Genomic DNA, 113474 nt, shown 5'->3' on the forward strand with positions numbered 1-113474 from the left:
TGGAACGCGAGCATCCACAGTTCATCAGCGGAAGTGGGCTACAGAAAAATGTGCTCGTCATCGCGGTAGGTTTTGAGCCCAATAGTATGGCCGTGCACTGCGGCACAGAGGTGTGCCAGGACATCAAGATTTATGACGAGGGCCGCGTGGACGGCATCTTGGACCAGATGCGGTCGGCGTTGGCGGACGATGACTATACCATCGGCATGATCTTGGCCACTCGCGCCGCCGCGGATACCACCGTGCGCCGGCAATATACGCAGGATATGCCCACGTGGTCCGTATTCATCGCGGCCACTATGGTGCTCGTGGTTCTGGGCGCGGTTGGCCTCATTACCTACTTGTTCATCCGCCGCGCCCGAGTGCGCAAGCGCTTCGATTATATTAAGGGCGCTCGCGACGGGGCTGAGGAACTCATCAAGCGCACGGAAGCACGGATTGACGCCCTGCATTCCCCCTTAGCGGGCGACTACCTGAAGGTACAGTGGCGCTCTCTGGTCAATCAGTACACCGATGCGCGGCCGACGCTCAAGGCCTTAGAACATGTCCAGGACTTTTCCTCGCATGCCGCCTCCATCAAGGAGTCCTATAAGGCGCTCAAGCAGATCCATACGGCCGCAGCGCAGATAGATTCCCTGGAAAAATTCTGCGACGGCGATACTGTGGTACGCGCCGGCGAGACGCAATGGCTGCTTAACGACGCCCAAACGGCCCTCTCCCGTCAACCCGACAACGCCAGCCTCCGCCAGATGACCCAGCGCATTAGTAACCTATCTCAGGACCTTTCGCGGGATGACTTTGACTTCGCCTTCGCTCGCCTCTTAGAGGACTACCACCCACTGGTGGGTGCGCTGCCAGAAAGGCTATATCCACAGCGCGACCGCCAGACTCCCCCGCTGTTGGGCACGCCGGAATGGCGCCCCGGCATGGGCACACACTATATGCCCTATAGGTTCGCGGGCTTCTGGGTGGCCAACAATAATGTCTCCTCCCAGCTGCCCAACCCGTATCGCTTCTAGGCGTTAACCGGCTCAGTGACCGGATCAATGCCCAGCTTATTGAGCATGTAGAGCACGCGGGCTTCGAGGTCATCGGCCAATTCGCGCGCCTGCTCTACGGTATCCGCAGCAGGAATATCCCAGATTTTGATGTCTTTGCCTGCCTCATCGCGTTCGACCTCACGGCCTAGGAACACGATATAATCCGGCATCGCTACCGTCCGCACCTCATCAAGGTACTTATTTGGAGCCTCACCCATACCGCGCTCGTTCATGACATGGGCGAGGTGGCCTTCTGCCTCGTTTTCTGGGTGGGCAACGGCGGTATCCACAAAGAGGGCCTCGCCGGCGTGCTTGCGGGTCAGTTCCGCCGCAGCCTGGGCCAGCGCATTATTAGTACCGGCGGCAAAGCGGATATGAAGGCGGTGAGCGCCGAAGTATTCACGCACCTCACGCTCCACCAATAGCGGCACGAATTCTTCGAGCTCAGCCTTCTTGGTGTGCTTGGCAATAACCTCATCGAGCTTGGCATCGATTTCTGCGGCGGTGTACTCGTGGCCGTAGTTTTCGTGCAGATCCTGACGCAGGGTTTCAAACTGGTTCATTGTTATCCCCTTTCTCGGATTATTGTCCCGTTTGCTAAGTGTTAACCTGACGTTAACTTTACAGGTTAACGGTGGGTTAAGTCAAACGGTTGGGTTAAACCCAATAGTTTTCTGCACCGAAAATGCGGGAAGGCCCGCCGGGAGTTCCGGCAGGCCTTCTTGGACTGTTCCTTCTTTTTATCGGGAATGCGCGATGCACGGCTACGCAATTTTAGATGCTCTTGCAGCCGCTCCGGCGACATTTTCCACATGCGGCGATCAGCCATACCGTCACCTCCTTCCTGTAGAGGTGATCAAGTTTAGTGGCCACGCTCCTGTTCGATGGCCTTGCCCTCGTTCCAGAATGGCGCGAGCTTATTATCAAACATGGACAGCGCGGAACCGATAGCCATATGCATATCCAGGTACTGGTAGGTACCCAGGCGGCCACCGAAGAGAACCTTATTATCCTTCGACTCCTGGGCGGCGAGCTTACGGTAGGCCTCCAGCTTGGTGCGATCCTCTGGGGTATTGATTGGGTAGTACGGCTCATCGCCCTTATCGGCAAAGCGCGAATACTCCTTCATAATGACCGTCTTGTCCTTCGGGTACTTATCCTTGCGCTCTGGGTGGAAGTGGCGGAACTCATGGATGCGGGTGTAGTCCACGTCCGCATCGTTGTAGTTCATCACGGGCGTGCCCTGGAAGTCGCCGGTGTCGAGCACCTCCAAGTCAAAGTCGAGGGTGCGCCAGCCCAGCTCGCCCTCGGCAAAATCAAAGTAGCGATCCAGTGGGCCGGTGTAGACCACAGGCGCATCTGGGGACTCAGCACGCAACTCTTCGCGTATCTCGAACCAATCGGTATCCAGGCGGACCTCAATATTGTCGTGGTCGGCCATATTCTCTAGCCAGGCGGCGTAGCCGTCGACAGGCAGGCCCTCATACGTATCGTTGAAGTAGCGGTTATTGAAGGTATAGCGCACCGGCAGGCGGGTGATATTCGCGGCCGGCAGCTCCTTCGGATCGGTCTGCCACTGCTTTGCGGTGTAATCGCGGATGAAGGCCTCATACAGCGGGCGACCGATGAGCGAGATGGCCTTCTCCTCCAGGTTTTGCGCCTCTTCCGGGGAGAATTCGCCGGCCTGATCCTTAATGAGCTGGCGAGCCTCATCCGGGGAGTAGTAACGGCCGAAGAACTGGTTGATAAGACCCAGGCCCATCGGGAATTGGTAGGCGGTGCCATCGTGCATGGCAAAGACGCGGTGCTGGTAGTCGGTGAAATCGGTGAACTTATTGCAGTAATCCCACACGCGCTTATTAGAGGTGTGGAAGAGGTGCGCGCCGTACTTGTGCACCTCGATTCCGGTGGTGGGTTCGGCCTCGGAGTAGGCATTGCCGCCGAGGTGATTGCGGCGCTCCACAATGAGCACCTTCTTATCCAGCTGGCTAGCGGCGCGCTCGGCAACCGTTAGACCAAAAAATCCAGAGCCAACAACGATGAGGTCATAAGAAGTCATGGCCTCCACTTTATTGCACTACGGCAGCTGACACGGCGCATCGGCGTGTCGCAACAGATTTCACAGAAGTCACAAACATACCATCACTATCAACTCTTAACTTTTGGCAACCGTTTTTACAGCTGCACAACCCTAGGGAGATAACAGTGCAACAACGACGTCGACTAGTACCCACCAGGTCAAAATGGTCCACCCCCGTCATCGCGGCGGTCACCTCCATCGCGCTCGCCGTGACGGCCGCATTCGGCGGACAGCAAGTTCTCAAGACCCAAGACTCCAGCAACGGCGGTCCCATTGAGGTCAAAAAATCCTCCTCTAGCTTCAGTGACGGCGAATCCATCGTCGTCGATGACCCAGCCGTAGCCGCTCAGGGCGACGGCGAAAGCCGCCGCGCGGTCAAGCAGTTCCACCGCGACGAAACCTTCAACATGTTCGCCGTCACCTGGGAGGGCAAGCGAGATATCAACTCCTTCGTCCGCTCCAAGCAGCAGGACGGTTCCTGGAGCGAGTGGCTGCCCATGGATGCAATGAATTACACCGAGGGCAAGAACGGCACCGAACTCATCTTCGTGGGCGATACCAACGATGTGCAGGTTTCCATGGCCAACGTTGACCTCGTGACCGGTTCCAACCTCGACAAGAAGGAAGACTCCCTCCTAGACAAGGCCGCCAAGGGCGCTGATGCCAACCGCCCCGCGCCACTTGCGTACAACGTCGGCGATATCTCCCCCGTGGCCGATGAGCGCACCCAGGTTGCGGATCTCGACGCCGTGTTTATCGACGGCAACGCTCAAGAAGGCGAAGCCATCGAGCCCACCGCGGAGACCGCGGGCATGCCTAAGGTAGTCACCCGCGCCGGCTGGGGAGCAGACGAATCTAAGCGCTGCCAGGAGCCAACCTACGACGATGGCCTCAAGGCCATGACCCTGCACCACACCGCGGGTACCAATAACTACACCCGCGCACAGGCAGCGGCACAGGTACGCGATGCCTACGACTACCATGCGCAGACCCTGGGTTGGTGCGATATCGGCTATAACGTGCTGGTGGATAAATTCGGCACCATCTACGAAGGCCGCTACGGCGGCTTGGACAAGGCCGTACAGGGTGCCCACGTGGGTGGCTTCAACTCTAATAACTGGGGCATTTCCATGATTGGCAACTACGAGGAAACCGAGCCTTCCCGCGAGATGCTCAACTCCGTGGCGGAGATTGCCGGCTGGAAGGCCGCTATTTCTGGCATCGATCCAATGGGCAAGGCCAGCTTGTACTCCGGCGGATTCAACGGCTCCAAGTTCCCTGCAGGAACCACGGCCACCGTGCCGGCCTTCGCGGGCCACAACGATTTCCACTACACGGCTTGCCCGGGCCAGTACACCACGCGCCACTGGGACGAGATTCGAAAGAATACCAAGCGCAAGGCGGATGCCATCAAGTCCGGCAAGAACAGCACGGACCTGAACTGGCAAGAGTCTCCACAGCCAAATACCCCCAAGACCCCGCAACCAAATACCCCCAAGACCCCGCAACAGGTGGGCGGAGAAATCATGTCCTCGCTTGGCGAGGTCGAGGTACCGGTCTCCACTATCTCCGCCCTTGCCGGCATCGCTGCCGCCGTCTTCGGCGTGCTCATCGCCAATGAGCGCCTGCAGAAGCCTGATACCGATCAGAAGGTGGCGGGCAACCTGACCACCGGCGATATCCCGGAGATTGTCAATAAGGTTGTCCAGGTCTCCAGCAACGAAGGCCTGAAGGAATCGTGGACCTCCGTCCTCAACGCTTTCGGCCCAGTCCTAGGCTTGGCAGTCGGCGGCCCGGATACTACCGACGGCGGCAAGATCCTCTACCAGCTCTTCCAAAATGGCGTGGTGCTCTCCTCCAAGGAGTCCGGCACCAAGGCGCTGACGGGCGAGATTGCCAAGAAGTGGTCCGAGGGCGATAATGCCTCCAAGCTCGGCCTGCCGACCTCCAACGAGGAAAAGAATGGCAAGGAAATCCGCGTGAAGTTCCAGGGTGGCGAGATTGTCTACAACACCGAAACGGAAAAGGTAGACATCTTCACCGACTAGAACCAGCGCTCTAGCACCTTAGCGACGCCCGCCTGGTGGTTAGCCACGGTGACCGCATCCGCGGCCGCCTTTACCTCCGGGTGGGCGTTTTCCATGGCCACGCCACAGCCGGCCCACGTCAGCATTTCGATATCGTTGGGCATATCCCCAAAGGCAATAGTCTCTTGCTGGGCGACCCCGGTGTGCTCCGCCAGCCATTCCACCCCGCGGCGCTTAGTCACATTGGGCGCGGCAACCTCCAAGATTCCTTCCTGCATGGAATAGGTCAGGTGCGCGAGCTCCGGATCGATGTGCGGCGCAATGAGCTCATAGAGCTCTGGGGCGGAGTAGTCCGTGTTGCGGATGAGGAACTTTACCGCCGGCTGCCCCACTAGCTCGCCCATGCTGACCACGCCGAAGCCCTCAAACAGGGCGTTTTCGGAATAGTGGCGCTCGACTACGAAGAGGTCCTCGACGGCGTCGGCAAGCGAGCCCCCTGCCCGCTCCGCGCCAAAGCCTACGGTGCCCAGTACGGTCTGGGCCACGTCCACCACTTCCGCCAACGCGGCGGGCGAAAGCTCATGGGCAGACATCACCCGATCCTCCGCGGAGTCATACAACACAGCACCGTTCGAGGTTACGCATACCGGCCGCACGGGCAGCTGCTCCAGCACCGGGGCAATCCAGCGGAACGGACGACCGGTAGAAAGCGCAAAATAGGCACCCTGTTGGACTGCCCGCGCCACGGCGTCACGATTGCGACGCGGGACGCGATGGTTGCGGTCCAGCAGGGTGCCGTCAATATCGCTCGCGATGAGGCGAGGCGCGCGGGCTGGGAAATTCTCCATACCCGCGAGTTTACGTCAGAACTTAGATGTTCAGGTCCTCGTCCTCGTTATCCTCCCACTCCAGGGAGCGCTTAATAGCGCGCTTCCAGTCGCGGTAGAGCCCCTCTACCTCTTCCTTGTCGCGCTTCGGCTTGAATACCTTCATGTCTCCGGTCTGGCTGCCCAAGACGCTGAGGTCATCCCAGAAGCCGTGGTCCAGGCCTGCCGCGAAGGCAGCACCGGTGGCGGTGGTCTCGATATTCTTCGGGCGGTGTACTTCCACGCCGAGGATATCGGACTGGAACTGCATCAGCAGTTCATTCATGGTCATGCCACCATCCACGCGCAGCTCGGTAATCTCCACGCCGGAGTCCGCCACCATGGCGTCGGCGACATCGCGCGTCTGGTACGCGGTGGATTCGAGCACGGCGCGAGCCAAATGCTTGCGGTTGGCAAAGCGGGTCAGGCCCACAATGACGCCGCGGGCATCCGGGCGCCAGTACGGAGCGAAGAGTCCGGAGAAGGCCGGCACGATATAAACGCCGCCGTTGTCCTTAACTTCGCGTGCGAGGTTTTCGATGGACGCAGCGTTGGGGATGATCTGCAGGTTATCGCGCAGCCACTGCACCAGGGAACCGCCCATGGATACAGAGCCCTCGAGGGCGTACACGGGGCGCTCGCCCTCGCGCTGGAAGCAGACGGTGGTCAGCAGGCCGTTCTCGGAGAACTTCGGGGTGGTACCCGTATTCAGCAGGAGGAACAGGCCGGTGCCGTAGGTATTCTTTGCAGAACCTGCGCGGAAGCAGCCCTGGCCGAACATCGCGGACTGCTGGTCACCCAGGATGGCGCGGATAGGCACGCCGGACAGCGAGCCGCGCTCACGCACGGTACGGAAATCGCCCAGGGACGGGCGGATCTCCGGCAGCATGGACATCGGGATGCCCATTTCCTTACACAGTTCCTCATCCCACTCCAGCTTTTCGATGTCCATCAGCAAGGTGCGGGAGGCGTTGGTGACGTCGGTGGCGTGCAACGCTTCGCGGCCGGCATCGCCCTCGGCGCCGCCGGTGAGGTTCCACAGCAGCCAGCTATCGATGGTGCCGAAGAGCAAATCGCCTGCCTCGGCACGCTCGCGGGCGCCTTCGACGTTATCGAGGATCCACTTCACCTTCGGACCAGCCGGGTAGGAGTTAATAATCAGACCGGTGCGGCGGCGCCACTTTTCTGGCCCTTCCTCACCCGAGAGCTCCTTACAGATGGCGGTGGTGCGGGTATCTTGCCAGACAATAGCGTTGTAGACCGGCTTGCCGGTGTGCTTATCCCACACCACGGTAGTCTCACGCTGGTTGGTGATACCTACCGAGTCAATGTCTTCCACGGTGATATCGCCATTGGCAAGAGCCTCACCGACGGCGCGACGGGTATTGCTCCAGATTTCTTCCGGGTCGTGTTCTACCCAGCCCTTTTCGGGAAAGATCTGCTCGTGTTCGAGCTGACCAACGGCAACCTGCTCGCCATCGTGGTTAAAGATAATGCAGCGCGTCGACGTAGTTCCCTGATCGATTGCGGCGACGTATTTCTTGTTAGTCATGTGTCTAGTCTCCTATACGAAGATGGATTTAGAGCGCAACGGACAACAGGCCAACGGCTACAGCCGCGACCAACGGGGCCACGATAGGGACCCAAGCATAGCCCCAGTTCGCACTGCCTTTGTCCTGGATGGGCAAGATGAATGCATAGGCAATTCGCGGGCCCAGATCACGGACCGGATTGATGGCATAACCCGTGGGGGTACCAAGGGACAGACCGACTGCCACAACAACGAAGGCAACAGCGAAGTAGCTCATGGGGCCTAGCTCACCGCCGGTTGGGCCGAAGGCGATGAACATCAACAGCACGCAGGTAGCAATAAACTCCGTCACCGCATTCCACCCGTTTTTAGGGTGGGCCGGCTTGGTAAAGAAGATGCCGTTCGTGTCCTTATTGGCGCCGGTGACGTTTCCGGCGTCGTCGTAATTATTGGCGTCGAAAAGCTGCTTGAAGGCAGCCCATGCCAGGATGGCACCCAGGATTGCGCCGAGGATCTGGCCTAGGCAGTAATACGGAACCAGGGACCATTCGAGCGATCCATTGACGGCCAACATGATGGTGACGGCGGGGTTGAGGTGCCCGCCCGTGGGGTCGGCCACGCTGGCGCCGACGAAGACCGCCATGCCCCAGCCTAGGGCGATAACGATCCAATCGGAGCCGCGTGCGCCAGAGGTGCGCAGGTTTACCAGCGCACATACGCCGTTTCCTAGAAGGAGCAGCAACGCAGTGCCGATAAACTCCCACAGGAATGCATCAAATCCGGTCATAACTTATACCTCGTTTTGGGTGGGTCGGGCGGATCCTGCGCGGACCAAAATGTCATTGGCCTCGCGGTCAGTTACCGCAGCTTCTGCTTCAAGTTCGGCCTGGGTGTGGGCCTTGAATTGGGATACCTCGCGCTCCTTTTCGGCGTCGCTCCAGCCCAGCAGTGGTGCCACAAAGTCAGCAACTGCCGGGGCGGCATTTACGCCGCGGTCGCCAAACTCGATGGCGATACGCAGACGGCGGGACAGGATGTCCTCCAAGTGCAATGCGCCTTCGTGAGTGACGGCGTAGCGGACCTCGGCCCACAGGTAGGACTCGGCACCTGGAACTGGCTCCAGCAGCGAAGCATCCTCGGCTGCAGGTGCCAAAACCTCACCCAGCAGGGAGCCATAGCGGCCAAGCAGGTGCTCGATGAACTCTTCGCTCAGGTTGTAGCGACGGGCCAGAGATGGGACTTGGTTAGCTAGAGCATGGTAGCCAGCGGCGCCCAAGATCGGGGTTTGCTCAGTGATGGACTCTGGCACCTTGGTATCTAGTTCTTGGACTGCTAGGTCCACGGCGTCTTTACCAATGACGCGGTACGTGGTGTACTTACCGCCGGCAACAGAGACCATGCCTGGGGCCACGCGCGCAACGGCGTGGTTACGGGAAAGGTTGGTGGTGGAATCAGACTTGCCGGACAGCAGCGGGCGTAGACCGGAGTAGACGCCCACGATGTCATCGCGGGTGATCTTACGGCGTACGCGCTGGTTAGCCTGGTCCAAGATATAATCAATATCGGATTTGGTGGGTGCCGGATCCGGCAGGGACAGTCCCTTTTCCCAATCGGTGTCGGTGGTACCGATGATCCAGTACTCGCCCCATGGGATAACGAAGAGGACGGACTTTTCGGTTACGAAGCACAGGGCTGCGTCCGCATCGAGCGCATCCTTGGGCACAACGATGTGCACGCCCTTGGAGGCGTGAACGGTGAACTTGCCCTCCACGCCGGCCATCTCTTGAATCTTGTCATTCCACACGCCGGTAGCGTTAATGAAGACCTTGCCGCGCACGGTGGTCTCGCGGCCGGTGGCGGTATCGCGAACCTTCGCGCCTACGATGCGGCCGCCGCGGTCCTTGTCAAAGCCAATGACCTCGGTATTGGTGCGAACATCAGCGCCGTACTCGGCGGCGGTGCGCAGGACGGTCATGGTATGGCGGGCGTCATCCACCAGGGTGTCGTAGTAGCGAACGCCACCCACAATGGCATCATCCTTCAGGCCTGGGGTCACCTTCAGCACGCCCTTGCGGGTCAAGTGCTTCTGCATTGGCACGCTCTTCGATCCGCCCATGAGGTCATAGAGCGTAAATCCACCGAACATCATGACGCGCTCCCACACGTGGTGGGTCAGCGGGAAGATGAACTTCAACGGCTTCACCAGGTGAGGTGCCAGGGTGGACATGTTGAGCTCGCGCTCCTTGAGGGACTCAGCCACGAGGCGGAAGTCAAACATTGCCAGATAGCGCAGGCCACCGTGGAACATCTTGGAGGAGCGGGAAGAGGTACCTGCGGCGAAGTCGCGTGCCTCAATGACGGCGGTCTTCAGACCGCGGGTGGCGGCATCCGCTGCCGCACCGGCACCTACGGAACCGCCACCAATAATGACTACGTCGTAGTCCTCATCTGCGTACCCGTTCCATAGATTTTCAAAGTATTCGGGGTTAAAGGATTGATTGCTTTGCTGGATCATTACTGACCACATCTCCTTCCTTGGTGCTTGCATGTGCCTGGGCCATTGGTCCGTGAATGAGATGGCATAAGCACAGCTAAAAGCAGGTAATTATGGGTTCGGTGGAAAGTATCGCACCGGGGCTACAGAGACTTCATCTCCTAAAATATATGTTAGGGGTCACCGACTTGAGTTACACATGTGGTTACTCACACGTAAGTTTCAGGCCCGTAAGCAGTCAGTTTCCTTAAAATACTTAGACTTCCAAAAAGAAAACCACCCCCTCGCGGGGGTGTAAAGCGGACGGAAAGCTGTCGCTATTTCTTCGCTAAACGGGCCATCGTCTCGAGCACTTCTGACATTCCGGCCTTTTCTGCCGAGTAGGTTACCGCTTGAGCACCCTTAACCACCTCTATCGGGGCAGTTTCCAAAGCCACCACCGGCATCCATTCGAGGAAGTCCTCATCCCCCGGCTCATTTGCAAAGACTAGAGTCTCTTCCGGCTCATCCTGCAGATCCTCTAGGATGCGCTCCACGCCTTGTGCCGCACTGGCGGCAGTAACAGACATTGCTGCAGCATCGAGGCGCGGCTGTGCAACACCCTCATCAATGACAATGGTCCACACGGCTTGTGGAACATCCACATCGCCTGCGGGCGATACCACTATAAGAACTTCGGCCGCCGGGTAGATATCCGCAAAAGCCTTGCGCAACCGCGGGGTCAGAGCCCCATCCTCCCAATTCAGCGCACTACTATGCGCTACCACCACACGCGGGATGGAGGAGAATTGAGCCTTCATGCGGTGCGGCAGGCGCGAGACGATAAGCCGGGATTGGGTAGCTGCCGCCAAAAGGCCCTGCTCAGCTTTAGAACCCGCCCAAATCTCCTTGCTGCTGGCGGTGATGGAAGCCTGGGTTTGCGCCACATCAGATTTCAGTTGCGCCATAACATCCGCGACCTTATCGCGGCCTTCATCCAAACCACGTGTTGCCTCTTCCACCACGGCGTTGAGATTGGCTTTGATCCAATCCAAAGTCTCTGGGGCGGTGCGCGCCTTAGTCTTGGACGCATCCTCTGCATCCCCCTTGGCGGCGGCCATGCGGTTGCGCACTAGGTCAACCGTGGTGTCGGATACGCGATCTTTAAGCCCCACCAGATCATCACGTAGTCGCCGCACGCGGTGGCGCTCAGTTTCTACTTCAGCATCCTGCTCCTCCGCCTCTTCGAGGGTGAGAGCGCCGCCGCCCTTACGGGCGGGCACCCAATATTCGCCCGCTGGCATGGGGCCAAATTCAGCTTCGTACTGTTCCCATAGCCCTTCCAACGCCTCTTGCATTCGGCGTCTAATCTCCGCGGTATCCGCTTCCGCATCACCAGTGGGATAGTACGGCTCTAGAGCAGTAATAAAGACTGGAGTCTTCGTCCGCCCCAGATTCTTTTTATGCCCTTTAGTCCACAGGCGCTGGGAGCCGAAGATAACCTGCGGGATTACCGGCACCCCAGCCTCATAGGCAATGCGGGAGGCACCACTTTTCATGCTGCGGATTTCAAAGCTGCGGGAAATCGTGCCTTCAGAAAACACCCCGACAAGTTCGCCCTCTTTAGCGAGCCGAACCGCCTGCCGCATCGAGGCACTGCCATCGATGCGATCAACTGGCACGTGGTGCATGGCCTTGAGCAACGGACCCGCTAGCGGGGCTTTAAAGATGCCGGCCTTTGCCAAGAAGCGCACGAGGCGCTTTTTGCGGTAAGCCAGAAAGGCCCCGAAGAGGAAATCCATGTAGCCGGTGTGGTTACAGACCAACACCGCGCCGCCTTCATCGGGGATATTTTCTTCACCCGAAAGGCGCATTTTTAATCCCTGCGCCAGAGTCACCCCCCTACCAATGTGAGTGATCTGGCGGTACAGGAAATTCGTCGCAGCGTTCATAACTCTCCAGGACGACGGCGGACTTACTGCGGGGTGAGGACATCCTTGCCCACGAAGGGGCGCAGGGCCTCAGGGACAACGACAGAGCCGTCGGCCTGCTGGTGGTTTTCCAAGATAGCAACTAGCCAGCGAGTAGTCGCCAGGGTGCCGTTCAAGGTAGCTGCGGTCTGGGTCTTGCCATTCTCGTCACGGTAACGGGTAGACAGGCGACGAGCCTGGAAGGTGGTGCAGTTCGAGGTGGAAGTCAGCTCGCGGTAGGTGCCTTGGGTAGGAACCCAAGCCTCATTGTCGAACTTGCGGGCCGCCGAAGAACCGAGATCGCCACCGGCAATGTCGATGGTGCGATAAGGCAGCTCCATGGCTGCAAGCATGTCCTTTTCCATGGATAGAAGGCGCTGGTGCATTTCTTCTGCATCTTCAGGCTTGCAGTAAACGAACATCTCCAGCTTGTCGAATTGGTGGACGCGCAGGATGCCGCGAGTGTCCTTACCGTGGGAGCCGGCCTCGCGGCGGAAGCAGGAGGACCAGCCAGCGTACTGCAGCGGACCGTTGGAGAGGTCGATGATCTCATCCTTGTGGTAGCCGGCAAGGGCCACCTCAGAGGTACCGACTAGGTACATATCATCGGCTGGGAGGTAGTACACCTCATCGGAGTGCTGTCCCAAGAACCCGGTGCCGGACATAATGTCTGGGCGGACTAGAACTGGCGGAATCATTAGCTTGAAACCAGCTTCGCGCGCCTTCTGTGCTGCAAGCATAAGCATTCCCAACTGGAGGAAGGCACCGTCACCAGTGAGGTAGTAGAAGCGAGCTCCACCTACCTTAGCGCCACGCTTGACATCGATAAGGCCCAGGGACTCGCCCAGCTCAAGGTGATCTTTCGGTTCGAAGTCGAACTCAGGAATCTGGCCGACCTCTTCTACCACCACGAAGTCATCTTCGCCGCCGGCTGGGGCGCCTTCAACCACGTTATCCAGCTTGTACTGCAGCTCTTCCACCTTGGCCTCAGCGGCAGACTGTGCCTCTTCCGCTTCCTTGACCTTGGCCTTCAGCTCATTGGAGCCCTCTAGCAAAGCCGGGCGCTCTTCCGGGGAGGCCTGGCCGATCTTCTTGCCAAAAGCCTTCTGCTCGGAGCGCAGTTCGTCGGCCTTTTGGATAGCAGCACGGCGCTGCTCATCAGCTTCCAAAAGCTGGTCTACGAGGGAGGGATCCTCACCTCGATTCACCTGGGAAGCACGGACAACGTCAGGGTTTTCGCGGAGTAGCTTGAGATCAATCACGAATGTAAGTTTAGCGTATCGACCACACCTTGCGGTGGTAATAACCAGCGAATTACCATGGAGTTATGTCCGCCGTTCAGCTCCCCGCCCGCACTATTACGGACGGCCCCGTTCCAAAACACACCCAATTGCACGATATCCTCGAAGAATTGTGCCGCACGACCCTCAAGCCCGGCGATACCCTCCCCGGCGAAAGGCTCCTTGAGGAGACCTACGGCGTGTCACGTATCACAGTACGCCGCGCCATCGGTGATCTCGTCGCGGCCGGGAAATTGCGCCGCATCCGCGGTAAGGGGACCTTCGTGGCACCTAATCCCTTAGTCTCCCGGCTCCACCTGGCCTCATTTTCAGATGAGATGGGCGCCCAAGACGTCACCGCCTCTTCCAAAATCCTTACCAGCGGCCGCAGTAGCGCCCCAGAAGATGCCGCCATCTTTTTTGATACGCCCGCACACACCGAACATATTCACCTGCGCCGCCTGCGCTTGGGCGATGGCGAACCGTACTCCATCGACGATGGCTGGTATAACTCCACGTTCGCACCCAGCCTTTTGGAAAATGACATCTACAACTCGGTCTACGCCATCCTCGATTCTGTCTTTGATGTCCCCATCACCGATGCGGATCAGACGGTCTCTGCAATATCGGCCGATGCGGACACTGCCCCGCTTCTCGACGTCCCCGTGGGCACCCCGCTGCTCCACATTGTGCGCTACTCCCGCTCGGGCGATAGGCCGGTGGAGTGGTGCTCCTCGGTTTATCGCACCGACCGCTATCGCCTGACTACCCGGGTGGCTAGGGAGAACAGTCTCTAGCCAGCATCCAGGTTAAAAGGTAAGATTAGGGGCCTTATGAAGAAATCACCTGCGTGGCGTTCCGCTGTGGCCGTCCAGATTGTCTTGATTGCGGCAATCGCGGCGGCCGTTTTCATGGGCATCTACGGCGTTATCAGCTCCCAGAAATCGGGCAGCGATGGGACCACCGCTGCCCACCAGCACGATAGCGGGGATAATTCAGAAACCGCCGCCCCTAAACCGGAACCTTTCACCGCCGCGGCCGCTGGTGCCTGCTTGACGTGGGATATCGCGCAAGATGGCTCCGCCACAGGGTTCAAGGAAGTACCGTGTTCCGAACAGCACCGCTTCGAGGTCTCCAAGACCGAAGACTTAAGTGTGTACCCCACCAGCGAATTCGGTCCAGATGCTACTCGCCCGGCACTTACCCGCCAACACCAATTGCGCGATGAGCTGTGCGAATCCGCCACCGTGAACTACCTGCACGGCAAGTGGGATCCCAACGGCAAGTACGACGTAGCATCCATTCTCCCGCCGCAGTCTGCCTGGGATCGCGGAGACCGCACCCTACTCTGTGGCCTGCAAACCACCGATGACCACGGCGTACCGCAGCTTAATCTCGGCAACGTAGAAGCCTCCGAGCAGGCCAACCTCACCAAGCCGGGCGAATGCTTGGCCATCGATGACAAGCAGGTTCCACACGTCGTTGACTGCGCTAAGCCGCACCAGATGGAAACCGTATCCGTCATTGATGTGGGCAAGCAGTTCCCTGATGGCTACCCGGATGGCAAGGATATGGACAAATTCCTTTCCGATACCTGTACCGCCGCTACCGAGGACTACCTCGGCGGCGAGGAACAGCTCTATCAATCCACGCTGCAGCCGTTCTGGGGTTCTATCACCGAGGCCTCGTGGAATGGCGGCACGAAGTCCGTCAATTGCTTCCTTGTGCATGCCCGCGCAGGCGGCGGCTTCTCTGCCATCACCGGTTCTGCTACCGGTGGCCGCCAGGCGCTGACCATCGATGGCAAGCCGCCAGAGGAGCGACCTGAGCGCAATCCGCTGCGCGAGGATAAGGACAATAAGCCAGCGCCCGAATCCGCCGCCCCTGCACCAGCCCCAGCGCCCTAATGGTAGAGGTATCAGAAGAGCGCTTCGATGAAATGGTCAACGCGGCGCTGGATCAGGTCCCCGAGGAATTTGTGCGCCGCATGCGCAACCTCGTCATTTTGGTCGAAGATGAAAACCCCGATAACCCGATGCTGCTCGGGCTCTATGAAGGCGTGGCACTGCCCCGCCGCACCTTCGACCACACCGGTTTCTTGCCCGATGCGATCTTCATTTACCGGAAGACTCTGCAGCGCTGGTCCGGCAGCGAGGAAGAACTAGCGGAACAGGTTAAAGTCACCGTCTTCCACGAGCTCGGCCACTATTTTGGCCTCGAGGAAGAGGAGCTGCACCGCCTAGGCTGGGGCTAGAGCTCCGTATCTGCCCAACGGGTCAATGCCCACTGCCCAAAATCCTTGCCACGGGGCTCCAGCACCATGAAGCGACAATTGGGCAGATAGCCGGTATAGGCAAAGTCGGCATCAACCCCCGTGGCATGCTTGGTGACCACGCGGATGGCCGCGCCGTGGCTGACAAGGATGACATCGTGGTCGTCGGCAAGCTGGCCTGCAATGCCCTCCAGAACCGGCTGGTAGCGCGCCAGCACATCCTCCAGGGTCTCGCCGCCTTCCATTCCGGCGTCCTGCTCGCCATCGCACCAGCCGCGCATGGCCACCATGTGCGAACGGTGGGCATCCTCGCTGCCGTCCATTTCCCAATCGCCGGCAGAAATCTCGTGCACTCCGGCGATCACGTCAACGCGCTGAGAAAACTCTGGCACCCCGCGCTCCTGTTCAAAGGCGCGCGCCGCCAGCATCGCAGTCTGCTGAGCACGCAGGGCAATGGAACATTTAAATTCCACCTCGCGCTCGCCCACCAACTGCGCTAGCTCACGGCCGACCTCCGTGGCTTGGTCGCGCCCGCGCTCAGTAAGCTCGGCCCCAGGCGGGCGGGTATCAAGAAGACGAGAAATATTGGAATAGGTCTGGCCGTGGCGCAGCAGGATGATTCTTCCGGGCATGCTTCTAGATTATTGGCCCCTGCGTGCCCGCGCTACCCATTCATCCGCCGCGGCAAGATCGCGCGGCGGCCTGCCTGCAGGGGTTGCCGCCGGCCAAGAGCCCAGGAAGAGCACGTTCTGCGCCCGCAACCACAATGCCCGGAGCGCCTCTGCCACCGGTTGGTCTTCAATATGCCCAATGAGGTCTACATAGAAACGGTATTCACCAAAGGCCTCCCGCGTAGGACGCGACTCGATCCGGGAAAGGTCCACCCCACGGTGCGCAAAGTCCTGCAGTGCCCCCACCAGGCTGCCCGGCTCATTAGGCAGGGTGAAGATAACACTCGTGCGATCCTGTCCGGTACGCGCGGTAGGTTTTCCCGGGCGCCCCACCAAAACAAATCGCGTTGCGGCGCCCTTTATATCCGCCACCCCCTGGGCCATGGTCTCCAAACCAAAGATCTCGGCCGCCCGCGCTGGTGCCGCCGCGGCATCAGCATCCCCCCGAGCCACCGCCTCGGCCGCAGCCGCATTGGAGTTAGCCGGCACGAACTCAACCTCCGGCAGGTGTTCTTTTACCCACCCGCGGATTTGTTGGAAGGCCACCGGGTGGGTACTGAGCCGTTTAATATCCTCCGCGTCCGGCTGGGTCATGATGCTAAAGGCCACGGGGATATCCACCTCGCGGTAAATCTGCACCGGTTCTGCCTCTACGAGTGCATCAAAGGTGGTGGTTACCGCGCCCTCGACGGAATTTTCAATAGCTACGCAGGCATACTCGGCCTGTCCGGCGCGCACCGCAGCCACCGCTTCCGATGGAGAGCCCACCGGCATGGTCTCTACTTCCGGCATATGCGCGGCAAACTTGTGCACGGCCGCTTCAGTAAAAGTTCCGGCCGGTCCAAGGAAGGCGATGGTGGTAGTCATGCTCGTCACCTTAGCCCACTAGACTGGTGCCCCATGGACTTTTCCGTAGAACAGCTCCGCGCGGACCTGCGCGGCCTTGCCCCAGAGGAGCATGGTTTTACCTACGTGGATCTGGACCGCAAGCCTTCCGCCTACGGCCGGCTAAGCGGCTGGGTTCTGTCCGCTAAGGATCTCTGCGATGTCCGCGGCATGCCCACAACCTTGGGAAACATCGATCGTACCTACTACCCTGAGCGTAGCGATTCTTTCATAGAGGACTTGGAAAAGCAGGGCGTGCATATCATCGGCAAGTCCTCCGCTCCGGAGCTTGGCCTGCGCGTAGATACGGAACCGGTGGGCCTGCCCCACCCCGATAATCCCCTCTACCCCGGCTGCACCCCGGGTGGTTCTTCGGGCGGCGCGGCGGTGCAAGTCGCACGAGGATTGCTGCGAGCAGCCCACGCCAGCGATGGCGGCGGATCCATCCGCGTGCCGGCCGCGGCCTGCGGCGTCGTGGGTTTCAAACCGACGGGTGCGGAGCTAGGTGTGCAGGGTTTTATTACCCGGACCGTGGCAGATAATGCGTTTTTGCATGGCCACCGCATGATCACCCCGCGCGCCCGCATCGGTCTGCTACTGGAGCCGTTGTTCTGCGATGTCAACGTCGATGCGCACCACCTCCGCGCCGCCCGCGAGGCCGCCCAGCGCCTACAGGCTGCCGGCTTTAAGGTAGTGCCCATTTCCCCCTATCCTCAGGCTCGGTCTACCTTTGCGCATTTCCGGAATACTTTTACCTCCCGCCTAGCGGAGCTTCACCCAGCAGAAGGCTACGCCGAGTGGATTGCCCAGCAGGGGCGGCGCGTCAGCTCTGCCGAGGTGGCCGCGGCGCGGGCACACGTTCGGCAGCTGCCGGACCTCCTGTCCCAAGAGTGGGGCGTAGATGCCATCCTCACCCCGATGCTGACCACGGATCCACCGCGCACCGGATATTTCCTGTCCCTGTCCCATGAGGAGAATTTCGCAGCCCAGACCCGGTGGTCCCCGTGGGGTTCGCTGTTTAATATGGCCCAACTTCCCGCCATTTCCGTGCCGTGGACCATTCCCAATCACCCACCGGTGGGAGTACACCTGGGAGGCATTACGCTTTCCGACGCCTCCCTGCTCGGCCTCGCCCATATCCTGCACCCATGACCAAGTCTCTACGCGCCGAACTGCTCATCGTCCTCACCCTCACCTTTGGTATTTCCGGGGTGCGGGCGGTGTTGAACCTCATCAATTCCTTCGCCTCACCGCAGCGGCTCAATGAGCAATCGGTCACGCTCAACTCCAGCCAGTCCTCTTTAGCCTGGGTGGATATGGGCCTGCAGCTGTGCTCGGCCGCTGTACTCTGCTCCTATGGTGCTTTGGCGCTCTTCCTGCTGGCTAAGGACCATATTTTCCCGCGCGCCTACCGCGCCCGCGACTGGCTGGAGGGGGCAGGGCTTGCCGCACTTATTGGAATTCCGGGACTCGCCCTATATTTCACGGCGGTCCACTTCGGGTGGAGCAAAGAGATTATCCCCGGCGATTTTGCCAATGCTTGGGTGCACATTCCCGTTTCCCTTTTTAAGGCAGCGGCTAATGCCTTTGCGGAGGAAACCGTGGTGGTGATGTGGTTTATGACGCGCTTGCGCCAGGCCCGTTGGTCCCTGCCGGCAATACTTGCCGCGAGCTCCATCTTGCGCGGTTCTTACCACCTCTACCAGGGAGTTTCTGCTGGATGTGGCAATATCGTGATGGGGTTAGTGTATGGCTACTACTACCACCGCACGGGACGGGTATGGCCGTTGGTCATAGCGCATTTTCTTATCGACGCCGTCGCTTTCGTGGGTTATTCCTTCCTGTGAAAATGCCCTTAGGGGGACGTCGCGAAGCGGGCGAAACTCCCCGCACCTTGTAAGGTATAGCGCATGACTGAATCAGGACGAGATCCGCATAGGGAGGCCCGCCGAGCCGGCGACGGTTCCTCCACTGAATTCGTCCTTGGGGCCGATGGGCGTCCCCTCAAGGATCGATACGGCCGCCCCATTCGACGTCGTTCCTCCGCCCGCCCGACGCCGCGGCGCGTCGAACCGGAACAGCAATCCTTCCGCGCTCCGCAGCCACAGCGGCAGCAACAGCCACCGCGCCGCACCCCGCCCCCAACACCGAGCCGCTACCCGAGTCAATACCGAGCGCAGCAACGGCCGCCCCGTCGGACCGAACCCCGACCGGCGCCCCGCCAGCGCCCGCATAGCCGCCGCAAGAAGGTCAATCCGGCCAAGCGCGCCCTCGGTTGTGTTGGCTTGGCGCTCGTTGTACTGCTGGTATTCAACCTCGTCTTCATGTTTTGGACCGATGCTCGCCTGACCCGTATCGAGGCGCTCCCCGAAGACCAAGTGCCTAATACCGCCGGCACCAACTGGTTACTTGTTGGTTCCGATTCCCGTCAGGGACTCAGCGAGGAACAGCAGGCCGAACTGGGCACCGGCGGCGATGTGGGCGAAGGCCGCACCGATACCATCATGCTGCTGCACATCCCTCGCACCGGCAAAGCCAAGCTTGTGTCCATTCCGCGCGATAGCTACGTGGAAGTCCCCGGTTTTGGCATGGACAAGATCAATGCCGCCTTTACCTACGGTGGACCGCAGCTACTCGCCCAAACTGTTGAAGGGACAACCGGTCTGCACATCGACCACTATGCCGAGATCGGTATGGGTGGCTTGGCCAATGTGGTCGATTCTGTCGGCGGCGTGGACGTGTGCGTGAAAGAACCCATCAATGACCCGCTCGCCGGCATCGATCTCCAAGACGGCTGCCAGAAACTCAAGGGCCGTGATGCCTTGGGCTACGTGCGCACCCGCGCTACTGCCATGGGTGACCTAGACCGCGTGCAGCGCCAGCGCGAATTCTTCTCCGCTTTGTTGGATAAGGTGGCCTCCCCAGCTACCATTATCAACCCATTCCGCGCCTTCTCCTTGGTAAACCACACCGCTTCCTCGTTCATCGTGGGCAACGGTGACCACGTCTGGCATCTTGCCCGCGTGGCGCTTGCCATGGGCTCCGGTGTGGACACAGAAACCGTCCCCATCGGTGGGTTCCAAGACACCGAGGTAGGCAACGTAGTCCTCTGGGATGATGAAGCAGCCTCCGGGTTGTGGGATTCCCTCAAATAGGGATCAAAAAATGGCACCTCCGCTACAGGAGGTGCCATTTTTATGTCTTTAACGCAAAGTCACCTGGCGGGACTTGATGTTTTCTAGCTGCTTACGCTCATCGGCACTCAGCTGAGCATCATTAGAGATTTCCTCCTCCAAGGCCTTATCCACGCGGGTGAGGTGGTCCTCATAGGAAGCGTGGTCAACCTCTGGATCCAAGTCAAAGACCGGGGCAATAAGACCGTGGGTGCGGAAGACACCGGCAAACTTGGTATCTTCACCGAGGTTCAGCTCACCGCGGGCAGCAACGCGTGCCAGCGCATTCAGGAATGCGGATTCATCGTCACTCGGGCGGACCCAACGAATATGGGCCTTGCCACCGCCGGCATTTGCCCAGAAAGCAGCGCCGGTGATGTTTTCGCCCACTTCGTGGGACTCGATGACGGAATCATTAGCTGCGCGCAGGGACTGCGCAATCTGCGGGGTGACCTGTGCACCCTCCGGGATCCACCATTCGAAGTCTTGGTGCACCTGCACGTCGAGGGTAGCGGAGGCGTCGATAAGCTCTTCCAGCTTCGGCTCCGAGCCATCGGCCGCGGTGGATTCCAGAGTGGCGCCAGGCTCATTATTCTTCACCCAGTTGAGGGCGAAGGCGAGGTCGCGGCCCGGGTTATGGGTGTGGGACTGCACCTGCAGGCCCACGAAGGCATCGCCGCCAAATTCGGCATCACGAATAAGCGCAGCAGAAGCACCCGGCAACACGGTGGCTACATATACGTTCTTGTCGCAGCCCTTGACCTCAAGCTTGGCAAAAGCGGAGGGCACGAACTCCTGCATGGCGACTAGGCTGGCCTCTGCAGCAAGTCCGCCGTAGGGGCGGGGATCCTTTTCTAGGGCGGCGCGCTCTTTGGCGCGGGCGGCGAGCTTTGCCTGGCGGCGGGACATGCCCTCAGGCAGCTGTTCCTTGTTCTTTTTCTTCTTGGCCATGCTTCCAAGATACCTGGTTACTAGAGCTCAATGGCATGCAGGGCCACTTCGGGTTGGTTGGTTGCGAGCATATCCACCCCATTGGCCCACGCCCACTTCATATCCTCCGGCTTATCTACGGTCCACAGGTAAGTAGGCAATCCCTGGGCACCGATGATTGCTGGTTGTAGCTTCGCACGCAGCAAGGATACGCCCAGCGCGGTGGGCTTGGACAACATCACATCGGGCCGGTTGACGTGGCGTTCCCAATCGCGGCGGAGATAAATCCGGTCCATGTGCGGCGCCAAGTTTTGCATCCGGCGAATGGCGTGGTGGGAAAAGGAAATGACGTGGATCCGGGGATCGTCGAAAAGCCCCGCATAACGCAGGCGCAGCACCGTTTGCTCCTCCAGGATGTCGCCCTGCCCGGAGGGGTGCTTGGTCTCGATGTATAGGTGGTGCGGTTTGCCCTCGAGTAACTCCAAGAGTTCATCGAGAAGCATCATGCGTTGGCCCGAACCGATGTCCACGCCGCGCAATTCTTCCCAGTCCAGCTTGGAAATGCGGCCGGGACGCCCCGCAGTGCGGTCCAACGTGGGATCGTGTTGGACCACTACCTTTCCATCGCGCGTCAAGCGCACATCGCACTCGACGCCATGAATTGGCAAATCTAAAGCCTTCTCAAAAGCTAGAGGGGATAGCTCTGGATATTTTCCGGAGTATCCCCTGTGGGCGACAATCTTCACTAGCCGAAGAACTCTTCCTTGATGTCATTCAGGGTCTTCGCAGAAGCATCGAAACGCTCCTTTTCGTGCTCATTGAGCTGCAGCTCAATCGCGCGCACGATGCCGGAACGATTGATAATGGCGGCAGTGCCGATGTAGAGATCTTCTACGCCGTACTCGCCCTGCAGATACGCAGATACTGGCAGAGCCACGTCCTGGTTCTGGATGACGGCGGCGGTAATGCGGGCTAGGCCCATGCCGATGCCGAAAGAGGTAGAACCCTTGGCATCAATGATGGAGTAGGCGGCATCGCGGGTATCTTCGAAGATCTTCTCGATGCGCTCAGCGTACTCCGGATCCGTGTCGAACTTCTTGGACAACGGAACACCAGCGATATTGGCAGTAGAGACGGCCGGCAGCTCGGAATCGCCGTGCTCGCCCACGATGTAGGCGTGAACGGACTTCGGGGCAACGCCTTCTAGCTCACCCAGCATGTAGCGGAAGCGAGCGGAGTCCAGCACGGTGCCGGAGCCGATGACTCGCTTGTGGTCCAGGCCGGAGGCCTTCCATACGGCGTAGGTCAGGATGTCCACTGGGTTGGAGGCGACAAGGAAGATGCCGTCAAAGTCATTGGCCATGACATCGGAGACGATGCTGTTCATGATCTTGACGTTTTTGCCCACCAGGTCGAGGCGGGTTTCGCCCGGCTTCTGTGCGGCACCGGCGCAGATGACAACCATATCGGCGTCTGCGCAATCGGCGTAGGTGCCCTTGGTGACGCGAGTGCGGGTGGGGGCCCAAACAACGCCGTGATTGAGGTCCATGACGTTGCCCTCTAGCTTCTTTTCATCGATGTCGATGATTGCCAGGTGGTCAACGATGCTTTGGTTGATGAGAGCGAAGGCGTAGGCGACTCCCACGTCGCCGGCGCCGATGAGAACTACCTTGTTTCCTACATGATTTGCCATGACCCCATTGTGCAACTTTTTGGGGGGTTTTGCACGGGCTAGATCTCACCCTGAAATTCCCACCGAAATCTGGGACAATCGGGCATTATGAAACGCGCTCTCCGCCGCGCTGCACTAATCGCTCTTGGCGTAGCCGCGGATCTCACGCCCATCGTCCGTATGACCAGCCGGCAAACCTTACCGCCCAATATGTCGGCTGGAATTTTGGGTGCGGAATTAGCCACGTGGGCAGCAATTTCACCCTCTCTCCTTCCTCGCCCGTGGTGGGTGACTGCCGCCAATGTAGCCATTGGCCAGGGCATCGGACATTTGGGGGCGGCTTCGACAAGCTTCCTACTCAACAGCATTGGTAAGCGCCCCCAGGACCGCCTGGGGCCACAACATCGACAGATCCTGCACCTTGCTATCGGCGCCGGCACCGCCTTTAATGCCGTGCTTTCGTTGCGCAACCAGAAAAAGCAGGCGGAGTTAGTCAATAAACAGCTCGTGCGCGGGCCCGTTACGGCGGCGATCGGCTTGGCCGCTGGCACCGCAGGCTATGGCACACTACTGCTTATCGGGGAAGCCACACAGCTGGCCGTTACTAAATTATCGCGCCAGTTGGGACGCTGGGTTCCGACGCTTATCGCTTGGCCGGTTGTTACCGCAGGACTGAGCCTAACGGCCTTTGCCCTTTCTGATCGCGTGGTTTTTCGGCGCTGGTTGCGCTCACTTTCGCACCAAGCGCAAAGAATCAATAAGCAAATTTTCCCCGGCACCTCCATGCCTTGGGAGCCGGAGCGGTCCGGTAGCCCGTGGTCGCTCGAGCCGTGGTCAGCACTGGGGCAGCAGGGGCGCCGCTTTGTTTCTAATGGCCCCCGCGCCCGCGATATCCGCATGGCAACAGGAATCAATGCGAAAGAGCCCATCCGTATCTATGCCGGATACATTCCGGGGCGATCCTTCCGGCAATCCGCAGAGAAAGTTCGCGCCGAACTCGAGCGCACTGGTGCCCTAAGGCGCGAAACTATCGTTATCCAGATGCCTGCTGGCTCGGGATGGATAAATAATTGGGGCGCGTGCTCCTATGAGTTTTTAACCGGCGGTGATTGCGTCACCGTCACCATGCAATATTCCTATCTGCCTTCGGTCTTTGCTTACCTTGTAGATAAAAACGCCCCGAAGCAGGCAGCCCGCGAATTGATTCGGGTGATACAAGAAGAAATAGATAAGCTACCGGAGGAAAACCGCCCTCGGCTCTATTTTGCAGGTGAATCGCTTGGAGCCTACGCCATTATGGATAACTACCATAATGTGGAGGACCTACTTTCTGCCTGCAATGGCGCCGTCTTTTCCGGCCCTCCACGCATGACGCATTTTACCCAGCGTTTGCGCCGAGACATTGGCTCTTTGGAACGTCTGCCCGTTATCGATGGCGGTAAACATGTGCGCTACGCAGCGGCCCCGGACCACACGCTGCACGACGCCTTTGGCAACGACTACACCCACACTTGGCGCCGGCCCCGCATGCTCATTGCCCAACACGCTTCCGACGCCATCGTGTGGTGGGACCTGAATCTCCTTGTGCGCAGACCCACATGGATCCATGAACCGCAGCCGGAGGCCCTGCACGCGGATACCTTCCGGCAGCTGCACTGGGTGCCATTTATTACCTGGTGGCAAATTGGCTTGGACCAAATCAATTCCCTCAACGTCCCCGGCGGGCACGGACACAACTATTTTGAGGAAATGCTCTGGTATTGGGACGAGGTTTTAGGATCCCAATCGCGCCAATCGCTCACCCCGAAGTTGGCTAAGAAGATTGCCCGCTTCATCCGACGCGACGCTTAATCGCACTTCACCCCGGTGCTGTGGTGCGGGCAATATCCATTGGGCACCTTATGTAGATACTGCTGGTGCTCGTCCTCAGCTAAGTAGTACTCCCCAGAATCTGTATCGGAGAGGAGTCTGACTTCCGTGGTGGTATCTCCAAATCCGAAATCCTTGAGCTTATCTGCGTAGGAATCCACGATGCTCTGGATTTCTGCCCGCTCATCCTCCGTGCGTGGATAGAAGGCAGAGCGGTATTGCGTTCCCACATCATTGCCCTGACGGAAGCCCTGGGTGGGATCATGCGCCTCAAGGGCCTGCACCACAAGATCACGCAGGCTGATGCGTTGCGGATCATAAACGACCTCTACCACCTCGGCATGGTTGGTCAGTCCGCGGCATACCTCGTAATACGTAGGATTCGGGGTAATACCACCCGCATAGCCCACCGAGGTGGACTCTACGCCTTCTGTTTCCCAAAACATCTTCTCCGCACCCCAGAAACATCCCAGTGCAATGAGGATGGAGCGCTGCCCTTCTTTCCACGGTCCGGTAATCGGCGTTCCTAAAACAGCATGCGGGGCAGGGGCCAGAATCGGTTCGGCTCGCCCCGGCAGGGCTTGGTCTGCGGCAACGAGCTTGGGCTCTGGTTTAAACATCCACATGAGGCATAGCTCCTTCCTTATTCCTTCTTCCCAACGTTGTACTGCGAAAAGCTATTCCGCGGCCAGTTAATATTCGCGCTAATTCCACAATTCGAATTAATCATGGCGAAATCTTTCAACCGTGCCTATCATCGGGACACGTACCCGAAGAAAGGATTAAATTAATGGCTGTTTACGAACTTCCTGACCTCCCATACGCATTCGACGCACTGGAGCCACACATCTCCGCAGAGATCATGGAGCTCCACCACGATAAGCACCACGCAACCTACGTTGCTGGCGCTAACGCTGCACTCGAGGCGCTCGAGGAAGAGCGCAACGGCGAGGCTAACCCGGATCGCATCCGCGCCCTGTCCAAGAACTTGGCATTTAACCTGGGTGGCCACACCAACCACTCCATCTTCTGGAAGAACCTGTCCCCGAATGGTGGCGGCGAGCCAACCGGCGAGCTGGCAGAAGCTATCAACCGCGACTTCGGCTCCTTTGAGAAGTTCAAGGCTCACTTCTCCGCTGCCGCTACCTCCCTGCAGGGCTCTGGCTGGGCAGTTCTGGGCTACGACCACATTGCTGGCCGCCTGATCATCGAGCAGCTGACTGACCAGCAGGGTAATACCTCCATCAACTTCACCCCGCTGCTGATGCTGGATATGTGGGAGCACGCTTTCTACCTGCAGTACAAGAACGTTAAGGCTGACTACGTAAAGGCCGTATGGAACGTCTTCAACTGGGATGACGTTGCTGAGCGCTTCGCTGCAGCCACCAAGTAACTCCTTTTAGTTACACAGGCCGCCCCCTCTGGGGCGGCTTTTTCTATGCCCGGATAAACTCCCGGAATTGCTGCACCGGAGGTGCATCGTCCCCAGCGCGCCACACCAAGCCGAGTTCGCGGTACGCCGGCGGCGTAAGGGGAACTAGGCTTCCCACCTGTAGATAAGGATCATCCAGCGGCAAGAGCGCCACCCCAAGGCCTGCCGCTACCAGCCCCGCAACGGTGGTAAGCTCCATCGATTCGAAAACAAGGTGGGGACTAAAGCCGGCATCTTCCGCCAGGGAATCAAGGAGCATGCGCGTGCCATAGCCGGGAAGCATGCCGATAAACGGCTCGGCCGCACATTCCGCAAGATCTACCTCTTGCCGGTGTGCTGCCCAGTGGCCTTCCGGTACCGCAATACCTAGGCGCTGCACCTTTATCTGGTGCCAGCCCAATGCGGCATTCGGCCGCGGGCCTACCAGCGCGAGGTCGGATTCGCCATTTTCTACTCTGCTCACCAGCTCTTGCGCCGCCCCTTGGTGCAGGCGAATATCCACGTGGGGGTGCAGCGTGCGATAACTTTTGATCAGATCCGGAACCAGCCAGGTGCCGAGCGAGTGCATGAAATCAAGGCGCACGGTACCGCGTTCTGGGTCCATGAGGCGGGCTACATCGTCCCGGCCTGACTCATAGGCGCGGAGCATTTCCCGTCCTGCCGCAGCGAAGACGGTTCCGCGCGAGTTTACATGCAGGGTGTGCCCAGTGCGCTCAAAAAGACGGGCACCGAGGCTTGCTTCTACGCGCTGTACGCGGCGGGTCAGTGCAGATTGGGAAATCCCCAGCTCATCGGCCGCAGCGCCAACCCGACCGTAATCCACCACGGCGAGGAAGCCGCGGATATCTTCAACATTCATGCATACTCCGCATCGATTTTGGTAATTTTCCACATTTTACACATACTGCGCCACGAGGCAGGCTAAATGACATGACTAGAACGCGTCGTGCAACGGTCGCCATGCTCCTAGTGGGCTTGGCCATCTTCTCCAGCCTTTATTCGACCCAAGCCATTCTTCCCATGCTGGTACAAGACATGGGGCTTTCCTCCACCGAGGCGGCCATGACCGTATCGGCCGCTACGGGCGCGCTGGCCCTGTGCGTCGTCCCCGCTTCCATCCTCTCCGAGCGTTTCGGCCGCGGGCGCATCCTGCTTATTTCGGCCGTTTCCGCCACCAGCGTGGGGCTCATTGTGCCGCTCGCTGCCGAAGGGTGGCTTCTTATCTTGCTGCGCGGCCTGCAGGGCGCTCTCCTCTCCGGTGCCCCTGCCACCGCGATGGCATGGCTTTCTGAAGAACTCGATGATAAAGCCCTGCCGCGCGCCATGGGACTCTACATTGCAGGCACCTCCGTCGGTGGCCTTACCGGCCGTCTCATTCCTACCGGGCTGGTAGAGATTTCCACGTGGCGCTGGGCCCTTTTTGGCTCGGCGCTAGTTTCGCTCGCCTTTGCCATCACGTCGTGGCTCCTGCTTCCCGCGCAACGCAATTTCCGGCCGAAATCCATCCATCTCACCAGCGAAAGTCGGGCGCTTTTCGGCCACTGGGCTAACCGGGATTTGGCCTTGCTCTTTCTCACCGCGTTCCTCTCTATGGGCACATTTGTCTCCATGTACAACTTCCTGACCTTCCGGCTCATCGATAATTTTGGGTTGGCCCCTTCACTCGCCGGTTTGGCCTTCCTCTTCTATCTTTCCGGCACGTGGTCCTCCGCGCGGGCGGGCTCTCTCGTGGCACGGATCGGGCATGGGAAAACCCTCTGTGCTTCGGCCGCGCTTTTTACCCTTGGCATCGCGTTATGCGCCGGTAACCTTCCCATGACACTCCTGGGCATGATCGCGTTTACCGTGGGCTTTTTCGCCGTCCACTCCACTGCCTCCGGGTGGGTAGGCCAGATTGCCACCCATGACCGCGCGGAGGCTTCCTCGATGTATGTATTCTGCTATTATTTCGGCTCTTCTGTGGTGGGAGCGTGTGCGGGCATGCTTTTCGACGCCCTTTCTTGGCCCCTCTTCATTGCCTTCTTCACCGCCGTGGCCCTTGCCCTTAGCGCATTGACTTGGACCACGATTAAATCCGACTAATATCGGTTTTATGCCTGAGAATAAGTGGTCGGCGCGGACGTGGCACCGAAGGGCTTCTAGGCCCGTATCTCTGTGGATGATGGTCTTCATCCTCGTGGGTGCAACGCATACCTTGGTCCCGAACTACCGGTGGGTACTCATCCACCTATTCACCCTCGGACTGGTGAGCAATAGCATCATCGTGTGGTCCCAACACCTGACGGAGAAATTCACCCAACAGCGCCTCCCCGAATCCACTCGGCCTACCCAATTGGCCCGCATCTATGGCCTAAATGCCGGAATCATCCTCGCGCTAATCGGCCAAATCCTCATGGAGTTCTGGTCCCAGCACTGGATTGTCACCCAGGTGGGCGCCACACTCATTGCGCTGATGATGCTCTGGCATGCGGCATCGCTCTTCCAGCAATGGCGCGGTGCCAAAGATAAGCGCTTCCGCCCCGTAGTGGGCGCTTATGTTCTTTCCGCTCTGTGCCTGCCGGTGGGTGCCATCTTTGGCGGGCTGCTGGCCGTCTATCCCGGCCATCCCACGCTGCTGCTCGCCCATATCGCCGCCAATATCGGCGGATTCATCGGCTTGGCCGCAGCCGGTTCTCTCACCATCCTTTTCCCCTCCATCTGGCGCACCCAAGGTATCAATCGCCACATGCGTTCCTCCTTTGCCCTGCTCGCCGTCGGCGTGGCCGCCACCATCATTGGGGCCTTCCTCGGATTCCCCCAGTTGGGCCTAATCATGTATTGCTGCGGTTGGGTACTGAGTCTGCAGCAGTGGCTCGATAACGTGCTCACAGTGGCTAAGGACCCGCGCGATCGCATTACTTTCGCCTCAGTCTCCGTGCTCATGGCCTCGTTATGGCTGGTGCTGTCTTTGGTGTACTACACGGTGCAGCATTTCTTTATGCCCGAGCCGGCGCTGCCCACCCTCGCCTTGCTGGTGGGGTTTGCCGGTCAACTACTCATCGGCGTGATGAGCTACCTCTTGCCCAGCACCATGGGTGGCGGCCCCGCTGCCGTCCGAGCGGGCTTACAGCAGCTGGACAAACTCGGCCTCCTGCGCACCACCTTCGTCAACGGTGGGCTGCTTATTTGGATCGGCACCGATATTTCCCTGCTTAAGGTGGTCGCCTCCCTCTTGTGCATCCTGTCTTTGGCGGTCTACCCCGTGCTCATCGCCCGAGCGGTCAAAGCCCAGAAACAGGTCTTAATGAAAAAGGCGGAGGGCCCAGATCCCAAGCCGGGACCTGAATGGAACCAGGTATATATGGGCATAGCGATCCTCGCGGTCATGTACGCCCTATTTACAGCGCTCTAACCCCCGGTGCTCCGGCATCCATCCACTCGCGTACCGCGCGGGTGGCCTGTACATCGCCGGAGTTATAGTCCAGCAAACGCTGCCGCGCCACGAGGTCCCCGGCTAGCGCCTCGCGCCGCGCATTCACGGATTCTTCGCCGTCGAAATCCTCTTCTGGCCACGTAAACCCAGCCTCAGGCGCAACAACCTTCAGGCCCAGGCCAAAGGGGCCGGCGAAGGATCTTTTAACGTGGGCGAACATATCCACCCATTCGGGCGAGGAGATGAACTCTTCTACCTCCCGCTCATCCACCTCGTGGAAACGCCGCGCGGACATACGCATCCAGTGATTCTCGCCATGGGCAGAGTAGCAATAAGCAGCAAAGGTTTTACCCTGCGCATGCGCCTGCGCCCGCAGATCCATCAGCCAGCGCCAGAAGGCCGCAAAATTTTCCGCCTCGGCGCGCCCTCCCAACGGCTCCCAGGTCACGAAAGGGACATACTCGCCGTCGCACCACGCTCCCCATAGATACGCGCCCTGGTCCAGGTAGGCTTCCATATCCACGTCTACTTCCACGTCCGCCCGCGGAACGTTCACGTCACCGCGGCGCAACAATACTTCCCCGGCGCGCCAGGCGGCTGCAAGGCGGGAGGGTTCGCCCAGGTCGGCGTCGATAAGCGCCTGCACAGAAGTAATACCTCGCTCGCGGTAAGGCTTAGCGCGGTCGCCGGATAAAAAGAGCGAAATATCATCCGCCGCCACCAACTCTGGTTCACACAAAGACCAGAAGCGGCAGCTAGCGCACTCTTTAACCCGTACCGGCGCAGTAGGCAGCGGCTGATTCCACGCGCGTTCCAGATCAAACCTGGCCGTGTCAGTAAAAAATGCTCGCGTGCGATCCTGTCCAATGGCTCCGCCCCGGCCCGAATCAAGCCCTAGATCCTGCAAAGCACGAGCGGCAAAAGCTAAGCGGTAGCCATCCACCGCATGGTGGCGCAGCTTATACGGGGCTTCGAGCGGCTCGCTCAGCCCCAACCTGTGGGTGGGCACCGCCAGCGTCGTCTTCGTGTCATTCTTGCGGGCCACACGATGATTGGAAACGATGATCGGGGTGTACTTATCGCCCTCACGCAGCAGCACATCCACGTGCACCATCCACTCCTCGGTAGCAAAAACCGCGTTAGTGATGTGCGTATATCCAGAAGCCAAAGCTTCAAGGGTACGCATGGAGCGCTCCCACTCATCGCCTTCTAAGTCGATGCGGCGGAACCGGCCGGAACCCCTGCGGGGAACCATCTGCATGACCGCCTCCACGGCGGCGGCGTGGCGCTCCGCCCGGGCGATTGAGGCATGGGTACGCGGCATCTCGGGGTGCGCACGCCGCTGCACTAAGCGGTAACGGCATCCCACAAGGTCCGAAGCAACAACCACATCCTCCACACCGGGTGAGCTTAATGGAACGGCAAGGTAAAGTTGAATCCAGACTCGATCAAACGTGAGGGAAATTAAATGAGCATTTTGAAGAAAATTAAAAAGGCCCGCCAAGAAGCACGCGCACAGGCAAAGGCTGCCAAGACCCGCGCTAAAGCAGAGGTAAAGGCCCAGTCTAAAGACCGCCGTCGCCAGCAAAAGCTCCTGGCTAAGCAGGAAAAGCACCTCATCAAGTCTGAGGAAAAGGGCCTAAAGAAGCGCCGCAAGCACGAGCAGAAGATGGCCAAGAATGAACTGGCCAAGCTCAAGGCCGGCCGTTTTAATTCCGATAACGTCAAGCGCTACGCCGGCGCACTGCGCACCGCCGCTCCCCTGCTGCTGCCACTTCTCTACCGCGGCTACGTAGGCTTGAAAACCGAAGGTGAAAAGCGAAAGGCCGCCAAAGCCGGCGTAACTTCGGACCAGATGGCTTCCTTCTCTGGCTACGGTGCACCACTTAAGGCCCGCACCGCAGGTATCCGCAATTCCCTCGATAACACGGATATCCCGGCCGGATTCAAGCGCGATGTGCGCGACCGCCTCCAGGAAGTAGACTCCGCCATCGACAATGCTGAGTTTATGACTGAGCAGCAGCGCCGCCGCGCGCACAAGACCATTAGCTCGGAGATTGACTCCATTACTGCGGAAATCCAGCAGCGTCTGGCCCAGTAAAATCATTTATGCCACCACCGAATAGGGGGCGGTGGTGGCATATATTTATTTTCCATAAAGTTCCGGAATTTTTCGGGGAAAGTCTTTTCAGCCAGAAAAAGATGCTGATAATCTTCTAATCGCCCTATCCCTTAAACACCATTAATGCTCTCTTTGCTTGGTGTGCATTTAGAAAATTGGAGGCAAAATGTCCCGCCGTGAAGTGACCCAATTTTACGACGACTTGGACCACACCCTAATTCCCGAAGACCAGCTAGAAGTCATTCGCTTCAGCGTGAACGGTCAAAACTACCTTATCGATCTCTCCACGGATAACGCGCGTCGCTTCCATAATCTTCTCGCCCCCTACGTGGACGCCGCCCGCGTTGCCCCGGACATCAATGCACAGCGCGCCAATCCGAGTCAGATCCGCGCATGGGCACGCACCCAAGGGCTGCCAGTGGCGCACCGGGGCAAGATCCCGCAGGACGTCATCGAGGCCTATAACGCTGCCAACTAGAGCACGCCCTGCTCGCGCGCAGCCGCCACGGCGGAGGTGCGCGAACGCACACCTAGCTTGTCATAAATGTGCACAAGGTGGGACTTCACGGTGGCCTCAGACAACATAAGATCTTGTCCAATCTGGCGGTTTGAAGCACCGGCTGCCACCAGTTGCAATACTTCTAACTCGCGCGGTGTAAGGGAAGTACGCGGCGTGCGTACGCGAGTCATTAGCCTATCGGCCACGATAGGAGAAAGCGCCGAATCACCCTCCGCAGTCGAGCGTACCGCCGCGAGCAACTCCTGCGGTGGTGCATCCTTGAGGAGATAGCCCACGGCGCCGGCCTCAATCGCGCCGAGAATATCCGCATCGGTGTCATAGTTAGTGACCACCAGAACCTTGGGCGGGGTGGCCATGGCGGACCGAATCTGCGCGGTAGCCTCCGCACCACCCATAACGCGGGTCCCTTCCACGCCGGCGCCAAAGCGCAGGTCCATCAGGATGACATCGATGCCGCCCGCCTGCGCAGCCGACACCGCAGCTTCGGCCGTAGCGACCTCCCCTACGACGTCGATATCTTCTGCGCCCTCCAGCACGGAGCGCAAGCCTAGCCGGACGATTTCGTGGTCATCTGCTAATAGGACCCGAATCACGACATTCCTCCTATCGATGTCATTGTCAACCAAAAGTTTAATCTACTCGGCTGTTTAAGGGCATACTAGCTGACACAGCAGTGCCCTCCCCCGGCGCAGATTCAATAATGACCTCCCCGCCTAGCTCCTGCGCGCGGCGCCTGATTGCGGCCAGCCCAATATGTCCCAGACCTGCAGGGGTACTCTCCACCGCGGCCGGATCAAAGCCCTTGCCATTATCCACCACGTCCAGGCGCACCTCATCACCCTCATAGGTCACCGTAATCCGGGCGCGGCTCGCCCCTGCATGCTTGACGACGTTCCCCACAGCCCCCTGCGCAATCCGCAATAACGCCGCCTCCACCTTCATGGGCAACTGTTGTACTTCACCTTCGGATTCCACCTCTACGTGGATGTCTCCAGTAGCACCAAAGTTCTCCGCCATGCGGGTCAACGCCGCCTCAAGGGAAGCCTCATTGAGCGTTGGCGGCTGCAAGGCCGCAATCATCGCCCGTGCCTCGTGCAGATTATCCGCGGCCGTCCTTCGGGCCAGTTCAATTCGCTCTCGCGCCTTGTCCACGTCCTGCTTATCCAAATCGCGGTCCGCCGAATGCAAAAGCATTTGAATAGAAGACAGCCCTTGGGCAAGGGTGTCATGAATCTCGTGCGCAATGCGCTGACGCTCGGCCACCATGCCAGCATCGCGCTCCGTGGCAGCTAGCTGCGACCGAGTTTCTATCAGCTCCTTATTCATCCGTGACAGCGTACGGAAGGCGTAGGTAATCGCTATCGTCACCAGCGCCGAGACCGCCGGCCCCATTACCCCGCCAAAAGTTAGCCCCTGCGGTATCTGCACCGCCACGGTGATGATTGAGGCTCCAATAACGCAGACTATGCCCGCAGCCATATCCAGCACCGTGAGGTACAGGAAGAACATCGCGAAGACCAAATAGATTGCCGCTGGAGCCACAGAAAGGTCCGCTATCCACAGCACCGATAGGATGCATAGCCATAAGTAGCGCACCGGCCTAGCCCAGTTCTCCCCGTACACCGAGCCCGCGAAATATACCGCCGCAAAACCCACCAAGAGCAGCAGGTTAATAATCGCTTGGGAAAGCGGCATCCGCGCCGAGGTGAAAATGCCGACCACCAGCAGGCCAGCGGTGAGGATATGGATGCCGGTGCGGAGTGCATCGGTATCCCGGTCTATTGTGGAGTTCATGCGCAAAAGCCTACTTCCCCTTTTCACCCTAGCCGCTTTTGGGATCGCCGGCTGCGATTCATCCACGCCCGCCCCTGCGCCAAACACCCCGGTAACCCCAGAATCATCCCAAGCACCCGAGGTTAACGTCTCTCAGACCGCGGAGGTCAATGACTGGAGCGATTGCCCCTATATCGGCCCCGGCTGGCTAGAAGAAACCAACGGCCAGCGCCTGACCAAACAGGGCATCGACACGCGCTTTCCCACCCCAGCCTGCGTATTCTGGTCTTATCAGGACGACCCGCAAGCCACCGTCATCGTGCGGGATATGCCCACGGTCGAAGACGCTCGCGCCGCAGTGGATTGGGCCGCGCCTATCGACGCCACCGAACCCGCCTCCTTTGACGGTTGGGAAGGCGGCCGGGGCGTGGTCAATGAACACGCCGTATACGCCGTGCAGAAGGACACGCACGCGGTGCTGGTATGGAGCAACCAGCAGCAAACGGTTAAATCAGAGCAGATCGCCCACGAGGCGATTGCGAACTTGGGCCTTTAGACCGCGACATCGTTATACGGCATCATTGGCGACAGCCACGGGAATACAACCTCCATCAGCAGGAAGAAAACTCCCACCGCAATGGCGATGGCCAAGATGGCCTTTACCGGTGTCGGCCCTGGCAAAAAATTCCATAAAGCGCGATACATTATTTCTCCTCTTTTTCTACTTCCATAGCGTGCACAATCATGCGCTCCGCATTGGAAAACTGCGGGTGGCACGTGGTCAGGGTAAGGATCTCGCGATTCGGCGCGGCGTCAGACTCTGGTACTGGGTTGGTCACTGAGACATCGCCAGGCGTTGTAATATGCCGGCCAACCACGTGGGAATACTCCGGCGGTATTCCGCTAAAGCAATCCGCCTGCTCTCCATCAATGGGCAGTACGCGATAGGTGATTCGCTCCGTTTGCGTCTCCACCACGATGTCATCGCAGGTCTCCAGCTTGCCTAGATCATTAAAGGGAGCCCCCTTGCCCACGCGGTGGCCGGCGACGGCAAAGTTTCCCATCTCCCCCGGCATCTGGGAATCCACGTAGCGACCAGGACCGCGGAGCAGATCATCTTCATTGGTGCCCTCAATGATGGCGAAGTGATAGTCAGAACCAAAGGTGGGAATGTAGAGCTGGGCGAATGCCTCGCCCAATTCCGGCTCCATCTTCTGGCGTGGGTTCCTCCATTGCTCTTCAAGATCGGCACTCGCCTCTTCTTGCAACTGCCCGGATTCTACATTTGTCCAATAGGCTTCATAGAATGCAAAGAGTAAAAGAACCACGCCAATGGTTAGCATGAGTTCCCCTAGAACTTTAGTCATGCCTTAACCATACTGCCCATGAAAGGTTGAGCATGTACGAAGTCTTCATGTATCCAGTTTCTGGAATTATGAAATTCTGGCACTGGCTCATCAGCAGCTTCGTCGGTGAATCTACGGCCTGGCTAATTTCTATCATTTTGCTGGTTATCACCGTGCGTGGCGTCACTGTTCCTCTGAACTGGACTTCCGTACGTTCCGCCCGCATCGGTGCACTCATCCGCCCCGAGAATAACCGCATTAAAAAGCGGATGAACAACGCCACCACCACCGAGGAAATGGCGGAGCTCATGCAAAAGGAAAAGGACCTCATGAAGAGCTATGACTACAACCCTGCGGCGGGTTGTATTCCTCCGCTTATCATGATTCCGGCGTTCATCGGCCTCTATCAAGTGCTCCTGCGCATGTCGAATATTGAGCGCGGCTCCACCACCGTGGGCATGCTCAATGCCTCCGACGTCTCGGCCTTCCGCCAAACTACCTTCTATGGCGCGCCTTTAACGGATTTCGCCCGCGAACACGGCGATCTCATCAACCCCATCCTCATTGCTGCCATCGCCTTTACCATGGCAAACTCGGTGATTTCCCTCGTGCGAAGCTTCCGCACCACCCAGTTTGATAAGAAGGTTAACCGCCGCATCTTCATCCTTATCGCCCTTTTGCTGTTTATCACCCCCTTCTTCCTGTGGCATTTGGCCCAGTCCGGCCCCATCCCGGTAGCAATCATCCTCTACTGGGGCTGCGCGTATCTTTTCATGCTGATCCAAACCACTATTTTTGAGATCATTTTGCACCGCGACTACCCGCTTACCGAGGACGTCAACGCTATGCGCCGCGAAAGCATCCGCCGCTGGCGCAAGCGCGAAAAAGAACCCACCCTCTCCAAAGAAGAGAAAAAGCGGGTCAACCAGCTACGTATAGAGGCGCGAAAGTATCTTAAATCGAATAGTCAGCAGGGGGAGCAGAAAGCATCTGAGTAGCCAGATCGCGGGCCGTCTGCAGCGGCCCAATCTCCTTGGTCAACCGAGCACCGGCACGCCCGCCATCCAAGAAGATCAACAGCTGGCTCGCCTGCGAGGACGATGGGTACCCATTGCGCTCAGTCAACAGTGCCGTCAAGGTGGAATGCACCCAGTTGCGGTGTTCGACGCAGGCGGCCACGATGCCATGTTCCGCCTCAGTTTCCGGACGAGGATACTCTCCGGCAGCGTTCAAAAAGTGGGATCCGCGGAAATCCTGCTTGGGTTCTTCCTCAATCGCTTTATCAAAGAAGGCCAGGATTTTTTGATCCGGATCCGTCATCTCCGCAGTGCGCTGCTCCCAATCCTGGCGGAACTTCTCGTCCAAAGCTTCCACATAGGCGATAACGAGTGCATCCTTGGAACCAAATAAGGAGTACAAAGAAGCCTTAGCTACATCCGCCTCACGCAGGATGCGGTCAATTCCGATGACACGAATGCCCTCGGTAGTAAAAAGCTTGGTCGCCGATTCCAGCAGCCGACTACGCGGGCTGGGCCGATTACGGCGCGACTTCTTTTCTGCCATGGTTTCCTCTCTAAAACGACAAAGCCGGTTCATCTATACTTTATAGACAAACCGGTTTGTACGCGAATTAAATGCGGGCTACTTCTTAATGAGCCCCACGATCCACAACAGGATACAAGCACCACCAGTAGCGGCGATCAAGGAGAAGATCCATCCGCCTTCCTCAATGTTCAGGAAGTGGATAATCATTCCGCCGATAATGCCGCCCAGCACACCAACAATAAGGTTGGTCAACAAGCCGTGATCGCGCTTCATAATCTTTTCTGCCAGCCAGCCGGCAATGATACCAATAACAATCGAGCTAATAAGCCCCAAACCCAAATTCATGCAATCCTCCTAAAATAGCGGGTACACCCCAACGTACACGAGCGGACCGGCCCTAGGGGGTACGCAACAACAAAAGGGTTCCGCCCACGTGGGCGGAACCCTTATACACAATACACAGTAGTTTTAGTTGTCCTCATCCGGACGAACAACCATCATCGGGCATGGTGCAGACTGCAGCAGTGCGCGAGAGGTCGAGCCCAAGAGCATACCCTTAAAGCCGCCGCGGCCATGGGAGCCCACAACCAGAAGCTGCGCACCTTCTGCGGCTTCGGTCAAAGCGCTCACTGGACGATCCCGGGTGATAAGCTGCTTGACCTCTACGTCTGGGTACTCCTCGCGCGGCTCCTTGAGGTTTTCAGCCAGCAGCTCGCTCTGCTCCTTCTCGATATCAGCCCACTCAGACTGGGCGGCCGAAAGACCAGCCAAGGAGGCCTGTACCTGCATATCCATCCAGGTGTGAACCGCAATCAAAGCGGCGCCACGAGCCTGCGCCTCACGGAATGCATAAGCAGTGGCCTTCTGCGAGACCTCAGAGCCATCCACACCGACCACGACAGGACCGTACTTGGTGGAGTCCGTAACGTGATTATCTTCGCGAACGACAACCACTGGGCAAGAAGCGTGGGAGACAACCGAAGCGGAGACAGAGCCCATCACCATGCCAGACAAGCCGCCCATGCCGCGGGAACCCATGACGATCATAGTGACATCATGCGACATTTCCAGCAGCATATCGATCGGGGAGCCCTCAGCCACCGTGTGACCAATCTTCAGCTCTGGAGCAACCTCATGAGCGATAGTGCGAGCCTCTTCGATCTTTTCAAGCGTCTCGGCCTGCAAGTCATCGAAAAGCTCCTTCGGCGGAACCATGCCCTCTGCGTACAAGAACTGCGGCATGGTGTAGCTCGATGCAATTCGAAGAGGAATCTCGCGCTTCATAGCCGTATTTGCGGCCCAGCGGACTGCATTCTTGGATGCTTCCGAACCGTCAACGGCAACGACTACAATGTCTTCCTTGGCCATGATGTGTCCTTTCCGTGGTTATACCTTAATTGTAGTACGGATTAGGCTTGAGGGTTGATGGTTGCGGCCTCAGAATTCGACGGGAACATAACCGTGTAAACAAATTCCAAGACGGTGCGAATTACGGCGCCGATACCTTCAGAGAAAAAGGCAACAACCGGTTCAATGAGAGAGTTAAAATCCATGGACAAAACCTTAATACATCGCAGAAAAGGTTTCACGCCTTTACCGATTAAAGACGGCCTAAACCCAACCCGCGTGCGCACCCCTGAGGCAAACATAACCGCCTGGGATTTTCTTAGCGCAGTAATCTCGGCACAACGCCACCGGCATCCTCACGATGACGCCGCCGCGCTCCAAGCGCGCTTTGACTCCGGCGAGGTGGTCTTGCGCAACCAAACACAGCTCCGACCGGAATCCGTCTTGCGCCTAGATGAGGACGTCTTTTTCTACCGCATGCCGGCCCCCGAGGTACCGGTGCCTTATGACATCCCCATTCTCTACGAAGATGAACACATTCTCATCGCCGATAAGCCACCGTTCATGGCCACCATGCCACGGGCCCGACATATCGTACAGACCGCTACAGTCCAGCTACGGCGAATGACCGGAAATAACGAACTTGCACCAGCACACCGTCTAGACAGACTTACATCCGGAATCTTGCTATTTACCAAACACCGCGAGGTGCGCGGTGCCTACCAAACCCTCTTTGCTGAAAAGAAAGTCTCAAAAACCTATCAGGCGATCGCCAAATACCATCGCTTTCCGACGCCCCTCCAATGGGCCTCGCACCTCACCAAGACCCCCGGCGAAATCCAGGGCCAAATTGGCGACGGTCCCCCTAATGCGTTCACTACCCTCGCTTCAGTCGAGCGCATAGACAATGCCCCTTATGAAAAAATACACGGCGAACTGCCGCGATTGGGTAAGTACACGCTAAAACCAACAACGGGCAAGACCCATCAATTGCGTCTCCATATGTGGCAAGCAGGCGTACCCATCCTGGGCGACCCGGTCTACCCAGAGATTTTTCCCGAAGACGCAGAGGACATGCGTATCCCCATGCACCTAACAGCCACGCGCATCGAATTCACCGATCCCCTCAGTGAAAAGCCGCGCGAGTTTGAGTCCGCCCTGCCCCTATACACACACCGTCTCATCGATTTTCAGTAGCACAAGCCCGGTACGACGAGCCTCGTGCTACCGGCTTCTCGGTGGCCTATGTTGAAACCGTTGGCAGCTCCAGGATAGGCAGTGCGGTGGTAGTAAAAATAGTTCAATAGCCCGCGACTGCATAGACAGCTCGAGGCACCCTTGCCACGTTGGGGGCCGGAGACAAGATGTGAGTCCGCCCAGACTCTCCCCTCCATAGCCTTCAGCCGTACTCCTGGCTTTGCAGATGAGGCCTTCCCCCGGCTGGGTGGGAAACGCAAAGAAGAGGGCGGTGGTGTGCCGTCCTCTTCTTTGTTGTATTTTGTTGTGTTTGTGTTGTTTGGTGTCGGCGGTGACTTACTCTCCCACAACCTCCCGGTTGCAGTACCATCAGCGTGTGCAGGCTTAGCTTCCGGGTTCGGAATGGGACCGGGCGTTTCCCTGCAGCTATTGACCACCGACAAACTTTCAGAACAATACCCTCTTCATGGGTGTGTGGGTGTTGTGTCAGATACTGCATAGTGGACGCGGTCACGACAGTGACTGATTATTTTTGTTGTTGTTGTTTTTTGCCAGCACACATAGTGTGTGTTGGTGTTTGTTGTGGTCAATTAGTACCAGTAGCCTTCACACCTTACAGTGCGTCCAGGTCTGGCCTATCTACCCTATCGTCTTTAGGGGACCTTAACGAAACCTCATCTTAAAACAGGCTTCCCGCTTAGATGCTTTCAGCGGTTATCCCTTCCGTACGTAGCCAACCAGCGATACCCCTGGCGGGATAACTGGCACACTAGAGGTACGTCCGTCCCGGTCCTCTCGTACTAGGGACAGCTTTCTTCAAGTTTCAACGCGCGCGGCGGATAGAGACCGAACTGTCTCACGACGTTCTGAACCCAGCTCGCGTGCCGCTTTAATGGGCGAACAGCCCAACCCTTGGGACCTACTCCAGCCCCAGGATGCGACGAGCCGACATCGAGGTGCCAAACCATCCCGTCGATATGGACTCTTGGGGAAGATCAGCCTGTTATCCCCGGGGTACCTTTTATCCGTTGAGCGACACCACATCCACAAGTAGGTGCCGGATCACTAGTCCCGACTTTCGTCCCTGCTCGACATGTCTGTCTCACAGTCAAGCTCCCTTGTGCACTTACACTCACCACCTGATTGCCAACCAGGCTGAGGGAACCTTTGGGCGCCTCCGTTACATTTTGGGAGGCAACCGCCCCAGTTAAACTACCCACCAGGCACTGTCCCCAACCCAGATCATGGGCCAAGGTTAGATGCTCAATCCGATCAGAGTGGTATTTCAACAACGACTCCACCACCACTAGCGTGATAGCTTCTAAGTCTCCCACCTATCCTACACAAACCGAACCAAACACCAATACCAAGCTATAGTGAAGGTCCCGGGGTCTTTTCGTCCTGCCGCGCGTAACGAGCATCTTTACTCGTAGTGCAATTTCACCGGGCCTGTGGTTGAGACAGCAGAGAAGTCGTTACGCCATTCGTGCAGGTCGGAACTTACCCGACAAGGAATTTCGCTACCTTAGGATGGTTATAGTTACCACCGCCGTTTACTGGGGCTTAAATTCTCAGCTTCGCAGTCAAAGACTACTAACCGGTCCTCTTAACCTTCCAGCACCGGGCAGGCGTCAGTCCATATACATCAACTTAACGTCTTCGCATGGACCTGTGTTTTTGATAAACAGTCGCTTCCCTCTATTCTCTGCGACCCCACAACGCTTCCAGCCGCACGGACCTTCACATCGTAGGGCCCCCCTTCTCCCGAAGTTACGGGGGCATTTTGCCGAATTCCTTAACCACAGTTCACCCGAACGCCTTAGTATTTTCAACCTGACCACCTGTGTCGGTTTAGGGTACGGGCCATACACACACATCGCTAGAGGCTTTTCTCGACAGTACAGGATCACCACCATCAACCCCATCGGGTCTACGCATCACGCCTCAACCATAATGTGCAGCGGATTTACCTACCACACGGTCTGCACGCTTACACCACCAATCCAATAAGTGGCGTGGCTACCTCACTGCGTCACCCCATCACTTGAACCACACATCAGGCCCCACGACATCAACACCACCAGACTTCAAAGAAGACCAGCAATGCATCCGCGGTGGTTAGTATCAGTGCTTTATCATGGGCGCGCATGTACGGGTACCAGAATATCAACTGGTTATCCATCGACTACGCCTGTCGGCCTCGCCTTAGGTCCCGACTCACCCTGGGAAGACGAACTTGACCCAGGAACCCTTAGTCATCCGGCGGATAGGATTCTCACCTATCAATTCGTTACTCATGCCTGCATTCTCACTCGCACACAGTCCACGCCTCCTTACGGTAACGCTTCAACCCATGCACGACGCTCCCCTACCCAACAAAAAATTGTTGCCGCGGCTTCGGCGGTGTACTTGAGCCCCACTACATTGTCGGCGCAGAACCACTCGACCAGTGAGCTATTACGCACTCTTTCAAGGATGGCTGCTTCTAAGCCAACCTCCTGGCTGTCTTCGCGATCCCACATCCTTTTCCACTTAGTACACCCTTAGGGGCCTTAACCGGCGATCTGGGCTGTTTCCCTCTCGACTATGAAGCTTATCCCCCACAGTCTCACTGCCGTACAACACAATTAATGGCATTCGGAGTTTGGCTGACATTGCTAAGATTGTAGTCCCGCTCAACCAACCAGTAGCTCTACCTCCACCAAGCTATAATACGACGCTGCACCTAAATGCATTTCGGGGAGAACCAGCTATCACGGAGTTTGATTGGCCTTTCACCCCTACCCACAGCTCATCCCCGCAGTTTTCAACCTACGTGGGTTCGCGCCTCCACAACCTCTTACAGCTGCTTCACACTGGCCATGGGTAGATCACCCCGCTTCGGGTCCAGGACATGCCACTAAACACCCCATTAGGATTCGGTTTCCCTACGGCTACCCCACACGGGTTAACCTCGCGACATGCCGCTGACTCGCAGGCTCATTCTTCAAAAGGCACGCCATCACACACACAAAGGTGCTCTGACGGATTGTAAGCACATGGTTTCAGGAACTATTTCACTCCCCTCCCGGGGTACTTTTCACCATTCCCTCACGGTACTCATACACTATCGGTCACACTGAGTATTTAGGCTTACCGGGTGGTCCCGGCAGATTCACAGCAGATTCCACGAGCCCGCTGCTACTCGGGCAACCCAACAACCCACACATCATCATCTTCAGCTACAGGACTCTCACCTACTCCGGCAGGCCATTCCAAACCACTTCACCTAACAACAATGCGCAGACGCGGCAATGGTAGTCACCGCACATCAGGGCCCACAACACCGCACACACAACCCCTACCAGGTATCACATGCACACGGTTTAGCCTCATCCACGTTCGTTCGCCACTACTAGCAGAATCATTATTATTTTCTTCTCCTACGGGTACTGAGATGTTTCACTTCCCCGCGTAAACCCCCACAACAGCTATGAATTCACTGAAGGGTAACCCCACATAACCAGGGCCAGGTTTCCCCATTCGGACATCCTCGGATCAACGCTTAATTGACAACTCCCCGAGGCTTAACGCAGCCTTTCACGTCCTTCATCGGCTCAGCATGCCAAGGCATCCACCATGCGCCCTTAATAACGAACACACAAACCACCACACACAAACAAGCGCGAGTGGCCACACAAGTGAACTTGACAAAATAAACACAAAAAAGAAATCACACAAACACACACAACACACCACACAAAAGCGCAGCCTGCCACATGTGTTTAATGCTCGCGTCCACTATACAGTTCTCACACAACACCCCAACCACAAACCAGCACACACAAACCATGCACACCAGCAAAATGGTCAGGCACCAAAAAAGGGGATAATGCCCCAGACACCCAACAATGCACCAACATACAAACACTTACTTCCCATGTGCACAACACTGCGTGTCACAAAGCGCCATTCAAACACTCGGTCTTTGTCTTAAAGGTGTATCTTCCACCCGGAAATTTTCAAACAAACAACGTTGGCAGCATGACACTCGCACACTCAACCAACACCCACCACAACCGTGGCAGCACGGCACAACTGTGCCCAATAAATAAAGCTCCTTAGAAAGGAGGTGATCCACCCGCACCTTCCGGTACGGGTACCTTGTTACGACTTCGTCCCAATCGCCGATCCCACCTTCGACGGCTCCCTAACAAGTTTGGGCCACCGGCTTCGGGTGTTACCAACTTTCATGACGTGACGGGCGGTGTGTACAAGGCCCGGGAACGTATTCACCGCAGCGTTGCTGATCTGCGATTACTAGCGACTCCGACTTCATGGGGTCGAGTTGCAGACCCCAATCCGAACTAAGGCCGGCTTTCAGCGATTCGCTCCACCTCACAGTGTCGCTGCGCGTTGTACCGACCATTGTAGCATGTGTGAAGCCCTGGACATAAGGGGCATGATGATTTGACGTCATCCCCACCTTCCTCCGAGTTGACCCCGGCAGTCTCTCATGAGTCCCCAACCAAATGCTGGCAACATAAGACAAGGGTTGCGCTCGTTGCGGGACTTAACCCAACATCTCACGACACGAGCTGACGACAACCATGCACCACCTGTACACCAGCCACAAAGGGAAAGACTATCTCTAGCCCGATCCAGTGTATGTCAAGCCCAGGTAAGGTTCTTCGCGTTGCATCGAATTAATCCACATGCTCCGCCGCTTGTGCGGGCCCCCGTCAATTCCTTTGAGTTTTAGCCTTGCGGCCGTACTCCCCAGGCGGGGCGCTTAATGCGTTAGCTACGGCACGAAAGTCGTGAAAAGACCCTCACACCTAGCGCCCACCGTTTACGGCATGGACTACCAGGGTATCTAATCCTGTTCGCTACCCATGCTTTCGCTCCTCAGCGTCAGTAACTGCCCAGTAACCTGCCTTCGCCATCGGTGTTCCTCCTGATATCTGCGCATTTCACCGCTACACCAGGAATTCCAGTTACCCCTACAGTACTCAAGTTATGCCCGTATCGCCTGCACGCCCGGAGTTAAGCCCCGGAATTTCACAGACGACGCGACAAACCACCTACGAGCCCTTTACGCCCAGTAATTCCGGACAACGCTCGCACCCTACGTATTACCGCGGCTGCTGGCACGTAGTTAGCCGGTGCTTCTTATCTAGGTACCGTCACAAAAAGCTTCGTCCCTAGCGAAAGGAGTTTACAACCCGAAGGCCGTCATCCCCCACGCGGCGTCGCTGCATCAGGCTTGCGCCCATTGTGCAATATTCCCCACTGCTGCCTCCCGTAGGAGTCTGGGCCGTATCTCAGTCCCAATGTGGCCGTCCACCCTCTCAGGCCGGCTACCCGTCGCCGCCTTGGTAGGCCATTACCCCACCAACAAGCTGATAGGCCGCGAGCTCATCCTACACCGAAAAAACTTTCCAACCATCACACTAAAAATGGCTCCTATCCGGTATTAGACCCAGTTTCCCAGGCTTATCCCGAAGTGCAGGGCAGATCACCCACGTGTTACTCACCCGTTCGCCACTCGAGTACCCTGCAAGCAGGGCCTTTCCGTTCGACTTGCATGTGTTAAGCACGCCGCCAGCGTTCGTCCTGAGCCAGGATCAAACTCTCCACAAAAAAATTTCAGAACAAATCCGAAACAGGCCGTGAAAAGCCCGAAACCCAACAAAAGAACAAACCACCACAAACCACAAAGCAAAAACACTTCATAAAGCTCATGCTGGCGTCCAAAAAATTACTACAAAGAAAAAATTACAGTCCCCTCAACCCGACGGGGTCAAAAAGAGGAAACCAAAAAAGGTAAACACAATCACATGCCAACCAATCCATCTCAATGCAGCCGAAACACCAAACAGCATTCAAAAAGGTACGTGTTCCACATACCCAACCGGCACACACCAACCAACAAACCAACCAAAAGGCTTATTGGCAGACAAACCAATCAACACACAACCATGCACACAAAAAATAAAAAGTACATTGGCACACTATTGAGTTCTCAAACATCATCACCACACAACATCCACACGCTTTCGCATTTATATCGTCGTGAGCAAAAAATTTATTTTGTCAGGGCCTGTTTTCCTATCGCCGCTTCAGCCAGGAACTTTCTTGTTCCTGTGGGGCGCTGTCGGTCGCGCTGACTCGTATTAAGTTACACAGCGCCTCAAATAAACACAAATCCCCAGGCCAATTACTATTTTAAGGGCTTTAGGATACGCCCATCCAGCCACTCATTCCGCCACCGTGGACATTTGCTCGGCGAATGTAGCTGGAGAGGGTTAACGCCCATGCTGCATAGAAGGCCACCGCCAAGAAGAACGTGGCATTTACGGAGATGGGGGTTTGGACGTAAATGACGACTATTCCGGCTATGAGGACCGCATAGAGGATGAATAGGTGCCAGTTCTTCTTTCCCAGAAATTCCAGAGTGACCAAAACCGGGGCGCAGGTGGCACTAAGCAATGCGATGGCCGTAACGAGTTCACTGTCATTCGTCAGTGCGGCGCTGATACTGATGGCTGCGAGGACAGGTATCAGGCCGAGCACTGCAGTGTGTAGGGCCCAATCTCTACGACTTCCTCCCATAACCGTGTATTCGCGGAGGGATTTTCTTAAGCTGTCCAAGACCGCCCCGAGCAGCACAAAAGTCAGTACCCAGATGAAGATGCCGAGGAATTCGAGCACTGAAGCCGCGTCCTCATACTGGTAGAGAACTAAGCCAATTATCTGCGCTAAGCACGCTCCACACCATGCTTTGGCCTGCGGTCGATAGATCGTTTGCCCGGCCAAGTTGTGGGGGAGCCAACCAAATCCGCTCGAAGGTTGCACGCCAACAGTGGTGTACCCGGAGCGTTTCGGCGTGGCGCTGCGATACATGGCCCATAGCGCCGCGACTGCATAGACAGGCAATGCCCACCACAGCTGCACGGTAATCGCACCTACGGCTGCCGCTAGTGTGAATAGTGCGACGAGAATGCGACGATGTTCGTTCCAGATTTTCGAACCCAGGCCCACTAGTTGATATTTCTGAAAGTCAGGCTGCAGGGAGAGCACGAGCCCCAGGGAAGCGATAACGGGGAGCACGCTCCATGTTCCCTCTGCCATGACTGGCATGACCAATAATGCGAACAGGAAAAAGGCCCAGAGCCACCAATCGCCTAGGTACCACAGGAGTTTCATGCCCTCTCCTCCAATGCCAGTACCGCACGCTCCAAAGAGACCTCATTGACACGCAGGCCGTAGGCCTGGGCAATGCGAAAAATGGGATCGGTCGAAGCGGAGCGGGCGTCGATAAGCACGCGTTCCCCTAAGGGTGTGGTTTGCCTACTCAGTGCAGGAAGGCCAAGCTCTTCGACCGCTGCGGTGAGGGACTCGGATGGTCCGGTGAGCTCCAGAATTCCCTCGATGAAGTCATCGATGGGACCGGAAATGGGGTTATCGCCCATCAGCGAGACGGTATCGAGGAGGCCCGCCACCTCATTGAGGTGATGGGTGGAAATGACCATGGTGCGGCCGTGTTCCTCACGCAGCACCTGATAAAAGAGCTCGCGGCGCTGTGTGTCAAGGCCGAGATAGGGTTCGTCGAGAAGCATGACTTCGCAGCCAGAAGCAACGGCGAAGATGAAGCCCACCGCAGACTTTTGCCCGCGGGACAGGGAAGAATAGGCCTTGGCCGGTACGTCGAAGCGAACCAGCAGCTCATTGAACCGCTCCTCATCCCAACGCGGCCAGCGCGCCTTACCAATGACGCCCAGCTTTCCGATGCCCCAGGAATCCGGCAGTGGGTTATCAATCCCCATCAAAATGACCCGATTGAGAACCGATTGCTTGTCAAAGGGCTTCTCTCCAAAGACCGTTATACCGCCTGATTGGATTTGGCCGGCAATCTTGCGCAGGAGCGTGGTTTTGCCAATGCCATTGGGGCCAACTAAGCCGTGCGTTAGGCCATCGGCAAAAGTGAAATCTCGTGTTGTAATCATGAGTACATTCCTCGACTTTCTGCGACGCGATCAAATAGGTCATGGAGCTGGGCGCGGTTGTAGCCAAGGCGAACGGCTTCATCGACCAGAGGTGCCATGTATTCCGCCGCAAAGTCCGCTCTCCGCCGCTCGCGGATAGTCGCCAGAGCCCCTTCCGCCACAAACATGCCGATGCCACGGCGCTTATCCAGCACCCCGATATCCACCAGGAGGCTGATACCTTTGCGGGCCGTGGCCGGGTTGATGTTGTGAAAATCAGCAAGCTCATTAGTGGAAGGGGCCCTATCCCCCTCGCCCAAGGTTCCGTCCACAATGGCGTCTTCCACCAAGGAAGCAATCTGGCGGAAGAGTGGTTGGGTGGAATTATCCATTAACCCTCGGTTCGTTGGTTAGTTACTTGTGTAACCAACCATATCGGCAACAACCCACCTCTGCAATACTTCCGAAGAGAAAACTTTTTTGCCCCTACTGCGCTGGGATTTTGTCCAAGATTATCGACGTTTTGTGACTAATGGGGCACACTGGAAACCACAAAGAATTTTATTTAGAACAATTAGAACGGAACTTAGGAGCCATGCTTGAACGCACACTTGTCTTTGTCGATACCTCATACTTGCTCGCAAGCTTTTATAACTCATGGGACACCGGAGCTCGCGCGCAACTAGAAATCGATCTACCCGAGGTGGTCAGCACCATGGGTGGGATGATTGAGAACCAACTGGGGACGCCAATCCAGCGCCAGTACTGGTATGACGGCATTCCCGATACCGGCCCGCACCGCTACCAACGGGCGTTGCGCACCTGCGAAGGCGTACAACTACGCACTGGCCAGCTCATCGAATGGGGTGAGCGCCGCACCCAAAAGGCCGTGGATACCCGGTTGGTGGCGGATATGGTCATCGCCGCCATGAAGGGTCAATTCACTGACTTTGTCCTCGTCAGCGGCGATGCAGACATGATTCCCGGTGCCCAAGCGGCCGTGGACAATGGCATCCGCGTGCATCTTTATGGATTTGGCTGGGACTCCATGTCCTCCGCCCTGCGCCATGCGTGCGATTCCACCACCATTTTGGACCCGCGCGAGGACTTCGCAGACGCTATGGAACTGCAGGTCCTAGAAGGCCCGCTTCCTCCAGTGGTGCGCGAAAATGCGCAAAAAGATGGCGAGGAAATGCCGGAGCCGGACGAATGCGGCGAGCCTTCGGAGGTAGAAGCAGCCTTTGGTGCTACCGAAAAGCCCACCCCAGCCCCCACGCCGAAGCCAGCGCCGCCAAAGGCAGACACTACTGAGGACTCCGCTGCCGAGGAGGATGCTCCGGCGGAGAAACCGGCACCTAAGCCATCCATGATGGCTCCTCGCCGTAAACTGCGCTCTAAGTATGTACCGCTGCCGGAGGAAGTGTGGAGCTCGGCAGGATTCCAGTCCCCCTTTGACGTGGGCCAGCAATACGCCTCGTGGTGGTTCGATAACGCTGCTAGCACCGAACAGCGCGACCAGGCACACCTGCTTTCGGGCGGCGGGCTTCCCCCGGAGATCGACCGCCCATTACTGCAATTTGCCTGCGAAACCTTGCACGAATACACCCTGACCGAAACCCAGCGCGTGAATTTACGCGATGGTTTCCACTCGGGGATTCGTGGGGTTTTAATTAACGTTCGCCGGCAGAATTAATCGCCGGACTCGAGCTCTTTCTTCTTCTTAAGATCCGCCCGGATGGCATCAAGGCGCGCAGTCGCCTTCATGTCATTGCCGGCGGCTTTGATCTCACTAATGCGGTCGCCACCGGTAGCATGCTGCAATTCTTGCGCGCCCAGGGCATCGGCGTAGCGCTTTTCAATCTTGGCGCGCACAGAATCAAGAGTAGGCACGGAATCATCCGGGTTTAACTGATTCATGGAATCAATAGCCTGGGCGTTCTTTTCTTGCATAGCCGCCTGATCCGCCTGGGCCTCCAGCTGGCTAACCTGGGCTAGCTGCTCCTTCAAGCGCGCCTCAGACTGCTGCTGCTGACTCTTGGCCTGCGCGGCAGCTTGCTCTGCGGCAGCGTACTGCTGCTTGACGTCTTCCAGTTCCTGCTCCACTGCAACCAGCTGAGAAGCAACAACTTCCGCAGCCTGGTTATATTCGGCAGCCTTTTGCGGATCCTCCGCCGCATCTGCCAGTTCCAATGCACGCTGGGTTTGAGATTGGTAGTCCTGCTGGGACTTCACCAGGCGGTCCATCTGCATTTCCAGCTGAGACTTATGGCCGATGATTTCTGCGGCGTACTCAGAAATCTGCTGGTGCTGCTCCTTGGCCGCCTGAACAGCCTGCTGGATCTGCACCTTCGGATCAGCGTTCTCGTCAATCTTCTGATCGCAGGAACTCATCATGTACTTCCAACCTTTGCTGAAAGGGTTAGCCATTATCTTCTCCTTTGGAAATAAAAAAGACGCTTTCTAGCGAGTTTAGCGATACTCACCAGAAAGCGCCGAGGAAGCTAGTTGGTATTAGCCCTGCGCATTTTGCTCTTCTACCTGGCGGCGGACCTCTGCCATGTCGAGTTCCTTAACCTGCTTGAGTAGGTCTTCCAATGCTGCAGGGGGCAGCGCGCCAGCCTCACGGAATACCAAGATGCCATCGCGGAAAATCATCAGCGTTGGAATGGACTGAATCTCCAGTGCGGATGCGAGGCCTTGGTTAGCCTCGGTATCCAGCTTGGCAAAGGTAGCATCGGTGTGCTCTTCGGAGGCTTTTTCAAAAACCGGCGCAAAGCGCTTGCAAGGTCCGCACCAATCGGCCCAAGCGTCTACGAGCGTAATGCCTTCGCCGGTAACGGTTTCTTCAAAGTTTTCTTCGGTGACATCGATAGTAGCCATGCTTGTTCTAACTCCTTTGTGTTTCGCTTTATTCCCCAACGTACCTGAATAAACCTTGTCATATACCCCCTGGGGGTATATGATTGGCTGCGGAATCAACCCACAGGAAGGATTATTATGAGCACCAAGAACTACACCGTAGAGGGCATGACCTGCGGACATTGCGAAATGTCAGTAAAGGAAGAAGTCGGCGAAATCTCCGGCGTTAGCGAAGTCACTGCAGACCACACCACCGGCGCCGTCACGGTTACTGGCACCGATTTCACCGATGAACAGGTAGCGGCCGCTGTAACTGAGGCCGGCTACACGTTGAAGTAGGCACCGCCATGTCCCACTTGGACCTTGGCGTCACGGGCATGACGTGCACTTCCTGCTCCTCCCGTGTCGAGCGCAAGCTAAACAAGCTCGAGGGTGTAAGCGCCAGCGTCAATTTCGCTACCGAGGCGGCGGCCATCGAGTATGACTCCCAGACGGTAAGTCCACAGGAGCTCATTTCGGTGGTTGAGGGCGCAGGTTACGGCGCTTTCGACATGGCCGAGACGAAGGCAGAGGATCCCCAGCCTAAGAAGGATGATGGCGACGCGTTGCTGCGCCGCACCATTGTCGCCGGAGCTTTATCACTGCCGCTCATGGTGGTATCGATGTCGCCGGCCCTGCAATTTCCCAATTGGCAGTGGGCCTGCGCCATCATCGCTACCATCGTCTACATCTTTGGTGGCGCGCCTTTCCACACCGCCACGTGGACGAACCTCAAGCACGGTTCTTTTACCATGGACACGCTTATCACCATGGGAACCTCAGCGGCCTATTTTTGGTCGCTGTGGGCGCTGTTTTTCGGCAACGCGGGCGAACCGGGCATGAAAATGCACATGACGCTGGACGCGAACGCGGCGCAGGTGGACCACATCTATTTCGAGTCCGTGGGCATGGTCATTACCTTCCTCCTGCTCGGCCGGTGGTTCGAGGCACGGGCCAAAGGCCAGTCCTCTGAGGCCCTGCGGGAGCTACTCTCCCTAGGAGCTAAGGAAGCTTCGGTGCTGCGCGAGGGAGGCGAGCAGCGCATTCCAATTGCCCAATTGCAGGTAGGCGATGTCTTCGTAGTACGCCCAGGCGAAAAGATCGCCACCGATGGCATCGTCGTTGCCGGCAATTCGGCGGTCGACGCCTCCATGATTACCGGCGAGCCCGTGCCCGTTGAGGTCGGCTCCGGCGATGCAGTGACCGGCGCGACCATTAATGCCTCTGGCAAGCTTGAGGTTCGAGCGACCAAAGTGGGCGAGGATACAGTACTGGCCCAAATGGCCCAGCTGGTCACGGATGCACAAACGTCCAAGGCACCAGTACAGCGCCTCGTGGACCGCATTGCGCAAGTCTTCGTCCCCGCGGTCATCGCCGTAGCAGTGCTGACACTCCTCGCCCATCTCCTCTTCGGCGGGGTGGCCCCAGCCTTTATCGCCGCGGTCTCCGTCCTCATCGTGGCTTGCCCCTGCGCTATGGGCTTGGCGACGCCCACAGCAATCCTCGTCGGCACCGGCCGCGGCGCGCAACTGGGGCTTGTCATTAAAGGCCCGGAGATCCTGGAATCTACGCGGCAAATCGATACCATCGTCATGGATAAGACCGGCACAGTCACAGCCGGAGAGATGTCCGTTACCGCCGTACACGGTGACGTGCTCGAGCTGGCCGCGGCCGTCGAGCACAATTCCGAGCACCCCATCGCTCGCGCCATAGCCAAAGAGCGCGACGCTAAGCCGGCTACCGACTTCGCAGTGGTTCCGGGTGGCGTGGAAGGAACTGTGGAGGGGGCCCGGGTGGGCGTCGGCAAGCCGCAAGGCTCCTTGGGTGACTTAGAAGCACCGTTCCGCGAGGCACAAGATTCTGGTGCCACGCCGGTGGTTGTCTCCGTGGACGGCCAACCTGCCGGAATCATTGAGGTCCGCGATACTATCAAGCCGAGCTCGGCCGCCGCTGTGGCGCAGATGAAGGAGCTGGGGCTTACCCCTTACCTGCTGACCGGCGACAACGCTGGGGCCGCCCGCGCCGTTGCTGCCGAGGTGGGGATCGAACGCGTCAGCGCCGAGGTACTACCAGAAGACAAGGTAAACCACATCAAGGAGCTGCAGGCCGCGGGGCACACCGTGGCGATGGTGGGCGATGGCATTAACGACGCCGCCGCCCTTGCCCAGGCGGACCTTGGGCTCGCCATGGGCGCGGGTACCGATGTTGCCATTGAGGCCTCCGATATCACCCTGATGAACGGCGATCTACGCTGCGCCGCTGACGCCATTCAGCTCTCGCGCCGCACGCTGGCAATTATTAAAGGCAACCTCTTCTGGGCCTTCGCCTATAACGTCGTACTCATTCCCGTGGCCGCGCTGGGCTGGCTCAACCCCCTACTGGCCGGCCTTGCCATGGCACTGAGCTCGGTTTTTGTAGTTACCAACTCACTACGCCTGAAAGGTTTTTCTGTTCAGCGATAGTACTATCACATGCTCAGCCGCACCGAACGTCTCGATCGCCTTCCCGTCACCTCTAAGCACAAGCGCCTACTCCTAGGTTCTGGCCTTGGATGGGCGCTTGATGCTATGGATGTCGGGTTAATCTCCTTCATCATGGCCGCCCTTGCCGTTCACTGGGATCTAGGTGCCAGCCAGACTTCCTGGTTGGCCTCGGCAGGCTTTCTTGGCATGGCCCTCGGTGCAACCTTTGGCGGGTTGCTGGCGGATAAATTCGGCCGCCGCAATGTCTTTTCTCTCACCTTGCTTATCTACGGTTTGGCAACAGGGGCATCCGCGCTAGCTGGGGGACTAGCGGTTCTCATCTTCTTCCGATTCATCGTTGGGTTGGGCCTCGGAGCCGAGCTACCAGTTGCCTCCACGCTCATATCCGAATTCGCGCCTCGGCGGGTCCGCGGAAGGATGGTAGTCATTCTCGAGGCATTCTGGGCATTGGGATGGATCCTTGCGGCCATCATCGGCACTTTCGTGGTGAGCACATCTGAATCCGGTTGGCGCTGGGCCCTGGCCATTGGCATGCTGCCAGCCGCGTATTCAATCTATGTGCGCCGCGGTCTACCAGAATCTGTGCGTTTCCTTGAATCCAAAGGCCGCCATGACGAGGCCGAAGCTATCGTTGCCAGTTTCGAAGCCGCGGCGGAAAATCGCCCGCTAGACGATGCCCTCCCAGAGCCCACACCTTCCCCCGCAGCGTCTATCTGGAGTCCGCAGCTACGAAGGAGGACCGCAGCGTTGTGGACCATTTGGTTCTGTGTAAACCTCTCCTACTATGGCGCCTTCATCTGGATTCCCTCTCTGCTAGTAGCCGACGGTTTCTCCCTAGTGAAGTCTTTTAATTTTACCCTCATTATCACCCTTGCCCAGCTGCCTGGCTACGCGGTGGCAGCTTGGCTCATCGAGCTCTGGGGCAGGCGGATAACCCTCGCGGTTTTCCTGCTCGGCTCGGCAGCAGCAGCCGGCCTATATGGAGCAGCAGCTACGGAAGCATTGATCATCCTGGCCGGTTGTCTGCTCTCCTTCTTCAACCTCGGCGCCTGGGGAGCCCTCTATGCCATCGGTCCGGAGCTGTATTCCACTTCATTGCGAGGGCGTGGTACGGGAGCGGCAGCAGGCTTCGGTAGGCTAGCATCTATTGCGGCGCCACTAATCGTCCCGCCACTGCTTGCTGCGGGTGGGACGGCCTGGTTATTTATTGTATTCGCCGCAGCATTTGGCATTGCGGCTGCCGCCGCCTTCAGTCTGCCCGAGCAGAAAGGAATAGCGCTTGCTCAGTAGGCTCTCCCTCGCCGCGTGGACGGCCGTTATGGTCGCATTGACCACGCTCAAGCCTTTCTACCAAATCGGCTATTTGTGGAAACCGGAAAATCAGCGTGCGCGAGAACTGCGCTGGGTGCCGCTGGATGAATTCTCCGGCGGCAGCTGGTTTGCTCCGCTATTTGAGTACGCGGGAAACACAGCCTTCTTTATCCCGTTTGGAATGCTGGTGTTTAGTCTGTGCCGTTCCATTAAAACCACTGCGGCGTGGGGATTTGGCCTGAGCCTAGTGCTGGAGGTTTGCCAATATGCGTTTGCGCTTGGGCGAACGGATATTGATGACCTCATATTTAACACCGTCGGCGCACTCATCGGTGCGGCGTTCGCCCGCCTATGTGGCGAACGCTTCTTCCCCGTCTGGCGCTGGTTAGCACTTGTCGCAGCTGCGGTTTTCCTCGTATTGGTCATCCTCGGCCCACGATTGGGCGATCCCAATGCGGTGGTCGACCTGTAATTTATCCGTGGGCCATATTGACGAACTTGGAGTAGTGCAGCTGGTGTGCCACCTGCACGGTATCGATTGGACCGCCACGGTGCTTGGCTAGGATAATATCCGCCTCGCCGGCGCGCTCATTATCGCGATCCTGGGAGTCAGGACGGTACAGCAGCATGACCATATCGGCGTCCTGCTCCAAGGAGCCGGACTCACGGAGGTCAGCAAGCTGCGGCTTTTTATCAGTACGCGCCTCGGGTCCACGGTTCAGCTGCGAAATTGCGATGAGAGGAACCTCTAGCTCCTTGGCCAAAAGCTTGAGCTGGCGGGAGAATTCGGAAACCTCTTGCTGGCGGGACTCAACCTTTTTACCCGAAGACATCAGCTGCAGGTAGTCCAAGACGATCAAATCCAGCCCGTGCTGCTGCTTTAGGCGGCGAGCCTTGGAACGAATCTCCATCATCGTCAGGTTTGGAGAGTCATCAATAAACAGCGGGGCGTCTTGCACTCGGTTGAGGGTCTCATCAATTTTCGCCCAGTCCTCGGTGGAGACACGGCCGCCGCGCATATCGGCCAGCTTCACTTCTGACTCCGCCGAGAGCAGGCGCATGACAATCTCCGAGGCTGACATCTCGAGGGAGAAGATTACCGAGGACTTACCATGCTGCAAAGAGCAGGAACGCATGAAATCCATGGCTAGGGTCGATTTACCCACACCGGGACGAGCAGCGACGATGACCATCTGGCCCGCGTGGAGACCGTTAGTCAGCTTATCTAGATCGATAAAACCAGTTGGCACGCCTAGTTCCACACCGCCGGCTTGCTGCAGTGCTGCCAGCTCATCAATGGTGGGGTCAATGAGGTCACCCAAGACTCGGTAATCTTCCGCAGTTTTGCGCTGAGCGACGGCGAAGACTTCCTGCTGGGCGCGGTCCAGGACGGACTCGATCTCTGCATCCTCGGTGCCGGAAAATCCTAGCTGTACTACGCGGGTGCCGGCATCAACCAGCTTGCGCAACGCGGCCTTCTCCGCGACGATCTCTGCATAATAGCGGGCATTTGCCGCCGTTGGCACCGTGGCCAGCAGCGTGTGCAGATAGGGGGCGCCACCAACGCGTTCGAGGTTATTAAAGCGGTCCAGCTGGGAGGCCAAAATGACAGCGTCGACATCTTTACCCTCAGAATAAAGGTCCAGCATGGCGCGGTAGATCAGGGTATGAGCCGGATAGTAGAAATCTTCTGGCTCCAGCTCTTCGATGACTTCCATCACCGTATGGGGACTCAGCAGCATTGCGCCTAGGACGCCCTGCTCCGCCTCCCGGTCTGCGGGGGGCTGGCGGAATTCTCCATAGCGCTTTGGCTCTTCCTGCTGAAAGCGACGGCGTGGGGCCGGTTCCTCCTCGGGCGGCGGCTCCGGCGGCAGGTGTTCATCGTCAAAGCTGGCGTTGGTCATGTCTTCCCCCTTGTAGCTATTCGAGCGAGCGTAACGAAATTTCAGTTTAGTCTAGCGCCGGGACACTACCCCCTGGGTATAAAACCGAAAGTTATCCACAAGCTGTTGTGGAAATTGCTGGTCGCGGCATTCTTGGGCCGCAATCGCCCTGCATATGCTTGTGGATAACTCAAAACCTCCGTGACCTGCACACATCATATCCCCTGCTCACGGCAGGTTTTCGCAGATGTGAAAAGTGGCACATTAACAGTGGATAAGGGCCCTGACCTGCGGGTTAATAAAGCAACCGAGGTGTAAACGCAAAGTTAATGAGCCGGAGAGTTATCCACAGATTTCCCCAGTTATCCACAAGCCGGTGAAAACGCGCTAAAGGCCCCAAGAACCTGCCACCTCACATAGCAGGAACTTGAGGCCTAAAGCGTTGCTGTTGTCTTTGGGTCTATATGGACCGTCGTGCGCCTAGTTAGGCAGCAACGACCGAGAAGTTCACCTTGCCGATAACATCAGCGTGCAGCTTCAGCTCGACCTGGTAGTTGCCGGTCTTCTTGACCAGGCCCTTTGGAAGCACAACAATGCGCTTATCCAGCTTGGGGCCACCGGCCTTGGAGACGGCGTTGACAATGTCTTCTGCTTTAACGGAACCGAAGAGCTTACCGGATTCGGAGGTCTTAACCTCTACCTTGACATCCGTCAGCTGCTCGAGCTGGTTGCGGACTTCACGTGCGTGATCCAGGTCGCGAATCTCGCGAGCTTCCTGGGCGCGCTTGATGCCCTCAATCTGCTTCTCTGCGCCGCGGGTAGCCACGATAGCCAGGCCGCGAGGAAGCAGGTAGTTACGTCCGTAGCCGTCCTTAACCTCAACAATTTCGCCAGCGGCGCCGAGGTTCTCAACGGCAGCGGTGAGGATCAGCTTCATGATCCCTGCCTTTCAATTGAGTTAGTTGAATAGTTGCGGGTGACAGACTTAGAACGGAGGTTCAGAATCAGCGCCTCCGAAACCACCAGCTGGTGGAGCGGAGTTCCACGGATCCTCAGAAGGAGCCTGGTTCTGCTGTGGCTGCTGTTGCTGGCCGCCTCCAAAACCGCCCTGATTATTGTTATTCGAGCGCTGCTGGCCGCCGCCGCTAAAGTTATTGCCGCCCTCACGTGGATTGCGGTTTACCTGTGCGGTGGCGTAGCGCAGAGACGGGCCGACTTCATCGACGTCAATCTCGAATACGGTGCGGTTTTCACCCTCGCGGGTCTGGAAGGAACGCTGCTTCAAGCGGCCGGTAACGATGACGCGCATGCCCTTAGACAGGGTTTCGGCGACGTTTTCTGCCGCCTGACGCCATACGTTGCAGGTCAGGAACATAGCTTCGCCGTCTTCCCACTGGTTCGTCTGCGAGTTATAGCGACGAGGGGTGGAGGCGACGCGGAAGTTAGCTACTGCCGCACCCGCCGGGGTGAAGCGCAGCTCGGGGTCAGCAACGATGTTGCCTACCACCGTGATATTGGTATCTCCCTGTGCCATGTCTTTACTCCTTATCGGTTACGTGGATTGTGCTTGATCCCAGTATCCGTTACTTGCTGTCGGTGCGCAGAACCTTGGTACGCAGGATGGTGTCGTTCAGGTTCAGACGGCGGTCGAGCTCGGCAACCGAAGTGTGCTCGCACTCCAAGTTGACGACGGCATAAATGCCCTCTTCCTTCTTGTTGATGGGGTATGCAAGACGACGCTTGCCCCATACATCAAGGTTCTCAACCTTGCCGCCATCCTGGCGGACGATTTCGAGGAACTTATCCAGGGACGGGGTTACGGTGCGCTCATCCTGATTAGGATCCAGAATGATCATGACTTCGTAGTGACGCACGGACCTCATCACCTCCTATGGTCTAGTAGTTTTCGGCTGCATCACCTTTGCGGATGCAGCAGGAGGGTACGTTGCGTCAAGCAACCCCACTACAGTACCGCAAGTGACCGGCGAAAAGAAATCTAACCGGTGGTAGTTGCGGCGAAAAACACAGCGGCTGTCGCCGGAATGATGGTGAGGAAAAGGATGGCGAGGATCCCTAAAACGATAGGCCCGCGCCGATCCTCGCGGTTATGAAACAGCCAGAAGGCGCCCATCACGCAGAGAAAGCCTAAGAAGATGGAGGCCATCCCGATATAGGTAACAATCATGCGAATGCTCCTGCCAAAGGATCACTGCCACCATGCGCATCGCGCACCTTATCCGTGGTCTTACCGCACATCTGGCGAATGATAAGTACAGCCATGGCGATAATGAGGGCATCGCGGGAGATAACGGCGACGTCAAGAAGCTCGTGCGGAATGCCCTTATTGTCCGTGCCCAGCATGTGCCACATCAATAGCGGCCATACCAGGGCGTCAACAAGCGCCCAGCTAAAGACCAGACGCCAGCGCGGCAATGCTAGAGCTGCGGGGACTACCAGCCACAGCGAATACTGCGGCGACCACACCTTGTTAACCAATAAAAAGGCAGCCACGATGAGGTAGACCAGCTCTGCCATGCGCGGGGTTCGCGCGCTGCGCAGACCCAGCACCGCAATTGCTGCGCAAAGAGCCAAAAAAGCCACCAAGCTGAAGGTATTGAGAAACTCTGGGCTAAAACTCATGCCGGTATTGCGGCTGAGCACTGAGTAGATGGTGGTCCACTCCGCACCGCGCTCTTGGTTGAGGCGGAAAAATTCGCGCCACGCATCCGGGTATTTCATTGCCACCGGCGCGTTGACCGCAATCCAAGCTACGGAGGCGCCAAGTAAGGCTAGGAAAAATTGCGACCAACGGCGGTTGCGCACCGCCAAGACCAAGAATGCCCCCAAGATGAAGACCGGCCATAGCTTGAAAGAGGCGCCAAGGCCGATAAGGACACCCGCTACCACCGGCCGCTTGCGCGCGGCGGCCAGAAGCGCGCCTACGGCAAAGGCGATGGAGGGGATATCCCAGTTGCTAAAGGCGTGAATGATGATAAGGGGGCTGGCCGCTACCAGGATGGTGTCCCACGTGCGATTGCCTACCAAAAGGTAGACCATATAAAGCACGCCGACCCAGATACAGGACATGACCAAGGCGGTGAGGCCGAAGTACCAACCGGCCTCTGGGATTCCGGCCCACTCTACAAGGGAATAGGTATTGCGGGCGATCCACCCCATCATTCCTTGGAATAAGCCCGCGAGGACCGGGTATTCCATATAGCGGGTCAGGTCGCCCTCCTGCCAAGAGTAGGCATAGGGGAAGCCGCCTTCATCGAGGCCACGGCCACCATAGAGCGGGATGATGTCGTTATAGCAGAAAGAGGTGTACTGGCGGTTTGCTGCCCAATTCAAGCTAATAACCCCGTCATCACCGCGGGTACCGCCAGCACAATTGGCTTTGGAGAGGAATCCGCAAGCCAGAAATACCCAACCGACGGCGATGATGGCGCGCAGCGGGGTCCACCATTGGGTACGCCGAACACCGGCAAAACGGCCCATTGGCCCGCCGAGGAATTCAATTACCCCGCGGGCCAACGGCTCTGAGGAGGCGGGAATGCGCTGATGCGAATTCACTGTCACTGCCGCCTACCCTAAAAGGTCTGCCAGGTCGCTATTCGGACCAATGAGGTCATCTAAGGACGGGGCCTCTTGCTGGGCCGGTGCTTGGTTGTTGTTGCCATTGTTGCCACTGTTGCCACGGTTGCCACGCTGTGGACTTGGCGCTGGCTTCGGGCTCTCCGGTTTCTCTTGTGGCTGGACCGGCTTGGTCTCTTCTTCCGGCGCAGCCTGCTGCTCTGGAGCCTCGTAGTTTTGCGTATCGCCAGCGCCGCTATCCCAGCTCGGGTCATAGGCCGGGGCAGCGGTTCCGGCGCCCATATTGCCGAATCCCAGTGGATAGGCGGCCGGGAAGTTTTGGAATTCGGAGTTGGCCAGGGAGTTATCCAGCACGGCCTTCCAAATCTTGGTCGGCGCACCCGCGCCGTACATGATGCCGCCGTACTGATCGAAGATGGCGGAGGTGTTATCGGCGGTACCTACCCACACGGCAGTAGCCAGCTGCGGGGTGGCACCAACCATCCAGGCATCCTTGTTATTTCCGGTATCGCCCATCTGGGTCGTACCGGTCTTAGAGGCAGAAGCGCGGCCGCCCGCAAGGGCGCCATTGGACCACGCGGCTACCGGCTGCATGGCCTCGAGGACGTTATTGGCCACATTGGACGATACGCGGCGCTCGCCTTCATCTTCAGGGTGCTCGTACAGCACTTCACCGGCGGCGTTTTCTACGCGCTGCACAAAGTGGGGGTTATGCCACACGCCCTGGTTAGCCAGAGTGGACATGGCGGTAGCCATATCGAGCGGGCGGGACTGGTACTGACCCAGGACGATGCCCTCGAATGGCTGCTTGCCCTCTTCCGTCAGCGTCTTGTCAATACCCGGCAGGGACTTAGCCACACCCAAGGCATGCGCCATATCCGCGGTGTCCTGCGTACCGTTCTTCAGGTCCGCCTGCAGGCGCAGGAAGGAGGTATTCAGGGACTGCTTGGTAGCCTCGCGCAGGTTGCATACGCCGCAGCCACCGCCCACGTTGGTAACCATATCGGATCCCGGCAGCTGATAAGGAGCAGAAGAGTAATTAGTATCCAGGCTAATTCCCTGCTGCAGGGCAGCTGCTAGGGCCATGATCTTGAAAGTCGAACCGGTCTGCAGCGGGGAATTGGCGTAATCCCAACCATTGGAATCGTGGCCACCGAAGTACCCGCGGACCGCACCGGTCTTCGGGTCGATGGTGACGGAAGCCGCACGTGCATCTTCCTGCAGGGGAGCCATCTGCTCATCGACTGCCTGGATGGTGTTGTTCTGCACGTTCATATCAATAGTGGTGGTAATGCGCAGACCACCGGTGGACACCTCGTTTTCGGTGATGCCTACCTCTTCCAGCTCACGGATGACCTGATCTTTGATGTGACCGTTGGCGCCCGGGGCCTCGGTATAAGCCGAGTACTCGGCTGGGTCGCGGGTCTCCGGGAAAGTCATCCCATCGCGCTGTTCTTGGGTGAGGTCACCCATGCCCACGAGGCCATCTAGGACGTAGTTCCAGCGGTCCTCGGAGCCCTCTTGGTTCACGCGCGGGTCGAGTCCGGACGGGGACTGGATGAGGCCAGCGAGCATGGCGCCTTCCTCCGGGGTGAGGTCCTTGGCGTCCTTATTAAAGTAGGCGTTGGATGCGGCCTGGATGCCGTAGGCATTGCGTCCGAAGTACACGGTGTTGAGGTAGGCGTTGAGAATATCCTTCTTTTCCCACTCATTGGTCATCTTCACCGAGTAGATAAGCTCGCGAATCTTGCGCACATAGGAGTACTCATTACCCACTAGCGTGTTCTTCACATATTGCTGGGTAATGGTGGAACCGCCACCAGCATCAGCGTTGCCGGTTACCTTACCCACCACGGCGCGGCCGAGGCCGGTGAAGGAGAAGCCGGAGTTATCCCAGAAATCGCGGTCCTCCGCGGCAAGCACGGAGTCCTGCACATAGTCCGGGATCTCATCTAGGTTTACGTGGGTACGGTTGCCTTCCGGCGGCACCAAACGGGCGAGCTGGGTCTGGTTATCGCCCGCGTAAATGGTGGAGACTTGGTTATTGGCCAGGTCCTTGGGCTCCGGAACGGTGTATTGCGAATATGCATAAGCAAAAAGTCCTGCGGGCAATGCCACAAAGACCAGTAGGAACGCCAAAACGACCCACGGCCAGATGCGGCGTTTCTTCTTCGCCTGCTTTTTGCTGGGGCGAGCCACCTTAGTGGACTTGCCGGTAGATTCCTTCTCGGTCACTGATTCGTGTCCTCATTCATCCCTGATCACAAACTAAATAATTGCAGCTTACTGCCTAAGGCGGTGTGCCGGAAACTAACACGCGTTAAAAGCAGTAGCAGAACGCAACAAGTGGTTCCACCGGCACTGGCGACATACCTCCACCTCGTGCACCGTAAACTCCAAGCCCTCGGCTACAAATTCCGCTATTTCTTTATCACTACGGGCGCTCCCAGCACGCCGGCCGAGGTTCTCGCCATAGACCCAGCGGGTAAGCCGCAAAGGCTCGCCGCATACGGGGCATTCTTTATCCATGGTGCGCCCGTGGTGCTCAGCTGCGGCGCGCAGCAGAAAATCGGCATCGCATACCTCTTCCCGTGTGAGCTGCCCGGCGCGAAATTCGCGCAGATGGTGGGCGCGTTCCCACTCGTGGGAGAGCACATGCTTATAGGCAACGGAATTCACCCGAATCATCCTAATTACCTCTTCTTGATCGATCCACATGGTGTTATGCCACCGCAGGGCACAATTTTCGGCTTAGTCTTGCGCAGTCACTGACAACCACAATTCATGGATATAAAAGGAGTAAACCTTGTCCGAGAAGGTAAAGGTCGCCATCGTGGGCGTCGGCAATTGCGCCACGTCCCTCATTGAAGGCGTGGAGTTTTATCGCAACGCCGCTGCCGATGCAGATATTCCCGGTTTGATGCACACCCAGTTTGGCCCGTATCACGTCGGCGACGTGGAATTTGTTGCCGCTTTCGACGTGGATGCGGACAAAGTGGGCAAGGACCTTGCGGAGGCCACGCGCAGCTCCCGCAATTGCACCATTTCTATTACCGACGTGCCAGAGCTGGGCGTTACCGTGCAGCGCGGGCCTACCCTGGATGGCTTGGGCCGTTACTACCAAGAGTCCATTGCGGAATCAGAAGCCCCGCTTGCCGACGTCCCCGCTGTCCTCCGCGAATCCGGCGCCGACGTCGTAGTTTCCTACCTGCCGGTGGGCTCCGAAGATGCGGATAAGTTCTACGCACAAGCGGCCATCGATGCCGGTTGCGCCTTCGTCAATGCCCTGCCGGTCTTTATTGCCTCTGATCCAGAATGGGCGAAGAAGTTTGAAGACGCCGGACTGCCCATTGTGGGCGATGATATTAAATCCCAGGTAGGCGCCACCATTACGCACCGCGTCATGGCAAAGCTCTTCGAGGACCGCGGCGTGCGCTTGGAGCGCACCATGCAGCTCAATGTGGGCGGCAATATGGACTTTAAGAATATGCTCGAACGCGAGCGCCTCGAATCAAAGAAGATTTCCAAAACGCAGGCCGTCACCTCTAACCTGCACAACTCGCCTATCGCCGGCAAGCGCGAGGACCGCAATGTTCACATCGGCCCTTCGGATTATGTGGAATGGCTCGATGACCGCAAATGGGCCTATGTCCGTTTGGAAGGATCTGCCTTCGGCGAAGTCCCGCTGAACTTGGAGTACAAGCTGGAGGTCTGGGACTCCCCTAACTCTGCCGGCATCATCATCGATGCGGTGCGCGCCGCCAAGATTGCCCTCGACCGCGGGGTTGCCGGCCCAGTACTGCCTGCCTCGTCCTACCTGATGAAGTCCCCGCCGGTGCAAAAGGCCGATGACGTGGCACGCGCCGAGCTGGAAGATTTTATTGCCGGAAGCTAACTTTTTAACTTCCAAACTACCGCGCAGAGAAAACGAGCTATACAATCGTTTTCTATGACGCAGCAACATGAGGAGAAGGGCCCCGCTCAATCCCCGTCTACATACGAGGATGCCGTCGAGGTCGCGCGTTCCATCCAACCGGCGCTCAATAAGCTCATCCTTATTTTCCAGCGCACGGCAGAGGGCTCTTCTTTGACCACCTCCCAGGTATCCATCATGAACCAGCTGCGTATGCGGGGCCCATCACGCGTATCCACCATCGCGCAGGCAGAGCTTATCCGCATGCCCACCGCCTCTAATGCGCTCTATCAGCTAGAGCGCCGCGGCTACGTGGAACGCCACCGCGATGAGGAAGACCGCCGCGGTGTCCTGGTAGCGCTGACGCAACTGGGCGAATCTGAACTCGCCATCGTTTCACAGCAGCGCGCCTCGGCCTTGGCAGAGATCATGCGGTGGCTAGAGCCTGAAGATTTGGATACCGCGAACGAGGTTGCCACCGTCATCTCCAAGCTTGCAGATGTCTATCGCCCCACAATGAACGGCGAACAGCACTAGTTTTGCCCGCAGTGATTTCATTTTTCTGGGGCTTAACGTGATAATTGAGAGAAGCGAAAACCGTAATCTCTCACTAGTTCGTACAGTATGGCAACTGATATTTCCGATGGGCATCTCCCAGCCCTGAGCAAGGGCTCGGCCGAAAAGCCACTTCGCATCCTTATTTCTTGGAGCCCCTCTTCCTCCGGCACCGAGGCACTCGAGTGTGCCGCGTGGCTTTCCCGTACCGCTGATATCCAGGTACGCGTCATCTCTACCGTATTCCAGCCGTGGACTACTACTTCCCTCAGCAAACTGGGCGGAAAATATAAAAAATGGTTTAAAGGACAAAAGGAGGCCTGTGCCGCCGCTGCCCGTGCCGCCCTCGATGAGGCCGGCGTGCCGCGTAGCTGCTGGGATGAGAAACCCTCCCTATTGGTCGACGGCCCTTCGCGCCCCCATCTGCTGACAGAAATGGCCAAGAAGTTCGAGGCAGACCTCATCATTTTGGGGCCCAACCAGGCCGCACCCAAGGGGCGTTTCTTCGCCGGATCTACGGCCGATACCCTGCTGCATTATTCCCCTCAACCATTGGGCTTGGTGCCTCGCAAGGTAAAGCTGTCCAAGCACGGCGTCACCCGCTTTAACTTTGCCATCACCGAACGCAGCCCGCGAGAAGATCATGAGATGCTCGCCGCAGCCGAGCTTGCCAATCGCTGGAACCTGCCGCTGCGCCTGCTTGCCTTTTCGGCAAAGGGACTGCTCAATACGCCGTCCAAGGATAAGCACGATATGGCGCTCGAGCTGGCGGCGGAGTGGCTCGAGGATTCCCTTGCCATGCTGGATCGCGCCCGCGATTGCATCCAGGAGAAATTCCCAGAGCTGGATGTCACCTCTGAAATTGGTTCCGGTGCCGGCTGGGGCGGCGCAGTGGATTCGCTCAAGTGGAAAAAGGGCGATCTCATGCTTATGGCCTCCACCCCGCAAGGCCCCATCGCCCGCGTATTCTTGGGTTCTACTGCCACGGAGCTGCTGCCGCATATTCGGGTGCCCATCTTGGTCCACCCAGCCTGCGGTTAGGATTGGGGTATGAGCCAGCGACCAGAGCATCCCGAAAACGATCTGACATCCGATGCTGACTATGCCAATCTGCGCCGCCCTGAACCGCAGAGTTTCGATGAGCTGGCCGATGAGCCGGATCCTTTAGAGATTGCCGCTGCTAACCGCCGCTCTACCCGGCAAGCCGTCTGGTACATGCTCGCAGTCCTTGTCATCTCCGCGCTTTATGGCTTCTCGGTCGCGCTCGCCGCTAGGCTTATGGGCGGTCCTTTATGCGAAGATGGCACCGCTACGTGGCTCTGCACCGATGGGCAGCGCACCTTCTTTAGCCTGACCACCCCGATCATTCCCTTCTTCGGCATGATTGGCTGCGCCATCATCATGGTGCGCAAGCTGCACCGCTATTTGCGCTGGCGCAGTTGGATGGCCATTTTCTGGGTGATGGCCTGCAATTTCATGCTATGGACCATTACCGATATCCAGCTATTTCTCATGGACTCGGCTGCCGCATAGAAAACTTCCCCCTCCCGATGATCCTCCTGCTTGATAATTACGATTCTTATACCTTCAACTTGGCTCACCTCATTGCAGAGGTAGACGGGCGTCACCCACTCGTTATTGCTGCCGGCGAGGCGGAAGGGCTGGCCGAGCGCGTCCGTGCCGGCGAATTTTCTCATGTGGTGATTTCTCCCGGTCCGGGCACGCCTGAGCGGGAGGAGGACTTCGGTGCTGCCCGAGCCATCATCACCGCCGCAGCGGCGGCCGAGATTCCGGTGCTGGGCGTATGCCTTGGCCACCAAGGGCTGGGCCTCTTGGCTGGCGCTCAGGTTTCTCGTGCACCACAACCGCGCCACGGTTTTGTCTCCACTATTAGCCACTCGGGCGAGGGTATTTTTGCCGGAATCCCGCAAAATTTCGAGGTAGTGCGCTACCACTCCCTGCAGATTGACGAGGTCCCCGGTATCACCGTTCATGCCCGCAGCGAGGATGGCGTCATTCAAGCGCTCAAGGTCGATGGTTTGCCGCACTGGGGCGTGCAATTCCACCCGGAGTCGGTGCTTACCCAGCACGGCCGGGATATTATGCGCAACTTCCTGGGTGGGTTCCGCCTGCTCCACCGCGAGGTTCCCGGCGCGGTGGACTGCCCGCAGGTCTTTGCTACCCTGCGCGCCGAAGGAAAAGATGCCTTCTTCCTCGACTCCGCGGATCCGCGCGGGCGCTACTCCATCCTCGGAGATACCACTGGCGCGTTGAGTCGTTCTTTCCGCTATAGGCTTGGTGACGCCCCCGATATCCTTACCCTCTTGGACCGCGAGCTCGCTACCCGCATCGCCAACGCTCCAGAACTTCCTTTCACCGGCGGGGTTATCGGCTACCTAGGCTATGAGTGCGCCCAGCTCACCCTGCCCATTGAGCTAAGCCACCGCTCCCCTTACCCGGATGCTTATTTTGTGCGGCCGCAGTCTTTTATGGTCTATGACCACCAGGAAGAAACAGCGCATCTGTGCTGCCTGGCTGGCGACGGCGCCGAGCAACTGCTGGACCGATTAGAAGCCGCCTTGAGTACGGATGAACCACAGGAGACTGGGGAGGGCCGCAGGGCGTCGCTAAGCGCAGGCGCCTGGCGCAGCCCCGACTACCTGGAGCGGATTAAGCGCGCTCAGGAGTTCCTGCACGCCGGGGAGAGCTACGAAGTCTGCCTAACCGATACCTACTCGGCCGGGGCCGAGGGGGAGCTTTATTCCCAACTGCGCTCACACAATCCCGCTCCCTATGCCGCGCACCTCGTCTTCGATGGCGTGGAAGTCTGCAGCGCCTCGCCTGAGCGCTTCCTCACCGTGCGCGGCCGTGAGGTGGAGGCCAAGCCGATTAAGGGCACTATCTCCGCCGACCAGGATCCGGCGTTGCTGACCACGGACCCGAAGACGCGCGCCGAAAACCTCATGATCGTCGACCTGCTGCGCAATGACCTTTCCCGGGTATGCGAGCCCGGAACCGTGCGCGTACCGAAGTTGATGAAGGTAGAAAGCTATGCCACGGTTCATCAATTGGTGTCCACCATTACCGGAGCGCTGCGTGCCAATGCCACTGCGGTCGATACCCTCCGCGCCACCTTTCCTCCCGGATCGATGACGGGCGCGCCGAAGCTGCGCACCTGCGAGATCATTGACCAACTCGAAACGGGACCGCGCGGGGTCTACTCCGGCGTGGTGGGCTACTTGGGCTTCGATGGGCAAGCCGATCTCAGCGTGGTCATCCGCACGGCCCTACGCGCGAGCGGTGAGGTCACTATCGGGGCCGGCGGGGCCATCGTTTTGGATTCGGATCCGGCCGCCGAGCTAGAAGAGCGCAACCTTAAGGCGCAGTCCGTATTAGGTGCATGGCAATGAGTACCTATCTCTGGCACGAGGGCGGCTTTATTCCCAGCCAAACCCATCCCGGCCCCTTTGACGTTGCGGATTCTTGGCGGATGCTTGGCGACGCCCACTCAAGCGCCCTTCGCCTTCACCTTCGGCGCTTCGAGTCGGTGGCCGGACCGCTTCCCGCTGGGTTCGTGCCTGCGATGCTGCAGCGCTTCGCCCCCGGCGATCTTTTTCCCCGCATCTCGCTAGCTGCAGGACAACTGCGCCTTGATATTCGCCCCGCACCCCCTGCACGCCCAGTCACCCGGCTAACCTATGCGCAGGCACCCGACCCGCGCTCGCAGCCTTTGGTCAAGGGCCCCGATTTCCCGGCACTGGCACGCTACCGCGCCGAGTACCAGGACGACGGTGCCGATGACACCGTCATAGTGGATTCCTCCGGTGCCATGCTGGAGACCACCACCGGCGCGCTCGTCGCCTGGGACGGGGAGACTCTTGTCCTCCCCACCGGGACGGCGCTGCCCAGCATCACGCTGCACCAGGTCACCCGGCGCGCCGCGGCCCTAGGCATACGGACCGAAACACACCCGCTCACCCTGGAGCTCGCCACCGAATGCCCCCTGTGGTTCCTCAACTCGCTGCACGGAATCAGCCCGGTGACCGAACTATACACACCTACCGGCATCGTCTATCCGCCCTGCAACCCGCACACCGCCACGTGGCAACGGTGGTGGTGGGACTCCTTCCACAAGGAAACGGCGCGCGACTAGCTCTCCTGCTTGGCTAGCTGCGCTGCCAACTGCGTTTGCACTGCATGTTGACCGTAACCAGTCATGGGTACTGACTCTCTAAGTCGACTGTCCTCTACAAACACCTAACCACCCAGTCAGTAAGCACGAGAGCGGCCCCGCCTACTATGTTCGATAGGTAGACGAGGCCGCCGGGGAAAAGACTCAAGATCTTAAGCTATTTGATTTGAATTAGCTTTCAAATTTCGAGCTATCAAGGTGCAAAGGGTCGACATCACTAGTCCCGCACCAAACACCCAAACAAGGGCCGGCGAGAAGATCGCAGTTTCCCCATCGCCCTTTGAACCGATTAACAGGCCGACTGCAATCGCAATGATGCCGATAATCATTCCTATCAACTGGACCTTCGCGGACTGTTTCGAGAGAATTAACGTGGTAATTGCGGAAACCACAGACAGAATAATGACCACAGTGCCGATCCAACCGATTCTGACTGGGGCCATAAAAACGAGAGCCACCCCTAAGACAGCCGCCACCAATTCAGGCCAAAGCGGACGGAGTTTTCCACTTGCCATAGTTACTCTCCTTTACTTCTCTTATCCCGAAATCGTAGGGTTCCACTGGCTAGGATGAGCTGCAGTCACGGCAGAAAAATAGGTTCCTGCAGCCGCGGCAACGCCCCCTTCATCTTAAAACTGAGCATAAAATTAAACTCCTCAAGTCGAATGTGAAAGCCTTCGGCCCGCCTGCCACCGATACGTGCGATCCTGCAACGCAGCGGTCAAAGCCGGAACCTATAAAAATCAACATACTTGAAAGTAATTTGCAGCAAGTAAAATGGCGGTAAAACTCTATTAACTTTTTAGTTAACGCTCAGCCCACCCTGCGGCGAAGCAAAGCATCTGCCGAGCGTTGCCTCTCCCGATCTCACGCCTGTTTCGACAGCACTTGGCAGTTTCTAATCAAGACCTCGAATTTTGATCGGCGAATTTTGCTGCTACCTCGGCGCAATCTGGCCGGCCGCAGTGCTGCGTTTCTACGTGCTGGATGCAGTCATCACAGATGAGCACCTGCTGGCGGCAGGTATCTTCATTAATGCAATTGTGGAAGGTATTCGTGCCTTTGCCACAGTGCACGCAATGGCCCAGCTGGATAAAGCCTGGGTCCTGGAGTCCTTGGCCAAACTCATGGTGCATGCGTTTATCAAAGACATACATTGAGCCTTCCCACAGGCCATCATTGCCGTACTTTTCGCCATAGCGCACAATGCCGCCATCGATCTGGTAGACCTCTTTGAAACCACGATTCTTCATCAACGAAGACAGGATCTCGCAGCGAATACCGCCGGTGCAATAGGACACCACCGGCTTATCTTTCATCCAGTCGTACTTGCCGGACTCAATTTCCTCGATGAAGTCATGCGTGGTTTTCACATCGGGCACGACGGCATTTTTAAACTTGCCAATCTCTGCCTCCATGGCGTTGCGTCCATCAAAGAAGACGACTTCCTCGCCACGTTCTTCTACCAGCTTATTAACCTCTTCTGGCTTGAGGTGCACGCCACCACCGACGACACCATTTTCATCCACCTTCAGCTCGCCCGGCGCGCCAAAGGCCACGATTTCATCGCGCACCTTGACCGAAAGGCGCGGGAAGTCATCCGCTCCGCCCTCGGACCACTTGAACTGCATGCGCTTAAAGCCTGGGTATTCCTTGGTCTGGCGGACGTAGCGCTTGCAGGCTTCCATATCGCCGCCTACGGTGCCGTTGATGCCGTGCTCAGAGATGAGGATGCGGCCCTTGAGCCCCAGGGACTCGCACAGGGTGCGCTGCCACAGCATGATTGCGGTGGGATCTTCGATGGGGGTAAAGCAGTAATACAGGAGAACTTTGCCAATAGTCACGCCCCAATCTTAGGCCTGCAGCAGGATAGATCCCCAATCTTGTAGTTGTTCTTTATAAGACTGCGGCCCCTCCAGCACGGGCTGAAAGGGCCGACCTTCTACTACGCAGAACCTAGCGCTTCTGATACAGCGCTTTCTTGCGGGCAAAGACGGGATCAGAGGTCACGAGCACGCCAAGGTTGCGGAAGATTCCCTCATCCACCGAACCCAGGATGGTGGTGGTGTGGACGTCGCACCCGGCAAGCTCCTTGATCTGTTCCAGCGCCTTTCGGGCATTGTCATCCTTAGCTGCAGACACGGATAGGGCGATGAGCACCTCGTCGGTATGCAGGCGTGGATTCTTGGAACCCAGGTGCTTGGTCTTAAGCGTTTGAATCGGTTCGATGGATTCAGGCGAAAGCAGATGGATGTCGTCATCGATGCCGGCCAGGTGCTTCAGGGCATTGAGCAGCATCGCGGCCGAGCAGCCCAGCAGGGGCGCGGTGCGGCCGGTGATTATGGTGCCGTCGTGCAGCTGCATAGCGGAGGCAGGCTCGCCGGTTTCTTCCGCACGCTGGCGCGCAGGCGCCACCACGGGCCGATCTTCTACCTTGATGCCGGCCTTAGCCATGATGACGGCGGCTCGCTCAGACTGCTCGGTGCCCAAGCCGGCACGCGCCTCTTCCACCTGCGCCTTGAAGTAACGGCGGATGATTTCTTGTTGGGCGGCGGCACGGCACACGGCATCATCAGTAATGCAGAATCCGGCCATGTTCACGCCCATGTCCGTCGGAGACTGGTATGGGGTGGTACCGGTAAGCTTTTCCAAAAGCGTGCGCAGCAGCGGGAATGCTTCCACATCGCGGTTGTAATTCACGGTGGATTCGCCGTGGGCGGACAAGTGGAAGTGGTCAATAATATTGGAATCATTGAGGTCCACCGTGGCGGCCTCATAGGCCAAGTTCACGGGGTGTTCCAGGGGGAGATTCCAAATAGGGAAAGTTTCAAACTTGGCGTAGCCGGCATTATTGCCGCGCTGGTGCTCGTGATAGACCTGCGAGAGCGCGGTGGCCAGCTTGCCGGAGCCAGGGCCCGGTGCGGTGACCACGACGAGGTCGCGGGAGGTTTCCGCAAACTCATTGCGGCCAAAACCCTCTTCGGACACGATGAGGTCCGTATTGGTGGGGTATCCAGGGATAACGCGGTGGCGCGCCACCTTGAGGCCGAGGCGCTCTGCCTTGTCGATGAAGGCTTCCGCCTGGGAGTTGCCTTCCTCCAGCTGGGTCATGACGATGTTTTCTACCAAGAATCCGCGGCTGCGGAATACGTCCACCAGGCGCAGCAGGTCATCTTCATAAAGAATGCCCAGGTCCGCGCGCACCTTCTGGCGGGAGATATCTTTCGCGTTGATGCAGATGAGGATCTCTACGTCCTCTTTGATGCGCTCTAGCATCGCGATTTTATTGTCCGGGGTGAAACCCGGCAGCACGCGGGAGGCGTGCATATCGTCAAAAAGCTTGCCGCCCATCTCTAGGTAGAGTTTGCCGCCAATTTCCTCGCGGCGGGCGTGAATGTGCTTTGACTGCAGCTCAATGTATTTCTCGCGGTCAAAGCCGATTTTTTGCGTCATGATTTGAAAGCCTTCCCCTGAGTTAAATCATTCCGCATTTCGAGTTTACGCTATTGTCACCCCGTAAATAAGTGGGCTGGTTAGCGGCAGGTTTTGCCGAAAATTCTTCCCGATTAGACTGGTTTCTATGCCTGAAGGTCACGTCATCCACCGCCTAGCTAATAAATTCAACGCGGATTACCGCGGCATGCCGCTTCGCGTGACCAGTCCGCAGGGTCGCTTCGCAGCGGAGGCGGAGATTCTCGATGGCGAGCGCATCGAGCTGGCCGAGACCTACGGTAAGCACCTTTTTGTACACTTCACCGCTTCGGATCCGCGCCATATCCTCTATATTCACTTAGGGCTCATCGGCAAGCTGCGCTTCGAGCCCCGCGAGGAGACCGGCGGACAGATTCGGGTGCGCATTGATAATGGCACCGAGGCCGCCAACCTGCGCGGACCACAGTTTTGCCGCTTGCTTACAGAAGAGGAGTACCGCGCACAACTGGCTAAGGTAGGCCAGGATCCGCTGCGCGCGGACGCCGATGTGGATGCCTTATGGGCCAAGGTGCACAAATCGCGGCGCAGCATTGGCTCGCTGATGATGGACCAGCACCTCTATGCCGGCGTGGGCAATATCTACCGTGCAGAAACCCTCTTTCGCCATGGCCTCTCCCCTTTCCTGCCTGGCCGCGACGTTTCCCGTGAAACCTTTGACGCCACGTGGACCGACCTAGTGGATCTGATGGAGTACGGGGTGGAACACGGCCGCATTGATACGGTGCGGCCCGAGCATTCCCCCGAAGCCATGGGGCGCGAACCGCGTAAAGACGACCATGGCGGGGAGGTTTATGTCTACCGCCGCGCCGGTTTGCCCTGCTATGTCTGCGGCACCCCAGTGGCGGAAAGAGTCATGGAGGGGCGCAACCTATTCTGGTGTCCGACCTGCCAGCCGGCTCCTTAAAGGCCTATCCTGGCGGGCATGCGATATGCCTATAGCGTTGCTGCCGTCCGCGCGGCGGAGCAGTCCCTTCTAGCGCAACAAAACTACGACGATGAGCTCATGCGCTTGGCCGCGCGCGGCGTAGCAGCCACGGCCGCAGCCATGCTCGGCCCTAGGCGGCATGTGAGTATCCTCGCCGGCCCGGGCGGCAATGGTGGCGATGGCCTCTACGCTGGCGCTTTCCTGGCTAAGGACGGTTATTCGGTAGAGGCCATCCTCGCGGCGGATAGCGCCCACGAACCCGCGCTGCAGGCGTTTACCGCGGCCGGCGGGGCCATTGTGCACAGTCTGGAGGATGCCGATCTGCTTATCGACGCCGTCGCCGGCCTCTCCTCCACCCGCGGCCTCTCCGGTGCCCCACTTAAGACCTATACCGAGGCCAAAAAGCGTGGGGTTCCAGTCCTGGCAGTGGATATCCCCTCCGGGATTAACGCCGATACCGGTGTGGCTGCGACCGATGCAGTGGAGGCGGACGTGACCATTAGCTTTGGCTGGGCCCGCGCCGGACACGTCTTTTCCCCGGAATGCGGCGCGGTGGTGCTCTGCGATCTCCTCTTGCCAGGCGCGCCGCGCTCTTTTGCAGAAGAGCTGTCTGCCACCGCTGAACCGGTGGGCCATATCGCCAATGAACCCACCATCCCCTTGCCCTATCAGTGGCCAACCGAGCCGGTACTCACGGGAGACCAAGGCCTGGTTACCGCCCCAAAGCCGGTGGGTTGCACGGGGCCAATTCTGGATCCGACGCCGGGGGCAAAAAGCACCAAGTACACCGGCGGGGTTACCGCGGTATGTGCTGGCAGCAGTACCTTTCCCGGCGCGGGCATACTCGCCGCCACGGGCGCGGTGCGGGCCACCCCCTCCATGGTCCGCGTCGTAGGAAATGACTCTGTGGTCGCAAGCCTGCCGGAGGTAGTTCCCCATGCAAGCGCCGAAGAAAAGGTCCATGCTCAAGCCTGGGTAGTAGGCCCAGGCCGAGGCACCGGGCCGGAGGCGGCAGCGGAATTACGGGCTGTGCTGGCACGAAAGCTGCCTACAGTTATCGATGCGGATGCGCTCACGGTGCTGGCACGCAATGAGGACCTGCGCGAACTTGTGCGCGATCATCCCTGCGCCATTCTGACCCCGCATGCCGGGGAATTTGAGCGGCTCTATACGGCTACACTTGGCCGCGCACTCGATCTCTCGGAGGGCTTAGGGGTACGCCTACAGGAGCTTGCCTTAACGCTCGACTGCTTTATCCTGCACAAAGGCCGGATCACCACGGTCACGGCCCCCGGTCAGGAAATATATGGCATGAACGCCGGGCACTCCTATGCAGCTACCGCCGGCTCCGGTGACGTGCTTTCTGGCATCCTCGGCGCCACGCTAGCCCAGCTGAACATCGCTGAGGTGGATGCGAAGGGGATCATTGCGGAGATCTTGCACGCCGCAGCCATACACCAACACGCTGCCGCTATTGCCGCCCACACCCCAGACGGCTTCGGGATTTGCTCCGCCTCCCAGATTGCCGCGGCGGCGCCTCAAGCAATCGCACGGTTGTTGGTGATGCGGCGCTAGCTGAGCGCGGCAACCTTCTCCTGCTCAGAAACTCGGCCGTCTTTGACCTCGACCACGCGGTCAGCGAAGGTCAGCAGGGATCGGTCGTGGGTCACCAGCACGGTGGCGGTATTCATCTCCTGGGTGACATCGCGCAAAAGGCGGATGATCTCCTGGGAAAGGTGAGAATCGAGCGCGGAGGTAGGCTCATCCGCCAAAAGCAGGTCTGGCTGCTCCATGAGCGCACGGGCGATATTGACGCGCTGGCGCTGGCCGCCAGACATCTGGCCCATGCGGCGGTTTCCCATACCTGCCAGGCCCACAAAGTCCAATAGCTCATCGGCGCGCTGTGGGCGCAACTTGCGGCCAGCGATGTGATCCATAATCAATAGTTGGTCGCGCACATTGAGCGAGGACAGCAGGTTGGCCTGCTGAAAGATGATGGACCGGGTGCCATCTACCTGTACGGAACCGGAATCCGGGGTGATAAGCCCAGCGGCTACGGATAACAGAGTGGACTTGCCGGAGCCAGACTCGCCCACGATGGCGGTCAGGGTATTGGATTCGGCCTTGAGGGAGGCGTCGGCAAGCGCGGTAGTGGTTGTCTCGCCGTCCTGGTAGGTCACGGTGGCATTGCGAATATCAAGAATGGTGGACATGTTAAGCGTTTCCTCCAAGTGCATCGAGTGGGTTGGCTTTAGCTACGCGGCGGGTAGCGACGAGGGCGCCGGCCATGCCGAGGGCCCAAATACCAACCGTAGGAACGGCAATGGTGCGCAAAGAGACATCGAAAGGAACGGTGCCGGAGGCAAGCGCGCCGAACACCCACCCAACGGCAGCGCCCAGGATGGTGCCGGCAGCCAAGATGATGGCGGCTTGCGCCAGGGCATCGCGCAGCAGGTAGCGCACGGTGGCGCCGAGCGCGCGCAAAATGGACAGGTCTCGGGTGCGCTGAATGGTCCATACGGTCAAGAAAGCGACGGTGACTAGCGCGGAGATGCCGTACAAGAAGCCCTGCATGGTAAGCAGCGAGCCGCGTTCAGACTGATAGCCCGCCAGACCGGTGAAGGACTTGGACACCTTGACGGAGCCGGGAACCTCATGCTTATACAGTGCGGCGGTGCCCACCACGCCCTTCGGGGCGTGGCTAATCTGCTGCCAAGACTCGGTGGAAGCCCATACCACCGCAGAGTGGGAGTACATGGTCTCTGGGACGGTGCCCTCCACCGGCAGGTCGGTGCCGCCTAGGGTGACGGGTTCAGCCGCATCAATGGAATCTGGCAGGAGCACGCCCTGCTCTGGGATGGTCTTATCGGTGCCCGGAACCTGAGTGCCGGCCGGCAGGCTAAGGACGGCGACGCCTCCGTGGCCTTCCAACTTGGTCTGCGCCGCGCCGAGGGGAATACCGTCGCTGGCGATATCGCCGGCGTGCATCGCGGACTCGCTGAAGGAGGGGTCCTCGGTGGAGAAGGAAATATACGGGTACTCCTTTTCCAGGGACTCCAAAGCGGAAGTATTTTGCTTGGAAAGGCCCTCCGTCAGGCCGGAGAGCATCACGAGCAAAAGGGTGATGAGCGCAACCGTGCCGCCAATGAGCGCGAAGCGGCCGCGCGCTGTGGTGATTTCTCTGATTGCTAGGAACATACTTCTATATTCGCTTTATGCAGGTCAGAAGTAATCGGCCAGCTCGCTGAACCTCTAGTCAACCAAGTGGTTGATTCACTGTCCACCCTTGCGCGGATATCCTGGGTGGTTGTGTTTAAAGGACAAAAGTTATGGGTCTATGGTTTGCACGCCATGTTCGCGTTTCTGCTGGTCTTCGGCATAGCGCGCGCCTACGTGGACGGCCGGCTCGATGCCCGCGTTATTGGCTTAGCCATCGCCCTCGCCGTGGTGTACGCCGCACAACGCTGGTTGCCCACGTGGCTCTGGCTGGGTGGACTTTGCCTCCTGTGGCTGGGCTTGATGGTCCATGCGCAGGATTTCATGTGGCTGGAGTTCCCGCTTATTTTTGTCTTTCTGCGCGCCTTGCCCACCGTTCCTGGGTTGGTCTCCATCGCCATATTGTGGGCGGCGGCCGCTTTCATCCCCGCCTGGCTACATCCTGAGGGCTGGTCCATCGCGGCGGCGGTAGGACCGCTTATCGGTACCGCCTTTGCGGCCACGGTCTTTTTCATACAGCGGCGACTGCAGGCGGAGGCGGCGCACCATAGGGACATCGCCAAGCAGCTGCGCGAAACCCAGGCCGAGCTAGCCGCAAGCGAGCACCAAGCCGGCCGGCTGGAGGAGCGCGAGCGGCTCTCTCGCGAGATTCACGACACCGTCGCACAAGGTCTCAGTTCTATTCTGCTGCTCTCCCGTGCGGCCCGCGGCACCACTGATCCAGCAAACAAAGAAGAACAGCTGGAAATTATCGAGGAAGTCGCCAGCGAGAATCTCGCCGAGGCCCGCCGCTTTGTCCGGGAGCTCGCCGGCCCCGATGAGCGGCTGGAAACCCAGCTCAATTCCCTGCTATCCCAGATGCGCAGCCGCGTGAAAGCCTTGGGCGAAGATACCACCTTTGAACTGGTGGTCTCCGGCAGCGGCAAGGTGCCTGCCCAGATAAAAAAGGTCATTGTGCGGGCCGCGCAGGAGGGTCTCAATAACGTCATCAAACACGCCCACGCCTCGCGCGCGGTGGTCACGCTCGGACTTTTCGAAGATGCTGTCACCCTGGACGTTGTTGATAATGGATGCGGCGTAACCGCCTCCCCTAGCAGGGATAATAAGGATCATGGCTTCGGGCTTACCGGCCTGCGCGACCGCGTGGAGAGCGTGGGCGGCACTATGAACCTAGAATCGGGCGAAGGCACCGCCCTGGCCGTCCGTATCCCGCTGAAGGAGCGAAGCAATGGTTAATGTCATGCTGATTGATGATCACCCAGTGGTCCGCGCCGGCCTGCGCGCCATCCTCAATACCTTCTCCGATGTCGAGGTAGTAATGGAGGGCTCCACCGGCGCGGATGTGGATAAGCTTTTTACTGCGGATGCCCCGCAGGTAGACGCTGTGGTCTGCGATATCCAGATGCCCGACGTGGATGGCATCGCAGCCACCAAGCGCGTAGTAGACGCCGGCGGCCCGCCCGTGCTCATCTTGACCACCTATGACACGCAGGCCGATATCCTCGCCGCCGTGGAAGCCGGCGCGATGGGCTACCTGCTCAAGGACTCCCCCGAGCAGGCACTGCACGAAGCGGTGCTCAATACCGCCGCGCACCGCCGCACCCTAGCGCCGGAGGTTGTGGATCTCCTCGCCCAGCGTGTGGGCCAGCCGCAAGAATCGCTCTCCGCGCGCGAGTTGGAAATCCTCCGGGCGCTATCTAGCGGTTCCTCTAATAAGGAGCTAGCCAAGCAGCTGTTCATTTCCGAGGCCACCGTCAAGACCCACCTCATCCATATTTTCCAAAAGTTGGGCGTGGAAACCCGCACCGCCGCGGTGACCGTGGCACGAGAGAGAAAGCTCATTTGATGCTGGACTGCATAGTCATTGGTGCCGGCCAGGCTGGCCTCGCGGTGGGTTATTACCTGCGCAAGAAGGGCCTAGATTTTGTCCTTCTGGATGCAGAATCCGGTCCGGGCGCAGCCTGGCGCCATACCTGGCCCTCCCTGACGCTTTTTAGCAATGCGGCCTCTTCCAACCTGCCGGGATGGCCCATGCCCCACTACGAGGGCTTTCCACCAGCTAGCCACGTTATTGATTATTTTGCCCGTTATGAACAGCGTTACGAACTGCCCATTCGCCGCCCAGTCCGAGTAGATGAGGTGACCCATGACGGCGCGTGCTTCCACGTTTATGCGGGGGAAGAGAAACTCACCTCGCGCACGGTCGTAGCGGCAACGGGCACGTGGTCCGCTCCCTTTATCCCCTACTACCCCGGCAACTTTGGCGGAAGGCAATGGCATTCAGCCTTCTATCCGGGCCCCGCGGACTTTGCCGGATCTACCGTGGCGGTCGTGGGTGCGGCCAATTCCGGTGCTCAGATCGCGGCCGAGCTCTTACTCTCCGGCGTGGAGACAACGTGGTATACCCGCAGCTCCCCGCAGTGGATGCCCGATGATGTTGATGGTCGAGTCCTGTTTCAGCGCAATCGCGCCCGCCTCAACGCAATGCTGCGCGGCGAACCAGACCCCGGCGCGGATTCGAACCTGGGCGATATCGTGATGGTCCCACCGGTCCAGCGGGCGCGGGATTCCGGGCTCTTGCAGGCCACTCCAATGTTTTCATCCCTCGATGAGGTCAACACAGACCACCTCATCTGGTGTACCGGCTTCCGGCCTGCCCTCCGGCCTATCCGCGGGCTCCTTGCGGGCACCTCCCCTACTGTCGACGGCCTCTTCTTGGTGGGATACGGCACCTGGACCGGGCCCGGCTCCGCGACCATTACTGGGGTAAGCCCCTTTGCTAGGCAGACCGCGCAAGCCGTTGCGAATATATGTGACTAAAGCTATAGGTTGCTCCCCACCCATTCGACTAAACTGCCTCCTCGCAGGTAGTACCAAACGATTAGGGAAAGCTGGTTTATTCATGTCCGCCTGGGATCTCTACGATGACCTCATCGATGCCATTCCCCGTGACATAGTGGTCTCCCGCGCCGCCCAAAACCCGCGGTGGACCCGCGTTTACACCGAAAGTCCTAGCTGCGGCGTGGCCATGACCATGTCAGCAACCTCCCGCCCCGCCCAGATGAGCGCTGAGTACTCCGGCGTTCCCTTACGTGCCATCGCACAGCTGGCCAAGAGTTGGAATTTCTCAGAAGCATCCTTCGGCATGGCTGCGCTCAATTCCTATTACGCCACGCCTTCCGTGGCCGATGAACATGGCTTTGCGCTTGCCGACGCCCCCTGGCCCCACATCTTCGATCCCTTCCGCGAAGCCGTCGCGGGTAAGAAGGTCGCCGTCATTGGCCACTTCCCTTTTGCGCCTAAGGCGCTCAACCAGGCGGCGGATTTTTATATGCTAGAGCGTTCGCTCAATGAGGGCGACTACCCCGATTCCGCCGCCGAGTACATACTGCCCGAGTGCGATTATGTCTTCATTACCGGCTCCGCCTTTGTTAATAAGACCGCTCCCCGCCTGCTGGAACTCTCCCGCGAGTCCTTCAATGTAATCTTGGGGCCCTCAACGCCCTTGGCCCCTATTCTCCTTCAGGACTACGGAGTATCACAGGTCACCGGCATAGTTCCCACCGACGCCGCCGGTATGTTTGAGTGCCTCGAAGAGGGAGATTCCCTCGATATGTTTAATTTCGGGCACCGCGTCAGCCTGGGTACTTAGACAATTACTCCGGCCACAATCGCAGCGGCGAGGGCACCCAAGCCCAATGCGGCCATCCAGCCGACAGCGCGGACGGCGCGCAGCTGCGCCTTTGCGCTCTTGCGGCTAACTAGGAACGCGCCCAAGGACGCTCCAAGGGTATTGAAAACCACATCGTCGACATCGCTAAAGCCCAGTGAGAATAGATATTGGGTAGTTTCGATGCCCAAGCTGAGCGCCATGGCTAGAAGGATGGTTCCGCCACGACCAAAGCGGACGTGGCGCGAATGTTGCCCCATCACTACCAAGCACGCGCCAAGTGGGAAAAAGAGCGCTATATTGCCCAAGGTATTGGTCCACGGTCCCCACCACGGATGAGGGTTATTAAAGCCGTTGAACATTTGCAGATCCAGGCTGCGGCGGGCATGTGCAGAGGCATCGAGCACGCCGGGAATATCAATAAACGGCTTGCCCACTGTAGCTACGGCAATAGCCACCATAACGACCACGCAGGCAACGCCAGCACTGCGCCGCAACGTGCGCTTGACAGGCGCGCCTTGCGCCCTTACCTGGTGCGAAGTGCGGGTGGATCCAGTGGTCGTCATCATAATGCCCAAGTTAACAAGCCTGTCTGAAAAATCCCCGGGAGATTCGCTGTCGAATCCCTGCATCACATTTAACGTACGATGGTGAGCATGAGCACGCTACTAGTAACTCGCAACGAAGATAAAAGCGTCACGACCTCCTTTGAAGAGGGAGAGTTCCTCGGCGAGGGTGACATTACCGTTGATGTTTCTTATTCTTCTCTGAATTACAAGGATGCCATGGCAATCGCGGGCGACCGCGGTGTCATGCGCACCAGTCCCCTTGTCCCGGGCATCGACGTGGTCGGCACCGTTTCCGAGTCCAGCGTAGAGCGCCTACCGGTTGGCACCTTGGTCGCCTCCTTCGGTGATGGCCTTGGCGAGTTCCGCCACGGCGGCTACACCCCGAAGCAGCGCGTTAACTCCCAGGCCACCGTCGCGCTCCCCGCAGACTTCACCGCAGAACAAGCGGCCGCCGTGGGAACCGCAGGTTACACTGCCGCCCTGTGCGTTAATTCTCTGCGCGGGCTTCCCGATGGTCCAGTTTTGGTCACCGGCGCCACCGGTGGCGTAGGCTCCATCGCTGTGAACCTCCTCTCCAATGCTGGCTACGAGGTCCACGCGATGACCGGCCGCCCAGATGACTACTCCCAGTACCTCCACGAGCTAGGCGCCCACACCATTGTGGATCGCGCCGAGTTCGCCGAGTCCGGAAAGCCCCTGCAGAAGGCAACCTACGCCGGCGCCGTCGACACCTCCGGCTCCCACGTCCTGGCCAATGTATTGGCCCGTACCGTATGGGGCGGCACCGTCGCCTCCACCGGTATGGCCGCCGGCCCAGACCTGCCCACCACCGTCTTGCCGTTCATTCTGCGCAACGTGCACCTCGCCGGCGTTAACTCTGTCGACGCCCCGCTCCACTACCGCCAGAACGCATGGCAGCTGCTCGCACGCAAGCTGGACCTGTCCATCCTCAAGTCCCTGACCAATACGATTCCGTTGTCGGACGTTGTCGAGGAATCCAAGTCCCTCCTCGAGGGCACCCACCACGGACGCACCGTTCTTAAGATTTCCTAGGCCACCCCTAGAGACTCTTGCACGGCACCCGCCTTCTTGGCGGGTGCTTTTTGTATACGCGTTTGTAGGCACGGTCACCGCGCGACGCGCTAGCTTTCCGACGTCCCCTCTTTAACTACCCCGCGTAGCAATGTGCGGGAAATCCTCCCCAAGGTTTGTAGGTCTTCATCACTAAGGGTGCCCACCACGATTTCCTCGACTGCGGCGGTATGTCGCGCGATCGCTGCGTTGAAAGCGCCACTTCCCCTTTCCGTCACAGTGACTTCAACTGCACGGGTTCCTAACTCCGGCGCCTCGCGCCTGGAAACCAATTTTCGGGACTCCATGCGCACTAACTGCCGATGCAACCGCGACTTCTCCCACCGAAGCTCCGCCGCCAATTCATGCGGGCGTGTGGAAATCTGGCGCCGACGATTCAGCACGGCCAAGACCGCGTAGTCTGCCTCGCTCAATCTAGAGCCACTCTGCAGCTGCCCAGAAAGCCGCGCGTGGAGCGCTTCCTGCATGGCAACAAAGTCCCCCCACGCCGCACTCTGCTCCACGCGCATCGCATTCCTCCTTTGGGTCTTGTTCTATCAACAGTCTATACTGCAGAGTTGATTTAGCAACTCATTTACTTTCAAGGAGTTGATACACCAACTCCCACTACTGCACAGAGATGTGGGTCTACGGGAACCACAATTTCGCAAACCTATACCTTTGCTACCAAAAGCACTTTTATATTCCTTTTGAAAACCTATCTGCTGAGACGCACCATTGTTTGAGTAGATATGTTCTTGACTTAGAAAGTAAATAGTGAAGTAAATACTCGCGGCAAAGATGCGAGTGCGAACGCAATGACCCCTCCGGCAGAGAGGACCGCAGCGTTTAGAATGGCAAGCATGGATAAGCTATTTAGCACGTGCGGTTTCGACGTCGCGGATATGGAAGAACTCATTGCGGAGCTGCCTACCGACCACGACATGTGGGAGGCGCCCGGATTTGATCGAGTGCTATTCCACGCCGATGCCTCCGGAATGGCAGTCACGGCTATGGAGTACGAAGGGGAGTGGGCCGCAGTTCCTTCCTACCGGGGTGGGGAAGAGGCACCGGGCACGATATATCGCGCAACGCCCTATATCGGCATTGTGGAAACTGGTGGTCTACAGTTCGCGGCGCTGGCGGATGCGCCCTTTGCCCTGCCGGCAGGCAACCCAGTCGGAGGAGAAAAGCTCCAGGGACAGGTGCGGCCGGCGGTTGTGGCTTTGAATTACCAGGTAGGGGAGCCGGAAGAGTTTTCCTTGAACTCGCCCGCTACCGAGCGCTTCTACCGGAACTTCAAGCCCAGCATGCTTAACCCGCAGGTAGAGGTAGCGGGGACTATCGGGGGCGTCGCCAAACACAGCAATGAGCTGGGCATGGGGGAGTTTTGGGTATGCGACCTCGACGGCCTGCCGCTCATTGTGAACGAGAAACTGGAGGTCGGCCAGGGAATCCGGGCACACGGCATAGCGCTGTGCGCCACGGAGTTTTGGGAGGAGTAACTACTTGACGACGAGGTTGACCATGCGGCCCGGAACGTAGATCTTCTTCACTACGTTCTTTCCACTAGTCAGTTCGGTGATCTTGGCATCGGCCAGAGCAACCTCGAAGACCGCCTCCTGGTCGGCATCGGCAGCTACGTTGATGCGGGCCTTTACCTTGCCGTTGATCTGTACCGGCAACTCGATCTCATCATCTACCAGGTACTTTTCCTCAAAAGTGGGGAAGGGCTGATAGGTGATGGTCTCGTCGTGGCCGAAGCGCTGCCACAGTTCTTCCGCGATATGCGGGGCGATGGGGGAGACCAATTGGGCGATTGGTTCGACGGCGGCGCGCGGTGCCTCGGTGCGATAGGTCTTGGTCAGGTAGTTGACGTACTCGATGAGCTTGGCCACCACGGTATTGAGCCGCAGGTTCTCATAATCATCGCGCACTCCCGCGATGGTGCGGTGCAGCTGCTTGAGATCATCCTCGCTCAACTTGGCGTCGGTAGTGGCCAGCTCTCCGGTGTCCTCATTGACGGCAAGGCGCCACAGGCGCTGCAGGAAGCGCTGGGAGCCGACGACGTCCTTGGTAGCCCACGGGCGGGAGGTGTCCAACGGACCCATGGACATTTCATACACACGCAGGGTATCGGCGCCAAAGTCGCGGCAGATATCGTCCGGAGCTACAGCATTCTTCAGGGACTTGCCCATCTTGCCGTATTCCTGATTGACCTCTTCTCCGTTGTAGTAGAACTTGCCGTCCTTTTCTTCTACCTCAGCAGCTGGCACGTACACGCCGCGGGAATCGGTGTAGGCATAGGCCTGGATATACCCCTGGTTGTACAGGCGACGGTAGGGCTCTTGAGAGCTGACAAATCCCAGGTCAAAGAGCACCTTATGCCAGAAGCGGGAGTAAAGCAGGTGCAATACGGCATGCTCGACACCGCCGACATAAAGGTCGACACCGCCCGGATCCTGTGGGCCATGCTGGTCTGGTCGCGGTCCCGTCCAATAACGCTCGTTTTCGATATCGCAGAATGCCTCATCGTTGCGGGGATCGATGTAGCGCAGTTGGTACCAGGAAGAACCTGCCCACTGCGGCATTACGTTGGTATCGCGGAAGTAGGTCTGCGGGCCGTCACCCAAGTCAAGTTCTACCTCGACCCAGTCGCGCACCTTAGCCAGCGGGGGTTGTGGTTCGGAATTCTTATCCTCTGGATCAAAAGAAACCGGCTTATAATCTTCTACTTCTGGAAGCTCCACTGGCAGCATGGATTCCGGCAGGGCATGGGCAAAACCGTCCTTGTCGTAGACGATGGGGAAGGGCTCGCCCCAGTAACGCTGGCGGGCGAAGAGCCAATCGCGCAGTTTGTACTGCACCTTTTCGCGGCCGGAGCCGTCCTTTTCCAGCCATTCGATGGCCGCGGCAATGGCCTCGGCCTTGTTCAGGCCGTTGAGGTCCAGGCCCTTGTCGTTGGAGGAATTAACCAGCGCGCCGTCTTCGGTCCAGGCTTCTTCCTCCACGTTGCCGCCAGAAACAACCTCCGTAATGGGCAGGCCGAAGGTCTTAGCAAACTCGTAGTCACGGGTATCGTGCGCTGGAACAGCCATGATGGCGCCAGTGCCGTAGCCGGTCAGCACATAGTCGGCGATAAAGATCGGGACCTTTTTGCCAGAGACCGGGTTGGTGGCATAGGTGCCAAGGAAGACACCGGTCTTTTCCTTGTTCTCCTGGCGCTCTAGGTCGGACTTGGCGGCAATATCGGTGCGGTAGGACTCCACGGCCTCCTTCGGATCATCGTGGCCATAGGTCCAACGCTCGTCTACGTCATCGTCATAAGGGATGGGGGAGAGGAGGGCGTCGACAAGCTCATGCTCTGGGGCCAGCACCACGTACTCGGCGCCGAAAAGCGTATCCGGTCGAGTGGTAAAGACCTCGATCTCATAGCCCTCAGCGGGGAAGGACACCTCCGCGCCGCGGGAACGGCCAATCCAGTTGCGCTGCATGGACTTGACCTTCTCCGGCCAATCCAAAAGTTCCAGATCATCGAGCAGACGGTCGGAGTAGGCGGTAATGCGCATCATCCACTGGGACAAGTTCTTGCGAAATACGGGGAAGTTGCCACGCTCGGACTTGCCCTCTGCGGTGACCTCCTCGTTTGCCAGCACGGTACCCAAGCCTGGGCACCAGTTCACCGTGGAATTAGACAGGTAGACCAAGCGGAATTCATCGATAGCCGCGGCCTTTTCCTCTTCGGTGAGGTCCTCGTAGTAGCGGCCGTCCTTGGTGGTGCGCTTATTGGCTTCTAGTTCCTTGATGAGCTCTGCAATCGGGCGCGCCTTCTGCTGATCCTCATCGAACCAAGAGTTATAAATCTGCAGGAAGATCCACTGCGTCCACTTGAAGAACTCCGGATCGGTTGATTCCACCGAGCGGCGCGGATCGTGACCCAAGCCCAACATACCCAGCTGGCGGCGCATATTTTCAATATTCGCCTCGGTGGTGGTGCGCGGGTGGGTACCGGTCTGGATGGCGTACTGCTCGGCCGGCAGGCCGAAGGCATCGTAGCCCAAGGTGTGCAGCACGTTCTTGCCCAGCATGCGGTTATAGCGGGCGTAAGTATCGGTGGCGATATATCCCAGTGGGTGTCCCACGTGTAGGCCCGCACCGGAGGGATAGGGGAACATATCCTGCACATTGAGCTTTTCCTTAGGCAGCTCGCCCGCATCGGTGGCGAGCTCGCCTACCGGGTTCGGGGCGTTGAAAGTGCCATTGTCTTTCCAGTACTGCTGCCAGGTCTTCTCGATCTGGTTCGCCAGCTCCGGGGTATAGCGGTACGAGGTGGAATCGCTCTGGGTAGTCATAATCACACAGTGTAATAGCCGCGTGCCGGTGCGGTGTAGTTCGCTGCGCATTCCGCGTCCTACTGGACACGCGCTCCCAAATTCTCCGCTGGACTCACCCCCGGCTTTCGGGTCATTTCCCCCGCTCGCAGCCGAAATGCAGATCTGCATGAAAATGATCTAGGCTGGGGTAAATGAGCCAGGAGAAGTTTCGCAGCCAGCTTTCATCTTTTGCAGACGCAGCGGTATTTCAGGGGATTCCGCACCTGCGCCTCTCCCCAGCTACCCACACTTTGGAGCTGTACCTACCAGCCTTAACCGCAGGTTATGAGCCAGAGGATCCCCAGTGGACCGTGTCCGCTCAGCTGCTCGATGACAGCGAGGACACTCGTAAGTTCTACTACGTGGAGGGCGAAGAGCCCGGGCTGTGGATCAGCATGCCCCACCCCTTTAGTCATCTGAGCGTCTCCTTTGAAGAGCACACCTTGGAATTCGCTGGCGTGGCCAATGGCGGCTTAGTGCTGGATTCCACCCATCGGCCGCTCGATACCACCACAGCGATACCTAAAGGCTCATATACCTGCATCGCCCCTGCTGGCACGGAATTCACCAAGGCTAAGGCCGGCGAGCCTCGCCCACACGGCGCCTGGGAGGGTTGGTCCATCTTCCCGCTAGAGGTGAGCCAGTCCTTCACGGTGGAGGCACCGCAACAAGAGCCCGCCACCATCAAGGTGTCTGGCAGCCCTGACTTTGCCTGGGATATGGCCGTCAAGTCGCTGCCCAATGCCCACGGGCTGGATGGCGAGCTGGTCTATACACAGTCACCTCGCGTCATCGCGAACACAGAGCTCAGCATGGAATTGACCTATGTCCCCATCGGTGGGGAAGAAGAGGCCGTGCTGGAGGATGAGCTACCGGAGGGCATCCACGAGGTGCTCCCGGCAGATGCCTTCGAAGATCCCTGGGTAGGTCGTTACCGCTTTAGCTTGTACAAAGATGAGGAACTGGTGGATATCCAGTACCTTAACTTCGCGGAAACACTGCATATGCGCGCCAAAAACGAGGGCCCGCGCGGCACTAACTTCCGCTTCATCGACGCCCTAGGCAATCTTTCACCGTTTAGCTATGCCTTGGCCTCTGCGCCGAGCAAGCCCATCCAGATGGAAAAGGGCCAGCGCGTCTTTGGTGAGGACGAGAGCGTACGCGAGGAGACCATCGGCAGCGAGGCCGGCTATGAGCTGACCTTCCAGGTGGAACCGGCGACGATTCGTACCCGGGTCAAGCGCACCGCGGCCGAACCAGTCGATTACCTCGATAAACAAGTCATCCTGGCAGACCAGCTCGACGCCGATGCGCTCTTTACCATCCACTCGCCGGAGCCACTGCCGCTAGCGAAGTTCGTGGTCATTGACAAAAACCAGAAGATTAGGGACCTTGTCACGGCCAATGGTTCTACGGAGGCGGCTACCAGCCTATCCGCGCCAAACCGGGCGCTGAAGTCTGCGCTGACGAAAAAGACCTCGCTGGAGCTTTATCTCTTGTGGTCCACGCTCTCCTATGAGGAGTACCTCGAGGGTCTGCCAGAAAAGGAGCGCGCAGCGCACCAAAAGCGCAGCTTTGACCGGCGCGTTATGGAATATGAAGCCACGGCGGCCAGCGACCTCATCTATGCCGCCATCGCCACCGTGCGCAAAGCTCCGTTGGTCTCCCGCGCCACCATCGAGGATGGCATCCTCGTCCCCGAGCAGCCACACGAGGAAGAGGTGGAGCTGCTGGCATGGGCTTGGCCGCTGGGCAATCCCGCAGGCGAGCCGCTGCCACTGGAGCCCACCGAGGAAGGCTTCGAGCTGCCCGAGGAGCTGCTGGACGCCGGCCACCTCATCGTGGACTTCCGCGAGGATGAGCCGGCCAGCGACTTGGCCGCGCCGCAGTACCCGCCGGCGAGCGCGCTCATCATCTTCCAGGATGGTGAAACCGCAAACACCGAGGGTATGTGGCCCACCTACGCGGCTATGCGCCGCCTAGCGCCCAAGGCCAAGGAAACTTTCGAGGCGATTATCAAGGACATTGAGGCCGATCCGCGTGCCAGCATGGATGCCCTCATGGCGGCGGATTTTGAGCCGGGTCAGCGCATGCGCGCTTTTGTCCGCACCGGCTTGGTCTCCCGCAATTTCCGCCGCGAGGAGCCGGCCGAAAAGCCTTCCTCACTGCTGGCCGCGCTTGCCGACGCCGCCCATGACTACATCGAAGCCCACGGCTCCGCCGCGCTCGCGCGCGTGCCGTCCACCGGCGTCGACGATGTCACCCGCCCAATGCTGCTGATGAGCGCCACGGGTGAGGCGCCCACACCATCGACGGCCAGCGATCAGCTCTGCGACGATGCTCACCGCATCACTGCACTGCGCGAATGCTTTGCCAACGACCTCGCGCTCACCCGCCTGGGTACCATCTCCAACCTGCGCAGCACCGCCATGCAGCTGCGGGTAACGCTGCAACAGCTAGGTGTGGATAAGTCCGTACTGCACACCTTGCTCGCGCTTGATGCCTTTGGTGATGGCAATTCGGAGCTCGGCGATTCCGCCTGGATGCCGTTTATCTCCTACGTCTTTGCTATCACGGCGCGCGGCGTGGCCAATGGCAAGCTGGCCGACCCCGCTTTCGCCGCTGCGCTTGACGGCGCCCTCCCGCAGCTAGCTGAAGCAGTCTCCCTCGCGCCGCAGCTGTTTTACCGCGATATTCTCACCGCGGAGGCGCTCACGCTCAGCTAGTGTGGCAGGCATGCAGGTCATTTCCACCAATGTCGCCGTCCGCCGGCCAGACCCGAGCGGGCGGCACGAGTTTTCGGGCATCGACAAGCAGCCGCAATCCTTCATCGATGTGGCCGCGCCCGGCCCCCATTATGGCGACGGTTCCGGCGTGCGCGGCGATATAATTGGTGACACCCAACATCATGGCGGCAATGATAAAGCCATCTACGCCTACGCCCGCGAAGAGTTGGACTACTGGCAATCCGAGCTTTCCCGCCCGCTGGCGTCTGGCTGCTTTGGTGAAAACCTCACCACCCAAGGCGTCGACCTGTCCGCTCTACTCATTAACCAACGCCTAAGAATCGGCACCGCTGTACTTGAGGTATCCGTTCCCCGCCAACCCTGTTCCACCTTTGCCGGCTGGCTAGGGGAGCGCGGGTGGCTCAAGCGTTGGACCGCCCGTGGCGATTGCGGTACTTATCTGCGCATTATTTCCCCCGGCCACATCCAACCCGGCGACAGCATCACAATGGATACGCCACCCAACCATGACATCACTATGCGCATCGCCTTTGCCGCCAAAATGGGCAACCGTACCCTTGCCCAGCGCGTTATCGAGGCCGGCTGCCTGCCCGCGCACCAGCACAACAATCTTCGCACCTAGCCCTATAACGTAAGCCCCCTGGGGCTAGTTTTCAGTCCCTACGCTACGCACCGCACCCTACATCCATATCCTCAAGCGACGATCCCCAGGTGCGCCTAAAGTAAAAGCACACCAGCCTCGATGGCTGGTGTGCTTTTAATGCTTCAGGCAAACAGGGGAGTAACTGTATTACTTACTCTCGTCAAAGTGTAGATGGTGCCCCTTGGCCTTGGGGAAGCGACCGTGCACAAAGAAGTAGTAGATGGCTGCGATGACTACGAGGGCCGCAAGGATGAGGTACATGGTGTCAAAGCCGGTTGCCCCAACAATGGGGCCTAGGCCGAACGGAGCCAGGCCAATGCCTAGGTCCATCAGGAGGAACATGGTGGAGATACCCGCGCCCATCTGTGCGGTGGGTACCGAGCGCACAGAGATGGCCTGGCAGGCGGGGCTGAGGGTGCCGAAACCCAGACCGGTGCAGGCGCCTGCAACCACCAGCATGACGTCGTTGGTGGGGAAGCCCATGAGGAGCAGAGCGATAATAAAGGCTGCAAGGCCGAGGTACATCACGGCGTTATCGCCCTTATGGTCTTGGATGCGGCCCAAAACAAAGCGCATGATAAGCATGGTTACCGCATAACCAATAAAGAACAGACCTGCGCCAGTCACAAGGTCTTCCTTGCGCGCATAAGCGTTGAGATAAGTAACCACACCGGAGTAGGCGATTCCGACCAACAACATAAACAGGCCGATGGGAACCACATTGGGGTGCACGGCATTGCGCAAAGTAAAGGCCGGCTTCTCGGCGGAAACCTCAGCTGGGTAGCGCAGCACCAAGGCCAGGACCAAAGACACGACATTAGCGCCTAGCGCTACAGCAAAGAGCGTGTTGTAGCCAATGTTATTAGCCAAGAAGAGGCCGAGTGCTGGGCCGAAGGCCGTTGCCAAGGTAGTACCGAGGGCGAAGTAGCCAGTACCCTCCGCGCGGCGCTCGTGCGGAATGACGGACTGTGCCACTGCCATAAGCGCGGTGGAGGTCAAAGCGTAACCCGTGCCGTGCAGGAAACGGACGATAATAAGAACGGCGACGTTCTGTGCAAAAAAATACGCCACAGCAACGACTGTGACGAAGACTAGGGAGGTCAGGGCGGCCTTCTTGTGGCCTACGCGGTCCACGAGCCAACCGGAGAATACGCGCATGCACGTCGCACCGAGAACAAAGGCGCTGGAGGCAAAACCACCCACGGTATCCGATGCCCCGAAGCTCTCTACTGCGTAGAGGGCCATGGTGGTCACGGACAGGTAGAAAACCAAAAACTGACAGAAATTAGCTACCCACGCGAGAACGAACGTGGGTGTAATCAGCTGCGGCTTATCCGCTGCAGATTCTGTAGACGTCATATACTCACTCCAAATAACAAAAAGAAAATTCCCTCTCCACGAGCAGGCCATGAGGCCACGCTGCGCAGTCGAAGGAAATACGAATTAAATTATACGGATAGGAACTATACGCCTCGCAAGCTTCAATGGTTAATCAAAAAGCCTTCTTGTTCTTTTTCGGCCTCGCTTTTTGCAGCCCAATGCAAACAATATTGACAGCTTGAGCAGGATAAATGCTTTGGTTCGGGAAGGCGGGCTCATTTTTAATGAATGTTTACATTATTAAGCCGCAGCCGGGCCCCGAAAGGGAGCCCGGCTGGCCTGTGTGTCTTTTCAGACGCTTGCGTTTCTAAACATTGGCATAAGGGTCACGGATGCCCAAGTATTGAACTGAGGTATATTCCTCAATACCTTCGGCGCCACCTTCGCGGCCCAAACCGGATTGCTTGACGCCGCCGAATGGGGCAGCGGCGTTGGAGATGACGCCGGCATTGAATCCCATCAGGCCAAATTCGAGACCATCGGCCACGCGCCACAGGCGGTCTGAGTTTTCCGTAAAAACATAGGACGCAAGACCATATTCCGTCTCGTTTGCTAACTCTAGGGCTTCCGCCTCCTCGCTGAAGGTAAAAATAGGTGCAACTGGACCGAAGATTTCCTCCTGGGCCACGCGGGTTTCACGTGAAACATTGCTCAAGATCGTGGGGGCATAAAAGTGACCCTCACCTTCGCCGCGCTTGCCACCGGTAACAACGGTGGCACCCTTTTCCACTGCATCATCCACTAAGGCGGCAATATTGTCGAGCGCCTTGGCCTCAATGAGGGGACCGCAGGTAACGCCTTCGTCCAGGCCATTGCCCACGACGAGCTTGTTAAACTCCGCCGCCAACTTTTGCGTAAACTCCTCCGCCACGGACTCGTGCACTAGGAAACGGTTGGCCGCGGTGCAGGCCTCACCAATATTGCGCATCTTCGCACCCATGGCCCCTGCTACGGCCTGATCGATATCCGCATCCTCAAAGACGATGAACGGAGCATTGCCGCCCAGCTCCATGGAGGTGCGCAGCACATTATCCGCGGCACCCTTCAGTAGAGTCTTGCCCACTGGGGTGGAGCCGGTGAAGGAAAGCTTGCGCAGGCGATCGTCGGCAAGCAAAGGCTCCGAAATGGCTGAGGCAGAGCTTCCGGAAACCACATTGAGCACGCCCTTGGGCAGGCCGGCATCGAGCATGGTTTGCGCAAAGTACTGCGTAGTCAGTGGGGTGAGCTTGGCCGGTTTCAGAACCATGGTGCAGCCTGCCGCAACAGCAGGCGCCACCTTGCGCGTGGCCATCGCGAGGGGAAAGTTCCATGGGGTAATTAGCAGGCATGGCCCGACCGGCTTGCGGCGTGTGACCATACGCAAAGTGCCCTCCGGAACGGGGGAGTAGCGGCCATAATCGCGCGTTGCCTCTTCGCTAAACCAGCGCAGGTACTCAGCACCATAGGTGACCTCACCTTGAGACTCGGCAAAAGGCTTTCCCATTTCAAGTGTCATCAACGTCGCGAACTCATCGGCGCGCTCGTGTACCAGCTCGAAGGCCCGGCGGAGGATATTCGCCCGCTCGCGCGGAGTGGTTCGTGCCCACTCATCTTGCACCGCACAAGCAGCATCTAGAGCGGCTACCGCATCAGCGGAATTAGCTGATTCGAGCGTGGCAATGGTCTCTCCGGTGGCGGGATTTTCCACCGTGAAAGTCTCGCCGGAAGATGCCTTTCGCCACTCGCCTCCAATCAAAAGTTGGGTAGGAACCTTTGCCACTACCTCATTAGGGCTCATAGTCATTTACATCACCTTTCTTCCCTTTGTTAATGCACCCAACAGTACCCCACTCGTTTCTTTAAAGTCCCGAATACGGATACTGCTGCGAGAAAGCCAGCTCGGGCTGCGAGAATATTTATCGGCAATATCTTCCGCGGTATAGAAATTTGGGTTAGAGTAGCTGCCATGAAGAACATGACTACTGCTTGGTGGTGGCGCGCGTAACCCGCGGGCCATCTTTCGCAACCCATTTTCAGGCTCGCATTCTGCGGGCCTTTTGGCGTTTTTTGTGCCTGTGCTCGTGGAAGCTTAATTTTCGTTTCCCATACCCACCCTCTCCGAAAGGGCACTGCAATGCCATACACCGCTACCCGCGACATACCCTACGACAGCGATGCGGCCGCCATTTTTGACACCCTCGCGAAACCACACGACTCCCTGTTGCTCGAAAGCGCAGACATCGAGACTAAGAAGAATCTCAACTGTCTCGCCATCCTCAAGGCAGCACTCAGAGTCACGTGCCATGGCCCCAGGGTGGAGGTGCGGGCCCTCACGAACGCGGGGGAGGTGCTCCTTCCTCCTCTCCGAGACCGGTTCCGCCACCGCCTAGTTTCACGTGAAACTACTACCGCTGTATTCGAATTCCCGCCTTCTGCCGAACCCGACGAGCGGCAGCGACTCCTTGCTGAATCAACCGTTGACATTCTGCGATTCTTCCAATTAGAGGCCACCTATTCCTCTCCGCTACTACCATTTCTAGGGGGCGGGTTCGCTTATGACTACCTGGCCACCTTCGAAGATCTCCCCGAGGTTAAACCGGGGCCGAATTCCTACCCAGACTATGAGTTTTTGGTGGCTCAAACGGTCCTGGAGGTAGACCACCTGCAGAGGACTGCGCGCCTAGAGGGCTGGGATATCGACGAAGACCACCTTAAAGCGGAACTTGATTCCCTAGCCACGCGGCCGGAGACCCCACGCCCCACGGCACCACAGAAAGACAAGATCCGTGCGGTGGCTGATGCGGATGACGCAACGTTTCGCGCAGACGTGGAAAAGCTACAACGCAATATCCACGCCGGCGATATCTACCAAGTAGTGCCCGCGCGTTCCTTCACGCTGGAATGCCCTAGCGCCCTCGCTGCCTACCGGACGTTGCGAGAAACTAACCCTTCGCCTTACATGTTTTACGTTCGCGGCGACGGCTATGAGCTATTTGGCGCGTCGCCAGAATCCAACCTCAGGTTCACGCCGGAAGATAGGGGAGTGCAGCTCTATCCCATCGCTGGCACTCGGCCGCGCGGGCTGCGCCCGGATGGGAGCATCAGCCATGAGCTTGATATCCGCAATGAATTAGAGATGCGTACTCACCACAAAGAGATTGCGGAACACACGATGCTGGTAGACCTAGCACGCAATGATCTCGCGCGCGTGGCCGTTCCTCGTAGCCGCCAGGTGGCAGAGCTATTGCAGGTGGACCGCTACTCCCGTGTAATGCACTTGGTCTCCCGCGTCACGGCAACGCTCCACTCAGATTTCGATGCGCTCGATGCCTATCGAGCCTGTATGAACATGGGCACCCTGACGGGTGCGCCCAAGCTTCGTGCCACCGAGCTGGTGCGGCGAACGGAAGGGACACGCCGCGGCTCCTACGGCGGGGCGGTGGGGTACCTGCGCGGCGATGGCGCCATGGATAATTGCATTGTCATCCGCACCGCCTACGTCCAAGACGGCACCGCAGTAGTGCAAGCCGGTGCCGGTGTTGTCAAAGATTCCGTCCCACAGGCCGAGGCCGATGAAACGGTGCATAAGGCCTACGCCGTGCTCAATGCCATTGCTGTAGCACATGGTGCGGACTTGGAGGTGCAGCGATGAGTTCGCCACACATTGTTCTTCTGGATAACCACGATTCTTTTGTCTATAACCTCGTCGATGCCCTAGCTGGGTTCGATACCACAGTTTTTCGTAATACCGTTGCGGTCGATGAGGTATTGGCGGCGCGGCCCGACATAATTGTGCTTTCTCCCGGACCCGGCCATCCACGGTCGGCCGGCTGCATGATGGAGCTTATCGACACCACCCTTGGCACCACACCCATCCTCGGCGTGTGCCTCGGCTTCCAAGCGCTTCTTGAATACCACGGTGGGGTAGTTGCGCCCTGCGGCCCGGTACACGGGAAATCCGTTCCGATGACTCTCACGCCAGCCGGGGTCCAGCATCCCGTATTCCAAGGGCTTGCCACCGATACCGAACCTGATCAACCAAACAGTCTCGGCACACAGATTCCAGTGGCACGCTACCATTCGCTCGGCTGTACGGATGTCCCGCACGAGATGCGCTGCCTAGCACACGCTTCCTCAGATATCGGCGAAGTAGTGATGGCCGCGGAGACGAAAGACGGTATGAGGCTAGGTCTGCAATTCCACCCAGAATCCGTCCTCACACCCACTGGCCCCATAATGCTCGAACGCTGCATTCACCAACTATCTACCCACACCACTATGGAGAAGGAAAACTAAAATGAGCCGAACACCACTGCGGACCTTTCAGGCCTATCTAAGCAATCCACAACCCACCATCGAAGAAGCCACGGAGGTATTTACCCCCTTGGCCGTGGGCGCCTACGACGATATCCATATCGCGGCATTGCTCGCTCATATCCGGGCCCGGGGCGAGACTTTCGCGGACGTTGCCGGTGCTGCCAAGGCTTTCCTGAAGGTGGGCTATCCCTTCCCGATCACCGGAAAAGGCCTTATGGATTCGGCCGGCACTGGTGGCGATGGCGCAAATACCATCAATATCACGACGGGGGCCTCGCTCGTCGCCGCTGCCGGGGGAGTGAAGATGATCAAGCACGGCAACCGCTCGGTCTCTTCCAAGTCCGGTTCTGCGGATGTTCTCGAGGCCCTCAATATTCCTCTCGACCTAGACGCCGCCCGAGCGGTCCGCCAATTTGAGGCCTCGAACTTTACGTTTCTTTTCGCCCCCGCCTACAACCCAGCCATCGCCCACGTCCAACCGGTGCGCAAGGCACTGGGCATCTCAACCATATTTAATACCCTCGGACCGCTCTTGTCCCCAGGACACCCATCACTCCAAATCATGGGCATTGCAAACCCAGATCAAGGCCAACTCATTGCAGAGGTCTTTCGAGAACTTGGCCGCGAGCGCGCCTTAGTCGTCCATGGAGCCGGCACGGATGAGATTGCCACTCATGGCACCACGCAGGCCTGGGAGCTCAGGAACGGCGACATTATCACCTACCAGCTCACCCCTGAAGAACTCGGTATCGAGCGCCATGAGCTGGTGGAGCTTGCTGGCGGGGATGGCGCTGCAAATGCCTTAGCCCTCCGCGCGATATTTGCCGGCCGAGGTAAGCCCGCACACGTGGACGCCATCGCTGCCACCGCAGGTGCCATGTTCTATCTCAACGAGACCACGGAGAGTATCGCGGCAGGAGTCTCTCACGCTAAGGACCTTATAAATAACGGAGCTGTCGAAAAGTGGCTCGATATTCACGAAAGCGCCAACTATGCAGTAGGGGAGGAAAACTAATGACGGTGAAGGAATTGCCAACCGTGCTCCAAGAGATCGTCGCCCAGCGCCGCACTCATCTGCCTGACATACGTGACAGGTTGGCCCACGTGGACCTCGCTAGCGTACCGCCTTCGGAGCGTTCGCTTGTCGAAGCCCTCGATGGCACCAATCGCTTCATCATGGAATGTAAGTCTGCATCGCCGTCCCTGGGGTTGATCCGCGCGGACTACCATCCGGGCGATATCGCTCGTATCTACTCACGCTATGCCTCTGCCATTTCGGTGCTGTGCGAGCCTGCACGCTTTGGCGGCGACTATGACCATCTGCAAACCGTCGCCCAATCTACCCATCTGCCGGTGCTGTGCAAAGACTTCATTGTTGATCCCATTCAGGTTTACGCCGCGCGACACTACGGAGCCGATGCCATCTTACTCATGATGTCCATCGTGGATGATGACACCTACGTTGAGCTCAAGGCGCTGGCTGATGAACTGGGGTTAGACGTCCTGACTGAAGTCATCACCGAGGAAGAAGTGGAACGAGCGCTGCAATTAGGTGGCGACATCATCGGTATCAATAACCGCAACCTCCACGATCTCAGCATCGACCTGGGACGAACCGAGCGCCTCGCTAGCCATATCCCAGAAGGAAAAACGATCGTCTCGGAATCCGGAATCCGCGACAATGCCACCGTCCGCCGGCTGGGCTCCCACGTGCACGCATTCCTTGTGGGCTCACAACTAAGCCGCCAAGAGGCTATCGATCGTGCCGCTCGCGATCTTGTCTACGGCACCAATAAAGTATGCGGGCTAAATTCTGCCTCCGCTGCGCAAGCGGCGCGTGCTGCAGGGGCCCGCTACGGAGGACTTATCTTCGTACGGGATTCGCCGCGCAGTGTTTCACGTGAAACCGCGCGTGACATCATCTCCGCAGAGCCGGGTCTGGACTACGTGGCCGTGACACGTTCTTCGGATATCGAAGAGCTACAGAGACTATGTGAGCTCCCCGGACTCAAGGCACTTCAGCTCCACACCCCATTCCAAGGAAGTAGGGAAGCGGAAAGAGAATTTCTACGCCAAGTACGCAGCGTCGCGGGCGGATTATCCGTCTGGCGTGCCGTCGATATGCTCAACCCCGATTTTGCAGCACTGGCAACTGACCTTGTCCCAGAAGTAGAAGCGCTAGTCCTGGACTCCGGAAGCGGCGGGTCAGGAAGCTCATTCGAGTGGAGCACTATCCCCCCTGAAGTTAAGGATAAATCCTTCCTCGCCGGTGGGCTCCGGTTGGACAACCTCGAAGAGGCACTGTCGATCGGCACGATGGGCCTCGATCTCAATTCGGGTCTAGAGTACGCACCCGGCCGCAAGGATTCCTCGCTTGTGTCCCAAGCCTTCCACATCATCCGACGCTATACACACCCATAGAAAGAACACGATCATGACCGTTTCACGTGAAACACTCCTTCCAGCATACTTTGGTGAATTCGGTGGACAGTTCGTCCCAGAATCCCTTATCCCCGCCCTCGACCAACTTGAGAAGGCTTTTGTAGAAGCACAGAATGACCCGTCCTTTCGCGAAGAGCTCAGCGGCCTTCTGCGTGACTACCTTGGCCGGCCCACGCCACTGACAGAGGCAAAAAATTTAGGCGGTAAGGCGAGGATCTTCCTCAAACGTGAGGACCTCGTACACGGTGGCGCGCACAAGACGAACCAAGTCCTTGGACAGGCCCTCCTCGCCAAACGTATGGGAAAGACGCGCATCATTGCAGAGACGGGAGCGGGCCAGCACGGCACCGCCACTGCACTGGCTTGCGCACTCTTAGGGCTCGAGTGTGTGGTCTATATGGGGGCAAAAGACGTCGCGCGGCAGCAGCCCAATGTCTTCCGTATGGAGCTAATGAACGCGAAAGTCGTAGCCGTTGATACCGGGTCCGGAACGCTTAAGGACGCGGTGAATGAAGCGCTCCGCGATTGGACCGCTACGTTCCATGAATCCCACTATCTCCTCGGCACTGCGGCTGGGCCACATCCTTTCCCGACTATCGTCCGGGAGTTCCATAAGGTCATTTCCGAAGAAGCTAAGCAGCAGATGCTTGAGCGCACTGGCGGCCTGCCGGATGTAGTCGTCGCCTGTGTCGGAGGCGGTTCCAATGCAATCGGGACGTTCGCAGAATTCATTGAGGACGAAGGGGTGGAACTCGTCGGTGCCGAACCCGGTGGCGAGGGACTGGACTCCGGCAAGCACGGTGCCACCATCAACAACGGGACCGTAGGAATACTCCACGGCGCACGCAGCTACCTCATGCGAAACGTAGACGGCCAAGTGGAAGAGTCATACTCCATTTCCGCCGGACTCGACTACCCGGGAGTTGGTCCACAGCATGCCTACCTTCACTCTAGCGGCCGAGCACAATACGTTGGCATTACAGACGCCGAGGCATTGGAAGCGTTCCAGCTGCTTTCCCAGCGGGAAGGGATCATTCCCGCCCTTGAGTCTTCCCATGCACTTGCTTATGCCTTGAAACGGAAGGACGAGGACATCACCATTGTGGTCTCTTTGTCTGGTCGCGGCGATAAAGATATCGACCATGTTCGCCGCACACTTGAGACCCACCCAGAATTTAAACTGCAGGAGAAGCACTAATGAGCAATCGATACGAGAACCTATTCCGATCACTGCGCGAAAGGGGAGAGGGCGCGTTCGTCCCCTTCCTCATGTTGGGCGATCCTACCCCGGAGGACACGCTGGACATTGTACGAACCGTTGTCGCGGCCGGTGCTGATGCACTAGAACTTGGCGTCCCATTTTCTGATCCCGTGGCCGATGGACCGACTATTCAGGCGTCTCACCTTAGGGCGCTAGCGGCTGGCGCCACCGTAGATTCCGCCCTACAACAGGTGCGGACGATTCGCTCAGAATTCCCTGAGCTTCCCATTGGCATGTTGATCTATGGCAACGTGGCTTTCACGCGCGGCTTTGAGCGCTTCTATTCCGAATTCGCTAAGGCAGGCGCGGATAGCATCTTGCTTCCCGACGTCCCCGTACGCGAAGGCGCTCCATTCATCGCTGCAGCAGAAAAGGCCGGCATAGATCCGATCTTCATCGCCCCGGCTCGTGCCACCGCGAGCACCCTCGAAGGCGTCGCTCACAGCTCGCGGGGTTATATCTATGCCATTTCGCGCGACGGCGTGACAGGTACCGAGAGAGAATCTAAAACCCTCGGGCTTGAAGAAGTCGTAGCAAACATCAAAAGATTCGATGGCCCGCCGGTACTGCTCGGCTTCGGCATTTCAGCACCCGAGCATGTGCGCGATGCCGTGGTAGCCGGAGCGGAGGGGGCTATTACTGGCTCGGCCATTACTAAGATCATCGACCGTCATGTTTCACGTGAAACCGCCACAGAGCGGACCCAAATCGAAGGGACCCCAAGCCGCACCCGCGTGGACCCCGCGCTGCACAAAGAACTCGCTGAGTTTGTCACCCGCATGAAGGCGGCGACCCGAAAATAATCCCACAACGCATTAAACCCCTCGTCAGCTCTCGACAGCTGAACGAGGGGTGTGGTTCTGGTGAGCCTCTACGCGGTTGCTTCTGCAGATTCCTCTTCGGAGGCGTCTTTCTTGTCGCCTGCAAATTTGTCTACGATCATCGCGATAGCACCGTCGCCGGTGACATTGGCGGCAGTGCCGACCGAGTCGATGGCGATGTAGGCGGCGATCATGAGTGCCACCATGCCATCATCAAAGCCCATCATGTCTGCCAGAAGGCCGGCCGCCACCATGACGGCACCACCCGGAACGCCCGGAGCCGCGATCATCATGATGCCTAACAAGAAGATGAAGCCAAGTCCGGTACCGGTACTAATATCAAGGTTTGCCATATACACGATCGCGAAGGCATAGAGCGTCAGCTTAATCATCGAACCGGACAAGTGAATGGTCGCGCACAGCGGGATAACAAAGCTTGCCACCGGCTTTGAAATGCCATTCTTAAGCGTAGACTCCAAGGACACCGGAATAGTCGCGGCAGAAGAGGAAGTTCCCAAAGCCGTGAAATAAGCTGGCAGCATATTGCGAAGCGCCTTGAAGGGATTCTTCCCGGTAATCGCACCAGCAATGATGTATTGCAAGACCAGGTAGACTAGGGTCATGACAACCGCCAAAATCAAAACCTTGGCAAAGGCCGAAAGTACCGATCCCAGATTGCCATTCATGCCCAATCCCAAGAACATGCCAAAGATATAGAAAGGCAAAATCGGCACAACAAAGCCCCAGATTACCTTGACTACGACGTTCTCCAATTCCTTGGTGACAGCGTACAAGGTATCGGACTTCACGGTAGTCATAGCTACACCGATGCAGAACGACAACAAGAGGGCAGTCATAACCTCAAAAGGCGGCGCCATCTCCACCTCGAAGTAGGGAGAGAGTGCACCCTCATCAATATCGGAGACATTAGTAATCAGATTCTGACCGCTAAGCATGGTGGGGTAGAGCCAGTGGGCAAGCACGTAGGCAAGAAGACCGGCGACAATAGTGGAGCCATAGGAAATCCCAGCTGTAACCCCCAGCCACTTACCAGCACCACGCCCGAGACCCGCGATGGACGGAGCGATCAGCGCGAAAATAAGGACCGGGATAAAGAAGTTGAGGAAGTTGCTAAATAGTCCATTGAAGGTGGCGAATACGCGACCAAACCATTCTGGAGCGAATCGGCTGACCACCACGCCAAGGATGATGGCGACGATAATGCGGAACAACAAAGATTCCGAGAGTTTCTTGAGATTCATATACTTACAATCAGATCGGGTGCTTCACCTCTAGGACTAGACGACCGAGGCGAAACAGCGCGGTGCGGAGGCCAAGGTCGATTCAATATCTATCAATCGACCTTAAATGCATACTACCTGAGCGCACACAGCGACAGAACACTCGGCCTAGGCGCAATTTTTATCTCAGCACTACAAGGTTAAACTGAATACATGATCGCAGTGGGAATCATCTTTTTAATCCTCGCCGTCTTCCTCATCATTGTGGGTACCATGGCCTCAACCAAGCGCCTACCCGGAAATAACTACATTGGCTTGCGACTGCAAGAGATCCGCAAGTCCCGCGAAGCATGGGATAACGCCCATCGCATCGCTGGTCCATTCTGGATCCTCAGCGGCGTCTGCCTAGTTTTCGGTGGAATCGTCGCGCTTAGCGCTGAGGGCTGGATGTGGCTCCTTCCGGCTCTTACCTTTGTGGCGGCAGTTCTCGCCCTATCTGTAGGTTCCAACCTCGGCTCGCGTGCCGCGTTCCTCTACGAACAGGCACACTCTAGTGAAGAAGGTTGTGGGGATTCCTGCAATTGTGGCACCGATGGTTGCGGTGGGGAAGAGGCCGCCGCGACTTCTGCACCCCAGGTCGATGTCGATGCACTCCGTCACGCCGCTCGAGAATCTGACAGATAGCAGCGCCTGCTGCACAACCGCCCCCTCTGGATAAGAATTACGCCTCATCCAGAGGGGGAATTTTGTAGCTATTTCCTCTCGCTTGAATAGCTCATTGGATGTTTCCCGACAGTCACAGTGACGTTATAGGTCAGGCTCGTTACATCTTCTTGTTCCGTCACTTACGATATCCCGTCACTCTTTCAATATATTGGTCCATTCAACGCTAGGCTACGTTAATAATTGACTTACCGTACTGTTCGCCTTATTGCCAATAACGATGGAGATTGCGTAAAGCTTCTGGGGAACCCAGAAAGTAAAGAGCATCAGAGACCTCCGCTAGGCAAGATGATACATATGAAGAAAAGCACGGCCCTCGCAGCCATCGCCGCTTCGACCTTTGCCATTGGCGCTTATAACGAGCAAGGCCACAAAGAGCCGACATCCACACCGGTAGCGGAGGGGCAGCAGTCGGCCCATAGCATCGTTGATGATTTAGGCATTGAATCTGGCACCTATGAACTCACTCCTACGCCCACTGGCTCCCCTGAAACATGGGAGGGATATCTGGCTAGTTAACTCCTGTGTTTCACGTGAAACTCTAAATTCGATCAGCTACTCGGCTAAGTCACAATGCACCATCATCACCGACTAGACTAGAGGCATGAATAAGTGCTCTCGCCGAATCTTCTTGCTCGGTACCGCTACCACTTTCGCAGGTGCCTACTTGGCAGCCTGTGGCTCTTCTCCGTCCGCGGAAATCGCAGCTACGGAAATTCCGGTCGGATCCGCAAAGATTGTAGATGGCGTCATTTTTACTCAGCCGAAAGAAGGTGAGTTCAAGGCCTATTCCCAGACCTGTCCGCACCAGCACAATCCGATCACCAAGATCGATGGCATGACGGCCACCTGCACCGCACATAACACCTCCTACGACCTCAGCGATGGAAGCGTAATATCCGGACCGGGCCTCGACCCCTTGGAAGGATACGAAGTTAAGCAAGACGGCTCTAATGTCACTACAGCCTAGGCTGCATTCCTCCTTCTGTGGTTTCACGTGAAACCACAGAGGGCATATTTTTTGGCCCGAGTATTTCCCGGGTAGAAGGAGGGGCAGGGTTTAAACTTTTAGAATGCTGCAGAGTTTAAAGAAGCCCGACCCCCTCATAGCGCTCATCGTCTTGGCGGTCATCCTTGCGGTCATTGCACCAGCCCGTGGGGATTTTTCCGAGATATTCGGCCAGCTAACCAACGTTGCGATCGCTTTCCTCTTCTTTTTGTACGGCGCTAGGCTCTCCACTCAAGAGGCCCTCAATGGGCTTAAGCATTGGCGCCTACACCTAACGATCCTGGCTTTCACTTTTGTGGTCTACCCGCTCATAGGTATAGCGCTACGACCGCTTACCGCATTCATTTCGCACGATATGTACCTGGGGATCTTGTTTCTCACGCTGGTACCGTCCACCGTGCAATCTTCGGTTGCTTTCACTTCCATCGCGAAGGGAAACGTCGCCGGCGCAATCGTGTCAGCATCTACCTCTAACTTGGTTGGAGTATTGATTACCCCTGCGCTCATCATGCTCCTGATGGGAACCGGGGGAGGGGTGCACATCGACACTTCCGTATTTGGAGAAATCGCACTCTTGCTGCTGGCTCCCTTTATCCTGGGTCAGTTGACTCGGCGTTGGGTTGGAAAATTCGCCCAAAGCAAGGCCACCAAAGTAGTAGACCGCGGCTCCATTGCCATGGTGGTGTATTCTGCCTTTTCCAAAGGCGTGGTAGACGGAATTTGGTCCTCCATCTCCATATGGGAGTTGGCCTTCCTTGTCGCATTCGCAGCGATCTTGGTTGCTTTCATGCTGTGGCTCACCAAGAAGGTGAGTGAAAAATTGGGATTCAAGCGCGCCGATACAGTCGCAATCGAGTTCTGTGGATCGAAGAAGTCACTAGCCACGGGACTACCCATGGCCTCGGTTATCTTTGCTTCTGGGGGAACGTCTCTTGGTCTACTGATCCTGCCGTTGATGATTTACCACCAGGTCCAGTTAATGATGTGTTCGTGGCTGGCATCCCGCTACGCCCAGCGTGCCACCACATAGCTACACTTAGGTCCTATGGCAAATTACCTATACGTACGAACTGAACTAACCGCGCCCGGCGTAGGCTCGGCCATCCATATGGCGGAAATGGAAGAGCAAGATGCGCGCAGCTGTCGAATGGTCCGCATGATCGCCCTGGATCCCTCAGATGCCATAGTTGGTGTGGCTACCCCGACCAGTTCCACGGGAAACGTAGATCAGCCGCAAGAGGTTGTCCCGCACCCGGATACCTACGATGAGTTTCCAGACATTAGCGCCCAATACGTGGACCAATCTCATTTCGACGCCCTATGGTCCGAAGCTACCGCCAAGTTCGGCCTTTAGGGTTCAAACATGGTGCCTACAAGACAACGTTAACGAGGAGCATATAAAAGGCGGTTCCGCCGAAGATGGACAGCGCTGATTCACGCTTCCACAGGTGGAGCAGGAAGGTTACCACCACGCCGAGGAGAGCCGCCCAGATGCCCCCAGGGGCACCAGCCTGCCCGTGGACGGTATAAACCACCAAAATGGTCATCACACCTACCGGCATCATCATGCCCAGCAATGAAAAGAACTGGCTATCCTTCATCCATTTCACAAAGGAAAAGGGAAGCTGGCGCAGCACAACGGTAATAAGGCCGACGGGGACCAACACTGCAGCGATGGAAGCAAGCGTAACTCCAGCGGGCATTAGCGTTCCTCCCGGAATCTCGTAGACTCGCCGCGTCTACGCAAGCCAATAGCGGCATCGATGCGGGGAGATGCGTAGCGGATAATAAGCAGAATGAAGTAGGCACTCAGCGCCACCATGAGCAGTTGTCCTGGGGCGAAGGCTGCAGCAAGGATTCCCACCACCACAGCACTTAACGGCAATGAAAAGTCCTGGTTACTGCGGAAGGAATCCATTGCCAGCACGACAAAAAGGGCAACCAGAGCGAATTCCATTCCCTGCACGGAAGAGGGAATCACTCGGCCGGCGAGGGCACCGACGATGCCGCCGCCTACCCACAAGACCTGACAAAAGATTTGGATAGTGAGTATTCGGTTCCCACTCGGGCGCTCCTCGGCGGGGAGGGAGGAGACGATGGCATAGGTTTCGTCGGTAAGCGCATATGTGGAATAAGCCCGGCCCACCCGTGAATGAATGCGGTGCCGGGGAAAGGTGAGGCCATAGAGAATATGGCGGAAGTTCACCATGAATCCGGTAACCAACGAAGCAAAGGCGGAAGCCCCACCGGTAACCATGGAAATGGCCAAGAATTCCATAGAGCCGGCGTAGATGACGAGGGAGAAAATCGGCGTCCACCACCAGCTGAAACCGGATTGGACCATGAGTAAGCCGAAGGCTAGGCCGAGGGGAATAAGGCCGATCGCGGCGGCCTAGGTATCTCTTAATCCTTGAGAAATATCCGCGCGCATGCGGGCTAGTCTAGCCCATTGCCTGCAGCGCGATAGGAATTAATTATCTTCCACGTTGACTGGATATGTGGAATAGAGCGGCAGCGGCATGGGTTGACGTTTCATAACATCGGCCCAGAGATCGGCCGGGCCTGGAGTAATAACGTCTTGGGCAAGGGCAGGGGAGACGAACCATTCGCCGGCCTCGATTTCCTCCTCCAGCTGGCCCGGGCCCCATTCGGCATAGCCGGCAAACATGCGCATGCCCGAAACTAGTGGCTCGATCTCTTCTGGGTCCGCGCGCAGATCCACATGTGCCAGGCGCGGTGCGAGGCGGGTGAGCCGATCTTGTTTGTCCACATCGACGCCCTGTTTAGTCTGCGCGAGCCCAACAACGGATTGTTGATTGAGCGGACCGCCGATATACAGCGCCTGCGGTTTAGCCACCACGGGAAGCCATTCCGGCAGCACATTGAAAATAGCTACCTCGGAGCGCTTGGTCAGATCCACGCCAAAGGTCATCATGTCATTGTGCTCAATGACGAGGATGACGGAGCGGGCGAATTCCGGCGAAAGCATGCCCGGAGCAGCGATGAGAAGCTGGCCGGGGGCAGGGTCGTTGCGCTCGAGGGCGTTGAATAGTCTATCGGCAAACATCACTGTTTAGAATCCCACCACTCGCGCAACTTCGCAATCGCTTCCTCGCGCTCGAGGGGGCCGTGCTCTAGGCGCAGCTCCTTCAGATAGGACCACGCCTGGCCTACCTCTGGGCCGGGCTGAAGGCCGAGGATTTGCATGATCTCGTTGCCGTCAAGGTCCGGTCGCACGCGAGCCAGGTCCTCCTTGCGGCCGATCTCTTCGATGCGCTCCTCAAGCTGATCATAGGTGCGCTGGAGTCGGCGGGCCTTTTTAGCATTGCGGGTGGTGCAATCGGCGCGCACCAGCTTATGCAGCCGGGGAAGGAGATCACCGGCGTCGGTGACATAGCGTCGCACGGCAGAATCGGTCCACTGATTTTCCCCGAACCCGTGGAAGCGCATGTGCAGGTACACCAGCTGGCCGATGGCCTCCGTGGTGGCCTTGGGGTACTTCAACTTACGCAGGCGCTTGCGGGCAAGCTTGGCGCCCACCACCTCGTGGTGGTGAAAGGACACCTTGCCATCGGTGTTGTCAAAGGTATCCGGTTTGCCAATATCGTGTAGAAGCGCCGCCCAGCGCAGGACAAGGTCTGGGCCATCTTCTTCTTGGTCCATGGCCTGACGTAGCACCTTCAGCGAGTGAGCATAAACGTCCTTGTGCTGCGCGTGTTCGTCCGCGGTCATGCGCAATGCCGGGATTTCCGGAAAGATATAGTCCGCGATTCCGGTGGAAACCAGCAGGTCAATGCCGTCCCACGGTGCCGTGCCGCAGATAAGCTTATCCAGCTCCACCTGTACGCGCTCTACGGTGATGCGCTGGATCTCGCCGGCCATATCCCGCATGGCATCTACCACCCGATCGGCCACGCGAAATTCCAGCTGGGACGCAAAACGCGCCGCCCGCAGCATGCGGAGCGGATCATCGTGGAAGGAGATTTCCGGCTTGTCCGGGGTATCGAGCACCCGGTCGGCCACATCCTGGAGGCCGTGGAGGGGATCGTGGAAGGTAAAAGAGGCGTCGGCAAGCAGCTCGATGGCCATCGCATTGACCTTAAAGTCACGCCGCACTAGGTCACCTTCCAAGGTGTCACCATAGACCACCTCAGGGTTGCGGGACTGGCCATCATAAGAATCGGAACGGAAGGTGGTGATCTCAATCTGCTGGCCCTTATAGGCCGCGGAGACGGTACCGAAGTCGATGCCGGTATCCCACACGGTCTCAGCCCACTCATCCAAGATCTCTTTCACCACGTCCGGGCGGGCCGGAGTGGTAAAGTCCAGGTCATTTCCCAAGCGGCCCAAAAGCGCATCGCGCACAGAGCCGCCTACGAGGTAGAGCGAGTAGCCACGGGCGGCAAATTTCTCCACCAAACCGCCCAGCAGGTCGCTGAGGGAGGAGACGGTGGATTCCGCGCGGGCAAGAACGCCAATTAGCTGAGTGTCCTGAAAATTCACGGGTGAGAGTCTACTACGATTGGCAGGGATGACTAACCAAGAACAGGGCCCCTCTAAGGGAGGCGGCCGCAACCGTAACCGGTCCCGGCGCAGGCGGCGCCGCCGGCCGGATAATCGCGCGCGCCGCAGCACTCAGCAGCGCAGGCCCTACCGCGGTGGCAATGGCCAATCCACGGCCATGGAAACCCGCGATGAAACCTCCGCCGGCGGCCTTGTTGTCTCTGGTTTGGCGGAGTGTGTCGATGGCACTGGCCAGGTAGATCTTTCCCGGCTTTATGTGGCGCTCATCGGCCGCCTCGACCGTCGCGGACGCCTGCTGTGGTCCATGCCTAAAGGCCACGTAGAAAATGGCGAGGCCAAGGAAGTCACCGCAGAGCGCGAGGTATGGGAGGAAACCGGCATTTCCGGTGAGGTTTTTGCAGACCTCGGCATGATTGATTATTGGTTCGTCTCTGATGGGGTGCGTATCCATAAGACAGTGCATCATCACTTGCTGCGCTTTGTAGACGGCATCATGAACGATGAGGATCCGGAGGTCACCGAGGTCTCATGGATTCCCGTCTCTGAACTCATCGAGCATTTGGCCTACGCCGACGAGCGCAAATTGGCGCGCATCGCGCATGATCTCCTTCCCGATCTCGCACGAAAGGAAGCCGCCGCGGGGAAAGTGACCCCACGGTAATGCGCCAACGCCTGAAGTCTTGGGCCGCCGTGGGCGGCTGCCTGGCGGTAGCGGGGTGGGGATTGTGCCTGCCGCTGCCAGAGGCCGCCGCGCAGATGGATTCGGCTGCGGGAAAACAGCAGGATATCCAGGCATGGTTGGGCGCGCGCGGACCAGAGCGGGCCACTCTCGATCTCATCGCGGCCGAACCCTTCACCGTGGGCAAGGAACTGAAACTTACCTTCCAGGTACACAATCCCACCGATGAGGCCATGGAAGACCTCCAGTTGACCAGCCGCCGTGGCGATGCCGTGGAGAGTACTGCACAGGCCCGCACGCAGCTGGCCACCGGCGAATTCCCGTATTACGGCCCCAGCACCACCACCGAGCCCCTGCAACCGGGCGAAACCCGAGAGGTTACCTTCCAGGTTCCCACCTCCTTACACGGCGAGCAGACCCTAGCCATCGAAGACGCCGGCGCCTATCCGCTGCTTTTTACCCTCACCGGCACTGTCGGCGGCGAAGCGGTCAGCTTTGCGGAAGAACGCCTAATAGGCCAGGTGCAGGGAAAGAAGCAGGCGCTTGGCGATGCCCCCTCGGAGCCCAAACCCCACGACCTCACCGTGGTCTATCCCATCAGTGCCGATATCGACTCGGTACCAGGCGGCGCTGGGGGAGAAGACCTTATTCTCGCCTCCGATGAGCTAGCCACCGAGCTGGCTGAGGGCGGCCGGCTCGATCGCTTGGTGAGCACCTATGCGGACCACGATCTGCGCGGGGCAGGCTGCGTAGCCATCGATCCCGCACTCTTGGACACGGTCAACCGCATGGCGGAGGGCTATAAGGTGGGTTCTGCCCGCCCGGCTCAGGCGGAGCGTCCTAAGCGCCTGCGTGATTCGTGGTTCAATAACAACGACGATGTGCACCTCGAACCCGGCACTGGCAAAGAGGATGCCGCCCGCTGGCTCAAGCGCCTGCGTGAACTCGATTGCTTTATGTCTATGCCGTGGGCAAACGCTAATGCCTCATCCGTGGCCAAGGCGAATAATCCCTTCCTTACTTACGAGGGGCTGCAGCGCGGCAACCACACCATCGAGCGAATCCTCGGCACTAAGCCAGCCACCTCTGTCCTCGCGGTTGGCTCCGGCTATGTGGATCAACAACTGCCCCTCCCCGCACTGGTGGCTGATAATACTTCGTGGCCTGGCCGCGCCGTTACTTTCGACGCCTCCCTGGGCGCCCTTTTAGCCCAAACCGGCTCCAAGCCACAGACGGTGGGCTATTCCAACCCGGAGCTACGCTACGATTACTCGCTCGATTCCGAACTTTCCCGCGCCATCACCGGCGGCGCCGCGTTGAGTTTGGCCGCTAGCGATGACACTGTGGCGCGTTTGCCCAATTACTTGGATCCCAGCGCCGCCGAATACGCGCTTGACTCCGCCGAAGCGCTCATCGATTCCGGCCAGTCCCATGCGCGTACCGTCGGCAGCCTCAAGCAGGAAACCGCCGTTCCGGGGTCACTGCCTGGCAGCCCCTTTAGTGATCCCGCCGCCTTCGCCGAATCCGATATCGTCCGCGTGGAGCAGCAGGCCCGCTATACCGATGAGCTGATGAATATCATGGTCGATGATCCAGACATCGCACTGACTCCCTATGAATTCGTCCTGCCTTTGCGCCGGGATTTGCTGGCCGCGCTCTCGCTGACCAACCGCGATAGCTTGGGCAGCAATGCTGAAGCGCGACGAAGGTTCACCCGCACGATGGATGTGCATTCGAATACTTTGCGCGATCTGCGATCTTCTGTGGCGCTTATCCCACCGGGCAATGTTTATACTCGCGTATCCGAGTCATCGCCGCTGCTCATCGTGGCAGAAAATGGGCTTCCGCTACCGGTAGAGGCCAAGCTGCAATACGATGCCCCCGATGGCGCGCGCCTCAACACGCCCAAGAGTGTCCGTATTCCGGCCAAGGGCTCTATTACTGTATCCATGACCGCCGATATGCCTAAGGACGTCGATCGCACAGACATTGGCCTGTGGCTTGCCACCCCAGAAAAGCAAACCATCTCGGAGCCGATCAGTATCGCTGTGCAAACGCGTGCCGGTATCGTAAGCGTGTATGGCGTCGGCATAGCCGGCGCTCTTGCGCTGGTCCTCGCCACTCTCTTCCGGCTAGGCCGCCATCGGCGCAAAAAATCACAAAGGCTTAAAAAGTAAGTTGAAGTTGTATCCTCTATGACTGATAAAACTGGCCGCGAGGCCGAACACGTGGAGAAGTCACCTGCGGGTGTAGTTGACCCGAAGGATGCCGCCGTGCCGGCAGAGCACCCCGCCCCAGCGGGTGCCCGCGGCCGCATCGTCCGCGCTTCTCCTCCCGCTCCGGTGCCAGAAAAGCGCCCCACGCCCGCGGTGCAGGACACCACCGTTCCTCCCAAGAAGGACAAGTCCGCGCTCACCGGACGCAACGCGGAAAACGAATCATCCAATCAGGACGTCATCCGCGCGACGGGCACGATGGCCATCGCGACGCTGTTATCCCGCGTCACCGGCTTCCTGCGCCAGATGCTCATCGGCGCCACTCTCGGCGCCACGGTGGGCACCGCGTTTAGTAGCGCCAACCAGATCCCCAACCTCGTCACCGAGATCGTATTGGGTGCCGTGCTGACCTCTCTGGTCGTGCCCGTCCTCGTACGCGCCGAAAAAGAAGACACGGACCGCGGCGAGACCTTTGTCCGGCGGCTATTTACCCTAGCCTTTTCCATCCTGGGCATAGTCACCATCGCCTCCGTGGTGCTCGCACCCTTCTTAACGAGGATGATGCTGCCGGAAGATTCCAAGGCCAATGCCGTGCAGGCAACCTCCTTGGCCTTCTTATTGCTGCCGCAGATCCTCTTCTACGGCCTCTTCGCCCTCTTCCAGGCCGTTCTTAATACTAAGAATATCTTTGGTCCAGGTGCGTGGGCACCGGTAGTCAATAACGTCATCTCCATTAGCGTGCTGCTGGCTTATCGCTTCCTGCCCGGCCAGCTCGACCCGCACGAGCCCACTCCGGTGGCCGATCCTCACGTCATGCTATTGGGCTTGGGCACCACCACGGCGGTGATGGTGCAATGCCTCATCTTGTTGCCGTACCTCAAAAAGGCCGGCATTAACCTGCGCCCCAAGTGGGGCTTGGATGCCCGCATCAAGCAATTCGGTGGCATGGCTCTGGCCATCATTACCTATGTGGCTATCTCCCAGCTGGGCTATGTGATCACCTCCCGCGTAGCCGCCTATGCGGATGCCGGCGCCCCGCTGGTCTATCAGAATGCCTGGCTCATGCTGCAGGTGCCCTATGGCGTAATCGGCGTGACGCTGCTGACGGCCATCATGCCGCGCCTGTCCCGCAACGCCGCCGACGGCGATGTTGATGCCGTAGTCCGCGATCTGACCTTGGGCTCAAAGCTGACCTTCATCGCGCTTATCCCCATCGTCATTTTCATGACCGGCTTTGGTGTACCAATCGCCCGGGCCCTCTTCCAATACGGTGCCTACGGCGCCGAGAGCGCCGAGCAGCTCGGCCTGACCATCAGCTTCTCCGCCTTCACACTCATCCCGTATGCCTTGGTGCTACTGCACCTGCGCGTGTTCTATGCCCGCGAGGAAGCCTGGACGCCGACCTTCATAATCGCCGGCATCACACTGACCAAGATCGTCCTTACGCTTTTGGCCCCGTTGATGACGTCCAACCCGGACCGCGTGGTGATTTTGCTCGGTACGGCCAATGGCTTTGGCTTCGTCTCCGGTGCGGTCATCGGTGGCTTCTTGCTCAAGCGCAAGCTCGGCAGCCTCGGCGGCAAAGCCGTCACGCAGACCGTGCTGTGGGCTTCTGGTGCCGGTCTCGTAGGCTTGGTTGTCTCCTGGGTGCTGTACTGGGGCGTGAATTTCCTCCTGCCAGAGAATTTGCCCTCCATCGTCTCGCTGATCAAGGTCGCGGTGCTTGGAGTCATCTTCCTCATCGCCACCGGCCTGGTGCTCTCTAAGTCCTCCTTGCCGGAGGTCCAGAACCTGGCCCGCGCCTTGCAGCGCATCCCGGGCATGTCCCGCTTCATCAAGGTCGATTCCTCCAAGGCTATCGAGCTGGAGGAGCCCGACGTGCCGGAAATCCGGCCGGTATTCACCCAGGACGCCTTCAATGCCACCCTGGTACCGCCACCAATGTCCGCCGGTATCGTCCGCGGCCCACGCCTCGTGCCGGGCGCCCCGGTATCGGATGGTCGCTTCCGCTTGCTCCAAGATCACGGTGCGGTCACCGGTGCACAGTTCTGGCAAGCACGCGAGCAGTCCACCGGCCGCCTAGTCGCGTTGACGTTCGTCGATACCAATAGCCTGGCGCCGATTGCGCCATCGACTCCGGGAGTTGCCGCCCGCCGCTCCGCTGAGATTTCGCGCAATACCCGCCGCCTTGCCGAGCTGGAGCTCGATACCGTGGCAGATAATATCCAAGTCCTGTCCTACCGCACGGGCTGCCTGGTGGTGGCGGATTGGTTCGAGGGCACCTCCCTCAAGCAGGTGGCTGAGGCCGATAACCTCGACCCCCATTCTGTGGCTCGTGCTACTGCGCCGCTATTTGCTGACGCCGCCGCTGCCCACGATGCCGGCCTCATCCTCGGCGTGGAACACCGCGACCGCTTCCGCGTCTCTACCGACGGTGTAGTCAAGGTGGCCTTCCCCGCCGTACTGGATGGCACCTCTGCCGCTACTGACCGCGAGGCTCTAAGCTCCGCTCTGGAGTTACTCGTGGAGTCCACGGAGCCTTCGCCGAAGAAGCTGCGCGATATTTCTGAAGATGCCAACCTCTCGGCCGACGAGGCCGCCCAGCGCGTCGAGGACGCGCACTTTGCCCTCGATAGTGCTGATGAGGACAGCCGCGAGGAAAAGATGGAACAGCTGCAGGAGGCAAAGGCGCTGACCTTGGCCGGCATCGCTCAGCGCCTGCACGACTTCGCACCGGAGGAACCGGAGGAAGCACCCGAGGCCTTGCCGGTAAAGCCAGAAGAAGAACCGGCCCAAGAGGATGACCCGGCCCAAGAGCCTGGCTTCGGCGGCCGCGGTTATTCCGGTTCCGGCGTCATCGTTATCGGTATCTTCGCCACCATCTTCGTCGTGGCAATGGCCGCGCTCACCACCTGGATCATGTCCTTGCTCAGCAATGTGGAGGCGCCTAACCCGGTCAGCGAAACCATCCACGGCAGCACGGACATTCCGGATACCCCGCCGGTGCGTCTCCAGCCTTCCTCTGCGATTACCGTCCCTGATAACAAGGACGACGCTGCGCTTATCGACGGCAAAACGGCCACCACCTGGTCCACCGAAGAGGAGGACACCGGCATCCTCGTCACTGTGGATTCGCCAACGCACTTCGCAGTCTTGCCGGTGGTGCAATCCAATTCGACTGGGGCGAAATATGCCGTCTATGGCGTTAATCGTGACCGCTTCAACCCAGAAAACCCACAGGCCGGCTCTCTGTACCAACTGGCAAGAGGCAAGTTCAAAAACGGCAAGGAAGACATCGAGCTGGAGAAAACCCCCGAGCAATTCGACGGGCTGCTGCTCATGATCACCGAGCTACCCAAGTCCAATAAGGCAACCATCGCAGACATTGGGCTCGTTGGACAGCCCTAGGCACAACCCACACGGCCGAATCGAGGACACGACCCTCGATTCGGCCTTCTTTTTTAAGCTTTTCCGCATTCACACTTCTTTGACCTGCATGTTCAAAAATTATTTACTTCACATGTTGACTATTTAGAAGTGGTACGTACACTGTGGAATGTAACGCAAACAACAACCTTAGGAGTATTCATCATGTCCCTCGCAGCAGGTACCTACGCACTAGACCCAGCCCACACCGTTATCGGATTCGTCGCCAAGCACGCAATGGTTACCAAGGTCCGTGGCAACTTCGCCGATTTTGAAGGCACCATCACCGTGGCCGAGAACATCGCCGAGTCCAACGCTGAGGCCACCATCCGCACCGCATCCATCTTCACCGGTAACGATGACCGCGATGCACACGTAAAGAACGAAGACTTCTTCGCAGTAGAGCAGTACCCGGAGATCACCTTCAAGGCCACCAACCTCAACGTCGATAAGAATGGCAACGGCACCGTCACCGGTGACCTCACCATCAAGGACACCACCAAGTCCGTCGACCTCGACGT

Annotated in this window: 106 protein-coding genes and 3 rRNA genes (2 of these 109 running past the window's edge); 53 read left to right on the forward strand and 56 right to left on the reverse strand. The window is 58.2% G+C overall.

Features of this window, described 5'->3' with window-relative positions:
- Positions 1–1019 carry the 3' portion of a hypothetical protein gene (locus ACLI1L_RS11865; protein ID WP_411707664.1) on the forward strand. The gene continues 244 nt to the left of window position 1, outside the view, so only the last 1019 of its 1263 coding nucleotides appear in the window; its start codon lies beyond the left edge, outside the window; the stop codon is at positions 1017–1019.
- Here ACLI1L_RS11865 and ACLI1L_RS11870 read toward each other — a convergent pair.
- The 3 genes from ACLI1L_RS11870 to glf form a co-directional block, all read right to left on the reverse strand.
- Positions 1016–1603 (reverse strand): three-helix bundle dimerization domain-containing protein, encoded by a 588-nt coding sequence (locus tag ACLI1L_RS11870; RefSeq protein ID WP_394286486.1) that lies wholly within the window; start codon positions 1601–1603, stop codon positions 1016–1018. The genes ACLI1L_RS11865 and ACLI1L_RS11870 overlap by 4 nt on opposite strands.
- Positions 1604–1668: 65 nt before the next feature.
- A complete protein-coding gene (locus ACLI1L_RS11875; protein WP_248099963.1) occupies positions 1669–1869 on the reverse strand; it encodes a DEAD/DEAH box helicase in 201 nt (66 codons plus the stop codon).
- Between the two features lie 33 nt (positions 1870–1902).
- Complete coding sequence (gene glf, locus ACLI1L_RS11880; RefSeq protein WP_411707665.1) at positions 1903–3099, reverse strand: UDP-galactopyranose mutase; 1197 nt, start codon at positions 3097–3099, stop codon at positions 1903–1905.
- 146 nt (positions 3100–3245) lie between these two features.
- Between glf and ACLI1L_RS11885 the strand changes: the two genes are divergently transcribed.
- Positions 3246–5168, forward strand: coding sequence for an N-acetylmuramoyl-L-alanine amidase (locus tag ACLI1L_RS11885; protein WP_411707666.1), 1923 nt, complete (start codon positions 3246–3248; stop codon positions 5166–5168).
- Here ACLI1L_RS11885 and ACLI1L_RS11890 read toward each other — a convergent pair.
- The 6 genes from ACLI1L_RS11890 to serS all read right to left on the reverse strand — a co-directional run bounded on the left by ACLI1L_RS11890 (position 5165) and on the right by serS (position 13249).
- The gene (locus ACLI1L_RS11890; protein ID WP_005327047.1) at positions 5165–5995 is read right to left on the reverse strand and encodes a Cof-type HAD-IIB family hydrolase; all 831 of its coding nucleotides are present in this window, start codon (positions 5993–5995) and stop codon (positions 5165–5167) included. The two genes, ACLI1L_RS11885 and ACLI1L_RS11890, sit on opposite strands and share 4 nt — an antisense overlap.
- 22 nt (positions 5996–6017) lie before the next feature.
- Positions 6018–7565: a glycerol kinase GlpK gene (gene glpK / locus ACLI1L_RS11895; RefSeq protein ID WP_411707667.1), complete on the reverse strand. Its 1548-nt coding sequence runs from the start codon at positions 7563–7565 to the stop codon at positions 6018–6020.
- A 28-nt stretch (positions 7566–7593) separates the two neighbouring features.
- Positions 7594–8331, reverse strand: a complete 738-nt coding sequence (locus ACLI1L_RS11900; protein ID WP_411707668.1) for an MIP/aquaporin family protein — start codon at positions 8329–8331, stop codon at positions 7594–7596.
- A gap of 3 nt (positions 8332–8334) precedes the next feature.
- Positions 8335–10059, reverse strand: a complete 1725-nt coding sequence (locus tag ACLI1L_RS11905; RefSeq protein ID WP_411707669.1) for a glycerol-3-phosphate dehydrogenase/oxidase — start codon at positions 10057–10059, stop codon at positions 8335–8337.
- A gap of 296 nt (positions 10060–10355) precedes the next feature.
- Positions 10356–11891 (reverse strand): lysophospholipid acyltransferase family protein, encoded by a 1536-nt coding sequence (locus tag ACLI1L_RS11910; RefSeq protein ID WP_411707670.1) that lies wholly within the window; start codon positions 11889–11891, stop codon positions 10356–10358.
- A 101-nt stretch (positions 11892–11992) separates the two neighbouring features.
- Complete coding sequence (gene serS, locus ACLI1L_RS11915; protein WP_049359893.1) at positions 11993–13249, reverse strand: serine--tRNA ligase; 1257 nt, start codon at positions 13247–13249, stop codon at positions 11993–11995.
- 65 nt (positions 13250–13314) lie between these two features.
- On the opposite strand from serS, the gene ACLI1L_RS11920 reads away from it, so the two are divergent.
- From ACLI1L_RS11920 to ACLI1L_RS11930, 3 genes are read left to right on the forward strand one after another with little or no spacing between them, the layout of a single operon-like run.
- Complete coding sequence (locus tag ACLI1L_RS11920; RefSeq protein ID WP_086588561.1) at positions 13315–14064, forward strand: GntR family transcriptional regulator; 750 nt, start codon at positions 13315–13317, stop codon at positions 14062–14064.
- Between the two features lie 36 nt (positions 14065–14100).
- Positions 14101–15174, forward strand: a complete 1074-nt coding sequence (locus ACLI1L_RS11925) for a septum formation family protein (RefSeq protein ID WP_411707671.1) — start codon at positions 14101–14103, stop codon at positions 15172–15174.
- A complete protein-coding gene (locus ACLI1L_RS11930) occupies positions 15174–15521 on the forward strand; it encodes a metallopeptidase family protein (protein WP_086588563.1) in 348 nt (115 codons plus the stop codon). Before ACLI1L_RS11925 ends, ACLI1L_RS11930 begins: the two co-directional genes overlap by 1 nt.
- Here ACLI1L_RS11930 and ACLI1L_RS11935 read toward each other — a convergent pair.
- Both ACLI1L_RS11935 and pheA read right to left on the reverse strand, forming a co-directional pair.
- Positions 15518–16171: a histidine phosphatase family protein gene (locus ACLI1L_RS11935; protein ID WP_411707672.1), complete on the reverse strand. Its 654-nt coding sequence runs from the start codon at positions 16169–16171 to the stop codon at positions 15518–15520. The two genes, ACLI1L_RS11930 and ACLI1L_RS11935, sit on opposite strands and share 4 nt — an antisense overlap.
- A gap of 9 nt (positions 16172–16180) precedes the next feature.
- A complete protein-coding gene (gene pheA, locus ACLI1L_RS11940; RefSeq protein WP_411707673.1) occupies positions 16181–17077 on the reverse strand; it encodes a prephenate dehydratase in 897 nt (298 codons plus the stop codon).
- A 33-nt stretch (positions 17078–17110) separates the two neighbouring features.
- Here pheA and ACLI1L_RS11945 point away from each other — a divergent pair, with 33 nt between their 5' ends.
- The 3 genes from ACLI1L_RS11945 to ACLI1L_RS11955 all read left to right on the forward strand — a co-directional run bounded on the left by ACLI1L_RS11945 (position 17111) and on the right by ACLI1L_RS11955 (position 20250).
- Entirely contained in the window at positions 17111–18247 is a 1137-nt protein-coding gene (locus ACLI1L_RS11945) for an amidase (protein WP_411707674.1), read from the forward strand.
- Positions 18244–18942, forward strand: coding sequence for a CPBP family intramembrane glutamic endopeptidase (locus ACLI1L_RS11950; protein WP_411707675.1), 699 nt, complete (start codon positions 18244–18246; stop codon positions 18940–18942). The genes ACLI1L_RS11945 and ACLI1L_RS11950 overlap by 4 nt, the downstream gene beginning before the upstream one ends.
- A gap of 63 nt (positions 18943–19005) precedes the next feature.
- Positions 19006–20250, forward strand: coding sequence for an LCP family protein (locus ACLI1L_RS11955; protein WP_411707676.1), 1245 nt, complete (start codon positions 19006–19008; stop codon positions 20248–20250).
- A 48-nt stretch (positions 20251–20298) separates the two neighbouring features.
- On the opposite strand, the gene ACLI1L_RS11960 is transcribed toward ACLI1L_RS11955, so the two are convergent.
- Genes ACLI1L_RS11960 through ACLI1L_RS11970 form a run of 3 tightly spaced genes read right to left on the reverse strand, consistent with a single transcriptional unit; the run spans position 20299 to position 22891 of the window.
- The gene (locus tag ACLI1L_RS11960) at positions 20299–21219 is read right to left on the reverse strand and encodes a DUF5926 family protein (RefSeq protein ID WP_284835529.1); all 921 of its coding nucleotides are present in this window, start codon (positions 21217–21219) and stop codon (positions 20299–20301) included.
- A 20-nt stretch (positions 21220–21239) separates the two neighbouring features.
- Positions 21240–21944, reverse strand: coding sequence for a glycerophosphodiester phosphodiesterase family protein (locus ACLI1L_RS11965; protein WP_086588568.1), 705 nt, complete (start codon positions 21942–21944; stop codon positions 21240–21242).
- Positions 21944–22891 (reverse strand): L-lactate dehydrogenase, encoded by a 948-nt coding sequence (locus ACLI1L_RS11970; protein WP_023027783.1) that lies wholly within the window; start codon positions 22889–22891, stop codon positions 21944–21946. The genes ACLI1L_RS11965 and ACLI1L_RS11970 overlap by 1 nt, the downstream gene beginning before the upstream one ends.
- Positions 22892–22978: 87 nt before the next feature.
- Between ACLI1L_RS11970 and ACLI1L_RS11975 the strand changes: the two genes are divergently transcribed.
- Positions 22979–24721, forward strand: coding sequence for an alpha/beta-hydrolase family protein (locus ACLI1L_RS11975; RefSeq protein ID WP_394286898.1), 1743 nt, complete (start codon positions 22979–22981; stop codon positions 24719–24721).
- Here the strand turns inward: ACLI1L_RS11975 and msrA are convergent.
- The gene (gene msrA, locus ACLI1L_RS11980) at positions 24718–25365 is read right to left on the reverse strand and encodes a peptide-methionine (S)-S-oxide reductase MsrA (protein ID WP_086588570.1); all 648 of its coding nucleotides are present in this window, start codon (positions 25363–25365) and stop codon (positions 24718–24720) included. The two genes, ACLI1L_RS11975 and msrA, sit on opposite strands and share 4 nt — an antisense overlap.
- Positions 25366–25529: 164 nt before the next feature.
- Between msrA and ACLI1L_RS11985 the strand changes: the two genes are divergently transcribed.
- The gene (locus tag ACLI1L_RS11985) at positions 25530–26132 is read left to right on the forward strand and encodes a superoxide dismutase (RefSeq protein ID WP_005325362.1); all 603 of its coding nucleotides are present in this window, start codon (positions 25530–25532) and stop codon (positions 26130–26132) included.
- A gap of 43 nt (positions 26133–26175) precedes the next feature.
- Here the strand turns inward: ACLI1L_RS11985 and ACLI1L_RS11990 are convergent, their stop codons facing one another.
- Positions 26176–27030 carry a LysR family transcriptional regulator gene (locus ACLI1L_RS11990; protein WP_411707677.1) on the reverse strand — a complete coding sequence of 285 codons (855 nt, stop codon included), beginning with the start codon at positions 27028–27030 and terminating at the stop codon, positions 26176–26178.
- Positions 27031–27101: 71 nt separating this feature from the next.
- Between ACLI1L_RS11990 and ACLI1L_RS11995 the strand changes: the two genes are divergently transcribed.
- On the forward strand, positions 27102–28253 hold the full coding sequence (locus ACLI1L_RS11995) for an MFS transporter (RefSeq protein ID WP_394286902.1): 1152 nt from the start codon (positions 27102–27104) through the stop codon (positions 28251–28253).
- 10 nt (positions 28254–28263) lie between these two features.
- Entirely contained in the window at positions 28264–29562 is a 1299-nt protein-coding gene (locus ACLI1L_RS12000; RefSeq protein WP_411707678.1) for a copper oxidase, read from the forward strand.
- Here the strand turns inward: ACLI1L_RS12000 and ACLI1L_RS12005 are convergent.
- Positions 29549–30982 carry a TM0106 family RecB-like putative nuclease gene (locus tag ACLI1L_RS12005; RefSeq protein ID WP_208612469.1) on the reverse strand — a complete coding sequence of 478 codons (1434 nt, stop codon included), beginning with the start codon at positions 30980–30982 and terminating at the stop codon, positions 29549–29551. The genes ACLI1L_RS12000 and ACLI1L_RS12005 overlap by 14 nt on opposite strands.
- A 69-nt stretch (positions 30983–31051) precedes the next feature.
- Between ACLI1L_RS12005 and ACLI1L_RS12010 the strand changes: the two genes are divergently transcribed.
- Positions 31052–31684, forward strand: a complete 633-nt coding sequence (locus ACLI1L_RS12010) for a DUF6474 family protein (protein WP_049359857.1) — start codon at positions 31052–31054, stop codon at positions 31682–31684.
- 187 nt (positions 31685–31871) lie between these two features.
- Positions 31872–32183 (forward strand): histone-like nucleoid-structuring protein Lsr2, encoded by a 312-nt coding sequence (locus ACLI1L_RS12015; RefSeq protein WP_086588574.1) that lies wholly within the window; start codon positions 31872–31874, stop codon positions 32181–32183.
- On the opposite strand, the gene ACLI1L_RS12020 is transcribed toward ACLI1L_RS12015, so the two are convergent.
- Positions 32180–32818 carry a LuxR C-terminal-related transcriptional regulator gene (locus ACLI1L_RS12020; protein WP_023020112.1) on the reverse strand — a complete coding sequence of 213 codons (639 nt, stop codon included), beginning with the start codon at positions 32816–32818 and terminating at the stop codon, positions 32180–32182. The genes ACLI1L_RS12015 and ACLI1L_RS12020 overlap by 4 nt on opposite strands.
- 37 nt (positions 32819–32855) lie before the next feature.
- A complete protein-coding gene (locus ACLI1L_RS12025) occupies positions 32856–34019 on the reverse strand; it encodes a sensor histidine kinase (protein WP_034655582.1) in 1164 nt (387 codons plus the stop codon).
- Here ACLI1L_RS12025 and ACLI1L_RS12030 point away from each other — a divergent pair.
- The gene (locus ACLI1L_RS12030; RefSeq protein WP_086588575.1) at positions 34018–34554 is read left to right on the forward strand and encodes a DUF2020 domain-containing protein; all 537 of its coding nucleotides are present in this window, start codon (positions 34018–34020) and stop codon (positions 34552–34554) included. The two genes, ACLI1L_RS12025 and ACLI1L_RS12030, sit on opposite strands and share 2 nt — an antisense overlap.
- Here the strand turns inward: ACLI1L_RS12030 and ACLI1L_RS12035 are convergent.
- Both ACLI1L_RS12035 and ACLI1L_RS12040 read right to left on the reverse strand, forming a co-directional pair.
- Positions 34551–34703, reverse strand: a complete 153-nt coding sequence (locus ACLI1L_RS12035) for a hypothetical protein (protein WP_086588576.1) — start codon at positions 34701–34703, stop codon at positions 34551–34553. The genes ACLI1L_RS12030 and ACLI1L_RS12035 overlap by 4 nt on opposite strands.
- Complete coding sequence (locus tag ACLI1L_RS12040) at positions 34703–35365, reverse strand: class E sortase (RefSeq protein WP_086588577.1); 663 nt, start codon at positions 35363–35365, stop codon at positions 34703–34705. The genes ACLI1L_RS12035 and ACLI1L_RS12040 overlap by 1 nt, the downstream gene beginning before the upstream one ends.
- Before the next feature lie 32 nt (positions 35366–35397).
- Here ACLI1L_RS12040 and yidC point away from each other — a divergent pair, with 32 nt between their 5' ends.
- Entirely contained in the window at positions 35398–36342 is a 945-nt protein-coding gene (gene yidC / locus ACLI1L_RS12045; protein ID WP_086588578.1) for a membrane protein insertase YidC, read from the forward strand.
- Here yidC and ACLI1L_RS12050 read toward each other — a convergent pair.
- The 4 genes from ACLI1L_RS12050 to ACLI1L_RS12065 all read right to left on the reverse strand — a co-directional run bounded on the left by ACLI1L_RS12050 (position 36299) and on the right by ACLI1L_RS12065 (position 38442).
- Complete coding sequence (locus ACLI1L_RS12050; protein WP_086588579.1) at positions 36299–36907, reverse strand: TetR/AcrR family transcriptional regulator; 609 nt, start codon at positions 36905–36907, stop codon at positions 36299–36301. The genes yidC and ACLI1L_RS12050 overlap by 44 nt on opposite strands.
- A 78-nt stretch (positions 36908–36985) precedes the next feature.
- Entirely contained in the window at positions 36986–37234 is a 249-nt protein-coding gene (locus ACLI1L_RS12055) for a GlsB/YeaQ/YmgE family stress response membrane protein (protein WP_005327014.1), read from the reverse strand.
- A gap of 123 nt (positions 37235–37357) precedes the next feature.
- The gene (locus ACLI1L_RS12060; protein ID WP_086588580.1) at positions 37358–38257 is read right to left on the reverse strand and encodes a universal stress protein; all 900 of its coding nucleotides are present in this window, start codon (positions 38255–38257) and stop codon (positions 37358–37360) included.
- A gap of 41 nt (positions 38258–38298) precedes the next feature.
- A complete protein-coding gene (locus tag ACLI1L_RS12065; protein ID WP_023020120.1) occupies positions 38299–38442 on the reverse strand; it encodes a hypothetical protein in 144 nt (47 codons plus the stop codon).
- On the opposite strand from ACLI1L_RS12065, the gene ACLI1L_RS12070 reads away from it, so the two are divergent.
- Entirely contained in the window at positions 38423–39433 is a 1011-nt protein-coding gene (locus tag ACLI1L_RS12070) for a pseudouridine synthase (RefSeq protein WP_411707679.1), read from the forward strand. The genes ACLI1L_RS12065 and ACLI1L_RS12070 overlap by 20 nt on opposite strands.
- A 323-nt stretch (positions 39434–39756) precedes the next feature.
- Here the strand turns inward: ACLI1L_RS12070 and rrf are convergent.
- The 6 genes from rrf to ACLI1L_RS12100 all read right to left on the reverse strand — a co-directional run bounded on the left by rrf (position 39757) and on the right by ACLI1L_RS12100 (position 47792).
- Positions 39757–39874 (reverse strand): 5S ribosomal RNA (rrf, locus tag ACLI1L_RS12075).
- Between the two features lie 130 nt (positions 39875–40004).
- Positions 40005–43073: ribosomal RNA gene (locus tag ACLI1L_RS12080) — 23S ribosomal RNA — on the reverse strand.
- A gap of 464 nt (positions 43074–43537) precedes the next feature.
- Positions 43538–45055, reverse strand: a 16S ribosomal RNA gene (locus ACLI1L_RS12085).
- The 16S, 23S and 5S rRNA genes sit together here, the layout of an rRNA operon.
- A gap of 594 nt (positions 45056–45649) precedes the next feature.
- Entirely contained in the window at positions 45650–46621 is a 972-nt protein-coding gene (locus tag ACLI1L_RS12090; RefSeq protein ID WP_411707680.1) for a beta-carotene 15,15'-monooxygenase, read from the reverse strand.
- Positions 46618–47421, reverse strand: a complete 804-nt coding sequence (locus ACLI1L_RS12095; RefSeq protein ID WP_411707681.1) for an AAA family ATPase — start codon at positions 47419–47421, stop codon at positions 46618–46620. Before ACLI1L_RS12095 ends, ACLI1L_RS12090 begins: the two co-directional genes overlap by 4 nt.
- Entirely contained in the window at positions 47418–47792 is a 375-nt protein-coding gene (locus ACLI1L_RS12100; RefSeq protein WP_005325961.1) for a GntR family transcriptional regulator, read from the reverse strand. The genes ACLI1L_RS12095 and ACLI1L_RS12100 overlap by 4 nt, the downstream gene beginning before the upstream one ends.
- Positions 47793–47995: 203 nt before the next feature.
- Between ACLI1L_RS12100 and ACLI1L_RS12105 the strand changes: the two genes are divergently transcribed.
- Entirely contained in the window at positions 47996–49093 is a 1098-nt protein-coding gene (locus ACLI1L_RS12105) for an NYN domain-containing protein (protein ID WP_411707682.1), read from the forward strand.
- Here ACLI1L_RS12105 and ACLI1L_RS12110 read toward each other — a convergent pair.
- Positions 49090–49827 (reverse strand): PspA/IM30 family protein, encoded by a 738-nt coding sequence (locus tag ACLI1L_RS12110; RefSeq protein WP_411707683.1) that lies wholly within the window; start codon positions 49825–49827, stop codon positions 49090–49092. The genes ACLI1L_RS12105 and ACLI1L_RS12110 overlap by 4 nt on opposite strands.
- Positions 49828–49911: 84 nt before the next feature.
- A complete protein-coding gene (gene trxA / locus ACLI1L_RS12115) occupies positions 49912–50280 on the reverse strand; it encodes a thioredoxin (RefSeq protein ID WP_005325956.1) in 369 nt (122 codons plus the stop codon).
- Positions 50281–50397: 117 nt separating this feature from the next.
- Here trxA and ACLI1L_RS12120 point away from each other — a divergent pair, with 117 nt between their 5' ends.
- Genes ACLI1L_RS12120 through ACLI1L_RS12135 form a run of 4 tightly spaced genes read left to right on the forward strand, consistent with a single transcriptional unit; the run spans position 50398 to position 54564 of the window.
- Positions 50398–50598, forward strand: a complete 201-nt coding sequence (locus ACLI1L_RS12120) for a heavy-metal-associated domain-containing protein (RefSeq protein WP_086588338.1) — start codon at positions 50398–50400, stop codon at positions 50596–50598.
- 8 nt (positions 50599–50606) lie between these two features.
- Positions 50607–52760: a heavy metal translocating P-type ATPase gene (locus ACLI1L_RS12125; RefSeq protein ID WP_411707684.1), complete on the forward strand. Its 2154-nt coding sequence runs from the start codon at positions 50607–50609 to the stop codon at positions 52758–52760.
- A gap of 9 nt (positions 52761–52769) precedes the next feature.
- Positions 52770–54071, forward strand: a complete 1302-nt coding sequence (locus tag ACLI1L_RS12130; RefSeq protein ID WP_086588340.1) for an MFS transporter — start codon at positions 52770–52772, stop codon at positions 54069–54071.
- Positions 54061–54564 (forward strand): VanZ family protein, encoded by a 504-nt coding sequence (locus ACLI1L_RS12135; RefSeq protein WP_411707685.1) that lies wholly within the window; start codon positions 54061–54063, stop codon positions 54562–54564. Before ACLI1L_RS12130 ends, ACLI1L_RS12135 begins: the two co-directional genes overlap by 11 nt.
- 1 nt (position 54565) lies before the next feature.
- Here the strand turns inward: ACLI1L_RS12135 and dnaB are convergent, their stop codons facing one another.
- The 8 genes from dnaB to ACLI1L_RS12175 form a co-directional block, all read right to left on the reverse strand.
- Entirely contained in the window at positions 54566–55996 is a 1431-nt protein-coding gene (gene dnaB / locus ACLI1L_RS12140; RefSeq protein WP_086588341.1) for a replicative DNA helicase, read from the reverse strand.
- 463 nt (positions 55997–56459) lie between these two features.
- A complete protein-coding gene (gene rplI, locus ACLI1L_RS12145; RefSeq protein ID WP_023020132.1) occupies positions 56460–56912 on the reverse strand; it encodes a 50S ribosomal protein L9 in 453 nt (150 codons plus the stop codon).
- 48 nt (positions 56913–56960) lie between these two features.
- Positions 56961–57509, reverse strand: coding sequence for a single-stranded DNA-binding protein (locus ACLI1L_RS12150; protein ID WP_411707686.1), 549 nt, complete (start codon positions 57507–57509; stop codon positions 56961–56963).
- A gap of 49 nt (positions 57510–57558) precedes the next feature.
- Complete coding sequence (rpsF, locus tag ACLI1L_RS12155; protein WP_023020134.1) at positions 57559–57849, reverse strand: 30S ribosomal protein S6; 291 nt, start codon at positions 57847–57849, stop codon at positions 57559–57561.
- A 122-nt stretch (positions 57850–57971) separates the two neighbouring features.
- Positions 57972–58160 carry a hypothetical protein gene (locus ACLI1L_RS12160; protein ID WP_023020135.1) on the reverse strand — a complete coding sequence of 63 codons (189 nt, stop codon included), beginning with the start codon at positions 58158–58160 and terminating at the stop codon, positions 57972–57974.
- Positions 58157–59554: a glycosyltransferase family 87 protein gene (locus ACLI1L_RS12165; RefSeq protein WP_411707687.1), complete on the reverse strand. Its 1398-nt coding sequence runs from the start codon at positions 59552–59554 to the stop codon at positions 58157–58159. Before ACLI1L_RS12165 ends, ACLI1L_RS12160 begins: the two co-directional genes overlap by 4 nt.
- 6 nt (positions 59555–59560) lie before the next feature.
- A complete protein-coding gene (locus ACLI1L_RS12170) occupies positions 59561–61804 on the reverse strand; it encodes a transglycosylase domain-containing protein (protein ID WP_411707688.1) in 2244 nt (747 codons plus the stop codon).
- A 75-nt stretch (positions 61805–61879) separates the two neighbouring features.
- Positions 61880–62257 carry a DUF5318 family protein gene (locus ACLI1L_RS12175; RefSeq protein ID WP_034655603.1) on the reverse strand — a complete coding sequence of 126 codons (378 nt, stop codon included), beginning with the start codon at positions 62255–62257 and terminating at the stop codon, positions 61880–61882.
- 118 nt (positions 62258–62375) lie between these two features.
- On the opposite strand from ACLI1L_RS12175, the gene ACLI1L_RS12180 reads away from it, so the two are divergent.
- From ACLI1L_RS12180 to ACLI1L_RS12205, 6 genes are all read left to right on the forward strand, one after another.
- Complete coding sequence (locus tag ACLI1L_RS12180; RefSeq protein ID WP_049359193.1) at positions 62376–63464, forward strand: inositol-3-phosphate synthase; 1089 nt, start codon at positions 62376–62378, stop codon at positions 63462–63464.
- Positions 63465–63518: 54 nt separating this feature from the next.
- The gene (locus ACLI1L_RS12185; RefSeq protein ID WP_086588346.1) at positions 63519–64019 is read left to right on the forward strand and encodes a MarR family winged helix-turn-helix transcriptional regulator; all 501 of its coding nucleotides are present in this window, start codon (positions 63519–63521) and stop codon (positions 64017–64019) included.
- A gap of 87 nt (positions 64020–64106) precedes the next feature.
- Positions 64107–65078 carry a universal stress protein gene (locus ACLI1L_RS12190; RefSeq protein WP_411707689.1) on the forward strand — a complete coding sequence of 324 codons (972 nt, stop codon included), beginning with the start codon at positions 64107–64109 and terminating at the stop codon, positions 65076–65078.
- A 9-nt stretch (positions 65079–65087) separates the two neighbouring features.
- Positions 65088–65570: a hypothetical protein gene (locus ACLI1L_RS12195; protein ID WP_086588348.1), complete on the forward strand. Its 483-nt coding sequence runs from the start codon at positions 65088–65090 to the stop codon at positions 65568–65570.
- Between the two features lie 17 nt (positions 65571–65587).
- Positions 65588–67447, forward strand: coding sequence for a chorismate-binding protein (locus ACLI1L_RS12200; protein WP_411707690.1), 1860 nt, complete (start codon positions 65588–65590; stop codon positions 67445–67447).
- The gene (locus ACLI1L_RS12205) at positions 67444–68190 is read left to right on the forward strand and encodes an aminotransferase class IV (protein WP_411707691.1); all 747 of its coding nucleotides are present in this window, start codon (positions 67444–67446) and stop codon (positions 68188–68190) included. The genes ACLI1L_RS12200 and ACLI1L_RS12205 overlap by 4 nt, the downstream gene beginning before the upstream one ends.
- Positions 68191–68381: 191 nt before the next feature.
- Here ACLI1L_RS12205 and ACLI1L_RS12210 read toward each other — a convergent pair whose 3' ends face one another.
- The 3 genes from ACLI1L_RS12210 to ACLI1L_RS12220 form a co-directional block, all read right to left on the reverse strand.
- Positions 68382–68744, reverse strand: coding sequence for a hypothetical protein (locus ACLI1L_RS12210; protein ID WP_086588351.1), 363 nt, complete (start codon positions 68742–68744; stop codon positions 68382–68384).
- A gap of 387 nt (positions 68745–69131) precedes the next feature.
- Positions 69132–70073, reverse strand: coding sequence for a rhodanese-related sulfurtransferase (locus ACLI1L_RS12215; RefSeq protein ID WP_086588352.1), 942 nt, complete (start codon positions 70071–70073; stop codon positions 69132–69134).
- 112 nt (positions 70074–70185) lie between these two features.
- Positions 70186–71682, reverse strand: coding sequence for a DUF1846 domain-containing protein (locus ACLI1L_RS12220; RefSeq protein ID WP_316981588.1), 1497 nt, complete (start codon positions 71680–71682; stop codon positions 70186–70188).
- A gap of 127 nt (positions 71683–71809) precedes the next feature.
- Here ACLI1L_RS12220 and ACLI1L_RS12225 point away from each other — a divergent pair, with 127 nt between their 5' ends.
- Both ACLI1L_RS12225 and ACLI1L_RS12230 read left to right on the forward strand, forming a co-directional pair.
- Positions 71810–72625 carry an Fpg/Nei family DNA glycosylase gene (locus tag ACLI1L_RS12225; protein WP_411707692.1) on the forward strand — a complete coding sequence of 272 codons (816 nt, stop codon included), beginning with the start codon at positions 71810–71812 and terminating at the stop codon, positions 72623–72625.
- A gap of 18 nt (positions 72626–72643) precedes the next feature.
- Positions 72644–74221, forward strand: a complete 1578-nt coding sequence (locus ACLI1L_RS12230) for an NAD(P)H-hydrate dehydratase (protein WP_411707693.1) — start codon at positions 72644–72646, stop codon at positions 74219–74221.
- Here ACLI1L_RS12230 and ACLI1L_RS12235 read toward each other — a convergent pair.
- Together ACLI1L_RS12235 and ACLI1L_RS12240 are read right to left on the reverse strand one after the other, a co-directional pair.
- Positions 74218–74859 carry an ABC transporter ATP-binding protein gene (locus tag ACLI1L_RS12235; RefSeq protein WP_086588356.1) on the reverse strand — a complete coding sequence of 214 codons (642 nt, stop codon included), beginning with the start codon at positions 74857–74859 and terminating at the stop codon, positions 74218–74220. The two genes, ACLI1L_RS12230 and ACLI1L_RS12235, sit on opposite strands and share 4 nt — an antisense overlap.
- A 1-nt stretch (position 74860) precedes the next feature.
- Complete coding sequence (locus ACLI1L_RS12240; RefSeq protein WP_411707694.1) at positions 74861–75844, reverse strand: ABC transporter permease; 984 nt, start codon at positions 75842–75844, stop codon at positions 74861–74863.
- A 153-nt stretch (positions 75845–75997) separates the two neighbouring features.
- On the opposite strand from ACLI1L_RS12240, the gene ACLI1L_RS12245 reads away from it, so the two are divergent.
- The 4 genes from ACLI1L_RS12245 to ACLI1L_RS12260 all read left to right on the forward strand — a co-directional run bounded on the left by ACLI1L_RS12245 (position 75998) and on the right by ACLI1L_RS12260 (position 79514).
- Positions 75998–77098 carry a sensor histidine kinase gene (locus ACLI1L_RS12245; RefSeq protein WP_244169533.1) on the forward strand — a complete coding sequence of 367 codons (1101 nt, stop codon included), beginning with the start codon at positions 75998–76000 and terminating at the stop codon, positions 77096–77098.
- A complete protein-coding gene (locus tag ACLI1L_RS12250; protein ID WP_394285942.1) occupies positions 77091–77708 on the forward strand; it encodes a response regulator in 618 nt (205 codons plus the stop codon). The genes ACLI1L_RS12245 and ACLI1L_RS12250 overlap by 8 nt, the downstream gene beginning before the upstream one ends.
- Positions 77708–78682, forward strand: a complete 975-nt coding sequence (locus ACLI1L_RS12255; protein WP_086588360.1) for an NAD(P)-binding domain-containing protein — start codon at positions 77708–77710, stop codon at positions 78680–78682. Before ACLI1L_RS12250 ends, ACLI1L_RS12255 begins: the two co-directional genes overlap by 1 nt.
- Before the next feature lie 82 nt (positions 78683–78764).
- Positions 78765–79514, forward strand: a complete 750-nt coding sequence (locus ACLI1L_RS12260; protein WP_086588361.1) for a DUF364 domain-containing protein — start codon at positions 78765–78767, stop codon at positions 79512–79514.
- Here ACLI1L_RS12260 and ACLI1L_RS12265 read toward each other — a convergent pair.
- Positions 79511–80101 carry a VanZ family protein gene (locus tag ACLI1L_RS12265; RefSeq protein WP_411707695.1) on the reverse strand — a complete coding sequence of 197 codons (591 nt, stop codon included), beginning with the start codon at positions 80099–80101 and terminating at the stop codon, positions 79511–79513. The genes ACLI1L_RS12260 and ACLI1L_RS12265 overlap by 4 nt on opposite strands.
- A gap of 78 nt (positions 80102–80179) precedes the next feature.
- Between ACLI1L_RS12265 and ACLI1L_RS12270 the strand changes: the two genes are divergently transcribed.
- Positions 80180–81154, forward strand: a complete 975-nt coding sequence (locus tag ACLI1L_RS12270) for an MDR family oxidoreductase (protein WP_411707696.1) — start codon at positions 80180–80182, stop codon at positions 81152–81154.
- An 89-nt stretch (positions 81155–81243) separates the two neighbouring features.
- On the opposite strand, the gene ACLI1L_RS12275 is transcribed toward ACLI1L_RS12270, so the two are convergent.
- Complete coding sequence (locus ACLI1L_RS12275) at positions 81244–81702, reverse strand: MarR family winged helix-turn-helix transcriptional regulator (protein WP_411707697.1); 459 nt, start codon at positions 81700–81702, stop codon at positions 81244–81246.
- A 333-nt stretch (positions 81703–82035) separates the two neighbouring features.
- Between ACLI1L_RS12275 and ACLI1L_RS12280 the strand changes: the two genes are divergently transcribed.
- Entirely contained in the window at positions 82036–82677 is a 642-nt protein-coding gene (locus ACLI1L_RS12280) for a hypothetical protein (RefSeq protein WP_411707698.1), read from the forward strand.
- On the opposite strand, the gene leuS is transcribed toward ACLI1L_RS12280, so the two are convergent.
- Positions 82678–85524 (reverse strand): leucine--tRNA ligase, encoded by a 2847-nt coding sequence (gene leuS / locus ACLI1L_RS12285; RefSeq protein ID WP_411707699.1) that lies wholly within the window; start codon positions 85522–85524, stop codon positions 82678–82680. It lies immediately after the preceding gene.
- A gap of 173 nt (positions 85525–85697) precedes the next feature.
- On the opposite strand from leuS, the gene ACLI1L_RS12290 reads away from it, so the two are divergent.
- Together ACLI1L_RS12290 and ACLI1L_RS12295 are read left to right on the forward strand one after the other, a co-directional pair.
- A complete protein-coding gene (locus ACLI1L_RS12290; protein ID WP_411707700.1) occupies positions 85698–88271 on the forward strand; it encodes a hypothetical protein in 2574 nt (857 codons plus the stop codon).
- Between the two features lie 10 nt (positions 88272–88281).
- Positions 88282–88914, forward strand: coding sequence for an MOSC domain-containing protein (locus tag ACLI1L_RS12295; RefSeq protein ID WP_411707701.1), 633 nt, complete (start codon positions 88282–88284; stop codon positions 88912–88914).
- 168 nt (positions 88915–89082) lie between these two features.
- Here ACLI1L_RS12295 and ACLI1L_RS12300 read toward each other — a convergent pair whose 3' ends face one another.
- Together ACLI1L_RS12300 and ACLI1L_RS12305 are read right to left on the reverse strand one after the other, a co-directional pair.
- Entirely contained in the window at positions 89083–90294 is a 1212-nt protein-coding gene (locus ACLI1L_RS12300) for an MFS transporter (protein ID WP_086588367.1), read from the reverse strand.
- 328 nt (positions 90295–90622) lie between these two features.
- Positions 90623–92098: an NAD-dependent succinate-semialdehyde dehydrogenase gene (locus ACLI1L_RS12305; RefSeq protein ID WP_411707702.1), complete on the reverse strand. Its 1476-nt coding sequence runs from the start codon at positions 92096–92098 to the stop codon at positions 90623–90625.
- Positions 92099–92428: 330 nt separating this feature from the next.
- Here ACLI1L_RS12305 and ACLI1L_RS12310 point away from each other — a divergent pair, with 330 nt between their 5' ends.
- Genes ACLI1L_RS12310 through trpA form a run of 6 tightly spaced genes read left to right on the forward strand, consistent with a single transcriptional unit; the run spans position 92429 to position 99117 of the window.
- Positions 92429–93946, forward strand: a complete 1518-nt coding sequence (locus tag ACLI1L_RS12310) for an anthranilate synthase component 1 (protein ID WP_411707703.1) — start codon at positions 92429–92431, stop codon at positions 93944–93946.
- Entirely contained in the window at positions 93943–94590 is a 648-nt protein-coding gene (locus ACLI1L_RS12315) for an anthranilate synthase component II (protein ID WP_086588370.1), read from the forward strand. The genes ACLI1L_RS12310 and ACLI1L_RS12315 overlap by 4 nt, the downstream gene beginning before the upstream one ends.
- A 1-nt stretch (position 94591) precedes the next feature.
- Positions 94592–95626: an anthranilate phosphoribosyltransferase gene (gene trpD, locus ACLI1L_RS12320; protein WP_411707704.1), complete on the forward strand. Its 1035-nt coding sequence runs from the start codon at positions 94592–94594 to the stop codon at positions 95624–95626.
- A complete protein-coding gene (trpCF, locus tag ACLI1L_RS12325; RefSeq protein WP_411707705.1) occupies positions 95626–97032 on the forward strand; it encodes a bifunctional indole-3-glycerol-phosphate synthase TrpC/phosphoribosylanthranilate isomerase TrpF in 1407 nt (468 codons plus the stop codon). Before trpD ends, trpCF begins: the two co-directional genes overlap by 1 nt.
- A gap of 13 nt (positions 97033–97045) precedes the next feature.
- Entirely contained in the window at positions 97046–98251 is a 1206-nt protein-coding gene (trpB, locus tag ACLI1L_RS12330; RefSeq protein WP_411707706.1) for a tryptophan synthase subunit beta, read from the forward strand.
- Positions 98251–99117, forward strand: coding sequence for a tryptophan synthase subunit alpha (gene trpA, locus ACLI1L_RS12335; RefSeq protein WP_411707707.1), 867 nt, complete (start codon positions 98251–98253; stop codon positions 99115–99117). The genes trpB and trpA overlap by 1 nt, the downstream gene beginning before the upstream one ends.
- 68 nt (positions 99118–99185) lie before the next feature.
- Here trpA and ACLI1L_RS12340 read toward each other — a convergent pair whose 3' ends face one another.
- A complete protein-coding gene (locus tag ACLI1L_RS12340) occupies positions 99186–100397 on the reverse strand; it encodes a dicarboxylate/amino acid:cation symporter (RefSeq protein ID WP_394286308.1) in 1212 nt (403 codons plus the stop codon).
- A 192-nt stretch (positions 100398–100589) separates the two neighbouring features.
- Between ACLI1L_RS12340 and ACLI1L_RS12345 the strand changes: the two genes are divergently transcribed.
- The 5 genes from ACLI1L_RS12345 to ACLI1L_RS12365 all read left to right on the forward strand — a co-directional run bounded on the left by ACLI1L_RS12345 (position 100590) and on the right by ACLI1L_RS12365 (position 103462).
- Positions 100590–101060: an SdpI family protein gene (locus ACLI1L_RS12345; protein WP_086588376.1), complete on the forward strand. Its 471-nt coding sequence runs from the start codon at positions 100590–100592 to the stop codon at positions 101058–101060.
- Between the two features lie 336 nt (positions 101061–101396).
- On the forward strand, positions 101397–101618 hold the full coding sequence (locus tag ACLI1L_RS12350; protein ID WP_208612464.1) for a hypothetical protein: 222 nt from the start codon (positions 101397–101399) through the stop codon (positions 101616–101618).
- An 85-nt stretch (positions 101619–101703) separates the two neighbouring features.
- Entirely contained in the window at positions 101704–102069 is a 366-nt protein-coding gene (locus ACLI1L_RS12355) for a Rieske (2Fe-2S) protein (protein WP_086588378.1), read from the forward strand.
- Positions 102070–102172: 103 nt separating this feature from the next.
- Entirely contained in the window at positions 102173–103138 is a 966-nt protein-coding gene (locus ACLI1L_RS12360; RefSeq protein WP_086588379.1) for a bile acid:sodium symporter family protein, read from the forward strand.
- Between the two features lie 15 nt (positions 103139–103153).
- Positions 103154–103462 carry a hypothetical protein gene (locus tag ACLI1L_RS12365; RefSeq protein WP_411707708.1) on the forward strand — a complete coding sequence of 103 codons (309 nt, stop codon included), beginning with the start codon at positions 103154–103156 and terminating at the stop codon, positions 103460–103462.
- 16 nt (positions 103463–103478) lie between these two features.
- Here ACLI1L_RS12365 and ACLI1L_RS12370 read toward each other — a convergent pair whose 3' ends face one another.
- The 4 genes from ACLI1L_RS12370 to ACLI1L_RS12385 all read right to left on the reverse strand — a co-directional run bounded on the left by ACLI1L_RS12370 (position 103479) and on the right by ACLI1L_RS12385 (position 106611).
- On the reverse strand, positions 103479–103811 hold the full coding sequence (locus tag ACLI1L_RS12370; RefSeq protein ID WP_086588380.1) for a branched-chain amino acid transporter permease: 333 nt from the start codon (positions 103809–103811) through the stop codon (positions 103479–103481).
- The gene (locus tag ACLI1L_RS12375) at positions 103811–104491 is read right to left on the reverse strand and encodes an AzlC family ABC transporter permease (RefSeq protein ID WP_411708377.1); all 681 of its coding nucleotides are present in this window, start codon (positions 104489–104491) and stop codon (positions 103811–103813) included. The genes ACLI1L_RS12370 and ACLI1L_RS12375 overlap by 1 nt, the downstream gene beginning before the upstream one ends.
- Positions 104492–104578: 87 nt before the next feature.
- On the reverse strand, positions 104579–105175 hold the full coding sequence (locus ACLI1L_RS12380) for a YqgE/AlgH family protein (protein ID WP_023020179.1): 597 nt from the start codon (positions 105173–105175) through the stop codon (positions 104579–104581).
- A complete protein-coding gene (locus tag ACLI1L_RS12385) occupies positions 105175–106611 on the reverse strand; it encodes a CCA tRNA nucleotidyltransferase (RefSeq protein WP_086588382.1) in 1437 nt (478 codons plus the stop codon). Before ACLI1L_RS12385 ends, ACLI1L_RS12380 begins: the two co-directional genes overlap by 1 nt.
- Before the next feature lie 28 nt (positions 106612–106639).
- On the opposite strand from ACLI1L_RS12385, the gene ACLI1L_RS12390 reads away from it, so the two are divergent.
- From ACLI1L_RS12390 to ACLI1L_RS12405, 4 genes are all read left to right on the forward strand, one after another.
- Positions 106640–107293, forward strand: coding sequence for an NUDIX hydrolase (locus ACLI1L_RS12390; protein WP_086588383.1), 654 nt, complete (start codon positions 106640–106642; stop codon positions 107291–107293).
- Positions 107293–109488, forward strand: coding sequence for a DUF6049 family protein (locus ACLI1L_RS12395; RefSeq protein WP_411707709.1), 2196 nt, complete (start codon positions 107293–107295; stop codon positions 109486–109488). The genes ACLI1L_RS12390 and ACLI1L_RS12395 overlap by 1 nt, the downstream gene beginning before the upstream one ends.
- Before the next feature lie 18 nt (positions 109489–109506).
- Positions 109507–112935, forward strand: a complete 3429-nt coding sequence (gene murJ / locus ACLI1L_RS12400) for a murein biosynthesis integral membrane protein MurJ (RefSeq protein ID WP_411707710.1) — start codon at positions 109507–109509, stop codon at positions 112933–112935.
- A 183-nt stretch (positions 112936–113118) separates the two neighbouring features.
- Positions 113119–113474 carry the 5' portion of a YceI family protein gene (locus ACLI1L_RS12405; protein WP_411707711.1) on the forward strand. The gene runs 178 nt beyond the window's last position, so the window shows 356 of its 534 coding nt (coding positions 1–356); the start codon lies at positions 113119–113121; its stop codon lies off the right edge, out of view.

This window comes from Corynebacterium sp. LaCa117, from assembly GCF_046717765.1.
Lineage (GTDB): Bacteria > Actinomycetota > Actinomycetes > Mycobacteriales > Mycobacteriaceae > Corynebacterium > Corynebacterium kefirresidentii.

Excerpts from the sequence above, each read along its gene's own strand:
- ACLI1L_RS12260 (WP_086588361.1), top strand. The coding sequence starts at position 78,765 with ATGTCCGCCTGGGATCTCTACGATGACCTCATCGATGCCATTCCCCGT.
- ACLI1L_RS12345 (WP_086588376.1), top strand. The coding sequence starts at position 100,590 with ATGATCGCAGTGGGAATCATCTTTTTAATCCTCGCCGTCTTCCTCATC.
- glpK (WP_411707667.1), bottom strand. The coding sequence starts at position 7,565 with ATGACTAACAAGAAATACGTCGCCGCAATCGATCAGGGAACTACGTCG.
- ACLI1L_RS12105 (WP_411707682.1), top strand. The coding sequence starts at position 47,996 with ATGCTTGAACGCACACTTGTCTTTGTCGATACCTCATACTTGCTCGCA.
- ACLI1L_RS11910 (WP_411707670.1), bottom strand. The coding sequence starts at position 11,891 with ATGCGCCTTTCGGGTGAAGAAAATATCCCCGATGAAGGCGGCGCGGTG.
- ACLI1L_RS12240 (WP_411707694.1), bottom strand. The coding sequence starts at position 75,844 with ATGTTCCTAGCAATCAGAGAAATCACCACAGCGCGCGGCCGCTTCGCG.
- ACLI1L_RS12190 (WP_411707689.1), top strand. The coding sequence starts at position 64,107 with ATGGCAACTGATATTTCCGATGGGCATCTCCCAGCCCTGAGCAAGGGC.
- ACLI1L_RS12035 (WP_086588576.1), bottom strand. The coding sequence starts at position 34,703 with ATGTATCGCGCTTTATGGAATTTTTTGCCAGGGCCGACACCGGTAAAG.
- ACLI1L_RS12360 (WP_086588379.1), top strand. The coding sequence starts at position 102,173 with ATGCTGCAGAGTTTAAAGAAGCCCGACCCCCTCATAGCGCTCATCGTC.
- ACLI1L_RS12340 (WP_394286308.1), bottom strand. The coding sequence starts at position 100,397 with ATGAATCTCAAGAAACTCTCGGAATCTTTGTTGTTCCGCATTATCGTC.
- ACLI1L_RS12220 (WP_316981588.1), bottom strand. The coding sequence starts at position 71,682 with ATGACGCAAAAAATCGGCTTTGACCGCGAGAAATACATTGAGCTGCAG.
- ACLI1L_RS12370 (WP_086588380.1), bottom strand. The coding sequence starts at position 103,811 with ATGCCCGCTGGAGTTACGCTTGCTTCCATCGCTGCAGTGTTGGTCCCC.
- ACLI1L_RS12280 (WP_411707698.1), top strand. The coding sequence starts at position 82,036 with ATGGATAAGCTATTTAGCACGTGCGGTTTCGACGTCGCGGATATGGAA.
- ACLI1L_RS11995 (WP_394286902.1), top strand. The coding sequence starts at position 27,102 with ATGACTAGAACGCGTCGTGCAACGGTCGCCATGCTCCTAGTGGGCTTG.
- ACLI1L_RS12365 (WP_411707708.1), top strand. The coding sequence starts at position 103,154 with ATGGCAAATTACCTATACGTACGAACTGAACTAACCGCGCCCGGCGTA.
- ACLI1L_RS11950 (WP_411707675.1), top strand. The coding sequence starts at position 18,244 with ATGACCAAGTCTCTACGCGCCGAACTGCTCATCGTCCTCACCCTCACC.
- ACLI1L_RS11920 (WP_086588561.1), top strand. The coding sequence starts at position 13,315 with ATGTCCGCCGTTCAGCTCCCCGCCCGCACTATTACGGACGGCCCCGTT.
- ACLI1L_RS12000 (WP_411707678.1), top strand. The coding sequence starts at position 28,264 with ATGCCTGAGAATAAGTGGTCGGCGCGGACGTGGCACCGAAGGGCTTCT.
- ACLI1L_RS11900 (WP_411707668.1), bottom strand. The coding sequence starts at position 8,331 with ATGACCGGATTTGATGCATTCCTGTGGGAGTTTATCGGCACTGCGTTG.
- ACLI1L_RS12245 (WP_244169533.1), top strand. The coding sequence starts at position 75,998 with ATGTTCGCGTTTCTGCTGGTCTTCGGCATAGCGCGCGCCTACGTGGAC.
- ACLI1L_RS11930 (WP_086588563.1), top strand. The coding sequence starts at position 15,174 with ATGGTAGAGGTATCAGAAGAGCGCTTCGATGAAATGGTCAACGCGGCG.
- ACLI1L_RS12040 (WP_086588577.1), bottom strand. The coding sequence starts at position 35,365 with ATGACTAAAGTTCTAGGGGAACTCATGCTAACCATTGGCGTGGTTCTT.
- ACLI1L_RS12110 (WP_411707683.1), bottom strand. The coding sequence starts at position 49,827 with ATGGCTAACCCTTTCAGCAAAGGTTGGAAGTACATGATGAGTTCCTGC.
- rplI (WP_023020132.1), bottom strand. The coding sequence starts at position 56,912 with ATGAAGCTGATCCTCACCGCTGCCGTTGAGAACCTCGGCGCCGCTGGC.
- ACLI1L_RS11870 (WP_394286486.1), bottom strand. The coding sequence starts at position 1,603 with ATGAACCAGTTTGAAACCCTGCGTCAGGATCTGCACGAAAACTACGGC.
- ACLI1L_RS12305 (WP_411707702.1), bottom strand. The coding sequence starts at position 92,098 with ATGACTATGAGCCCTAATGAGGTAGTGGCAAAGGTTCCTACCCAACTT.
- ACLI1L_RS12290 (WP_411707700.1), top strand. The coding sequence starts at position 85,698 with ATGAGCCAGGAGAAGTTTCGCAGCCAGCTTTCATCTTTTGCAGACGCA.
- yidC (WP_086588578.1), top strand. The coding sequence starts at position 35,398 with ATGTACGAAGTCTTCATGTATCCAGTTTCTGGAATTATGAAATTCTGG.
- ACLI1L_RS12185 (WP_086588346.1), top strand. The coding sequence starts at position 63,519 with ATGACGCAGCAACATGAGGAGAAGGGCCCCGCTCAATCCCCGTCTACA.
- ACLI1L_RS12205 (WP_411707691.1), top strand. The coding sequence starts at position 67,444 with ATGAGTACCTATCTCTGGCACGAGGGCGGCTTTATTCCCAGCCAAACC.
- ACLI1L_RS12160 (WP_023020135.1), bottom strand. The coding sequence starts at position 58,160 with ATGATTGTTACCTATATCGGGATGGCCTCCATCTTCTTAGGCTTTCTC.
- ACLI1L_RS11935 (WP_411707672.1), bottom strand. The coding sequence starts at position 16,171 with ATGCCCGGAAGAATCATCCTGCTGCGCCACGGCCAGACCTATTCCAAT.
- ACLI1L_RS12060 (WP_086588580.1), bottom strand. The coding sequence starts at position 38,257 with ATGGCCAAGGAAGACATTGTAGTCGTTGCCGTTGACGGTTCGGAAGCA.
- ACLI1L_RS11955 (WP_411707676.1), top strand. The coding sequence starts at position 19,006 with ATGACTGAATCAGGACGAGATCCGCATAGGGAGGCCCGCCGAGCCGGC.
- msrA (WP_086588570.1), bottom strand. The coding sequence starts at position 25,365 with ATGTGGATGTTTAAACCAGAGCCCAAGCTCGTTGCCGCAGACCAAGCC.
- glf (WP_411707665.1), bottom strand. The coding sequence starts at position 3,099 with ATGACTTCTTATGACCTCATCGTTGTTGGCTCTGGATTTTTTGGTCTA.
- ACLI1L_RS12100 (WP_005325961.1), bottom strand. The coding sequence starts at position 47,792 with ATGGATAATTCCACCCAACCACTCTTCCGCCAGATTGCTTCCTTGGTG.
- ACLI1L_RS11960 (WP_284835529.1), bottom strand. The coding sequence starts at position 21,219 with ATGGCCAAGAAGAAAAAGAACAAGGAACAGCTGCCTGAGGGCATGTCC.
- ACLI1L_RS12390 (WP_086588383.1), top strand. The coding sequence starts at position 106,640 with ATGACTAACCAAGAACAGGGCCCCTCTAAGGGAGGCGGCCGCAACCGT.
- ACLI1L_RS12010 (WP_049359857.1), top strand. The coding sequence starts at position 31,052 with ATGAGCATTTTGAAGAAAATTAAAAAGGCCCGCCAAGAAGCACGCGCA.
- ACLI1L_RS12275 (WP_411707697.1), bottom strand. The coding sequence starts at position 81,702 with ATGCGCGTGGAGCAGAGTGCGGCGTGGGGGGACTTTGTTGCCATGCAG.
- ACLI1L_RS12070 (WP_411707679.1), top strand. The coding sequence starts at position 38,423 with ATGAGAGAGTTAAAATCCATGGACAAAACCTTAATACATCGCAGAAAA.
- ACLI1L_RS12225 (WP_411707692.1), top strand. The coding sequence starts at position 71,810 with ATGCCTGAAGGTCACGTCATCCACCGCCTAGCTAATAAATTCAACGCG.
- ACLI1L_RS11890 (WP_005327047.1), bottom strand. The coding sequence starts at position 5,995 with ATGGAGAATTTCCCAGCCCGCGCGCCTCGCCTCATCGCGAGCGATATT.
- ACLI1L_RS12255 (WP_086588360.1), top strand. The coding sequence starts at position 77,708 with ATGCTGGACTGCATAGTCATTGGTGCCGGCCAGGCTGGCCTCGCGGTG.
- ACLI1L_RS12130 (WP_086588340.1), top strand. The coding sequence starts at position 52,770 with ATGCTCAGCCGCACCGAACGTCTCGATCGCCTTCCCGTCACCTCTAAG.
- ACLI1L_RS12315 (WP_086588370.1), top strand. The coding sequence starts at position 93,943 with ATGAGTTCGCCACACATTGTTCTTCTGGATAACCACGATTCTTTTGTC.
- ACLI1L_RS12090 (WP_411707680.1), bottom strand. The coding sequence starts at position 46,621 with ATGAAACTCCTGTGGTACCTAGGCGATTGGTGGCTCTGGGCCTTTTTC.
- ACLI1L_RS11990 (WP_411707677.1), bottom strand. The coding sequence starts at position 27,030 with ATGAATGTTGAAGATATCCGCGGCTTCCTCGCCGTGGTGGATTACGGT.
- ACLI1L_RS12030 (WP_086588575.1), top strand. The coding sequence starts at position 34,018 with ATGCGCAAAAGCCTACTTCCCCTTTTCACCCTAGCCGCTTTTGGGATC.
- leuS (WP_411707699.1), bottom strand. The coding sequence starts at position 85,524 with ATGACTACCCAGAGCGATTCCACCTCGTACCGCTATACCCCGGAGCTG.
- ACLI1L_RS12065 (WP_023020120.1), bottom strand. The coding sequence starts at position 38,442 with ATGGATTTTAACTCTCTCATTGAACCGGTTGTTGCCTTTTTCTCTGAA.
- trpCF (WP_411707705.1), top strand. The coding sequence starts at position 95,626 with ATGACGGTGAAGGAATTGCCAACCGTGCTCCAAGAGATCGTCGCCCAG.
- ACLI1L_RS12015 (WP_086588574.1), top strand. The coding sequence starts at position 31,872 with ATGTCCCGCCGTGAAGTGACCCAATTTTACGACGACTTGGACCACACC.
- ACLI1L_RS12270 (WP_411707696.1), top strand. The coding sequence starts at position 80,180 with ATGGTGAGCATGAGCACGCTACTAGTAACTCGCAACGAAGATAAAAGC.
- ACLI1L_RS11875 (WP_248099963.1), bottom strand. The coding sequence starts at position 1,869 with ATGGCTGATCGCCGCATGTGGAAAATGTCGCCGGAGCGGCTGCAAGAG.
- ACLI1L_RS11970 (WP_023027783.1), bottom strand. The coding sequence starts at position 22,891 with ATGGCAAATCATGTAGGAAACAAGGTAGTTCTCATCGGCGCCGGCGAC.
- ACLI1L_RS12210 (WP_086588351.1), bottom strand. The coding sequence starts at position 68,744 with ATGGCAAGTGGAAAACTCCGTCCGCTTTGGCCTGAATTGGTGGCGGCT.
- ACLI1L_RS12175 (WP_034655603.1), bottom strand. The coding sequence starts at position 62,257 with ATGATTCGGGTGAATTCCGTTGCCTATAAGCATGTGCTCTCCCACGAG.
- ACLI1L_RS12355 (WP_086588378.1), top strand. The coding sequence starts at position 101,704 with ATGAATAAGTGCTCTCGCCGAATCTTCTTGCTCGGTACCGCTACCACT.
- ACLI1L_RS11985 (WP_005325362.1), top strand. The coding sequence starts at position 25,530 with ATGGCTGTTTACGAACTTCCTGACCTCCCATACGCATTCGACGCACTG.
- ACLI1L_RS12230 (WP_411707693.1), top strand. The coding sequence starts at position 72,644 with ATGCGATATGCCTATAGCGTTGCTGCCGTCCGCGCGGCGGAGCAGTCC.
- ACLI1L_RS12235 (WP_086588356.1), bottom strand. The coding sequence starts at position 74,859 with ATGTCCACCATTCTTGATATTCGCAATGCCACCGTGACCTACCAGGAC.
- ACLI1L_RS12265 (WP_411707695.1), bottom strand. The coding sequence starts at position 80,101 with ATGATGACGACCACTGGATCCACCCGCACTTCGCACCAGGTAAGGGCG.
- ACLI1L_RS12195 (WP_086588348.1), top strand. The coding sequence starts at position 65,088 with ATGAGCCAGCGACCAGAGCATCCCGAAAACGATCTGACATCCGATGCT.
- ACLI1L_RS12310 (WP_411707703.1), top strand. The coding sequence starts at position 92,429 with ATGCCATACACCGCTACCCGCGACATACCCTACGACAGCGATGCGGCC.
- trpA (WP_411707707.1), top strand. The coding sequence starts at position 98,251 with ATGAGCAATCGATACGAGAACCTATTCCGATCACTGCGCGAAAGGGGA.
- trpD (WP_411707704.1), top strand. The coding sequence starts at position 94,592 with ATGAGCCGAACACCACTGCGGACCTTTCAGGCCTATCTAAGCAATCCA.
- ACLI1L_RS11905 (WP_411707669.1), bottom strand. The coding sequence starts at position 10,059 with ATGATCCAGCAAAGCAATCAATCCTTTAACCCCGAATACTTTGAAAAT.
- ACLI1L_RS12250 (WP_394285942.1), top strand. The coding sequence starts at position 77,091 with ATGGTTAATGTCATGCTGATTGATGATCACCCAGTGGTCCGCGCCGGC.
- ACLI1L_RS12095 (WP_411707681.1), bottom strand. The coding sequence starts at position 47,421 with ATGATTACAACACGAGATTTCACTTTTGCCGATGGCCTAACGCACGGC.
- ACLI1L_RS12200 (WP_411707690.1), top strand. The coding sequence starts at position 65,588 with ATGATCCTCCTGCTTGATAATTACGATTCTTATACCTTCAACTTGGCT.
- murJ (WP_411707710.1), top strand. The coding sequence starts at position 109,507 with ATGACTGATAAAACTGGCCGCGAGGCCGAACACGTGGAGAAGTCACCT.
- trxA (WP_005325956.1), bottom strand. The coding sequence starts at position 50,280 with ATGGCTACTATCGATGTCACCGAAGAAAACTTTGAAGAAACCGTTACC.
- ACLI1L_RS11975 (WP_394286898.1), top strand. The coding sequence starts at position 22,979 with ATGAAACGCGCTCTCCGCCGCGCTGCACTAATCGCTCTTGGCGTAGCC.
- ACLI1L_RS12395 (WP_411707709.1), top strand. The coding sequence starts at position 107,293 with ATGCGCCAACGCCTGAAGTCTTGGGCCGCCGTGGGCGGCTGCCTGGCG.
- ACLI1L_RS12050 (WP_086588579.1), bottom strand. The coding sequence starts at position 36,907 with ATGGCAGAAAAGAAGTCGCGCCGTAATCGGCCCAGCCCGCGTAGTCGG.
- pheA (WP_411707673.1), bottom strand. The coding sequence starts at position 17,077 with ATGACTACCACCATCGCCTTCCTTGGACCGGCCGGAACTTTTACTGAA.
- ACLI1L_RS12150 (WP_411707686.1), bottom strand. The coding sequence starts at position 57,509 with ATGGCACAGGGAGATACCAATATCACGGTGGTAGGCAACATCGTTGCT.
- ACLI1L_RS12295 (WP_411707701.1), top strand. The coding sequence starts at position 88,282 with ATGCAGGTCATTTCCACCAATGTCGCCGTCCGCCGGCCAGACCCGAGC.
- ACLI1L_RS12300 (WP_086588367.1), bottom strand. The coding sequence starts at position 90,294 with ATGACGTCTACAGAATCTGCAGCGGATAAGCCGCAGCTGATTACACCC.
- trpB (WP_411707706.1), top strand. The coding sequence starts at position 97,046 with ATGACCGTTTCACGTGAAACACTCCTTCCAGCATACTTTGGTGAATTC.
- ACLI1L_RS12380 (WP_023020179.1), bottom strand. The coding sequence starts at position 105,175 with ATGTTTGCCGATAGACTATTCAACGCCCTCGAGCGCAACGACCCTGCC.
- ACLI1L_RS11945 (WP_411707674.1), top strand. The coding sequence starts at position 17,111 with ATGGACTTTTCCGTAGAACAGCTCCGCGCGGACCTGCGCGGCCTTGCC.
- ACLI1L_RS12125 (WP_411707684.1), top strand. The coding sequence starts at position 50,607 with ATGTCCCACTTGGACCTTGGCGTCACGGGCATGACGTGCACTTCCTGC.
- ACLI1L_RS12055 (WP_005327014.1), bottom strand. The coding sequence starts at position 37,234 with ATGAATTTGGGTTTGGGGCTTATTAGCTCGATTGTTATTGGTATCATT.
- ACLI1L_RS12120 (WP_086588338.1), top strand. The coding sequence starts at position 50,398 with ATGAGCACCAAGAACTACACCGTAGAGGGCATGACCTGCGGACATTGC.
- ACLI1L_RS12025 (WP_034655582.1), bottom strand. The coding sequence starts at position 34,019 with ATGAACTCCACAATAGACCGGGATACCGATGCACTCCGCACCGGCATC.
- ACLI1L_RS11925 (WP_411707671.1), top strand. The coding sequence starts at position 14,101 with ATGAAGAAATCACCTGCGTGGCGTTCCGCTGTGGCCGTCCAGATTGTC.
- dnaB (WP_086588341.1), bottom strand. The coding sequence starts at position 55,996 with ATGACCAACGCCAGCTTTGACGATGAACACCTGCCGCCGGAGCCGCCG.
- ACLI1L_RS12350 (WP_208612464.1), top strand. The coding sequence starts at position 101,397 with ATGAAGAAAAGCACGGCCCTCGCAGCCATCGCCGCTTCGACCTTTGCC.